This window comes from Rhodococcus oryzae (assembly GCF_005049235.1).
In the GTDB taxonomy this organism is placed as follows: Bacteria; Actinomycetota; Actinomycetes; order Mycobacteriales; family Mycobacteriaceae; genus Rhodococcus_G; species Rhodococcus_G oryzae.
On record NZ_SUMD01000005.1, the window covers coordinates 170,688 to 285,284 of the forward strand.

The window sequence follows — 114,597 nt, forward strand, 5'->3', positions numbered from 1 at the left end:
TGGTGGAGATCGCCGTGCAGACCGAGGACAAGTACGGCGTGAAGATCCCCGACGAGGATCTCGCCAGCCTGCGCACCGTCGGCGACGCCGTCAGCTACATCCAGAAGCTCGAGGCCGAGGGCGGCGACGCCGCTGACGCCGTCAAGGCGAAGCTCGACTCCGCGAACGAGGAGTGAGCTCGCCCGTGACTTCCACCAGGAACTTCCCCAACATCGTCGTCACCAGCCTCGCGGCCTCGACGTCGATCGCTGGTGACGTGGATGCCACGTGGAAGGGCCTGCTCGCAGGCGAGAGCGGGATCGACGTCCTCGAAGATCCGTTCATCGCGGAGTACGACCTTCCCGTCCGCATCGGCGGGCACCTGAAGGTGAGCCCCGACGATGCACTCTCCCGCGTCGAGATCCGGCGGATGAGCTTCGTGGAGCGACTCGCTCTCGTGCTCGGCCGCCAGGTGTGGCAGAACGCGGGCAGCCCCGAGGTGGACAAGGACCGGCTCGGCGTGGTCCTCGGCACCGGACTCGGGGGCGGCGAGGCATTGATCGACGCCGTCGACAAGATCAAGACCCAGGGATACCGCAAGGTGTCGCCGTTCTCAGTGCAGATGGTGATGCCGAACGGTCCCGCCGCGGTCGTCGGGCTCGAGCTCGGCGCCCGCGCAGGCGTGATCACTCCCGTCTCGGCGTGTTCGTCGGGCTCGGAAGCGATCGCGCACGCATACCGGATGCTCATCATGGGTGACGCCGACATCGTCGTCACCGGTGGCGTCGAGGGCCAGATCGATCCCGTGCCGATCGCGAGTTTCGCGATGATGCGGGCATTGAGCTCACGCAACGACGATCCGAAGGCCGCCTCGCGTCCCTTCGACAAGGATCGCGACGGCTTCGTCTTCGGCGAGGCCGGGGCTCTGATGGTCCTCGAGACCGAGGAGCACGCCAAGGCGCGCGGGGCCACCATCCACGCACGCCTGATGGGCGCGGGCATCACCTCGGACGGCTACCACATCGTGGCGCCGCACCCCGAGGGCACGGGCGCGGCCCGTGCGATGGCTCGGGCGATCCAGACCGCAGGTCTGGCGAAGTCCGACATCACCCACGTGAACGCGCACGCCACGGCGACGCCGATCGGGGACACGGCCGAGGCACTGGCCATCAAGTCCGCGGTCGGTGGCCACGCTGCGGTGTACGCACCGAAGTCAGCTCTCGGGCACTCCATCGGCGCCGTCGGTGCGCTCGAAGCCGTGCTCACGGTCCTGGCTGTGCGTGACGGAGTCATTCCGCCCACGCTCAACCTCGAGAACCAGGATCCAGAGATCGATCTCGATGTCGTGAAGGGTGAACCCCGTTACGGCCAGATCGACTTCGCGCTCAACAATTCATTTGGATTCGGTGGGCACAATGTCGCGCTCGCCTTCGGCCGAGCCTGACCGGTCGGAATAGCTCGTTGGTGGGGGCCTCGCACCCCGGGGCCCCCACCCCGACTACCGCCCGCAGGCGGCCAGTACAAGGAGGACAAGCGATGACCATCTTGGCCCCGATCACCCGATCCGATGCCCAGCTCGATCCCCGCGACCCGATGGCGCGACTCGAGAACCTCTTCGACGCCGGGACCACCGTCCCGCTGCACGATCGTGACAAGTCCGGTGTGCTCGCCGCTGCCGGCGAGATCGACGGAGTTCGCACGATCGCCTACTGCTCCGACGCGACCGTCATGGGCGGCGCAATGGGCGTCGAGGGCTGCAAGCACATCGTGAACGCGATCAACACCGCGATCGACGAGAAGTCCCCGATCGTCGGCATCTGGCATTCCGGCGGTGCGCGGCTCGCGGAGGGCGTGGAGGCCCTGCACGCGGTCGGCCTCGTGTTCGAGGCGATGGTGCGCGCGTCCGGCCTGGTCCCCCAGATCTCCGTCGTCCTCGGCTTCGCCGCCGGCGGCGCCGCCTACGGCCCGGCGCTCACCGACGTCGTGATCATGGCGCCCGAGGGACGGGTCTTCGTGACCGGCCCCGACGTGGTCCGCTCGGTCACCGGCGAGCAGGTCGACATGGAGTCCCTCGGCGGCCCGGACACCCACACCAAAAAGTCGGGCGTCGCGCACATCGCGGCCACCGACGAGCTGGATGCACTCAATCGAGCGCGCCGCCTGGTGTCGATGTTCTGCGACCAGGGCACCTTCGACCAGGCGGCCGCCGAGCACGGCGACACCGACCTGCGCGCGCTGATGCCCGAGTCGGCCAAGCGCGCCTACGACGTGCGCCCGATCGTGCACGAGCTGCTCGACAACGTCGAGGGCGAGTCGACCCTCGAGGAGCTGCAGGGCAACTACGCCCGCAGCATCGTCACCGGTCTCGGTCGCCTCGGCGGTCGCACCGTCGGCGTCATCGCCAACAACCCGCTGCGCCTCGGCGGCTGCCTCAACTCGGAGAGCGCCGAGAAGGCCGCGCGCTTCGTCCGGCTCTGCGACGCGTTCGGCATCCCGCTGGTCGTCATCGTCGACGTCCCGGGTTACCTGCCCGGGGTGAGCATGGAGTGGGAGGGTGTCGTCCGTCGCGGCGCCAAGCTGCTGCACGCGTTCGCCGAGGCCACCGTCCCCCGCGTCACCGTGGTCACCAGGAAGATCTACGGCGGCGCGTACATCGCGATGAACTCGCGGGCACTCGGCGCCACCGCCGTCTACGCCTGGCCGGACGCCGAGGTCGCCGTGATGGGTGCCAAGGCCGCCGTCGGCATCCTGCACAAGCGGGCGCTGGCCGCCGCCCCGGAGGAGGAGCGTGAGGCACTGCACGATCGCCTGGCCGCCGAGCACGAGGCCATCGCGGGCGGCGTCAGCCGCGCCATCTCGATCGGCGTCGTCGACGAGATGATCGATCCCGCCAAGACCCGCAGCCGGGTCACCGCCGCGCTGGCGGCCGCCCCGGCCGGCCGCGGTCAGCACAAGAACATCCCGCTCTGATCCGCACGAGAGACGAGAAGGGCCCCCGACCTGAGGTCGGGGGCCCTTCTCGCTGAACGGGTGGCTCAGAGCACGTGAACAGCGGTGGCCTGCGGGCCCTTCGGGCCCTCGGTCACCTCGAACTCGACCTGCTGGTTCTCCTCGAGGCTCCGGAAACCGGAACCCTGGATCTCGGAGAAGTGCACGAAGAGATCCGGTCCGTCGGTGCGCGAGATGAAGCCGAAGCCCTGACTCATATTTGCTCCTTACAGGGCTGGGATGACGGGACCCACACCGTGTGGTGCCCCGGGCCGGTTCGAGACTCGGCGTCTCCAGATTCCTGAAGGCAAACAGAGCGCACGCAACTTGAGTTCTTGCGAGCGTGCGGTAAACACAAACACACAAAACTGACGACCGCCTGGTTCAACGCCGCCCGCGGCGCATCCATTCCCGAGGGGTTGGTTCTCAGGCGCCCGTCACGCCGAGAGCCCGAGAACCTCCCCCTCGCCGGGCACCCTCAGCCGACCGCGACCAGTTCTCGGCTGTGCTTCGGACGCTCGACCTCGTCGATCAGCGCGACGGCGAGGTCCGCGTACGAGAACGGCCGCGCCCCGGCGGCGTCGGCAAGCACGGTGCCACCGCCGATCCGGTACTCCCCCGTGCGCCCGGCGACCTCGTCGAGGACGACCGGCGGCGGTGCCAGCATCAGCCAGTCGACATCGGTGTCGGCGCCGCGCAGCACCTCGAGCTCGGCCGCGTGACCGAGCGAGAACTCCCTGGCCTCATCGGGGAAGCCGGGCGCATCGAGCACACGGACGCCCGGCTCGGTCTCGAGCAGCGTGCCGATCCCGACGACCAGCATCCGGCCCACCAGCGCCCGGCCGAGGCCATCGAGCAGCGCCTCGGCGGCCGCGACATAGAACTCCGACGACGGCAGATCCATCCGGGCGACGGCGCTGATCGCCGCGTCGTGGCCGGCCGCGAGAGCGGCAACGCTGTCGGCGTCGGTGGCATCGCCTGCCACCAGATCCGCGCCGAGCGCGGCGAGCTCCGGGTACCGCGCGGGGTCGCGGACCACCGCGGTGACCCGGTGACCGCGTGCGACGGCCTCGGCGACCGCGCGACGTCCGGCACGCCCACCGGCTCCGAAGATGATGATCCTGCTCATGGGTGGCTCCGTTCGACGGGGCCGGCACGATCGCCGGCCGACGACGCGAAGGTAGCGAGCAGGGTGCCGGTTACCGCAACGATAGTTACGCTGACCAGGTGACGAAGCCTCTGGAGCCCGACATGTTCGAGGGCTGCTCGACCGGTCCCGCCCCGATTCGGATCGGCGACAAGTGGACCGCGCGGATCATCACCTGCCTGCGCGAGGGCCCGCGCCGGTTCTCGGAGCTCCAGGTGCCGCTGCGCACCGTCAGCCCGAAGGTGCTCACCGAGTCGTTGCGGGCCATGGAGCGCGACGGCCTGGTCACCCGCACCGCCTACGCCGAGATCCCGCCCAGGGTCGAGTACGAGCTCACCGCGCTCGGCCGCTCTCTGTTCGAGCCGATGGCGGCGGCCTGCGCCTGGTCCCGCGAGCACCTGGACGAGCTGCTCGACGCCAGGAACAGGGTTGGGGACGCGCCCTAGCCGACGTGCCTGCGCAGCCAGGTCACCTCGGCACCCTCGCCGCCGCTGCGGTACGGCTCGAGCGCCTCGTCCCAGGCCGTGCCGAGCGCGGTGTCGAGTTCGGAGGCCAGTTCGCCCGTGCTGCCGTGTGCCTGCATCAGCGCGCGCAGCCGCATCTCGCCGAGGATCACGTCGCCGTTCGCGCTCATCGCGCCGCGCCACAGTCCCAGCCCGGGGACGTGGCTGAACCGCTCGCCGTCGACGCCGTCGCTGGGATCCTCGGTGATCTCGAACCGCAGCATCGGCCAGGACCGCAGCGCGGTGACCAGTCGCGCGCCGGTGCCCACCGGCCCGACCCAGTTGCTGGTCGCGCGCAGCAGCCCGGCCCCGGCGGACTGCGAGGTCCACTTGAGGTTGGCTGGGCTCTCGAGGGTGGCGGTGAGCGCCCATTCGACGTGGGGGCACACCGCGGCGGGCGACGAATGCACGTAGAGCACACCACTCGTCGCATCGGCGAACTGATTCAACGCGCGCACAAGCACCTCCGGCTCAGACGAGGGACGTCTTCCCCAACGACCTCATTTGTGCCTGTCGCGCGATTTGCGTCACCAGTGTGCCCTGTGCGCCCCCTGTTGCGCCAGTTATAGAAGGGATTGGTGTGATCAAGCGCCGGCGAGCTCGGCCAGCACGGCCTCGCTCAGCGGCGGCCAGGCGGCCTTCGCCCAGTCACCGAAGGCCCGGTCGGCGAGCGCGACGCACGCGATCGAGCGGTCCGGGTCGACCCACAGGAAGGTCCCGGACTGACCGAAGTGGCCGTAGGTCGACGGCGAGTTCGTCGCACCGGTCCAGTGCGGCGCCTTGCCGGACTTGATCTCGAAGCCGAGCCCCCAGTCGTTGGGCCGCTGGACGCCGTAGCCGGGCAACAGTCCGTCCAGGCCGGGGAACTGGACCCCGGTGGCCTCCCGCGCCGTCTCGGCCGAGATCAGGGTCGGACTCAGCAGCTCCCGGGCGAAGCGCGCCAGGTCGGCCGCGCTGGAACGGGCGCCGTGCCCCGCCGGACCGTCGAGGATCGACGCCGACATGCCGAGCGGGGCGAACACCGCCTCGTGCAGGTAATCCGGGAACGCGATGTCGGTCTCCGTGGCGATGAGGTCGGCCAGCACCTCGAATCCGGCGCTGGAGTAGATCCGCTTGGTCCCTGGCGCGCTCTGCACGGTCGGCTCGCCGAACGCCAGCCCGGAGGTGTGTGCGAGCAGGTGCCGCACGGTGGCGCCGGGCGGCCCCGCGGGCTGGTCGAGCTCGATCGCGCCCTCCTCGACGGCCACCAGCGCGGCGTACGCCACGAGCGGCTTGGTCACCGAGGCGAGCGCGAACACCCGGTCCTGGTCCCCGGCCGCGCCGATCCTGCCGTCCGGACCGATCACCGCCACCGCGGCGTGGTCGACGGGCCAGTGTTCGATCGCATCGAGGCTGTGCACCCGTGCAGCCTACGAGACCGCGCTCAGCCCTCCGCCAGCCTGGCCAGCCCGGCCGCCACGGCCGGATCCGCGCCCGAGGCGGACTGGAGTGCGGCCAGGAACGTCCCGGCCAGCACCTGCTCGAGCACCGCCCGCTCGACGTCCGCGCTCGCCAGCCACCGCAGGCACGCGGCCTTCTCGAACGCCAGGCAGCCCTCGATCACCATGACCGCGATCTCGCTCGGCGTATCGATGCCGAGCGCGTCGAGGATCAGCTCGAACGAGGCCGCGTCCACTCGGCGACCGAGTTCGGCGAGGCCCGAGCTCCCGCCTGCCCGCATCAAGGCCTGCCAGCCGACGCTGTGCAGCTGCACGTGATCGAGGTAGGCCCCGAGCCCGGCCATCAGCCTGCCGAGCAGGGGTCCCTCACCGGTGGCCGCGGTCAGGTCCGCGATCATCCTGTCCGCCGCGGACTCCATCGCCGCGAAGACGAGCGCGTCCTTGCCGCCGAAGTAGTGGTACAGCAGCCCGACGGACACCCCGGCCTCCGCCGAGATCTCCTGCACGGAAAGCCGTTCCGGCTCCCGGGTGGACAGCGCACGCAGGGTCGCCTCGATCAGCTCGCTGCGACGCTGCTCGGTCGTCAGCCGGGTGCGTTGTTCGGGCATCGGCGCCACTCCCCTCGGTCGCGCTCACTCTAGGGGCTCGAGGGCTATTGAAATGACGTTCAACAGAGGCTACCGTCGAAGCCACTATTGAATCCACTTTCAATACAGGAGTCCGACATGACGCAGAGCGGCACCAACCTGGAAACAGAACGCTGGATCGAGACCACCGCGGGCCCGGTACACCTGCGCGAGATCGGCCCCCCGACCGGCAGCCCGCTGCTGTTCGTGCACGGCGCGCTCGTCGACAGTCACCTCTGGGACGGCGTCGCCGCCCGGGCCGCCGCGCTCGGATACCGGTGCCTGCTGCCGACGCTCCCCCTCGGCTCGCACACCCGGCCGATGAACCCCGGCGCCGATCTGGATCCGCCCGCGCTGGCCGACCTGGCCGCCGAGGTGGTCGGGCAGCTCGGGCTCAGCCGGGTCACGGTGGTGGGCAACGACACCGGCGGCGGCCTGAGCCAGATCCTGACCGCCCGCCATCCGGATCTGGTGCGGACGCTGGTCCTCACCGCCTGCGATGCCTACGAGCAGTTTCCGCCCCGATCGCTGCGCGCCTTCTTCGCGCTCGGCAAGGTGCCAGGCGTCCTCGCCCTCGGCGGTCAGCTCATGCGGCTGCGGGCGGCACGACGGTTCGCGATACCTCGTCCCCTCAGCCATCGTGGGCCCGGCGACGAGGTGATCGCCGGCTGGACCCGACCGTTGCGGGATCCCATGCTGCGCCGGGACACCGTCACGTTCTTCGCGGGGATCGACGCCTCGCACACCCTGGACGCCGCGCGGCAGCTGCGCACCTTCACGGGCAGCGCGTTGCTCATCTGGGGCGCCGACGACCGCGTCTTCGGCCTGGAGCTGGGGCGCAGGCTGGCGGCCGACATCCCGGGCGCCCGGCTCGAGATCCTCGACGACTGCGGCGCGTTCGTCCCACTCGACGCGCCGGACCGGGTCGCCGGGCTCATCGACGAGTGGCTGACCGGATAGACAGCGGCGCCGGGCAGCTCGACTGAGCTGCCCGGCGCCGTGGAGGTGTGACTAGCGGTCCGCGTCGGTGTACTTGATGACGCCGCGCAGGTTCTTGCCGTCCAGCATGTCCTGGTAGCCCTCGTTGATCTGCTCGAGGCTGTAGGTGTTGGAGATCATGTCCTGCAGGTTGAGCTGACCCGACTTGTACAGGTCGAGCAGCATCGGGATCTCGTGACGCGGGTTGGCGCCACCGAAGACGTTGCCCTTGAGCGTCTTCTGCAGCATCGCGAAGAGGAAGAGATTCATCTTCACGTCCATGTCGGACATGTTGCCCATCGAGGTCACGACGCAGGTGCCGGCCTTGGCGGTCAGGGTCAGCGCCGGATCCACCATCGCGCCGTCCATTTCGCCCATGGTGAGGATGACCTTGTGGCACATCTTGCCCCAGGTCAGCTCCATGACCGGAACGATGGCCTCCTCGAGGCTCGCGTAGGCGTGCGTGGCACCGAACTTGAGGGCCTGCTCGCGCTTGAACGGGACCGGGTCGATGGCAATGACGTGGCGCGCGCCCGAGACCACCGCGCCCTGCAGCGCGGCCATGCCGACGCCGCCGACGCCGACGATCGCGACGGAGTCGCCGGGGCGAACCTGCGCGACGTTGGTCGCCGAGCCCCAACCCGTCGTCGTGCCGCAGCCGACGAGCGCGGCGACCTCGAACGGGATGTGCTCGTCGATCTTGACCGCGGAGTACTCGTGCACGGTCATGTAGGGAGAGAACGTGCCGAGCAGCGACATCGGGATGACGTTCTGACCGCGGGCCTGGATGCGGAACGAGCCGTCGGAGATGGACTGTCCGGACAGCAGGCCCATGCCGAGGTCGCAGAGGTTCTGGTGTCCCTGCGTACAGGGGTCACAGGCGCCACAGGCCGGAATGAAGGACAGCACGACATGGTCGCCCTCCTTCAGCCGCTTCACGTTCGGGCCGACCTTGGTGACGACGCCCGAACCCTCGTGCCCACCCAGCGCCGGGAACGACGGCATCGGGGTGGCACCGGTGACGATGTGATAGTCGGAGTGGCACATACCGGCCGCCTCCATGCGGATCTGGACTTCGCCCTCGCGGGGATCACCCAGCTCGATCTCCTCGACCGACCACGGCTCGTTGAGACCCCACAACAGCGCGCCTTTTGTCTTCATTTCGTTCCGGCCTTTCGTCCGCGTCCGCTATATGTGATCGAGGTGACGGTGATCACAGCGGACACGATATCCTGAAACTCGGCAAATTGGAACACGTTCTAGAAGGATTTCGTGCCATGCTCTAACGAAGTTCGAAAAGACCAGTACAAAGGGTGTTCCGGCGACGACACGCGGGACTCCCACATCTGCCCCGAGCGCCGATCCTAGCCCCGAACTGGACGGGCGTCCGTTAGCCTCGGACGTCGCGGAGGTGATGGATCGGGTCGTGCACGAAATAGCGCGCGAGCGAGTCCACCGTGAACGCGGATCCGTCGCTGCGCAGCCCACGTCGGCCCCGCTCCGCCGGCGACACCGCCGCGAACGCGTCCGCCACGGCGGTCGCGGCCGCACCGAGCTCGGCCGCGACCCTCGCCGGGTCCTGTTCGCCGTAGCGCTCGGCGACGGCGGTCTCGTCCTGATCCCAGTTCGCGAAGTGCGGGTCGTCCTGCGCGAGCATCAGCTCCAGGCGTTGCAGGAAGATCCTGAAGACGTCCCGCACGTGCGCGGCGTACTCCAACGCCGACCAGGTGTGCTCGTCCGGCCGCACGGCCACGTCCGGCCGCGCCAGCACCGCGGGCCAGGCCGCCGCATTCGCGCGAACCAGGCCGGGAATGTCCTCGTACTCGACAGCACCGGCATCGAATCCACAGTCGGCGCATGGACGCTCGAGAACCCAGGTCCAGTTCTTGGTGTCGGGCGGGATCGTCATGGGTCCAGGCTAGTGATCGCTCCCCTGGTCCGCGCGACCGAGACTGATATCGAGAGCGCGCGCCTCGTGCGCATGTCCGACCCACTCGTAGCCGACGACCGTCACCACCGGCGCCATCATCACCACGATCAGGCACCACGCCATCGAGACCCCGTGCGCGGCAATGACGACCGCGAGAACCAGGGTCGCCCCTGTGCCCACGAGGAGGATCAGGTGGAACGGATCGGGCACCCGCACGAGGTAGGCGTAGAGCAGGTAGATGGACCCGATGAACACGGAGACGGGTATCGCCACGGTGAGCACCGTGGCCACGGCACCGACGTGCGCGACGTGCTCGATGTAGTAGGCCGCGACGTGCAGACCCGCCCCGACCGCCGCGAGCGACGCGAAGATCACGATGTGGCCGTAACCCCAGACGAAGCAACGGTTTCGGTACACCTCGAGCACCTCGGCCGACGGGAGCATGTAGTAGACCCACCACAGCCCGAAGGTGAGCCCGATCCCGGCGACCGCGACCAGCACCGCATCCAGCGACCACCCCTGCCTGCCCACGACGGCCGAGAGCGACGCCACCGTGCCGATCACGCCCTCCCCCAGCGTGATGATGACCAGCAGCCCGTGGCGCTCGACGATGTGATGCACGTGCCACGGCGTCCCGCCCTTGTTCCGCTCGGCAATAACCGGTCCACTGAGCTCGAGCAGCATGAGCACCGCGGCGACCGCGAACACCTGCTCGAGGGTGAGCGGGGCGATCACCACCGCCACCCAGCCGACCTGGGCGATGACGAGCGTCACGGCGTAGGTCAGCGCCGCGGGGCGGTGCGTCGGATCGTGCTTGGCAGCCCGCAACCACTGGAAGACCATGGCCACGCGCATCACGATGTACCCGGAGACCATCACGGAGTTGTCGAGCTCGACCCCGCGGTCGATGGAGGCGAACATCTGCGGCAGACCGAGCGCGAGGATCACCACCCCGACCATCTGCACCATGGTGGTGACCCGGTAGATCCAGTCATCGGTGTCGTAGGCGGACGCGAACCAGGAGAAGTTGATCCAGGCCCAGATGATCGCGAACATCGCGAACCCGAACCCGGCGAGGCCGCTCCCGAGATGGCCCTCCGCGACGACGTGTGCGAACTGCTCCCCGGCGACGCCGAACGCCACGACGAACGTCAGGTCGAAGAGCAGTTCGAGCGGGGTCGCGGACCGGTGCGCCTCGTCCGGGTCGCGACCGACCATCCGCTGCACGCGGTGTGCGTAGTAGCGGGCGGTCCCCGCCGGCTGCTGGTCTGCGCTCATGGTCGGGCTCCCCTGCCAGGGTCCGCGAACGATCGATGCGGTGAAACCTACCGGCACTGCTGACGCGAGGGGTGGCATCTCGAGTGGGGCGGGCGGGGCTCGAACCCGCGACCAATGGATTATGAGTCCACGGCTCTAACCGACTGAGCTACCGCCCCATGGGCCACATCATGAACATCAGTGGCCCGCCGAAATGCTACCGGCCCCGCTCACCCCATTGTCCGCCGAGGGTGTCGGAGGGCGACGGCCTCGGCTGCATCCGCCGCCGAACGCAAGAGGACCCCGTCACACGATGTGTGACGGGGTCCTCCCGGATGCTCCCCCGGCTGGACTCGAACCAGCAACCGTCCGATTAACAGTCGGAAGCTCTGCCAATTGAGCTACAGGGGATTATTCCGTCAGCCGTTCGTTTCCGTTTGGCTGCGGACAGACTTTAACCCATCCACCCACCCAGGTACCAAATCGCCTGCCCGGAGGCCCATCAGGCAGACTGTGGAGAGGCTGGTCGGAGGAGGAAAGCAGGGATGATGCGCTTGTTGATCGCTGTCGGCGTCGGGTACGTGCTGGGGACCAAGGCGGGCAGGTCGCGCTACGAACAGATCAGCAAGGCCGCCAAGGCCGTGGCGGCCAGCCCCGCCACCAAGAAGGTCATCGACGTGGGCAGGCAGAAGCTCTCCGACAGCCTGAACACGCAGCCCCGACTCGAGCCGCTCGAGGCCATCGACGCGGACACCACGATCTACGTCCCGCGCGACCGCAAGTAGGGGCTGGCCCCGCTATAGGTCGTCGGAGCTGTCCCCGACGGCCTGCTCGAGCAGGCTGCGCCGGTACTGCTCGAGCGCGACCAGGTCGCCGAACAGGGACATGTACTCGTCGGGCTGGTCGGCCTGCGACATCCGCTGCAGCTTCGACTTGAGGTCGGCCACCTGATTGCCCACCCACACCTCTTGCAGCCGGGCCAGCACCCGCGGGATGTAGGCAGGCACGTCCGAGGCCCGCATCGGGTCAACGGCCAGCTCGGTGACCAGCGACTGCAGCGGCTCGGCCCGCTTACCGACCGCGTCCATCCACTCGGCACCGCCGAGCCCCGCACCGGTCCCGCCTGCCTCCGCGATCGCGTCGCGCACCAGCGCGTACGCGGGATGGGTGAACGATTCGGACGGCAGCGAGTCGAACACCGAGCCGGCGATCGCCGGGTACTGCAGGGCCGACTTGAGCGCCTCCCGCTGCGGCCACAAGGTCGGGTCCGTCGGGTTCGGCCGGGCGGGACCCGCGGGCGCCTCTCCGGTGCCCTGCTCCGGCACCCGGCTCCGCTCCTGCCGCTGCGGCCCGCGGCCCGACCTCGGTGAGTTCCTGCGCGCCTCCTCGCGGACCCGCTTGATCACCGTCGGGATGTCGTCCCAGCCGATCCAACCGGCGAGCTGACGGGCATAGTCCTCACGCAGCGCCTCGTCCTTGATCCGGGCGACCACCGGCACCGTCCGGCGCAGCGCCTCGACCCGGCCCTCACCGGTGTCGAGGTCGTGCTCGGCGAGCAGGGATCGGATCACGAACTTGAACATCGGGATGCGCCGGGCGACCAGGTCGCGCACCGCGGCGTCCCCCGCCGACTGGCGCAGTTCGCACGGGTCCATCCCGTCCGGCGCCACCGCGACGTAGGTCTGCCCCGCTATCTTCTGGTCGCCCTCGAACGCCTTGAGGGCCGCCGCCTGACCCGCGGCGTCGCCGTCGAAGGTGTAGATCACCTCGCCGCGGAAGTAGCTGTCGTCCATCAGGAGCCGGCGCAGCATCGCCAGGTGGTCCTCGCCGAATGCGGTGCCGCAGGCGGCGACCGCGGTCTTCACCCCGGCCAGGTGCATGGCCATCACGTCCGTGTAGCCCTCGACGACCACCGCCTGGTGACCCTTCGCGATGTCCCGCTTGGCCAGGTCGAGACCGAACAGCACCTGAGACTTCTTGTACAGCATGGTCTCTGGCGTGTTGATGTACTTGCCCGGCATGGTGTCGTCGTCGAACAACTTGCGGGCGCCGAAGCCGATGACGTCGCCGCCGAGGTTGCGGATCGGCCAGACCAGCCGACGCCGGAACCGGTCGATCGGGGTGCCGCGCTTGCCGGGCGTGGCCAGGCCGGCGTCGATGATCTCGTTCGCCTCGAACCCCTTGACCATCAGGTGCTTGGTCAGGGTGTCCCAGCCGTCCGGCGCGTAGCCGCAGCCGAAGGTGATCGCGGCCTGGCCGTCGAAGTTGCGCTCGGTGAGGTAGTCGCGGGCGGTCTGGGCGTCCGGTTCCCGCAACCGCGCCGCGTAGAACTCCTGGGCGGCCGCGTTGGCCGCCACCAGCCGCGCCCTGGTGCCGCGGTCGCGCTGCACGGAGGGGCCGCCGCCCTCGTAGGAGATCGTGTAGTTGAGCCGGTCGGCGAGCTGCTCGACGGCCTCCACGAAGGAAATGTGCTCGATCTTCTGCATGAACGAGTACACGTCGCCGCCCTCGCCACAGCCGAAGCAGTGGTAGGTCCCATGGTTGGGGCGGGCGTGGAAGGAGGGCGACTTCTCGTCGTGGAACGGGCACAGGCCCTTCATCGAGTCGCCGCCGCTGCGCTTGAGCGCGACGTACTCCCCCACGATGTCTTCGATATGAGTCCGGTCGCGGATGGCCGCGATGTCTCGTTCAGGAATTCGGCCGGCCACTCGAGCAGTGTAGGCGCTATCCCCAGCTCGCCTGAGCGCCGAGGCTCTGCTTGTCGACGCGTTCGAGCCGGCTCTCGGTGTACGAGGCGATCTGGTCGACGATCACCCTGGTCCGGGCCGCGTCGTCCGCGGCGCGCTCCCAGGCGGAGAGCAGCAGCGGGTCCAGCCCGGACGGCGCCGTGCGGTGCAGCCATTCCGAGACCCGATGGATGCGGTCGCGCTGCCGGTCCTGTTTGGTGCGGTGCCCGGCGTCGGACATCACGTACCGCAGCGCGACGGTCTTGAGCAGCGCCACCTCCGCGCCGACCACCGGCGGGATCTCCAGGTCGGCGGAGTAGCGCGAGAGCGGGCGATCGCCTGCGACCCGGCGGGTCTCGGTGACGGCCGCGGTGGCGAACCGCCCGACCAGCTCGCTGGTGAGGTTCTTCAGAGCCACCGAACTGGCCAGCGTGCCGTCGAAGCTGCCGCTCGCGCCGACCACCACGGGCAGCACGGACAGCCGCCGCGCGGCCTCGACCAGGTCCTCGACGATCAGCCCGCGGAACTCCGAGGCGCCCATCTCCGCCAGGGCCCGCTGCTCGGCGGGGTCGGCGAGCGCGCGCAGGTCGATGCGGCCGGCGATCACCCCGTCCTCCACGTCGTGCACCGAGTAGGCGACATCGTCCGCCCAGTCCATCACCTGCGACTCCAGGCAGCGCCGCTGCCCGGGGGCGCCCTCGCGCACCCAGGCCAGGATCTGCGCGTCGTCGTCGTAGGCGCCGAACTTGGCGCCGGGCGACGGACGCGTCCACGGGTATTTGATCGACGCGTCGAGTGCCGCGCGGGTGAGGTTGAGCCCGACGCTGCGCCCGTCGCCATCGAGCACCTTCGGCTCCAGGCTGGTGAGGATCCGCAGGTTCTGGGCGTTGCCCTCGAATCCGCCGCACTCCGCGGCGACCTCGTCCAGCGCCTTCTCGCCGTTGTGCCCGTACGGCGGGTGGCCGATGTCGTGGGCGAGCCCCGCGAGGTCGACCAGGTCCGGGTCGCAGCCGAGGCCGTCCGCGATGCTGCGGCCGATCTGCGCGACCTCGATCGAGTGGGTGAGCCGGGTCCGCGGGGTGTCGCCGTCGCGCGGACCGACCACCTGGGTCTTGTCGGCCAGCCGACGAAGCGCCGCGCAGTGCAGCACCCGGGCCCGGTCCCGCGAGAAGTCGGTGCGCCGGGCCGAGGTGCCGGGCAGCCCGCCGCTCTTCGGCGGCTCCGCCACCCGCCGCTCCAGGTCGTGCTCGGTGTAGTCCGCCACCGGATCCGGCGCCATCACTGGCCCGCGGTGTAGGGGAAGTCCGCGGAGAAGTGGGTGAGTTGATACCAGATCAACGCCCCTGTCTCCCTTGTGATTCCGTGGGCCTGCGACTCGCGGGTGAAGACGGCGGGCCCCTGCCGGGTCGGCGCGGTCCAGGCCTCGAGCCCGGCGTCGCGGGCCATTGTCCTGGTGCGCAGCGAGTGCCACGGATCGCTGACCAGGACGGCCGAGTTCATGTCGCGCTCGCCCATCTCCCGGCTCACGCCCTCGATGCTGCGCAGGGTGTCCGCCCCCTCCTCGACGGCGATGATCCGGTCGCCGGGCACGCCGCGACCGATGAGGTAGTTCCGCCCCGAGGCGGCCTCGGTGTAGACGTCCCCCTCCTGCTTGCCGCCGACGGTGACCACGGTCGGCGCGACGCCCCTGTTGAACAGCTTCACGGCCTGCTCCAGGCGCGCCTCGAACACCGAGGACGGCGTCCCCGAGTACTGGGCCGCGCCGAGCACGACGATGGCGTCGGCCTTGGTCGGGTCGTCGATCCGGGCGACCTGCCACACGCGTGCCGCGGTGCCGCCGACCAACAGCAGGCCCATCAGCACGGCACCGGCAATGGTGCGGCGCGTCCAGCGGGCAAGGGTGCCCCCGAAACCGAGCCGGTCGGCTTCGCGCACGCGCACAACTGGTGAACTCACTCCGCAAGTCTGCCAGCCGCACGCCGCGGTGCGCCTCACGGCGCGCCAGAGCCACCGCCATCCGAGCCGATCGGCCGGAACCCGACCCTGACCCGGGAACGACGAACGCCCCCACCCGATCGTGGGGGCGTTCGTCAGGCTGCTGTCGTCAGCTGAACGACGTGAGCAGCTGAAGGAAGTTGGATCCGAGCAACGACACCATGTTGAACTGCGCCAGGATCGTTCCGATGATTTCCACTTCATCCTCCGTTTATGCGTACCTCATGGGATGTGACCTGCGCCACGGCCTCGAAAGATAGTGCCAGGCCGTTGCCGCGCATACCCGCCACATGACCGGTGCGGGTACCTGTTTCTCCCGGGAATGCCCGAACTCCGTCCCGTTCCTCGGCGACAGCGGCACGGCCCTCGGATCACAGCGCGAATTCCGCCGATGCCGATAGATTCAGTGCCATGGCACTCGCACAGTCGCACGCTCGCGGTCGACACGTCTCCCACCGCATCTCGATCGCCGCGGCAACGGCCTCAGTGCTGGCGCTGCTCGGTCTGATCTGCCTGCCCGGCGTGGCGGCCGCCGAGACGCCGTTCCGGATGCCGGGCCAGATCTCGGATCGGGTCGGCGCCCTGGACGACGCCGAGCGCGCCGACGTGCGGGCCGCACTCGACGCGCTGTTCGACGAGCAGCACGTGCAGCTCTGGGTGACCTATGTCGCGGGCTTCGACGGCATGGACGCCGGGCAATGGGCGAGCAAGACGGCGCAGCAGAGCGGGCTCGGCGACAACAGCGCGCTGCTGGCGGTGGCGACCGAGGACCGCGCCTACGCCCTCGACCTGCCGCCGAACCTGAGCAACGTCAGCACCGCCGAGATCGACAGCATCGAGCAGGACGCCATCGTTCCCGCTCTGCGACAGGATGATTGGGCCGGTGCCGCGATCGCGGCCGCGGGCGGAATCGACGACGCGATGAGCTCGTCGGGGTCCGGGTCCACCGCCAAGTACCTGCTCATCGGTGGCGGCGTCGTGGTCGTCGGGGCCGGCGGCGTGGTGCTGTACTCCCGCCGGAAGAAGGGTGAGCGGATCCGACAGGGCATCGAGGCGGCCAAGGACGTCGACTGGACGAACCCGACCGCCATCGCGGCCCTGCCGATCGAGACCCTCGATGCCAGGGCCAAGGAGGTGCTCGTGGAGACGGACAACGCGATCCGTACCAGCGAGGAGGAGCTGAACCTGGCCCGCGGCGAGTTCGGCGATCAGGCGACCGCGCCGTTCATCGCCGCCTACGACACCGCGAAGACCACCCTCGCCTCGGCGTTCACCCTCCGCCAGCGCCTGGACGACGACCTCCCCGAAACCCCGGATCAGAAGCGGGACATGCTGATCCAGCTGATCTCGACCTGCAGCCGGGCCGATAAGGAGCTCAATTCGCGGGTGACGGAGTTCGACGGGATGCGCGACCTGCTCCTCGACGCGCCCGCCCGTCTCGACGCCCTCACCCAGGACGTCGTGGAGCTGACCGTCCGGGTCCCGCAGTCGGAGACCACACTCGCCGGGCTGCAGAACGAGTTCCCGGCGCCCGCGCTCGCATCTGTGTCGGGGAATGTCGCGATGGCGCAGCAGCAGCTGACGTTCGCCGACCAGAACATCACCGCGGGCCGCGAGGCCGCCGCGCTGCCCGCGGGTAAGCAGGGTCCCGCCGTCGTCGCGATCCGGGCCGCGGAGGGTGCGATCGCGCAGGTCCGGGAGCTGCTCGACGGCGTCGACCACGCCGCGGACAACATCCGCACCGCCATCGCCACCCTGCCCGCGGTCCTCGACGACGCCCACAAGGACATCGCGGCCGCGGCCGCGTTGGCCCAGCACGGCGGCCAGCCCCTCGCCTCGGCCAAGGCCGCGACCGAGTCTGCGCTGGCGCAGGCCGAGGCCCTCAAGGACAGCGACCCACTCGGGGCGTTCACCGCGATCGTCAAGGCGGACAACGAACTCGACACCGTCCTGGCCACCGCAATGGACGCCAAGGAGCAGACCGAGCGGGCCGCGCAGCGCCTCGCCCAGGACCTCACGGTCGCCCAGTCGCAGATCACCGCGGCCAAGGACTACGTCACCACCCGCCGCGGGGCCGTCGGCGCGGAGGCCCGCACCCGGCTCTCGGAGGCGGAACGCCATTTCGACGCCGCCCGCCAGCTCAGTCAGTCCGACCCGGCGAAGGCGCTGCAGCACGCGAAGGCCGCGGGCGACCTCGGGGCCCGGGCACTGCGACTCGCGCAGGGCGACGTGCAGACCTGGGAGGCGAGCAGGCAGCCGCGGAACTCCGGGAGCAACGCCGGCGCGATCCTCGGCGGCATCCTGATCGAGTCGATGATGCGCGGCGGGATGAGCGGCGGCTGGGGCAACCGCGGCGGCGGAGGCGGTGGCGGCGGCCGCGGCCCCGGCTCGTTCGGCGGTCCGAGCAGCTCCGGACGGATCAGTCGCAGCGGGCGGTTCTAGGCCGCGGTCAGGCGGTCACCTCGATCACGTCGAGCGCCCGCTCGATCGCGTCGGCGAGGGTGCTGCGCTCGTCGTCGGCCCACATGAACAGCCCGGCTACCAGCGCGGCCAGCACGGATGACGCGGCAACGCGGGCCACGTCGCCGGTCGCGCCGTCGGCGACGAGCTGATCGATGATGGCGCGCTCGGTGTTTCCCGTCGAGCGCCACACGTCCCCACGGAGGGAGGGCGTGCTCGCTGCGATGCGAATTCGGCGCCGGATCATCGGCGCATCGGGTTCGGGCAGCGTCCGCCAGGCCGCACGGATGCCGCGTGCCGCCCGGGTGAACGGGGGCAGGTCGCGGGGCTGTCCCGCGATCGCCGCCGTCAACACGGGGTCGTATCGATCGTCGAGCACGAGATTCTCCTTCGCAGGAAGATGGCTAGGCGAGCCCGAGCGAGCGCGCGAGGGTCGGCCACGCCTTGGGCAGCTGGTTCTCCCAGTAGATCCAGGCGTGGGTTCCGCTCGGTTCGTAGTCGAACGTCGCCGGGATGTTCAGATCCTGCAGTCGGGACTGGAGCCCGCGGGTGCAGGCGTTCGCGGCCGCCTCGATGGATCCACCGACGAACACTCTGTCGTTGTAGTCGGCCAGGTCGGGCGTCTCGTACCTGCCGGGCAAACCCGATGCCACCGAGACGTAGATGTCCTTGCCGCGCAGGGCTTCCGCGTTGCGCAGTGAATCGTGCGCGGCCCATTCCGGCCCGGCGAAATCGCCCCAGACATTCGCCGGGTCGCCGCCCCTCGACGACACCGTCGCCAGCACTCTCATACGCCCCAGGTCATCGGTCGTCGAGTAACAGCCGCTGAACACCGCGACGCCGCGGTACATCTCGGGGTGCCGGTGGGCGAGCATCATCGCCCCCTGCGCCCCCATGGAGGCGCCCATCAGCGACTTGACGCCGTTGGTCTTCAGGCGGGCATCCATCAGTGGAGGCAGTTCCCCGGTGATGAACGTTTCCCACCGGTGCAGGCCGACGCCAGGGTCGATCCGGTCCCAGTCGGTGTACATGCCGGACACACCGCCGTTGACCATCACGACGTTGACGTTCTTGTCCGCGAAGAACTTCGGCACGCCGCCCATGGTCACCCACCCGCTGGTGTCCTCCCCCGCGTCGACCCCTTCGAGCGCGTAGATCGAGGGCCGCGGCACCGAGTTGTCCCGCGGCAGCGCGACCTCCACGCCGACCGTGCGTCGCAACGCTGGCGAGGCCACCGTGAAACGGCCGAGCTGCTCGGACTTGCGCTCCTCACCGACGATCGCCGCGGTGGTGATGCCGTCGCGAAGTGCGGGCAACGGCGGGCGCACGTTCTGGAGCGGACCGGGGATCGTCGACCCGGAACTGACGCTGCCCCCGTCGGAACTGGCCCCGCCACTACCACTTGCCAGGCTTCCGCTCGCGCTGCCCGAGCTTCCCGCGTCCGGTGCGGCCAGCGCGGATGGGGCGATCGGCAGGGCGACGAGCGCAGCCAGCGAGATGGCGACGACACCGCTGGCAGCGCGAATCGAACCGATGAACATGGCAATTCCCTGGTACTCGAGGCGCCATGACGGCGCGTTCACGGATCGACGAACGCCCCCATCCGGCGGGTGAGGGCGTTCGTCGATGTGCTGTCAGGAGCCGAGTGATCCGGTACCGAGCGATCCGGTGCCGCCGGGGTTACCACCCGGGTTACCACCGCCGGAGACGTTCACGCTGGCCGCGGCCGAGGTGGACGGCTTGTTCGCGGCATCTCCGCTGTAGACGGCGGTGACGGCGTGCGCGCCATCCGCGGTGAAGGTGTGCTTGAGCGTGGCGGTGCCGTTGTTCACGGGGACGGCGTTGCCGATGTTGTTGGCGCCGTCCTTGAACTGGACGGTGCCGGTGGCGCCCGCGGGGGCGACGGTGGCGGTGAGATCGACGGCGGTGCCGGTTTTGGCGGTTGCCGGGACCTTCAGCGTGGTCGTGCTGTCCACGATGACCGGATTGGTGCTGACGGTCACGGTCGCCGGGGCCGAGGTGGACGGCTTGTTGCCGGCGTCACCGCTGTAAACAGCGGTGATGGCGTGCGCGCCATCCGCGGCGAAGGTGTGGTTGAGCGTGGCGGTGCCGTTGTTCACGGGGACGGCGTTGCCGATGTTGGTGTCGCCGTCCTTGAACTGGACGGTGCCGGTGGCGCCCACGGGCGCGACGGTAGCGGTGAGGTCGACGGCGGTGCCGGTCTTGGCGGTGGCCGGGACGTTCACCGTGGTGGTGGTAGCGGAAACCGCCGAGCCGACGGTGATCGTGGCCAGCGCGCCCGCGCCCGCATTCAATGCCGAACCCTGCGCGTCACGAGGCGTGCAACGGGTCGGCGCCCACTGGTTGCTCCAGAAGAAAGTCGCGAGGGGCAGGAAGGTGTAGTAGTTCTCGTCGTTGTTGTAGCTACCCGCGCCACCGGCGGTGCGAACCTTCGGGGTGATGACACCGGAGGTACCGGCAACGACGGTGACGTCAACAGCGGGGAGCCGGAACCAGCTTTCCCCATTGGCGTTGTTGCTGCCGTCGAGGTTCTTCTTGACCTTCGGCGCCCGGATGCCGCCCTCGCTGTTGGTACCCGACGACTGACTATTGCCGATGACCTCGTTGTTACCCGAGAGTCGCAGGATCGGACCAGCAGCGTCGGGGCTGCCCGCAGTGTTCACCCGCAGTACGCTCGGCGCCACGTTGTCGAGGTTGATCCCGGTTCCCGGGACCACATTCGCACTGACAAAAGTGGCGTTCGCAGGGATCTCGTAGTCCACCTTGAGCCGCGAGATGTTGGTGGTCGTGGCACCGGAATCGCTATCCGGATATGAACTTCCACCCGGTTGGATGCGGTAGGTGAACGTCTCACCCGCCGTCACCGATGCCGGTGCGTCGACGGTCATCGACGTGTCGGCCACCTTGTGCACGGTGAGCATCGCGCTGGCCTGGCAGGCGTTCTTGAACGAGGTGGACGTGGGTGCCGCGGACGCGGTGCCGCCGATCAACAACAGCCCCACGGCTAACGAGGTGATCCGGAAAACAGGTACAGCCATGTGAAGTCCTCTCCGAGTAGGTGCGAGCCCGCGACTGGGGCGGCGCTGAGCAACGCAGGTTGATCAGTCCCGCCACACGTTCAAAGCCACTCGGAAACGGAGACAGGAGCGGACTGTGGCCTGCGCCACACCGTCGAAAGGTAACGGCCGGCACGCGCCGGAGATATCGGCTATGTGACGGGTGGAAGTACCTGTCTTCTCCGGCGTTACCGCTGGTTCTCGGCGATCCAGGCCACGATCTGAGTCCGGGAGGTGAACCCGAACTCGCCAGGAGGTGTTCGACTAGCCTTCGTGAGCGGGAGCACCTGGTCGTCGGTCATGCGGTGTTGGGCGGAGCAGGACGACAGTCGGTTCGGGAACACGAAACGCCCCTGTTCTCCCGAGTAGTACAGGGGCGCGTCGGGGGTGGTCCGTTACCGCATGGGTATTACAGGCCTATGCGAAGGGGCAACCCTTGTCGGCGGTGACCTCGGTCTCCATCGAGCCGGAATCGGCTGACCCCAACGCGGGCATCAACATGCTGATCAGGTCCTGCAGGATGTTCATTCTTCCTCTTTCTCGGGAGTTCGGCCAATTCGGCCGCGGGCCAGCATGATTCGCACAAGCCTGCCGCGTGGAGGAACCGAGCACCCCGAAACAGACTTGTAACACCGGAGCCGTGCCCTCATAGCTCTAGGTGTTGAACGCTCCGCTGCTAGGGTCAAACTGACACTGTGAACGGTCACCGTAGTTGTCATTTCGCCGGTGAAATTGTGGTCATCGAAGCTGGCATTTGTTCGGTCGCCGGTGTCGCAGATCGACTCGCACGCCACGACCAGCGAGAGCCGTCCCAGTTTCAGCTCGGAACACGACCAGCCTGCCCGCGCCGAGGACGAACCCGTACACGGCACTGACCAATACCTGCCACGCGGTCTCATCGAGCGACTGTCCGAAGAAGAAGTTGCCGACGTGCCACAGGCCGAAGATCAGGGCACGGTGAGCACGCTTCGCCACTTGCCGGACGGGGCGGCCAGGCCTAGAGGGATCCCCCTGGATGCCAACTCTTCCGACACCCCGACCGCGAGCAGGCCCGCTCGGCCGAGGCCACTGCCGCTACCCGCCCGGGCGCCGATCAGCCCGAGGTCCCAGGCGGCCGCGAGAACAACGGATCCGGCGAGCGCATCTGTCACCAGCACCCGAGATGCGGGAACCACTCCGGCTGCGTGGCTCCCGATCTTCGTGAACGGTGGCACCGGGAGATGAGCGGTGTCGTACTGAGCATTTCCGAAAAGCAGGTATCTGCCCCGGCCATATGGCGGATATGCCCGGCGCCGGTCCGGCGCTAGCTTACGAAGCCGTGGCATAGGTCACACCCCGATTGGATGCACACGACCGGAGGGAGAACCGGGATCGATTGGCACGATCTCGTCGGTGCATTACCTCGCTCAGTTCCCGGACCCAACTCGTTCAGTTGCTCAGGTCGCTTTCTGGCAGCTGCAGGTCCGCTGGTTGGCGACCGTAGGTTCTCGCCCTCCGGTTGCCGAGCTGGTTGGAACGTGTAGCAAATCCCTTCCAGCCTGCGGGGCACGGGTTCCGCAGCCAGGCTTTACCCCTACTCAAAGAGGACACGATGTCGGCAACGACCTTCTTGATGCTCGGAATCAAGTCGGACGGTCGTCCAGATCCGTCCTTGAAAGGAAAAACGTGATTCAGAGCAACTCCCGTCGCGTGATGGCTGGTGTGAGCGCGTTCGCGGTGGCGGCCGGGTTCGCGGTCACCGCAGGCGCCGGAATGGCAAGTGCGGCGCCGGGTTCGGTCAACTGGTACGACGGCGGCAGCACCTTCACCCGCACGATCAGCAACGTGACGCCCGCCGAGGACGAGATCATCTCGGTGTCGACCACGTTCGGCCGCGTCCCCAACGCCGAGACCGGCAACGAGACCATCCAAGAGATGACCGACGTCCACCCGGCCTGCCTGACCTTCATGGACCTGAAGGTCGACGGGGTCCCGACGGCGCTCACCAACTCGGATCCGACATCCGCGAGGGTCGTCGGCAGCTGGCTTGTGACCACCGGCTCGCCGGGACACACCATGGAGTACTCATACAAGGTCGGCGCCAATTGTGACCGCAATGTCGCGTTGAACACCTACATGCACTACTCGGGATCTCTCGGCGCGGGCAACTACCCGGACAAGGGCCCGTCCATCTCGGTGACCAAGAACGTCTCGACCACCGTGCTGGGCGCGGTGTCGGCGGGTGTGAAGGTGGGCCAGTCGGTTCCACTGAGCGCGACGGTCACCGGCGGCGCCGACGGCAACATCGTCGAGTTCTTCGACGGCACGACGAACATCGGCCAGGGTCCGCTCGCCGCCGGAGCGGCGACGCTCGCGTGGACGCCCACAACCACGGGTGATCACAGCCTGACGGCGAAGTTCCTGGGTACGGCGAAGGCCAACGAGTCGGTCTCGGCCGCGCAGAACGTGCCGGTGTCCCTTGCGGACGTCGTCACGACGACGTCGGTGACGGGTCCGGCGACTGCGGTCGAGGGCACGGATGTCGTTCTGGGCGTGCAGGTCTCCCCGCTTCCGAGCGGTGGCACGGTGCAGTTCAAGGACGGCGCCGCCGATCTCGGTGCCCCGGTCACCCTCGATGCCGAGGGTAAGGCTTCGATCACGCGGCAGTTCGCGACAACGGGTGCGCACAACATCACCGCGGTGTACGCCGGTGCCGGTGAGTTCCTCACCTCCACCTCGGGTGCCCACACCATCAACATCACGGCGCCCGATGTCGTCACGTCGACGGTACTGACCGTGCCCGCCACTGCGACGAAGGGTGCGGCGGTGAACCTGGTCGCGACTGTCTCCCCGACTCCGGCCGGTGGAACTGTCCAGTTCATGGACGGCATCACGCCGATCGGTGCGCCGGTCACCCTCGATGCCGAGGGCAAGGCGACCCTTTCGCACGCCTTCCCGACCACCGGTGACCACCACATCACTGCGGTCTACAGCGGCGCCCCGGGTCACCTGGGCTCGACCGCACAGGTCCGCACGGCAACCGTCACCGACGCCGGCACCGGCGGCAACCCCGGCAACGCAAGTGGTTCGTTGGGGAATCTGTTCGGGTCCTGAAACCAGCTGTAGTTTCCAGGCAGGTTCCGACCAGCGTGGGATGACGAAATAGGCGAGGACCTCCGGTATCGGTGTGCGCACCCACCGATACCGCGAGGTCCTCGACGCACGCCAATGCCGCGGAACCAGCCACGGCTTGAACCCAACCCAAAACGGTCACCGTAGTTGTCATTTCGCGCCGCTCTGACCTGCAACTGGCGTGGCGACAAAAGGGTGAAATCGTGGTCATCGAAGCTGGCATTTGTTCGGTCGCCGGTGTGGCAGATCGACTCGGACGTCTTGATGAGCATTTCTGAAAAGCAGGTATCTGCCCCGGTCATGTGGCGGATATGCCCGGCGCCGGTCCGGCGCTAGCTTACGAAGTCGTGGCATAGGTCACACCCCCATTGGATGCACATGACCGGAGGGAGAACCGGGATCGATTGGCACGATCTCGTCGGTGCATTACCTCGCTCAGTTCCCGGACCCAACTCGTCAGTTGTTCAGGTCGCTTTCTGACGGCTGCAGGTCCACTGTTTGGCGACCGTAGGTTCTCGTCCTCCGGTTGCCGAGCTGGTTGGAACGTTGAGCGAATCCCTTACAGCCTGCGGTGCACGGGTTCCGCAGCCAGGCTCTACCCCCACTCAAAGAGGACACGATGTCTGCGACGACCTTCTTGATACCCGGAATCAAGTCGGAGGGTCGTCCAGATCCGTCCTTGAAAGGAAATACAGTGATTCAGAGCAACTCCCGTCGCGTGATCGGTGGTGTGAGTGCGTTCGCGGTGGCGGCCGGGTTCGCGGTCACCGCAGGCGCCGGAATGGCAAGTGCGGCGCCGGGTTCGGTCAACTGGTGGGACGGCGGCAGCACCTTCACCCGCACGATCAGCAACGTGACGCCCGCCGAGGGTGAGATCATCTCGGTGTCGACCACGTTCGGCCGCGTCCCCAACGCCGAGACCGGCGACGAGACCATCCAAGAGGTGACGGACGTCCACCCGGCCTGCCTGACCTTCGTGGACCTGAAGGTCGACGGGGTCCCGACGGCGCTCACCAGCTCGGATCCGACATCTGCGAAGGTCGTCGGCAGTTGGCTTGTGACCGCGGGCTCGCCGGGGCGCACCATGGTGTTCTCGTACAAGGTCGGCGCCAACTGTGACCGAGATGTCGCGTTGAATACCTCCATGAAGTACTCGGGATCGCTCGGCGCGGGCAACTACCCGGACAAGGGCCCATCCATCTCGGTGGCCAAGAGCGCAAGTGGCTCGTTGGGGAATCTGTTCGGGTCCTGAAACCAGGTAGTTCCCAAGCAGGTTCCGACCAGCGTGGCGTGAAAAAGACAGGCGAGGACCTCCGGTATCGGTGTACGTACACACCGACCACCGCGAGGTCCTCGCTGCACGCCAATCCGTCCGGATCCCACGTGGCTCTTTGCCCCGGTCACGAGACACCAACCCACATGAACTGATTGACACAAGTTTCGCCCGGATACTCATGATTTCGTATGTGAATCAGGTCTGAATTCGGTACATATGCGACATTTACGACCCATTCTTCGGTGTGGTGACAGGCCCGCGTGACACCGTCGATACGCAACCCGGTCAGTCGTCCTGCGCTGTGGCGCCGATCATCTAAGGTTGGGCCGTCATTTGCGCGCAACGCCATGACGCACAAGCCCAATACCGCAGGAGCGCAGAACTATTCGTTCATCACACAGGGTCCTACGTACCGCATTGATCTCGGCGATCGTCGTCGGGGCGGCGTTGGCGGGGCCCACCACAGCCTCGGCCCAGGAGTCCGCAGAGGCCTTCGGTTCGAGCTCGTCCTCGTGCAGCTTCATCCAGCAGCTGGGCTCGCTCTTCGGTTCCTCGGACTGCGAGGCCTCCCCTCGCTCGTCGACGCCGGATCGCGCGGCCGATCAGACGGCGGATCGCGCTGCCGATCAGATGGCGGCGGACATCGCCCGGCTGACCAACGAGCACCGGAGGCGGAATGGCCTGCCCCCGTTGAAGTTCAACGCGGACATGTCCGAGGTCGCCCAGTCGTGGAGCGGACGGCTGGCCAAGGCCGGGACGTTGTCGCACAACCCGGCCTACAGCAAGGAGATCCCGCAGGGCTGGCGAGTTGCGTCGGAGAACGTGCTCCAGAACTGGAAGCAGGCGTCGGCCGACCAGCTCGTCAAGCAGTGGATCAACTCGCCGGGCCACAACGCGAACATGCTGAACCCCGACATCACCGACATCGGCGTCGGCTACTACGTCGGACCGGACGGCCGGGCCTGGGCCACCCAGAACTTCGCCAGGTACTGAGCGAGTACGGGCGGTCTCCTCAACCGACGAGGAGCCGTCACCAGCCCAGGGCCACCCGGATCAGGCCTGCCGATCCAGCCGGTTCTCAGCTATCCAGGCCACGATCTGGGTTCGCGAGGTGAACCCGAGCTTGGCCAGGATGTGTTCGACGTGGCCCTGGGCTGTGCGGGGCGAGATCACCAGCATCGAGGCGATCACCTTGTTGGTGTGGCCTGCTGCGACCAAGCGTGCCACCTCGGATTCGCGTGGGGTCAACACGGATGCGACCGGTGTCGTCCTGGGCTTGTCGGTGTGGGAGTCCCCGAGCGAGTACGCGATGGAGTCGTCGAGGCTCATGGCGGCGCCGGCCCGAGATGCTTCGCCGTAGGCGCGGTCCCCGAGCGCGTCACGGGTCAGTTGCACGCACTCGTCGTGGTTCCCGAGCATGTACGGGAGGGTCACAGAGAACCTTCCCACCGTCTGTGCGAGTGTCTCCGCGGCACCCATCAGGACCGCTGCACGCGTCGGCTCGCCTCCGCGGATCTCGATCCAGGCCAACGACTCCAGGCACCATCCCGTCATGACTGGATCCTTGAGCTGCCGGAGCAGCCGCAACGCCTGTTCCAACAGAGTGGCGGCCCGATCGGTCTCCCCCGCCTGCAGCGTGGTCACCGCGAGAGCCCACGACGAGTACGCGCGGAAGGAGAACTCACCTCGCGGGGTGGTGATCGCGAGGATCTGCTCGTGACACTCGGCGGCCGCCTCCTGGTCCCCCGACAGTCCGGTCGCTATTGCCAGGCCGAGGAGTCCGCCCGTCACCAGGGCGATCCGGAGCCCAGTTCCCGTCAGGTTGGCCTCGGCCGCATATGCACTGGCGAGTGCGGTCTGGAACGGTTCGACCGCCGCGGTGAGGTCTCCACTGAACACGGCCAGATACCCGCTCGCATAGTTCGCCATCTCGAGCGACTCCGCGTCGCCGCGCTGCTCCGCGAGCGCTCGACACCGCGCCGCCCTCGCCGCGGCGTCGTCGAGTTGCCCTTGCATTCCCGCGAACACGCAGTCGCCGTACAGCGTCAACGTGCGTTCCACGGCCTGCGCATCGTCGGAGCTCGCCAGGGCGCGGCCCATCCAATGCCTTGCCTCGGCCAACAGGCCCCGGTACGACCAGAACAGCCACAGGGCATTGACGATGTGCGCGTTGACTTCCGGATCGGTGTCGAGGACCGACTCGGTGAGGCTGAACGTCAGCGCCTCCCGTAGATTCGGCCGTTCCCGATCGAGTCGTTCGATCCAATCGATCTGGCGGGCGCTGATCCACTCGTACTGTGCCTGCAGCACGAGCCGTTCGTACCAGGCGAGATGCCGCCGCTGAGCCCGGAGGTAGTCGCCGGACTCGTGCAACCTCTCCCGGCCGTACGCGCGGATCGTCTCGACCATGCCGAAACGCACTACCTCCCCGACCTGCTCGCGTACCAGGATCGATTTGTCCACGAGCGAGCCGACCGCGTCGAGAAAATCGTCAGCGACCAGACCCTCGGGACACACCCCCTCGGCCGCATCCAGCTCGAAACCGCCCACGAACACCGACAGCCACGCCCACACCTGCTGCTCTCGCGCGGTGCACAGCTCGTAGCTCCAGTCCACACATGACCGCAACGTCTGTAGCCGGGTCGGTGCCACCCGAGAACCGACCGTCAGCAGCCGGTACCGGTCGTTCAGGCGTTCCATGATCTGTGCGACTGACATCGCCCGGATCCGCACCGCCGCAAGCTCGATCGCCAACGGGAGCCCGTCCACCCTGCCGCAAATCCCTGCCACCGCAGCACAATTGGCCTCGGTGAGCGCGAAATCGGCAAGAGCCGCGGTGGCGCGTGCGACGAACAGCGCCACCGACTCGTACTGGGGCATCGCCTCGAGCGGCGGGGTCTGCGTCGCGTCAGGAACGGTCAACGGCGGCACCCGCGATACCAGCTCCCCGTCCACCCCGAGAAGCTCGCGGCTGGTCGCCAGGATCCGCAGGTCCGGACACGATCGCAACAGTGTCTGTGCCATTTCCGCTACGGCACCGAGCAGGTGCTCACAGTTGTCCAGCACCAACAAGGTCTGCCGGGTGGCGAGGTGATCGATCAGCCGGTCAGAGACCGAACGTCCCGGCTGATCGGGCAGCCCGAGGGCGGCGGCAACGGTCTCCGCCAACAAGGCGGAATCGTGCAGCTCGCCGAGCGCGACAAACCAGACCCCGTCGGCGAACGACCGCCGCGACTCCGCGGCGACCCGCACCGCCAGCCTGGTCTTGCCGACCCCGCCGATGCCGGTCAACGTGACAAGCCGCGACGTCGCCAGCAACCGCCTCGCCTCGGCTATCTCGTGACGCCGACCGACGAAGCTGGTCAACTCGGCCGGCACGTTTCCTGGCTTGTCCTTCACGGAGGTCGTCATCGAACGTCCTGTCGTTTCGCCGGGGTCGTGTGACAGAAAACTACCCCTGGCAGGCGGGGACAGGGGCGTTGTGCCCATGTTGTTGCATTCAACACTTGCTAACACCCCGCCCAGCCGGGCTCCGACGTCGGGTGTTCATGGTCGGCTGTTCAATCCCTGCTCGACCATCCACGCCGCGACCTGGATACGGGAGGCGAAGCCGAGCTTCGCGAGGATCTGCTCGACATGTCCCTGCACCGTGCGCTGGGAGATCAGGAGCTGCGCGGCGATCGCCTTGTTGGTCAGGCCCTGAGCCACGAGCTCGGCGACCTGCCGCTCGCGCTGGGTCAGCGCCGATGCCGACCCGGCAGGCTGCCGATCGTCCGCATCGGGAAGTTCGTCGAGCGCGAACGCGATCGCCTCCTCCGGGCTCCACCGCGCGCCTTCCCGGACGGCTCCCTCGAACCCCCGCTCACCGAGGACCTGACGGGTCTGCAGCTCGCATTCCGCGTGGTGCACCTGCAGCGTGCGGGCAACCACTCCGGCGCTGCCCACCCCCCGCCACATCGTCTCCACCGCGCCCAGCAGCAGCGCGGCACGTCGGGGGCGATTCTCCGCACAGGCGATCCACGCCAGCGTCTCCACACACATCGCGGCGGCGAGCATGTCGTCCGCCGATCGGGACAGCCGCAGCCCCTGTTCGAGAAGGCCGGCGGCGCGCGGTGGATCGGCCTCCCACAGCGCGAGCCCGAGGGCGCACGCCGCGTATGCCCGGTAGACGAACTCGCCGGTTCGTTCGCTGATGGCAAGGGCGTCTTCTTGGTAACTCATGGCCCTGGCCGCGTCGCCGAGCAGTCCGGACGCCAAGGTGAGTCCGAGCAATGTCGAGATCTGCCTGAGGTTGTTCCCCTGGTCCGCGAACGCCGCGAGAGCCTTCTCCCAGCCGGCGAGCGCGCCCGGCAGATCCCCGGCGAAGGCGGCGAGATACGCGCTCGCGTGGATGACCGCTACGCGCATCGTGTCGTCGTCCAGGCGCTCCGCGAGGTCGTGTCCCGCCGCCGCCAACGCGGCAGCCGACGCGAAGTCGCCCTGGTAGCCGGCGAGCAAACTGTTGGCGCACAACGCTTTCACCCTGTCGACGGACGGTTCGTCCCCGTGCAGCTCGAGCGCGCAGTCGAGCCAGTATCTGCCCTCGCGGAGGAGACCACGGGAGAGCCAGAACGGGAAGAGGGCCACTGAGATCTGCAGGCCCGTGTCGGCCTCGTCCGGCTCGCTCATGCAGAAGTGCAGCGCCTCACGCAGGTTCGTCTGCTCGCGTCCCAGTCGGGCCATGAGCTCGACTTGGCGGGGACCGATCCACTCGAATCTCGTCGTCGAGACCAGATCCCGGTGCCAGCTCAGGTGCCGTCGACGGAGGACCGCGATGTCATCCGGACCGAGCAACTCCTCGCGGCCGTATTCGCGCAGTGTCTCGAGCATCCGGTAGCGCGCCACCGCCCCCGCGCCCTCGCAGATCAGGATCGACTTGTCGACGAGCGAGGCCAGCACGTCGAGCACCTCGTCCACCGGCCGATCGCCCGCGCAGATCCCCTCCGCCGCATCGAGTTCGAACCCGCCGGAGAAGATCGTCAACCGACCCCACAGCTCGCGTTCCGCCTCGGTGCACAGTTCGCGGCTCCAGTCGATGGACAACCTGAGGGTTTGCTGCCGGCTCGGCGCTCCCCTGCGGCCGCCCGTGAGCAGCTGATACCGATCGGACAGCCGGTCGAGAATCTGCTCGGCCGACAGTGTCCGCAACCGGACCGCCGCCAGCTCGATCGCAAGCGGGAGCCCGTCGAGCCGGTGACAGATCTGCGCCACGGCCACTCGATTGTCCTCACTGAGGGCGAAACCGGGCACCGCGACGGCAGCGCGTTCAAGGAAAAGAGCCGCGGCCTCGTAGCGAGCAAGGTCCTGCAGCGACGGCGGCTCGTCCGGGTCCGGTACCGCGAGCGACGGGACTCGCAACACGGCTTCGCCGCCGACCGCGAGGGCCTCGCGGCTGGTCGCCAGGATCCGCAGCGCCGGACAGCGTCGCAACAGGGTCATTGCCAGGGTCGCAACCGCATCCACCACGTGTTCACAGTTGTCGATCACCAGGAGCAGTCGTCGGTCGCGCAGATGACCAGCCAACATCTCGAGCGGCGGCTCGCTCGAGATGTTCCGCGGCGCGATCGTGGCGGCCACCATGCCCGCAACGAGGGCTGGATCGCGCAGGTCGCCGAGCTCGACCAGCCACACCCCGTCCTCGAAGTCTCGTCTCGAGTCCGCGCCTACCCGCAGCGCCAGCCGCGTCTTGCCCACACCACCGATACCGGTCAATGTCAACAGCCGCGACGACGACAACAGTCGCCTCGACTCGGCCGTCTCGTTGCGGCGCCCGACAAAGCTGTTCAGTTCGAGGGGAAGGTTGCCTGCCGCCTTGCCACGGGTGATGGGCGGCATTGTCACTCCCATCTCTCCCCCGACTCAGGGCCGCGAACGATATCGACCGGAACCCGCCTCGCGCAGCGAGGCTCCGACTTGACACTTTAGAGTGAACTGTAACGCCATGGGGGCGCTTGCTGTCGCGCGGATGCGAGATGTGGTCGCAGACGGCGGGGGCCCAAAAACAGGTACCTCCCCCCGTCATCCTGCCGTGGTGCTCGACACAGCCCCCGCGAAGTATGAGATTCACCAGTTCTGCCCAGCGTGAAGTCGAGGTTCCCGATGCTCTTGCTCACACGACCGCCGCAGTCGACCCATCCGTCGCCGGAGGTGCTGATGATCCGGAACTGCGCGCACTGCGCGACGCTGCTGAGTCCGGGGAGTTCCTCGTGCGACACCTGCGGCGGCAAGGACCTGCCGAAGATCCCGTCGACGGGACTCGGGGAGATTCGAACATGGACGGTCGTCGATCGCGAGTCCCCCGACAGGTGCGGCGAGCCGATGCCATGCCTGCTCGCGGTCGTAGCGCTCGACGACGGACCTTGGATCTGCACCTGGCTCGAGGGCGAGATCGCGGTTTGCTCGGACCAGCACGTCCGCGTTCAGTTTGATCACACGGCCGCCGGGGACCGGTATCCCGTCTTCTGCGCCTGCGGAGCCGACCGCGACCAGGAGCTCCCCGCCGCATAACCCACAACCACCCAAGACCAGTACAGATTTCAACTGATCAGCACTAAGGCCGTTAACGAACCGACGCCATGATGCAGAAGTATTTCTATTAGAACATTCAAATAGCGCATTCCTGCCGAATTCACTCCGCCCCCGACAAAGTCGGCTCGGGCGGCGATTCTGTATTTTCCATTGACTCATTAACCGATCTTTCGCTCCGATCAACAACTATTCGTTGTCATTCCACTGGACAAGAGCGCCCCAGAGAACGGACAGCCTATTCCGTCATCCCGACCTGCAGGCTTGAATATTCCTACCTGACCTGCATCTATGCTGCGACTACCGCTGCGGCGGCGCCTGCCAATCGCACGCCCTCGACGCGAACACTCCGTGAACTCCCAATGAATTTGACATACCTCCGCCTTAGCCTTCCGGAGGGAACTGGACACACGCCAAACTTCTTTTCTTTTTCGCTCACATAGCGATGTGTCGGCGTGGTAGAAATTGTCGCGGCCGCAACTGCCCCCTGGTTGCGGCCGCACCAATCAGAATCAAGTTCAAGGAGAAAACAATGGCAACCTTCCTCACCGTCCTCACCGCGCTCGGGAATGCCGCCGCGGTTGGCAACCTGCTGAACTCGCTGAGCTGACGGCTCAGCTCGGGGCCGGTGCTCTCCCGAGGTGCACCGGCCCCAAATGACCGCCACACCGGCGGTCGAGAGTGGGTCGCCTCCCCCGGCACACGCGGGGCGGGCGACGAGAATGCGACGCCGGGACAGCCCTGCGTCGGGAGAGTCCGCGGTCTCCACGCGAACCTGACCGCACCAGCGAAAAGTAGGGAATACATGTCTTCGAACACAGTCCGCCGCGTCGCCGCTCTCGCGGCGGCCGCCGCGCTCCCCGCCGGCCTGATCTTGACCGGCGTCGGAGCCGGCGTCGCGAGCGCCGCCGACCCGGCTTGCGTCCAGTCCAGCCACGACACCAAGAGCGACTGGAGCACCGTGTGGGTGACCCACACGTACGACAAGTCCGTCTCGGCCGCCGAGGTCGCCGCCGGCACCAACGTCACCTACAAGATCGTCGTCGGCACCACCGGTATCGGTAACCCGTACGTCAACACCATCCGCGACTACGCGCCCGCCGGCTTCGGCGCCCCGATCTCGGTGAAGGTCACCTCTTACCACTTCGCCCAGGGGCAGGTCACCGAGGCAGTCACCCCGGAACCGAACGGTGACGGCGGGTGGCGTGTGAGCAGCACCGGCTGGTTCGTCAACTCCGGCAACCAGGTCACCGCCGAGTTCACCTATAAGGTCCCGGACAACATCGCGGCCGGCACGAAGGTCACCAGCGGCGGCATCGACGTCAGCGGCACCGTCGGCGTTGGCACCACCAAGACCGGCCTCACCTCCTGCTTCAACGTTCGAGCGAAGAACCCGGGCGAAGCCGTCCTCGGCAGCGCGGACGGCGCCGGCCTCGGCTCCTCTCAAGGCCAGATGAGCTCCACCGGATCGATCAGCGACGTCCTGGGCGACACCATCACCCGGGTCATCAACAACGGCAGCTAGATCCAAGACGCGGGTCGTCAACACCCGCCGCCAGACACCGTGTGCTCGGCGCCGCGACCGCCGCGCGCCGAGCACACGGCCCCCACACCCCAACGCTGCGACCTTGATGTCGATGTCGACGGTCGCACAGCAGCGACCGAAGGAACACCATGACATCACGAGAGACCACGCGCACCGTCGCCGCAGGCACGGCAGCGACACTGGCCATGGGCGCATTCGCGCTCCTCGGCGCAGGTAACGCGACCGCCGCCCCCGCCACCATCGAATGGGACAGCGGAAGCTCCCACTACATCCGGACCATCAGCAACACCACCCCCGCCGTCGGCGACACGATCACCGCGACAACGAAATTCCAACGGACCAGCTGGGTCGACGAGTTCATCTACAACGTCAAGGACCGGCACCACTCCTGCCTGACCTACGTCCCCGGCTCCGCCAAAATGATCGGCCAGAGTGAGTACCCCGTCGCCAACCCCGAGGTCAACGCCGACGAGGCCTACGTCCGCGCCTCCTGGGGCTCCACCGACTGGGTCGTCCGCAGCCGCCCCGGCTTCTGGGACGCCCCCACCTTCAGCGTCGCCTACAAGGTCGGCGCGAACTGCCCCCGCGGCACCGCGCTGACCACCGGCATGGACTACGGCGGATCCCTCGGCAGCGGCAACTTCGGCGACAAGGGCCCGTCGATCACCATCGGCAAGAGCAGCTCCACCACCGTCCTGGCCGCCGTCACCGGCGCCCGCGTCGGCGTGCCGAGCAACCTCACCGCCAACGTCACCGGCGGCGCAGCGGGCGACACCATCGAATTCCGCGACGGCACAACCCCGATCGGCACCGCCACCCTCGACGGCGCCGGCACCGCGACCCTCGCCTGGACCCCCACGGTCCGCGGCGGCCACACCCTCACGGCCAGCTTCCCCGACACCGCGTTCGCCACCGCGTCCCAGTCCGCACCGATCACCGTGCAGGTCGCCGAGCAGAACGCCACCTCCACCGTCGCCCTCGCACCGATCTCCGGAGCACAGGTCGGCCGCGCCTCCACCATCACCGCCACCGTCACTCCGACCGGGGCGGGCGGAACCGTCGAACTCCGTGACGGCGCAGCATCGCTCGCGACGTTGCCGGTTGGCGCCGACGGCAGGGTCACCTACCAGTGGGTGCCCGCCGCGGCAGGCTCGCACACCCTCACCGCCACCTTCTCCGGCCGTGACAACGTCACCGGCTCCAACACCACCGCATCGGTGACCGTGGCCGAGGCACCCGCCTCCAACACCGACTCGACCACCACCCTCAACCTGGTCGGCGCCGCCGCCGTCGGCAAGGCCACCACCCTGACGGCGAAGGTCAACCCCGCCAACGCCGGCGGCACAGTCACCTTCAAGGACGGCGGCACCGTCATCGGCACCGGCACGGTCGGCGCCGACGGGACCGCCACCACCGCGTGGACCCCGGCCACCGCGGGCCAGCGCACCATCACCGCCGAATACTCCGGCAAGGACACCGTCAACGCGTCCTCCGACCAGGAATCGGTGATCGTGGGACCGGGCGATGGCACCGGCGGCCCCGGAACCCCCGGCACCGGCGGCGGAACCGGCAGCCTCGGCTCGATCTTCGGCTCCTGACACCCACACCGTGAAGGGTCTGTCCCCGGCCTGGTCGGCCGGGGACAGACCCTGCGGCACCAACTGACCGCTGCGGCCTCGCTGTCGACGGTCACACTTCCATCGACCGAAGGAATCCCATGACATCACGAGAGATCACCCGCGGTATCGCCGCTGGCGCGGCGGCAACACTGACCATCGGGGCACTCGCGCTCCTCGGCGCGGGCACCGCCGGTGCTGACCCCGGATCCATCACCTGGTCCGATGGCAGCTCCCAGTTCATCCGCACCATCAGCAACACCACCCCCGCCGTCGGCGACACCATCACGGTCACAACGAAATTCCAACGGACCAGCTGGACCGACGAGTACATCTACAACGTCAAGGACCGGCACCACTCCTGCCTGACCTACGTCCCCGGCTCCGCCAAGATGATCGGCCAGAACGAATACCCCGTCGCCAACCCCGAGGTCAACGCCGACGAGGCCTACGTACGCGCCTCCTGGGGCGTCACCGACTGGGTCGTCCGCAGCCGCCCCGGTTTCTGGGACGCCCCAATCTTCAGCGTCGCCTACAAGGTCGGCGCGAACTGCCCCCGCGGCACCGCCCTGACCACCGGCATGGACTACGGCGGATCCCTCGGCAGCGGCAGCTACGGCAACAAGGGCCCCTCCATCACCGTCGGGACGAACCCGGGCACCACCGACTCGACCACCACGCTCAACCCGGTCACCGGGGCCACCGTCGGCAAGGCCACCACCCTGACTGCGAAGGTCAACCCCGCCAACGCCGGCGGCACCGTCACCTTCAAGGACGGCGAGACCTTCATCGGCGCCGCCCAGGTCGGATCCGACGGGACCGCCACCGCCACGTGGACTCCGGCGACCGCAGGCCAGCGCACCGTCACCGCCTACTACTCGGGCAAGGACACGGTCGACGCGTCGTCCGACCAGAAGTCGGTGACCGTCGCACCCGCCGGCAGCACCGGCGGCACCGGCAGCCTCGGCTCGCTGCTCGGCGGCTTCGGCTCCAGCAAGTAGCCACCACTAACCACCACGGGGTCTGTCCGCGGCCACAGCGGCCGGGGACAGACCCCGCCACTACCTCTGGCGCCGAGCCCACGGCCCAACCGAACGCTGCGGCCTCGATGTCGACGGTCGCACTTCCAGCGACGCAAGGAATCACCCATGACATCACGAGAGATCAGCCGCACCGTCGCCGCAGGCGCGGCAACAGCAATGACCATCGGCGCATTCACCTTCCTCGGCACAGGGGTTGCCGGCGCCGCCCCCGGTTCGATCAGCTGGGACAGCGGCAGCTCGCACTACATCCGGACCATCAGCAACACCACCCCCGCCGTCGGCGACACCGTCAGTGTGACAACGAGGTTCGAGCGGTACAGCTGGACCGACGAGTACATCTACAACGTCAAGGACCGGCACCACTCCTGCCTGACCTATGTCCCCGGCTCCGCCATGATGTCCGGCAGCAGCGACTACCCCGTCGCCAACCCCGAGGTCAATCCCGACGAGGCCTACGTCCGCGCCTCCTGGGGCGTCACCTCCTGGGTCGTCCGGAATCGCCCCGGCTACTGGGATGCCCCCAGCTTCAGCGTCAGCTACAAGGTCGGCGCGAACTGCCCGCGCGGTGTCGCCCTGACCACCGGCATGGACTACGGCGGATCCCTCGGCAGCGGCAACTTCGGCGACAAGGGCCCGTCGATCACCATCGGCAAGAGCAGCTCCACCACCACCCTCGCCCCCATCACCGACGCACAGGCTGGCAAGGCGAGCAGCCTCACCGCCACAGTCACCGGCGGCGCAGCGGGCGACACAGTCGAGTTCCGTGACGCCGCAACCCCGATCGGCACCGCCACCCTCAACGCCGGTGGCACCGCAACCTTCGCCTGGACCCCGACCACCGCCGGTGCGCACAACGTCACTGCCCGCTTCCTCGACACGCCCTTCGCCACGGCCTCCGAATCGTCGCCGATCACCGTGCAGGTCGCCGAGGCACCCGTGCCCTCCACCATCGCGCTCGCACCGATCACCAACGCACAGGCCGGCAAGGCGAGCACCATCACCGCCACCGTCAACCCGGCCGCGGCCGGCGGCACCGTCGAACTCCGCGACGGCGACACCTCCCTGGCCACCCTGCCGGTCGGCGCCGACGGCACCGTCCACCACGAATGGACCCCCGCGGCGGCGGGCGGGCACACCCTCACCGCCACCTTCTCCGGCCGTGACGGCGTCACCGGATCCACCACCACCGCACAGGTCACCGTCGCCGAGGCACCCGTGCCCTCCACCATCGCGCTCGCATCCATCACCAACGCACAGGCCGGCAAGGCGAGCACCATCACCGCCACCGTCAACCCCGCAGCGGCGGGCGGCACCGTCGAACTCCGCGACGGCGACACCTCGCTCGCCACCCTGCCCGTCGGCAACGACGGCACCATTCACCACGAATGGAGCCCCGCCACTGGTGGCGCGCACACCATCACCGCCACCTTCTCCGGCCGTGACGGCGTCACCGGATCCACCACCACCGCACAGGTCACCGTCGCCGAGGCACCCGTGCCCTCCACCATCGCGCTCGCACCGATCACCAACGCACAGGTCGGCAAGGCGAGCACCCTCACCGCCACCGTCAGCCCGGCCGCAGCGGGCGGCACCGTCGAACTCCGCGACGGTGAGACCTCCCTCGCCACCCTGCCCGTCGGCGACAACGGCAAGATCGAGCACCAGTGGACCCCCACCGCGGCGGGCGGGCACACCCTCACCGCCACGTTCTCCGGCCGTGACGGCGTCACCGGATCCACCACCACCGCACAGGTGACCGTTGCCGAGGCACCCGCCTCCAACACCGACTCGACCACCACGCTCAACCCGGTCAGCGGCGCCACAGTCGGCAAGGCCACCACGGTTACGGCGAAGGTCAACCCCGCCAACGCAGGCGGTACCGTCACGTTCAAGGAGGGCAGCACCGTCATCGGCACCGGCCAGGTCGGACCCGACGGAAGTGCCACTGTCACCTGGACTCCCGCCACCGCAGGCCAGCGCACCATCACCGCCGAGTACTCGGGTCACGGCACCGTGAACGCGTCATCCGGCCAGCTGCTGGTGACCGTCGCGGCCAGCGGTGGCAATGGAGGCACCGGAGAAACCGGCAGCCTCGGCGGCTTCGGCTCCAGCAACTGAGAACTGCCAACTGACATAGCGTGAAGGGTCTGTCCCCGGCCACCGCGGCCGGGGACAGACCCTTCGCTCAACCCGACCACAAGTACCTCGAATGAACCTACGATGCCGACCCATACGTGCTTACATGGACGTTCGTCCAGAAGGAGGGTGACAACGTGCGGTCCGGCCGAGTCCTTACCCGTATCGTCACGCTGATCCTCCTGGTTGCCGCCACCGCGGCACAGCAGGTGTCAGCGAATGCCACACCGGCGGACACCAACGGCTGGACGCTGCCCCGATTGACGGTGACCGACGGCACCATCACCGACGTGACCGGACGGACCGTCCTGCTGCGCGGGGCGAACGTCACCCAGCTCAACGACTACGCCCAGAACGACCCCGCGCTCCCGGCCACCGCCCGCCTCGAACCCGATGAGTTCGCCCGGATGGCGGCGCACGGCTTCAACGTCTCGCGGCTGACCATCGCGTGGTCGGCCCTCGAACCCACCCCCGGCGCCTTCGACACGGACTATGTGGCCCGGATCCGCGAGGCCGTGAAAGATGCCAAGGCGCAGGGCATCTACACGGTACTGGACATGCACCAGGACGCATGGGGCAAGGCCGTGGGCACGCCTCCTGGCGAGGCCTGCCCGTCGCCGCTCGAGCGCGGCATCGGGTGGGACGGTGCCCCCGCCTGGGCCACCATCACCGACGGCTGGAGCACCTGCAACCTCGGCGGGATGCGTGAGAGTTCCCCCGCCGTGGCCAGGTCGTTCCAGAACTTCTACGACGACACCCAGGGGATCCAGGGTCACCTGGTCAACACCTGGGCGCGACTGGCCGCCGAATTCAAGGATGAACCGGCGGTCGTCGGCTACGACCTGCTCAACGAGCCCAATCCCGGCCTGCGGGAGCCCATCTCCGCCGCCGACCAGATCGGCCGGTTCTACCAACGCGCGATCGCGGCGATCCGACAGGCCGAGCAGGGTGGGTTCGCGCACCTGGTGTTCTTCGAGCCGAGCGCGGTCTGGTCCGCGCTGGGTGTCGACGCGCTGCCGCCGCCGCACTATCTCAATGATCCCCTCGTGGTGTTCGCGCCCCACCTCTACAGCGGCTCGATCAACGTCGACAACGACCTCCCCTCGATCGAGGACGGCTTCCGGCTGGCGCTCGACGCCGCCGCCAGGTATCGGGCACCGGTGTGGGCCGGTGAGTGGGCCTGGTTCGGCGACCCCGACGCCGACGTCGCGAAGGTCGATCGATTCGTCGACGCGATGAACGAGCACCGGATCGGCGGCGCCTGGTGGTCCTGGACCCAGGCCTGCGGCGACCCGCACTTCATCCACGACGGCAACACAGCCGACACCCACAAGACGATGGGCAATATGAACCTGATCGACTGCCCCTCGGGCCGATCCGCCGGCATGGAGGAGAGGTTCGCCCGCCCGCTCTCGCGCGCCTACCCGCGGGCCGCCCCCGGCACCCTCGCGGAGGTGACCGCGACCGGGTACACCGGCACCGGCACCGGACGCCTCGAGGCCTGGTACCCCGGCACCGCACGCCCCGACCTCGACACCACCGGCGTCACCGATCTCGACCTGACCCGGATCGACGGCGGGTGGCGGCTGACCGGAACAACCACCGGTACCTACCGGGTGGCCCAGCGTTGATACGAAACGAAAGGGGTCTGACGGTGCTGGTCCAGTTGTCCGTGGCACTGTGCGCCGGAGCGATGGCCGTGCCGGGGCCCGCCTCCGCAGCGGAGCCGGCGCCGCTCGCCTTCGTCAATCCGGGCTTCGAGCAGGACGTGACCGGCTGGACGGTCACCGGGGGCGCGGGCAACGGAACCAACCTGAAGCACAGCGGGGCCAAGAACGCGTACCTGGACCAGGGCACCGGCTCCAGGATCAGCCAGACCGTCACGGTTCCCGCCGATGGGATGTTCGATCTGTCGGCCTGGATCGCCACCGGGGCACCCGAGGGCACCTTCTCCGCGACGGTCAACGGGGAGTCGGCCGCCTCAGTGACCTTCGGTTCTCAGCAGATCTTCTCTCGCTACACCCTTTCCAGGCTGTCTCTGCGCGCCGGAGACCGGGTCGAGATCGCCTTCGGCTCGTCACCGAACGGCTGGGTCAACATCGACGACATCACGGTGGCCCCGTCCGCCCCGAACGATCCGCGGATCAACTCGTCCGACGCCAGACTCACCGAGATGTTCAACTGGGCAAAGACCAAGGCCAACAGCTGGGTCCAGCAACCGGGCCAGATCGGCGCGATCAATGCCGATGAAAACAACAGCTTCGGGACCTCCGCCGCGCCCTACGCGAACACCTACTGGGCCGGCTACCCGTTCCGGTCGGGCTTCTACTCCCGCGACTTCGTCCACCAGTTGGCCGGCGCCCACCTGCTCGGTCTGGACGCCGCCAACAAGACGATGTTGAAGGCCTTCGCCGCGTCGGCCACCCCTGCGAACAAATACGATCCGGTCTGGTCGATCAACTTCGACGCCAAGACCTACCTGAGCGCCGACTACCGCGACCCCGGTTCCTACGTGCGGGAGCTGCCCGCCCCCTTCGAGCTGGCCCAAAAACTCCATGAGGCCTACCGCCAGACAGGCGACACCGACTACCTGACCGACCCGACGCTGAGCGACTACGCCGAGAACACCGTCACCGAGTTCGTCGAGCAGCACCCCGGCCCGCGGGGCCACGGCGACGTGAAGATCGCCCAGGCGACGAGCAGCGACATCTTTGCCGGTACCGCGAGCTACAACGAGGGCGGCTGGGACCATTTCGCCGAGGCCGGGGACTCCATCGGTTCGCAGTACCAGGCCTATCTGGCGGCGGCCGGGCTGGCTTCCGCCAGGGGCGACGCCGCTGGCGCCCAGATCATCACCGACGCAGCGCAGGCGCTGAAGAACTACTACAACACCACCTGGAGCATCGACCCCGCCAAACCCGGCGAGGTGGTGCGCGCCTATCAGACCAACGGCGGCCCGATCACCGGTTGGGGCAAAGAGAACAGCTGGTTCATGCCGCTCAAGGGCATCATGGACCCGGGTCAGCGCCGCGACTCCTACCTCTCCTATATCGACTCCCAGGCCTCCGGCAGCGGCGCGCCCGCCAATGTCGAGGCCGAGACGTACCTGCCGGACACCTTCTTCGCCAACAACGCGGACGCCACCGCCTGGAAGTGGATGCAGAACGTCTACAACAAGATCGGCAATGTCCACTCCACCGGCAAGCTGGTCAACGGCGACTACCCCGAAGTCGCCTTCACCCTGGTCAGTCAGACCGTCAACGGTCTGCTCGGCGTCCGGCCCGACGCCCCGAACGGTGCCGTGACCACCACCTCCCACCTCCCGGCCGACATCGGCTGGCTGGAGGTCGCCTCGATCCCACTGGGCAAGTCGACCTTCACCCTCCGCCACGACGCCCTGACCAAATCGGCCCTGACCAACACCGGCGACACTCCCATCACCTGGACCGCGCAGTTCCCCGGCGCGCACTCCGCGCTCACGGTGAACGGCGCAACCCAGAAGGCCGAGACCAAGGTCATCGACGGCAGCACCGTCAGCTTTGCCACCGTCACGGTCGCCCCCGACGCCACGACCACCGTCGAGGTGTCCGGCTGACAACCGCGGCAAAGCGCCCGAGGGCCGATCATCGGGGCAGTTGTCAATCCGGCTGGTTCTCGGCTACCCAGGCCACGATCTGAGTTCGGGAGGTGAACCCGAGTTTGGCCAGGATGTGTTCGACGTGGCCCGTGACGGTGCGGGGTGAGAGGACCAGCATCGAGGCGATCACCTTGTTCGGATGGCCTGCTGCGACCAGATGTGCCACCTCGGTTTCACGCGGGGTCAACACGGGGGCGACCGGTGTCGTCTGGGGCTGGTCGGCAGGACGGTCCCCGAGCGCGTACGCGACGGATTCTTCGAGGCTCATGGCGGCACCGCTGCGGAATGCCTCAGTGTAGGAGCGCTTTCCGAGCGCGTCACGGGCCTGTTGCACGCATTCGTCGTGGTTCCCGAGCATGTACGGAAGGGGCACCGAGGCGGTGCCCACCCTCTGCGAGAGCGTCTCGGCGGCGCCCATCAGGACGGCCGCACGAGTCGGCTTGCCTTCGCGTATCGCGATCCAGGCCATCGACTCCAGGCACCAGCCTGTCATGAGCGGGTCGTTGACCTGACGGTTCAGTCGCATTGCCTGTTCCATCAGGGTTGTTGCCCGATCGATGTCGCCGGTCCGTAGCGCCGTCAATCCGAGGGCCCATGACGAGTACGCGCGGAAGTAGGACTCACCTCGCGGGGTGGTGATCGCCAGCGTCTGTTCATAACAGGCGACGGCCGTCTCCTCGTCCCCCAGCAGCCCGCTCGCGAGTGCCAGGCCGAGGAGGGCGCCCAGCTGTCGAGCGATTCGGAGCCCGGTGCGACCCGGGCCGGGCCCGGCCGCGAACGCCGCACCCGCGCTGGCGAGGGCGGCCTGGAACGGTTCGTATGCCGCGGCGAGGTCCCCTCGGAACATGGCCAGGTAACCCCTGGCATAGTTCGCTGTCTCGAGCGACTCGGTGTCCCCCAGCTGCTCCGCGAGCGAGCAGCACTGCTGCGCCCGTGTCGTTGCGTCACCGAGTTGACCCTGCATCCCCGCCAACACGCCGTCGTCGAACAAGGTCGCCAGACGGTCCGCGGCGTGCGCGCTCTCGGAGCATGTCAGGGAACGGTCCATCCAATGCCTGGCCTCCGCCAGCAGGCCCCGGCAGGTCCAGAACAGAAACAGGGCGTTGACGATGCGCGCGTTGATATCTGGATCGGTATCGATCACCGGCTGGGTCATGCTGAACGCCAGCGCATCCCGCAGGTTCGACTGCTCCCGATCGAGCCGGGCGATCCAGTCGGTCTGGCGAGGGCCGATCCACTCGGTCGCCGCCTGCGCTGCGAGCCGTTCGTACCACCCGAGGTGCCGCCGCTGAGCCAGGGAGAAGTCGCCGGATTCACGCAACCTCTCCACGCCGTAGTCGCGGATGGTTTCGGCCATGCCGAAGCGCACGACGCCCCCACACTCCTCACGGACCAGGATCGACTTGTCCACGAGCGAGGCCACCGCGTCCAGCAGGTCATCGGCGGCCAACTCCTCGGGGCAGACTCCCTCGGCCGCATCCAACTCGAAACCGCCCACGAACACCGACAGCCACGCCCACAGCTGCTGCTCCCGCGCCGTGCACAGCGCGAAGCTCCAGTCCACACACGACCGCAACGTCTGCAAACGGGTCGGCGCGGCTCGTGAACCGACGGTCAGCAGCTGGTACTGGTCCGTCAGGCGTTGCAGGATCTGCTCGGCGGACATCATCCGCAGCCGCACCGCCGCCAGCTCGATCGCCAACGGTAGCCCGTCCAGCCTGCCGCAGATTCCCGCCACCGCAGCACGATTGGCCTCGGTCAGCGCGAAGTCGGGCAGGGCGGCCGCGGCCCGCGTCACGAACAGCGCCACCGCCTCGTACTGGGGCATCGCCTCGAGCGGCGGGGTCTGCTGCGCGTCCGGAATGGTCAGCGGCGGCACCCGCAGCACCCGCTCGCCGTGCACCCCGAGGAGCTCGCGGCTCGTGGTCAGGATGCGCAGCTCCGGACACGATCGCAGCAGTACCTGCGCGAACTCTGCCACAGCACCGAGCAGGTGCTCGCAGTTGTCCAGGACCAACAGCGTCTGCTTGGTGGAGAGATGATCGACCAAGAGACGGGACTCCGAACTTCCCGGCCGATCCGGAAGCCCGAGCGCCGCAGCGACGGCCTCGGGCAGCAACACAGGATCGTGCAGGTTGCCGAGTGCGACGAACCAGACCCCGTCGGTGAACGACCGCCGCGAGTCCGCGGCGACCCGCACCGCCAGCCTGGTCTTGCCGACCCCGCCGATGCCGGCCAACGTCACCAACCGTGAGGTCCCCAGCAACCGCCGTGCCTCGGCGATCTCCCGGCGCCGACCGACGAAACTGGTCAATTCCAGCGGCAGGTTCCCGAGCTTGCCCTTCACGGAGGTCGTCATGGAACGTCCCGTCGTGGTCTCGTGTGATCGAAACTGCCCTGACAAATTATGACAGGCCGATCGCGGACCAGCGAGAACGGCGAAGGGGCTGTCCCCGGCCATCTCGGCCGGGGACAGCCCCTTCACTCAAGAACTAGGTCACCGAAGAAAACTAGGCGCCGATCAGTCGCTGGGCCAGGTAGCCCTCGACCTTGTCGAGCGAGACCCGCTCCTGCTCCATGGTGTCGCGCTCGCGGATCGTCACGGCCTGGTCGTCGAGGGTGTCGAAGTCGACCGTGATGCAGAACGGGGTGCCGATCTCGTCCTGGCGACGGTAGCGGCGGCCGATGGCGCCTGCGTCGTCGAACTCGACGTTCCAGTTCTTGCGCAGCAGCGCCGCGAGATCCTTCGCCTTGGGGGTGAGGTCGGCGTTGCGACTGAGCGGCAGCACCGCGGCCTTGACCGGGGCCAGGCGACGGTCGAGGCGCAGCACGGTGCGCTTGTCGACCCCGCCCTTGGCGTTGGGCGCCTCATCCTCGGAATAGGCGTCGACCAGGAAGGCCATCAGCGAGCGGGTCAGGCCTGCTGCCGGCTCGATGACGTACGGGGTGTACCGCTCGCCACTGGCCTGGTCGAAGTAGTTCAGGTCGGTGCCCGAGTGCTCCGAGTGGGTCTTGAGGTCGAAGTCGGTGCGGTTCGCGACGCCCTCGAGCTCGCCCCACTCGCTGCCCTGGAACCGGAAGCGGTACTCGATGTCGACGGTGCGGGTCGAGTAGTGCGAGAGCTTGTCGGCCGGGTGCTCGTACAGACGCAGGTTCTCCGGGTCGATGCCGAGGTCGGTGTACCAGGCGAGCCGGGTGTCGATCCAGTACTGGTGCCACTCCGCATCCTCGCCCGGCTTGACGAAGAACTCCATCTCCATCTGCTCGAACTCGCGGGTGCGGAAGATGAAGTTGCCGGGCGTGATCTCGTTGCGGAAGCTCTTGCCGATCTGAGCGATGCCGAACGGCGGCTTCTTGCGCGAGGTGGTGAGCACGTTGGCGAAGTTGACGAAGATGCCCTGCGCGGTCTCGGGCCGCAGGTAGTGCAGCCCCTCCTCGGTCTCGATGGGGCCGAGGTGCGTCTTGAGCATCATGTTGAAGTCGCGCGGCTCGGTCCACTGCCCGACGGTGCCGCAGTCCGGGCACACGATGAGGTCCATGGACACGTCGTCCGGGTTGTCGAGGCCCTTCTTCTCCGCGAAGGCCTCCTGCAGGTGGTCCTGGCGGTGCCGCTTGTGGCAGTTCAGGCACTCGACGAGCGGGTCGTTGAAGACCCCGACGTGGCCGGACGCCACCCACACCTCGCGCGGGAGGATCACCGAGGAGTCGAGGCCGACGACGTCGTCGCGGCTGGTGACGATGTTGCGCCACCACTGCCTCTTGATGTTCTCCTTCAGCTCAACGCCGAGCGGCCCGTAGTCCCAGGCAGACTTGGTACCGCCGTAGATCTCACCGCAGGGGTAGACGAGCCCCCTGCGCTTCGCGAGGTTGGCGACGGTCTCGATCATGGACTTGGGTGCCACTTGGGGAGCTCTCCATCTGGGTAATAGATGCTGCGGTCACGTGCGGTTTTCTGCGCCCCAGCCTATCTGCCCCGTCGGGCCGACCGAAATCTCCCCATTTGACATGCGCATCCATGCATATCAAAATGGAATCGATTTGCAATAAGGCGAGCGGGGCCGGCCACGGGATCCGACGAGGAGGTGGGTGCGGGGTGAGCATCAGCGATGCCGACGATCTCCACCCCGTCGAACACGTTCCGTCCGGCTCCAGGCCGCCGGCCGCCCTGCCGAGTAAGGACACGCTGAGCGCGGCGGGCGACATCCTGCGCGCCCTGGCCGCCCCCGTGCGGATCGCGATCGTGCTGCAGCTGCGCGACGCCGAGCGCTGCGTGCACGAACTCGTCGAGGCCCTGGGCGTCACCCAGCCGTTGATCAGCCAACACCTGCGGGTGCTCAAGTCGGCGGGCGTCGTGCGCGGCGAACGCAACGGCCGCGAGGTGTTCTACCGCCTCGTCGACGACCACCTGGCCCACATCGTGATCGACGCCGTCGCCCACGCCGAGGAAGGACCGAGACCGTGACCGAGAAGAACGACAGGCGCAACCCCGTCGTGGTCGGCGTGCGGGCCACCAAGCAGCGCAGCGCGATCTCCGCACTCCTCGACGAGATCGACGAGTTCCGCTCCGCGCAGGACCTGCACGACGAGCTGCGCAAGCGCGGCGAGGGCATCGGCCTGACGACGGTCTACCGGACGCTGCAGACCCTCGCCGACGCCGGCACCGTCGACGTCCTGCGCACCGACACCGGCGAGTCGGTGTACCGCCGCTGCTCCTCCGGGCATCACCACCACCTGGTGTGCCGGTCGTGCGGGTTCACCGTCGAGGTCGAGGGCCCGACGGTCGAGCAGTGGTCGCAGTCCATCGCCGACGAGAACGGCTTCACGGACGTCAGCCACACCGTCGAGATCTTCGGCACCTGCCGCAACTGCGCCGCCTAGCGTCGGCTCGATTCCGTGCCTGCCGCTCGGGCCGCTCGCGTCATCGGGTGCGCGGGATAGGCGCGCACCAGGGCCGTCGAGAGCTTCGGGACCGCGTGGGTGAGTGCGTGTTCGGCTCGCTGCGCGATCCGGTGCGCGTCCTCGAGACTGGTACCGGCGTCGATGTCGAGTTCGGCGTCGGCGTGCAGCCGGTGACCGATCCACCGCATCTTCAGGCTCCGGACCCCGGCCACGCCTGGCTCGCCGGCGAGCACCCGCTCGCAGGCATCGACCAGGTCCGGATCGACGCCGTCCATCAGCCGACGGAACACCTCGCGCGCCGCGCTCATGAGCACGACCAGGATCGCGGCGGTGATGAGCAGGCCCACGATGGGGTCGGCCAGCGGATACCCGAGGGCGACCCCTCCCGCGCCGAACAGCACTGCGAGGGAGGTGAATCCGTCCGTGCGCGCGTGCAGGCCGTCCGCGACCAGGGCGGCGGATCCGATCTGCCTGCCGATCCGGATCCGGTAGAGCGCGACGAGCTCGTTGCCGATGAACCCGACCAGCCCGGCCGCCGCCACCCACCCGAGGTGCTCGATCGGCACCGGGTCGAGCAGCCGGCGCACGGCCTCGTACCCCGCGATCAGCGCGGACAGCGCGATCATGGCGAGCACGAACAGGCCGGCCAGGTCCTCGGCGCGACCGAACCCGTACGTGTAGCGGCGGGTCGCGGCGCGTCTGCCCAGTGCGAACGCGATCCACAGCGGGACGGCGGTCAGCGCATCGGAGAAGTTGTGGATGGTGTCGGCCAGCAGCGCCACCGACCCCGAGACCGAGACGATCGCCAACTGGACGAGCGCGGTGACGCCCAGTACGACCAGGCTGACCTTGACGGCCCGGATGCCGATCGCGCTCGATTCGAGGGCGTCGTCGACGCTGTCGGCCGCGTCGTGGCTGTGCGGGACGAACACCTCCCGCACGGCGGACCGAAGGCCGCCACGGTGCACGTGCCCGTGACCGTGACCGTGCTGGTGTTCGTGCGTCATGCCGGGCCGCCTATCTCGCCGACCGCCGCCTCCCCCGCGGCATCGGCGTGCAGGACCCGTAACCCGCTGTCGGTGCGGTGATGTGCGGGCACGCCCGGACCGGCGTGTTCGGCGTTGAACACCGCGTCGGTCACCAGCTGGCGCACGTGGTCGTTCTCGAGCCGATAGAACACCGTCGTGCCCTCGCGGCGCGTCCGCACCAGCCGCGCCATCCGCAGCTTCGCCAGGTGCTGCGACACCGACGGTGCCGGCTTGCCGACGTGCGCCGCCAGCTCGTTGACCGAGCATTCCCGGTCGACCAGGGCCCACAACACGTGCACGCGGGTGGCGTCGGCCAGCATGCGGAACACCTCCACGACCAGGTCGACCTGGTCGTCCTGCAGCCGCCGCCGGCAAGCTGCATTATCTGCATTCATACGCAGATAATACGCCCCGCTGATCCCCGAACGGGGCCTATAGATTTTGGGGACATTCCGGGAAGGATCGATGATGGTTCGTGACGTCGTGCGCCGTGCGCGCGAGCTGCTTGCGGTGGGTGATCAGGAGCAGGCACACGCGATCCTGGCCCTCGCGCTGGATGCGCAGGGATCTGCCGCCGAGGACGTGGAAGCCATAGCGGTGGCCGAGGCCACCGGGATGCTCGTCCGGTTGGAAGCCCCGTACGAACCACGCGATGCCGTCGAGCAGCGCATCGCGAGGATGGCCGAGCTCACGGACGGATTCGACGCCGACGCCGTCCGGGAGGCCCGCGCGCTCGCCGAGCTCGAGTCGATCGAGTGGGTCCACCGGCATGACCTCGACGACGCGATAGTGCTGGTCGACATGCTGCGAGCGGCGGAGTCGTTTGCGGCGCGGCACATCGGGGACGATCAACCGCTCGGTGTACGGCAGGCACGAGCGGAGGCAATGTTCACCGCCGAGATCCTGCGGAGGCACCTGGGACGAGATCGCCATCGGGTGGCAGTCGGCCTCGAGACGCTGGCGCTCACGCTCGCCGCGGAATCCGACGACCGGTTGCGTCATCTGCGCATCGCCGCGCTCTATGAGGCGGCGCAGATCCGTTACGACAGCGGAGATGCCCCGGAGTCCGCGATCGCGCTGATGCACCGTGTGATCGCCGAGGCCGAGCCGCTTCCCTCGGCGCGGTCGCTTTTGCACGCCGCGTCGCTCTGCCTGGTCGACGACGAGATCGGCCGGGGAGTGTCTGCGGCGGTGGCGATCGCCCACGGCCTGCGCGCCCTGACCGTTCCCGTCGCCGATCCCGGCTTCGAGGCGGCCGCCGAACAGGCCCGGCATCTCGACCGGGTGCTGGAGCGGCTTCCCGACACCGAGCGTGACCTGGCCGCCGTGGAACACTCCGCCGCACTGGTCGACCGCTATGCCACCTGTGCAGCCGAGGACGCGCGTGAGGCGATCCTGTGGTGGGTGCTCGGGGGTGTTCCCGAGGATGCGGGCGCGGTGACGGCGGCGGATCGGCAGGTCCTCGCCCACGCCGACCGCGCGTTCGGCACCGATTCGAGCGCGGCCACGGCGGGGGCACGGGCGCGCGTGGCGTCACGGCTCGCCGAGGTGACTGCGCACCTCGGTGATCCCGAGAGGGCCGTGCGGCTCTACGAACAGCTCGAAGCGCGATTCCCCGGGCACGAGCACGACGAGCACCTCGTCGTGCCGCTCACACTGGCGATGGTCGACCGGGCGCTTCGACTCACCGACATCGGACGACGCGGCGATTCCCTCGACGTGCTGAAGCAGGTGCCGCAGCGCTACGCACGTGCCGCAGGGGTGGCCGGCGTCTCTGCCGCGATTGCCCAATCGATGTACTGGCGCGGACGCCTATTGCGGGAAGCAGGCGAGCTGGCTGAATCTCGTCGCGTCATCAACGACACGGTGGATCGCTCCGCCCACGACGCCGACGCCGACGTGCGCATGTGGGCGGCGAACTCACTCTTCTCCGTGTGGCAGTCACGCGCCCTCGATCCGACCGAGATCGATGATGCGCTGCATCGCTTTGCGGAACTGTTTGCCGACGATCCGGACGTGCGCATCCGCCGCCTGGATGCCCGGCGACTCCTCCTTCAGGCGACACGCACGGCAGAGCGAGGCGAACGGCAGGTGGCGGCGACCCTGCTGCGGGGCCTGGTGACGAACCACGCGGACAGCGACGACCCGGACATCCGCGACACCGTCGAACTCGCGACTGAGAATCAACGGATCCTCGCGATCTCCTCCCCCACCGATGCGGCCCCCGCCTCGGCGGGAGAGGCCCGCTACCGCGATCTTCGCGAGCGGCTGTACGAGGCCGACAGGGCGGTCGATGAGGGGCGACGCGCAGACGCCGAAGCACTGCTCGCGGCGATTGCGGCCGACACCGGTGCGGACCCCGACGAGAACATCGTCATGCTCGGGCTCGCGGCGCTGGACGTGCTCGGAGGTCTGTTGGTCGATGCCGGGCGGTGGGAGGAACTCGTCGCCGTAGCACGCGGTGCCGCCCTGCGCCGCCCCGGTCTCGACACCCGGGCACGGCGGGTACACGCACGCGGTCACCTGCGACTCGGCATCGCGCTCGCCCGACTCGGCGAGGAGCGTGCCGCGATCGAGGCCTACGAGGCGCTCGGACGGCTCGCCGACGGATCGACCGACGGCGACATCATGAGCGCCCGCGAAGTGGCCGCCTACAACCGCGCCGTTCTGATCGACGATCTGGGCGACCCTGTCGCCGCGATCACCGCCTACGACCACGTTCTCAGAATCCACGACCTGTCCGTCGACTCCCCCGAACGCCGGCTCCGCCGCGTCAAGACACTGCGCAACAAAGCGCTGCTGCTGACCGGTCTCGGCCGCCTGCCCGAGACGGGCAACGCCCACCGGATGATCCTGGATATCGCGGGCACCTTCCCCGATCTCGAGATCGCCGAGCGAGCCCGCAAGTCCGCCTTCGACCTGGCGGCCTGCTACTCGCGGCTCGGCCAACATCGAGCGGCATCCGACCTCTACACCTGGATGCGATCCGCCCGTCATCTCGGATTCACCCGCGACGAGCTCAAGAGCATCACACGCTCCGCCAAGAACGCGGCCCGTGAATCCAAGCGCGCACATCGGTGACGAGTAGACGCCGATCGCGCACCTGAGCGCTGCGGCTAGGTGTAATGACCGGGGACGTTGATCAACCGCGTGAAGGGCGGCTGGTTTCCGCATGCAGTGTGCGGGCGGTGGTGGTTGTAGTGGTGTAGCCAGGTTTCGAGGGCGTCGCGACGCTCTCGCTCTGAGGTGTAGCACGGGCGTAGGCCCACCCGTCGGCCATGGTGCGGTGGAAGCGCTCCACCTTGCCGTTTGTCTGCGGCCGGTCCGGGCGGGTCCGCTTCGGCGTGATCGACAACGCTTCGCAGGCCCTTGAGTCGGTGGCGCGGGGTAAGTGCCGCGTTGGCGTGACATGGCGTCCTTCGAGAATCAAGCAGGGGCCAGCCGGTACGGCTGGCCCCTGGAGGTGTGCGCGCGGTTCAGTCGACTGGCGAAGCTGCTGCGAGGACCTGGGCAAGGTCGGCGGGACGGCTCCACATGGGCCAGTGGCCCGTCGGGAGATCGACGAGTTCAAGGTTCTCAAGGTTGGTAACCTCGGCGAACATGGGATGGCCGGCCTCGGCCAGTGCCATCAACTGCGTACTCGGGAGCGAGCAGCACACCACCGTGGTCGGAACCTTCAGGCGTGCATCGTTGTTGAGCTCCACGGATTGCCGCAGCACAGGTCCAGGTTCAGGGACAGATCGAAGCCGGAAACGCTCGAGAACGTCGGCGCTCAGGCCTTCAATGCTGGCCTGCTCCTTGAGCGCCTCGAAGGGCGGCAGTGGAAACTCTTCCAGTTCATTTGGGGCGTCAGGGGCGAAAACAGTGCCCGGCGAGACCGGGCCACTATCGACCCAGATCACCCGGCGGACCAGCTCGGGGTGCCGGTCGAGCACAAGACTCACGGGAGCATTGGCTCCGCTATGCGCCACGATGACCATTGGCTCGGCTTCAGAAGCCAAGACCCGCTCGATCGCCGCTGCCTGGTCGTCGAGAGTCCTGGAGGCTCGTTCGGAGTCCGTCTCGTCGAGGCCGGGCAGGGTCATCGGGATAGCCCGTTGGCCCATGGCGGTCAGGTGTTCCAGGACCTCGTCCCATGCCCAAGCCCCCAGCCAGTGGCCAGCGATCAAGACGGTGGTCGGGTCATTCGTGTTTGTCGTCATACCGCAATCCTCGCAAGCCACTTGGACAACGGTATGTCACTATTTCTGGCATCATTTCGGATTGGAGGGAAATTTGAGGCGAGCAGAGCGGCTTCACGCGTTGTCGGAGATGCTGCGACGAAGCGGCTCCCGTGGATGCACTGCGGAACAAATGGCGAGCGAGTTTGGCGTATCAGTGCGCACGGTCAAGCGGGACCTTGATGCACTCGAGAACAGCGGCGCGCCGATCTGGTCGCGTCCGGGCCCTGGCGGCGGATACGGTCTGGCCGCTCGATCCAATCTCCCACCGATCAGCTTGACCCCGGCACAGGCGGTGGCGCTTCTCACGGCAATATCAGCTGCACCCGATGCCCCTTATGCCGACCTCGCCTCTGCCGGCGTTCAGAAGATCTTGAGTGTGCTTGATCCTCGGACTCGGAAAAAGGCTGACGAACTCGCACGTCGCGTCTGGGTCGATGTTGAACCGCCCGCCACACGGGCAGTCAGATCGGCCCTTGAGGAGGCAATGGCCGAGCAGCGTGTGGTGCGCATCCGCTACACCGCGCGTGACGGCAACAAGACCACCCGCGACATCGAGCCGGTGATATTCGCGTCCAGAAATGGTCGCTGGTATCTGATCGGCTGGTGCCGGCTACGGAATGAAATGCGATGGTTCCTCGTGACGCGCATCGAACACGCCAGCGTAACCAAAACTCACTGTGGCGACCACGGCATTCAGGAGGTCGGCACCCCCCCAGCGACAGCCAGATCTGTGAGCCGCGGAGGTGAGTGAGGCAATCGATCAACGTCCCCGGTCAGTACAGCTAGGGCAGCAACCCCTGCCGACCCTGATCCGCGCCCGAGAGCACCAGCAGCAGCATCGTGGTGAGGGCCTCGTCCTCGAGACCGGCGGCCGGGAAGGTGTAGCGCAGGATCACGTCGGCCAGTTTGCCGCGGGTGATCACCGTGATCGAGCCGAACTGCATCATCGAGTTCTTCTCGGCGACCTTCTTGTGCAGCGCGGGCTTGACCGGGCGGTCCCAGGCCAGCACGGCAGTCACCGACAGCACGTCGAGCCCGGGCGCGAGGTTCACCGCCCGCAGCGAGCACAGGGCCCCCGCGTACTCGAAACCCAGTGACCCGTCGTCGGATTCGCGCACCTCCACGAAATGCGCGAGCGCGTCACGGGCACGGACCTGCAACTGCTCGGCGGTCTCCGCACCCATCACTTCACTCCCCCGAACCTACGGTCGCGCGACGCGTACTCGACGCACGCGGCCCACAGGTCGCGGCGGTCGAAGTCCGGGAACAGCTTCTCCTGGAACACCATCTCCGCGTAGGCGGACTGCCAGATCAGGAAGTTCGAGGTGCGCAGCTCACCCGAGGGACGCAGGAACAGGTCCACGTCCGGCATGTCGGGCTCGTCGAGATACTTCGCGACGGTCGCCTCGGTCACCTTCTCCGGGTTCAGCTCGCCCGCCGCCACCCGACGCGCGATCTCCCGTGCCGCGTCGGCGATCTCGGCGCGACCGCCGTAGTTCACACACATCGTCAGGGTCATCGTCGTGTTGTGCTTGGTCAGCTCCTCGGCGACCTCGAGCTCCTTGATGACGCTGGCCCACAGCCTGGGCCTGCGTCCCGCCCAGCGCACCCGCACACCCATCTCGTGCATCTCGTCGCGCCGACGCCGGATCACGTCCCGGTTGAAGCCCATCAGGAACTTCACCTCCTCGGGACTGCGCTTCCAGTTCTCGGTGGAGAACGCGTACGCCGAGAGCCACTTCACGCCGATCTCGATGCAGCCCTCGAGGGTGTCCATCAGCACCGCCTCGCCGCGCTCGTGGCCCGCGGTGCGCGGGAGGCCCCGCTCCTGGGCCCAGCGGCCGTTGCCGTCCATCACCAACGCGACGTGCCGCGGGATCAGCTCGGGCTGCAGGATCGGCGCCCTGGCGCCGGAGGGGTGAGGGGCCGGGGGCCGGATCACGCGGTTAGGCGGAGCTTGCGGTTCGCGTCGTCGAATCACGATCACCATCCTGCCCGACCGGACGGGGTGGTCCCGCCACCGCCCGCGGATCCGTTGCATCCGGCTCGGCCGCGGCGTGCGGGCGCGAGCGCTCGATCAACGGCAGGGTGCGCAGCTGACGCTCGAGGTGCCACTGCAGGTGCGCGGCGACCAGCCCGCTGGCCTGCGCGCGGACCGCGGCCGTGACGGTCTCGGTGTTCGCCCACTCGCCGCGCGCGAGCGCGTCCATCAGGTCGAGCACGCCCGGGGAAGGGGTCGCCGAGCCCGGCGGGCGGCAGTGCACGCAGACCGCCCCGCCCGCGGCCACGTGGAAGGCCCGATGCGGACCGGGGGCGGCGCACCGCGCGCACTCCTCCAGCGCGGGTGCCCAGCCTGCGAAACCCATGGCCCGCAACAGGAAAGCGTCCAGGATCAGCTCGGGCGGCCTGGCCTGCTCCCCCACCGCGCGCAGCGCGCCGACGGTGAGCTGATGCAGCCGCAGGGCGGGCGCCCGCTCCTCGCCCGCGAGCCGTTCCGCGGTCTCGAGCACCGCGCAGGCGGTGGTGTACCGGCCGTAGTCGTCGACGATGTCCCCGGCGAAGGCGTCCAGGGTCTGCACCTGGGTCACGATGTCGAGATTGCGGCCGGGGTAGAGCTGCACGTCGATGTGCGCGAACGGCTCCAGTCGGGCCCCGAACTTGGACTTGGTGCGGCGCACACCCTTGGCCACCGCCCGCACCAGCCCGTGCTGGCGGGTCAGCAGGGTGACGATGCGGTCGGCCTCGCCCAGCTTGTGCTGGCGCAACACCACCGCGTGGTCCCGGTACAACCTCACCAGGAAAGTCTCCCACGGTGCGGGGACAATCCCGGACTGCCCGCGCTCACCCGGTCAGCCCAGGCGTTGCCCGATCAGCTCGGCGAGCCGCTCCGGCGCCTCGAGCTGTGGCCAGTGCCCGATGTCGGGCAGCACGGTCACCGCGGTGTCGGGGCGCAGCTCGAGCAACCGCGCGGTCATCTCGGGGATGGCGATCGGGTCACACTCACCCCAGATCAGCGCCAACGGCTCCCGGTACCCCACCAACCCCGCAGTCCACCGATCCTGATGCGCCCGGCGCTCGAGAATGTAGCGGTTCTGACGGGGCAGCAGCCGCCCGCCGCCGTCGCGCTCGATAGCCTCGATCAGGGCGTCGATGGCGCCGGCCGGAGCGGGCGCGCGCGGCGAGAAGCTGCGGTCGATCGCCCGGGCCAGCAGCCATCGCGGGGGCGAGAACGGCAGCGCCCGCGCGGGCAGTCGGAGCATCGCGCGCTGGCCGGACGTCAGCTGCGCGAGGTCGATGAAGATCGAGCCGTTGGTCAGGATGACCTGCTCCGGAACAAAGCCGAGGACACCGAGATTGTGGCGGTGCAGGAGCTCGGCCACCACGGTGTCCCCCATGTCGTGGGCGAGCAGCACGCAGCGGCCGATACCCAGCCAGCCGAGCACGGCCTCCACCAGGTCCGCCTGCTCGAACAGCGAGTAGCGGGCCGCGGCCGGCTTGTCGGACAGCCCGTACCCAAGCAGGTCGAGGAGCACCACCCGCCGACCGGACCCGAGCCGCTCCGCCACCGCTGCGAAGTCGTGCGATGAACCGGGAAACCCGTGCACGATCACGAGCGGAGCTCCGGTTCCCTCCCCTACCTCGACGACGAAGATCCGGTTCCCGTCGACCTCGAGGTGACGCCCACGCCGTTCCCAGGCCCTCAGGTCACCGCTCATGACTCCTCCGATGTTCGCGCTGGGCCCAAGCTACTCACCCGGCAGCGAATCCGGACGCGAAAACCTGGCGGCCGACACCGGCCGGAGGTACTGTTCGTTCGAACGAACAGACACGGGGAGGCACGGCGTGAGCACGCACAGGGAAGACACCAGGGAGCTCGGACTCGAAGAGACGGCGCACTCCCTGGCCACCGGCGCCTCCACGTCCGTCGACCGGGTCCGCCGGAGCCTGGATGCCATCGACGCCAGCCAGCCCGGCCTCAACGCCTTCCGGGTGGTTCGCCGCGAGGCCGCGCTCGCGGAGGCGGCCGAGGCCGACCGCCGGCTGGCCGCGGGCGAGCGCCTGCCGCTGCTCGGCGTGCCGATCGCGGTCAAGGACGACGTCGACGTCACGGGCGAACCGACCGCCTTCGGCTGCCCGGGCGAGTTCCCCGCCAAGACCGCGGACTCCGAGGTCGTGCGGCGACTGCGCGCCGCGGGCGCCGTCATCGTCGGCAAGACCAACAGCCCCGAGCTCGGCCAGTGGCCGTTCACCGGCGGCAGCTTCGGGCACACCAGGAACCCGTGGGCACGCGAGCGGACCCCCGGCGGATCCTCCGGCGGTAGCGCGGCCGCCGTCGCCGCCGGGTTGGTGCCGGCCGCGCTCGGCTCGGACGGCGCGGGTTCGGTCCGCATCCCCGCGTCCTGGACCAACCTCGTCGGCATCAAGCCGCAGCGCGGACGGATCTCCACCTGGCCCGAGCCCGAGGCCTTCTACGGCATCACGGTGATGGGCCCGCTCGCCCGCACGGTCGCGGACGCGGCGCTCCTGCTCGACCTGGTCTCCGGCAGCCACGAGGGCGACCTGCACCAGCCCCCGCCGGTGACCGTCCGCGACGCGGTGGACCGCGAGCCCGGCCGGCTGCGGATCGCGCTGTCGCTGAAGATCCCCTACACGGCCACGCCAAGGACCCTGCACCCCGAGGTCAAGGAGGCGATCGGTGCCACCGCGCACGCGCTGCGCCGCCTCGGCCACGAGGTGACCGTCGCGGACCCCGCCTACGGGTTGCTGCTGGGCACGAATTTCCTGCCGCGGTCGATGGCCGGGCTGGAGCAGTGGCGCTCGCGGGTACCGGACCCGACGCTGCTCGACCCTCGCACCCTGTCCAACGCGCGCACCGGCAGGCTACTGGGGGGCCTGCCGTTGCGCGCGTCCCGCGCCGCCGAGCCGCGCATGCGCAGGCGGATCGGCGCCATCTTCAACGACTTCGACGTCATCCTCGCCCCGACCACCGCCACCCCGCCGCCGCCGGTGGACGCGATCGACGGCATCGGGCACTTCGAGACGGACAAGGTGATCACCGCGGCCTGCCCGTACACCTGGCCGTGGAACATCCTGGGCTGGCCGAGCGTGAACGTGCCCGCCGGCTTCACCCCGGACGGTCTGCCGCTCGGCGTGCAGCTGATGGGTCACGACAACACCGAACCGCTGCTGGTCTCGCTCGCGGCCCAGCTCGAACGTGAACTACGTTGGGACCGTGAACGTCCCGAACAGTGGTGGTGACCGGTGAGCGAGGCCCCGGTTCGTGAGCGGATCCTCGCCGCGGTCCTGCACATCATCGGCACGGACGGCATCGCCGCCGTCACCAACCGCCGGATCGCGGCGCAGGCCGAGGTCTCGCTCGGCTCAATCACCTACCACTTCCCCAGCCAGACAGACCTTTTGCGCGACGCTCTGCTCGGCTTCGTCACCGCAGAGACCGCTCGGCTGACCGACCTGGCGGAGCAGTACCGGGACACCGGTCTGAGCGTGCAGGACGCCGCCTCGCTCACCGAGCAGGTGGTCCGGGACCTCGCCTTCGACGCCGAGCGGATGGCGCCGTTCGAGCTCTACATCCAAGCCGGCCGCGACCCCGAGCTGCAGGCGGCGGCCGACGAGTGCTTCGCGGCCTACGACACGCTCACCGTGACCATCCTCGAGGCACTCGGCGTGCCGGATGCCGCGGCGATCGCGCCGACCCTGGTCGCGACCATCACCGGCCTGCAGCTGCGCCGGCTGGCGACCGGCGGCGCGGGCACCGACGTCGCGACCGCGATCCTGCTGCTGGTCGGCGGGGCTCAGCCATGAACGGGGCCCGGCTTCCGGCCGCCCGAGATGGAGCAGTCCACTGACCGGTCCGATCAACCGTGTTACTCCGTCGCCAACTTGTCCAGCCTGGTAGCGCGTCCCACCACGAGCGGACGGACGATCGACGGCATGCCGCGCCACACAGCATCGTCGGCTGCGATGGTGAAGCCGCAGTCGCGCATCAGGTCCGCGGTCGCGCGGTTGCAGCGGCAGCCGCCCGCGAAGTGTCGCCACGGTGTGAGCAGAAAATCCTGGCACGCCGCGAGGAACCGCGAGCTCGCACGCACATGTTCGATGAACAGCAACTGCCCGTCCGGGCGGAGCACGCGTGCGATCTCGCGGAGCGCGAGTTCGGGGTCGTTGACGGTGCACAGGACGAGCGTCGAGACGACGGTGTCCACGGAGGCATCCGCGAGCGGTAGACGCTCGGCAGGCGCGTCGACGATCCGCGCGACGCGCCCATGCCGCTGCAGGCGACGCGCAAGGCTTCGGCGCATCCCAGGCTCGGGCTCGACGAGCATGAGCTCGGCGATCTCGTCGGGATAGTGCGCGATGTTCAGCCCCGTCCCGGCGCCGATCTCGACGACGCGCCCGCGGGCGCCGCCCAGGAGCGTGCTCCGCCGGCGGCGCATGCCTGCGATCTCGCCCAGCCAGAGAAACGGGTCGTACGCCAGGGCGAAAATCCGCAGCCACGCCGCTGATGGCGGGCTCGCCTGGAGTTCGTTGGTTGATTCGATGCTTGCGTTCTCGGTCATGCGGCCAAACGTACGAGCGACCGCATGTCGCGCGCATCGCTCAGCGCGGCCATCTTCTGCAGATGGCCCGTTTCGGCCATCTCACAGGAGTCCGAGACGCGCGGCCTCCGCGACGGCGGCCGTCCGTGAGGTGCGGCCCAGCTTGCGGCGGATATTCGCAACGTGACGGTGAACGGTATGCGGGCTCAGCACGAGCTGCTCTGCGATCTCACGATCGCCGAGACCGCGAGCGACGCAGGCGAGGATCTCACGCTCACGGCTGGACAGCAGGACCGATTCCGGCTCGCTCGCACGGTGCGGCGACGGCTGCACCGGTGCCAGCGTCTGGCGGCACGCGCGGACCACGGAATCGGTGTCATCGTGCCAAGGGAAGTGCGCGCTTCCCGGCAGCGGGACGAAGGTCGCGCCTGGAATGGCCGATGCGACCTCGCGCCCGAGCCGGAACGGTACCGCGCGGTCGCCACGACGATGCACAACCAACGCCGGCTGGCGGACGAGAGGGAGGTGTGCGCGTACGTCGAGGTGATAGGTCAGATCCAACAATGCGGCAGCGGTTTCGGCGGTCGCCGCCTCCCGCTGCAACCGTGCAAAGAGTTCGTGCTCGGCAGGGCCGGCGCCACCCAGGAAGATGTCCCCGAGCAGGCGCGAGCCGAGGCCCCAGTGCGCGCGCACCGTCGCCAAGATCGCGTCCCCCACGCCCGGTGCTGTCAGCGCCGCACCGTTGGGGTACGACCCGTACAGCACCAGGTGCTCGACGCGCTCCGGAAACGCTGCGGCAAACGCGATGGCGGTGCAGCTCCCAGACGAACCGCCGATGAGCGATACGCGCTCGAGCTCGAGCTCGTCCATAAGCGCGCGCAACGTCGCAACTTCCCCATCGAGGCTCAGGTCCGAATCGTGCAAGGTGCGGTCCGACAAGCCGACGCCGAGCCGGTCGTAGCGGATCAGCGTGTAGCCGGCTGCGACTTCCTCCCAGAATCGCCGAAAGCCCACGCTCTGCCAGTCGAGCTCGAGGTGACTCACCCACCACGCCGGAGCCACGAGCGGTGGACCGTCCCCGCGAATCTCATACGCAACGCGGCGGGCGCCGAGGGGAAGGAACCGGATCTCGGACTTCTCCAGCATGGCTCGAGCCTACGACGTCCAGCTGAGCAACGAACCCAGCGAAAGGACCACCAACCCACCGCACCCCGGCGGCCCCGACCGACTGGCCCGGGTAACTCCGCGCCGCCGCCTAGAAGCCCAGGCGCCCCAGCTGTTTCGGGTCACGCTGCCAGTCCTTGGCGACCTTCACGTGCAGCTCCAGGAAGATCCGGGTGCCGAGCAGCTTCTCGATCTGGGTGCGCGCCTTGGTGCCGACCTCCCGCAGCCGGGCACCGCCCTTGCCGATCACGATGCCCTTCTGGCTTGGCCGCTCGACGTAGAGCAGCGCGTGCACGTCGAGCATCTCGCCCTGCTTCTCGGTGCGGCCCTCGCGCTCGATGACCTCCTCGATCACCACGGCCAGCGAGTGCGGCAGCTCGTCGCCGAGCCCCTCGAGCGCGGCCTCGCGGATGAGCTCGGCCATCAGCGTCTCCTCCGGCTCGTCCGTGATCTCGCCGTCCGGGTAGAACGCCGGGCCCTCGTCCATCGACTTCGCCAGCAGGTCGACCAGCATCTCGACCTGCTCCCCCGACGCCGCGGACACCGGGATCACCTCGGTCTCGGGACCGAGCAGCTTCGACAGCGCCACCAACTGCTCGGCGACCTTCTGCTTGCTGACCTTGTCGATCTTGGTGACGATGCCGATCAGCTTGGTCTTCGGCGCCATCTGGCGGACCTGCTCGAGGATCCAGCGGTCGCCGGGGCCGATCTTCTCGTCCGCGGGGATGCACAGGCCGATCGCGTCGACCTCGGAGTAGGTGTCGCGCACCAGGTCGTTCAACCGCTGACCGAGCAGCGTCCGGGGACGGTGCAGCCCGGGGGTGTCGACCAGGATCAGCTGGGCGTGCGGGCGGTGCACGATGCCGCGGATGGTGTGCCGGGTGGTCTGCGGCCGCGACGAGGTGATCGCGATCTTGCTGCCGACCAGCGCGTTGGTCAGCGTCGACTTGCCGGTGTTCGGCCGTCCGACGAAACAGACGAAGCCGGAACGGAATTCGGTCTCAGTGCTCATGGGCATCTCCAGAAATGGGTCGGTAGGGCTCCCAGCCCATGACATAGGGGTCCGAGCCGTCGGCTCGGGCGGCGATCAGCTTTGCGGAGGCGGTCACCTCGGTCAGTGCGAGCACACCGGGCTCGTTGTCCCGGACGGCGGTGACGATGTCCGCGGCGCTGCCGGGCAGGTCGCCCACCACCGCGGCGGCCTCGAAACCCTCCGCCCCGCTCGAGAGAGCGGCGGCGATCGCGGCCTGCAACGCGGTGAGGGTCAGGGCGTCGAGCGAGACCGGGCCTGCGGCATAGGTGCGACCGTCGAGGTCCCGGACCGCCGCGCCCTGTGCGCCGCCGGTCCGACCCATCGCCCCACGGGCGAGGACCACCAGCTTCGCGTCCTCCTCGTCGAGATGCTCAGTCATGTCGGCCCTCGTCTCCCTCGTCATCGCCGACCGAGTCGGCGTCCGGTTCGGGCGCTCTCCATGCAAGAACAGTACTGATCCGGACCCGGCCGCGGACGTCGCTGCCGCCCTCGGCAATCAGCATCAGGCCGTCGGTGGTGACCTCCGAACCCGGCAGCGGGACCCGGCCGAGCGCGTAGCCGAGCAGCCCGCCGACCGTCTCCACCTCGTCGTTGTCGATCTCCATCTCGAACAGCTCGGCGAGGTCCTCGATCGGCAGGCGGGCCGAGAGCCGGAAGCGACCGTCGCCCAGGTCCTCCACCGGCGCGATCTCGCCGATGTCGTACTCGTCGGCGATCTCGCCGACGATCTCCTCGATGACGTCCTCGATGGTGACCAGCCCGGCGATGCCGCCGTACTCGTCGACCAGCAACGCCATGTGGTTGCGGTCGCGCTGCATCTCCGCGAGCAGGCTGTCGAGCGGCTTGGAGTCGGGCACGAACACCGGCGGGCGCATCACCTCGCCGACGGTGACGCCACGGCCGCCGTCGGTCGAGTGATACGTCTTCTGGACCAGGTCCTTGAGGTACACGACGCCGAGGATGTCGTCGACGTTCTCGCCGATCACCGGGATCCGCGAGTGTCCGCTGCGGACGGCCAGCGAGGTGGCCTGACCCGCGGACTTGGTCGCCTCGATCCACACCATCTCGGTGCGCGGGACCATCACCTCGCGGGCGGGGGTGTCGCCGAGCTCGAACACGGACTGGATCATCCGGCGTTCCTCGTCGGCCACCACCCCGCGCTCCTGCGCCATGTCGACCAGCTCACGCAGCTCGATCTCGGAGGCGAAGGGGCCGTTGCGGAAACCCCGACCGGGGGTGAGCGCGTTGCCGACCAGGATGAGCAGTCGGCTGATCGGGGAGAACACGACGCCGATCACCTGCAGCGGCAGGGCAGCGGCGAGCGTGATCGAGTACGCGTGCTGGCGGCCGATGGTCCGCGGCCCCACCCCGATCGCGACGTAGTCGATGAGCACCATGACGACGGCGGTGACCAGCAGCGCCCAGCTGCGCTCGAGCATGTCCAGGAGCGCGGCGGCGAGCAGGACCGTGGCGGTGATCTCGGCCAGGATCCGCAGCAGCACCATGAGATTGACGTACCGGGGCCGGTCGGCCACGACCATCAGCAGGCGCTGCGCACCCGGACGCGCGTCCTTGGCCAGGTCCTCGACTCGGGCCCGGGAGATCGTGTTGAGCGCGGAGTCGATGGCGGCGAACAGCCCGCCGAGCGGTATCAGGACCGCGGCGAGCAGGATCTGGACTAGCTCATCACTCACTGCTCGGGGCCGTCGACAAACCCGGTCTTGCCCAGCAGCCTGCGGTCACGGGCGGCCAGTTCCGCCTCCCGCTCGGCCAGGCGCAGCTCGTCGTACCAGTCGGCGAGCAGGCTGTTCTGCAGCGCGAACATCTCCTTCTCCTCCTCCGGCTCGGCGTGGTCGTAGCCGAGCAGGTGGAGGACACCGTGCACGGTGAGCAGCGCAAGCTCGTGCGCGGTGGAATGGCCGGCCTTGACTGCCTGGTCGGCGGCGAACGCGGGGCACAGCACGATGTCGCCGAGCATCGCCGGTCCGGGCTCGGGGGCGTCGGGCCGCCCACCGGGCTCGAGCTCGTCCATCGGGAAGGACATCACGTCCGTCGGGCCGGGCAGGTCCATCCACCGCATGTGCAGGTCGGCCATCGTGTCGAGGTCGACGAGCACCATCGACAGCTCGGCCGCCGGGTGCACGTCCATCCGGCCGATGACGAACCGCGCGACGCTGATCAGCTCGCCCTCGGAGACGTCGATCCCGGACTCGTTGGATACCTCAATGCTCATGACAGTCGTTCTCCTCGGGGCCGCCTGCGGCGGGGATGGGCGGGGGCGGTGTGGTCACGTGGGCGTCAGCGCCGCGACGAGCGGGGCTGCGCCGCCCGGCGCTGCGAGCGGTTGCCGAGTTTGACCTCGTCGATCCGCTCGGTCTCGAAACGCTCGTAGGCGTCGACGATGTCGGAGACCAGGCGGTGCCGCACCACGTCCGCGCTGGTGAGCTCCGCGAAGTGGATGTCGTCGATGTCGGTCAGGATCTCCGAGGCCGCCCGCAGCCCGGACCGGGCGCCGCCGGGCAGGTCCACCTGGGTCACGTCGCCGGTCACCACGATCTTGGAACCGAACCCGAGCCGGGTCAGGAACATCTTCATCTGCTCGGCCGTGGTGTTCTGCGCCTCGTCCAGGATGATGAACGCGTCGTTGAGGGTGCGGCCGCGCATGTAGGCGAGCGGGGCGACCTCGATGACGCCCGCCTGCATCAGCTTCGGGATGGCCTCGGGGTCCATCATGTCGTGCAGCGCGTCGTGCAGCGGCCGTAGGTACGGGTCGATCTTCTCGTGCAGGGTGCCGGGCAGGAACCCGAGCCGCTCGCCCGCCTCGACCGCGGGGCGGGTCAGGATGATCCGGCTGACGTTCTTGCTCTGCAGCGCCTGCACGGCCTTGGCCATGGCGAGGTAGGTCTTGCCGGTGCCGGCGGGGCCGATGCCGAAGACGATGGTGTTCGCGTCGATCGCGTCGACGTATCGCTTCTGGTTGACCGTCTTGGGCCGGATGGTCTTGCCGCGCCGGGACAGGATGTCCAGGCTCAGGACCTCCGCTGGCGATTCGGCGACGCCCTCGGTGAGCATCGCGACACTGCGCCGCACCGCATCGGGGGTCAGGGTGTTGCCGCCCGCGACAACGGCGATCAGCTCGCCGATCACCCGCTCGGCCAGCGCGACGTCCGCGGCCCTGCCGGTGAGGGTGATCGCGTTGCCACGAACGTGAATGTCTGCGTCGAGGGCGCGTTCGAGTTCCTTGAGGTTCTGATCCGAGGAACCGAGCAGCGGGAGCACCGCGTCGGGTGAGACCTCCATGCTCGACCGCACCGTGCGCTGCGCTGGGCGGTCCTGGCTGCCGTTGGCCTTCGCCCCTGCGCGCGAAGCGCGTCCCCCTGCGTCGTCCGACTGATCGCCCATGTCGCTGTCTGCACTCACGTGGTAGCTATGGCCTGCTTTCCTGGTTCCGTGTCCCGACGGACTGGGCCGCCCTGATACCTCGCAGTCTATCGCGGGTCGTTCGCGCCGCCCACACGATTACCGCCGGTCAGGGCCAGCCGCGGGCACCGGCGCGCCCTCGGCGTCCCGGATCCACGCCCATGCCTCCTCGACCACCACCGCGGCCCGCTCGGGCGGGACCCCGAGCAGCACCAGCGACGTGACGCCGAACGACTCCCCGGAATCGTTGACGCCACCCTTGTTCACCTGATCGAGCAGGGTGATCGTGACGGCCTCGGTCATCGCGACCAGGATCCCGGCGGGCAGGTACGACGAGAAGGTCCCGTCCCGCTGACCCTGCTCGACCATGGCGATGGCCGGCGCCCGCGCCGGTTCCATCAGGTCGAGCATCCGCTGCTCGCCGAGTTCCTTGCGGGCGAAGGTCAGCAGCATCCGGAACCGGTCGCCGACCGGCCAGGTCAGCAGGGCGAGGACGGCGAGCGCCAGGTCGGGTCGTTCCGGCACCGGAATGTCCGCGCCGAACGACGCGACGAGCTCGGCGGAGGCCTCGTCCGCGATGCCTTCGACGAGCGCCTCCCGGCTGGGGAAATGTGCGTAGACCGTGCGGCGGACCACGCCTGCCGCGCGCGCGACGTCGTCCATGCTCGCGTCCGGGTCGGCGGCAAAGGCGCCGATCGCGGCGTCGATGATGCGCGTCCGATTGGCCCGCGCCTCGCTGCGTCGTCGCCTCACCGGTTCCGCCACCGTCGCATCCACCCTCTCGCCGCCCGATGTGATCTGCGTCAAGCATAGTTGCACAGCCGTGTGCAAGCTATTAACTTGCACATCAATGTGCAGACAGGTCCGGGCGCCGGACCGCCGCCGCCGAACGGAGCGCCGAAGATGACGACACTCGCGACCAAGCCGGTCTCCCGGATGGAGCAGCCCTACCGCTGGCGCTGGGCCGCGCTCGGCGTGCTGTGCCTGAGCCTGCTGATCGTGGTGATGGCGAACACCGCGCTCATCGTCGCGGCGCCGGACATGACCCGGGACCTCGGCCTGACCAGCGCGCAGCTGCAGTGGGTCATCGACGGCTACACAGTGCCCTACGCGGCGCTGATGCTGCTGGCAGGCGTGATCGGCGACAAGTACAGCCGCCGCGGCGCGCTGTTGACCGGCCTGCTGGTGTTCGGTGGCGGCGCGGTGTTCGGCAGCCTCGCGGACACCACGACCGCGGTGATCGCGGCCCGCATGATCATGGGCGTCGGCGCGGCGATCATCATGCCCGCGACGCTCTCGCTGCTGGTCGCGACGTTCCCCAAGTCCGAGCGCTCGCGCGCGATCGCCGCCTGGGCGGCCACTTCAGGGCTGGCCATCGCGTTCGGGCCGCTGCTGGCGGGCTGGATCCTCGAGAGTCACTCCTGGAACGCGACCTTCCTGATCAACGTCCCCATCGCCGTGGTCGCAGCCGTCGCCGCCGTGGTCCTCGTGCCGCCGTCCCGCGCCGATGGCCTGGGTCGCATCGACTGGATCGGCGGCCTGCTGTCGGTGGTCGCGATCGGGGCGCTCGTCTACGCGATCATCAACGGCTTCCACTTCGGTTGGGGCGCAGGCCCGCTCGTCGGCGCCGCCACGGCGCTGGTCGGGCTCGCGGCGTTCGTCGCCTGGGAGCTGCGGCACCCGCAGCCGCTGCTGAACGTGCGCAAGCTCGGCGAGCGCACCGTCGGTGGCTCGACCCTCGCGGTGCTGCTGCTGTTCCTGTCTGCATTCGGCGCCATCTACTTCATCGCCCAGGAGTTCCAGTTCGTGCTCGGCTACGGCCCGCTCGAGACCGGCGTCCGGTTGCTGCCTCTCGCCGCGGCGGTGACCGCGGGCGCGGTCGTCAGCGGCCGGATCACCCCGCGGATCGGGGTGCGCAGCGCGATCGTGGCCGGCATGGTCCTCGCCGCGGCGGGCGTGCTGCTGCTGACGCGGGTCGACGGCGGCTCGGGCTACCTCGACTTCCTCGTGCCGCTCGTGCTGCTCGGTGTCGGCATCGGCCTGAGCGAGCCGCCCGCCACCGACGCGATCATGGGCAGCTTCCCCGACAACGACCTCGGCGCCGCGGGCGGCCTCAACGACACCGCGATCGAACTGGGCGGATCGCTTGGCATCGCGATCCTCGGTTCCATCCTGGCCGCGAGCTACAAGGACTCGATCGCCGGCTTCATCGACGGCGCGCCGCTCCCCCAGCTCGGCGGGGATCTCGCCGCCCAGGCCGACTACGCGCTGGAGGTCTCGCGGGAGTCGGTCGGCGGCGCGGCGCTGGTCGCGCAGGAGCTGGCGGGCAATCCGCTGTCGGCCTCGTACGCGCAGCCGCTCCTCGAGGCCGCCTCCACCTCGTTCGCGGACGCGATCGCGAGCGCGAGCCTGGCCGGCGGGCTCGCGCTCGCCGTCGGCGCGGTGCTGGTGGCGGTGATCCTGCCCGGCCGGTCGAGGGACTGATGGCGGGAGGATCCAGACTCGACACCCGGAGGGTTGGAGCAGAGCGGACGGAGCGCAGGCATTGATCAGAGTGATGGTGGGAAGCACCGTGCCGACCGAACACCTCGACAGAGTCCTCGAGCTGTACAGCAGGCTGGTGGCGGAGACGAGGAAGGAACCGGGTTGCGTGAGCTATGAACTCCTGCAACGCCAGGACGATCCACGGGAACTGATGCTGGTCGAGGAATGGCAATCTCAGGAGCACCTCGACGCGCACACCAGGACTCCCCATTTCGTGGCCATTGTCGGGGAACTGGACCAGCTCGAACGGGCTGCGCCCGCCCTCATCTACAACCAGCTCCTCTAGACCGATGAGTTTCGCCGCGCCCGGTGGTCTACCTCCCCAGGGACACAACGGGAGGCGGATCATGCGAACGATGCAGACACTGGCGAGCGGTTTCGGGCAGCTGGAATCCCCGCGCTGGCACGACGGTCGGCTGTGGTTCGCGGACTGGACGGCCGGGGTGATCCACGCGATCGAGCAGGACGGCCGGATCGAGGCCGTGGTCGAGCATCGGTCGTTGCCGCTGTGCTTCGACTTCCTGCCCGACGGGACACCGGTGCTCGCCTCCGGCCCCGAGCGGGCGCTGCTCCGCCTGTCGCCGGACCGGACCCTCACGCGCTACGCGGACCTGTCGGCGCTCTCGCCCTACGGCAGCAACGACATCGTCCTCGACGGCCGAGGCAACACCTACGTCAACAACGTCAACTTCGACTTCGCCGCCGGGCCGCCCGCGACCGAGACCGCGCCCGGATTCGTCGCACTTGCCACCGCGGATGGGCGGGCACGCGTGGTCGCCGAGGACCTGGCCTTCCCGAACGGCATGGCGGTCACCGCCGACAACGCCACGCTGATCGTCGCCGAGTCCTACCGTCACCGGCTCACCGCCTTCGACATCGCGACCGACGGCTCGCTGACCAATCGCCGCGTATGGGCCGACGTCGGCGACCACTCACCCGACGGCATCTGCCTCGACGCCGAGGGCGCGGCCTGGTACGCCGACGTCGGCGACCGGTGCTGCGTGCGGGTCGCGGAGGGCGGTCAGGTCCTCGACCGGGTGCACCTCGACCGCGGCGCATTCGCCTGCACGCTCGGCGGGGCCGACGGCGACACCCTCTTCGTCGTCGCCGCGCAGTGGCCGGGAGCCGAGCGCCTCATGGACCACACGGCGTGGGACGGCACCGTGGTCAGCACGCCGGCGCCCGCGCCCGGGGCCGGGTGGCCGGGCGCCTGAGTCACGCCGGGTGCGCCGACCACGGGTCGTCGTCGAGCAGGGCCCGCAGGGTCAGGTCCCAGCTCCGGGAACCGCGGGCGAGGAAGTCGTTGTGCCCCTCGCCCGGCACCTCCCAGAACGCCACCGTGTCCCCGGCCGCCTGGGCGGCATCCCGGTACGCGCGGCTTGCGGCCGCCGGCACCTGGATGTCCTCCGCGCCGTGGATGCAGACCACCGGGACACCCATCGGGACCCGGTACACGGGCGAGGCGTCGCGGTAGAGCTGCGGCGCGTCCTCGTACCGGGAGCCGAAGAACGCCTGCAGCGCGGCGCCTGCTGTGCGACCGGCCGCGCGCGCTGCCAGGTCCATCGCGCCCGCCTGCGCGACGACCCGCTCGGGGCGAACCGGGGAATCCCGTTGCCCGGCAACCCACAACGCCAGCTGCGCGCCCGCGGAGTGACCGACGATCCGGACGTTGCCGAGGTCGAGCGGGATCGGCGACAGGGCGGGCAGCACGCCGCCGACCGCGGCCAGCGCGGCCTCGATGTCGGCACTGGTCTGCTCCCAGCCACCGCCCGCGCCAACCCGGCGATACTCGACGTTCCATGACGCCACCCCGAGCCGGGCCAGTTCGATGGCGAGGGCGGTCGCCAGGTTCAGGTGGAAGTCGGCGCTCCAGTAGCCGCCGTGGATGAGCATCACCACCGGCACCGGCTCGGTGACAGGGGCGGCGGGCAGGTACAGGTGTCCGAACTGCTGCGGCTCGGGTCCGTAGTCGACGCGTTGGCGGGGCACGGCGATTACTGGAGGGGCCGCGCGGACCAGCGGTCGGTCAGCACGCCGATCGCGCCGAGCGCCACCGCCCCCGCCGTGGAGGTCCGCAGCACCGTCGGGCCCAGGCGCACCGCGACCGCTCCCGCCGCGGTCAGCGCGTCGACCTCCGCGTCGTCCAGGCCGCCCTCGGGCCCGACCACCAGCAGCATCTCGGCCGCCGTGGCCAGCGGTAGCTCCGCCAGCGCCGTCGTGGCCGACTCGTGGAGGACCGCGACCACGGCGCCACCGGCCACCGCGGCCGCCACCCGCTCGACCACCGCGGGGGTGCGGTGCAGGTCGAGAACCTCCGGGATATGTGCTCGCCGTGACTGTTTCGCGGCGGAGGCCGCCACCGCGCGCCATTTCGCGACGCCCTTGTCGGCCTTCAGGCCCTCCCAGCGGGCCACGCACCGCGCGGACTGCCACGGCACGATCGCGTCGATGCCTGCCTCGGTGGCCAGCTCGACCGCCAGCTCGGAGCGCTCCGCCTTCGGCAGCGCCTGCACCAGCGTCACCGCAGGGGCGGCCGCCGGGACGGTGTCTCGGGCGGTGACCTCCAGGTCGAGGCGGTCCTTGCCGACCTCGACGACCACCGCGTCCGCGACGGCACCCCGGCCGTCGGAGAGCACCAGCCGCTCACCGACCCGGATCCGGCGCACCGTGGCGGCGTGCCTGCCCTCCTTGCCGTCGAGCACGGCGACCGCGCCGACCTCGGGCAGCGGGTCCAGATAGAACACCGTCGCGGCCATGTTCGTTCGCCGTTCTCGTCAGCGACCGCTGAACGCGTCGCGAAGGCGGGAGAACAGTCCGCCGTTGTGCTGCGAGGCGGTGGTGACGACCTCGGCGTGGTCCTTGTCGCGCAGGTCCTTGAACGCGTTCAGCGCCGCGGCCTGCTTGCCGTCGAGGCGCGCGGGGACCACGACCTCCAGGTGCGCGTGCAGGTCGCCGCGCACCCCGGAACGCAGCTTCGGCATGCCGTGCCCGCGGACCGACTCGACCTTGCCCGGCTGGGTGCCCGCGGGGATGGTGATCTCCGTCGGGCCGTCGATGATCGTGTTCACCGTGACGGTGGTGCCGAGCGCCGCGTCGACCATCGGGACGCGGACCGTGCAGTGCAGGTCGTCTCCGTCACGGACGAACATGTCGTGCTGTTGCTCGATGATCTCGACGTACAGGTCGCCCGCGTGGCCGCCGCCGGGGCCGACCTCGCCCTGCGCGGCCAGCCGGATCCGCATGCCGCCGCTGACGCCGACCGGGACCTTCACCGCGATGTCGCGGCGGGCGCGCACCCGGCCGTCGCCGCCGCACTTGTGGCAAGGGTCGGGGATCGTCTCGCCCGCGCCGCGGCAGGTCGGGCACGGACGGGAGGTCATCACCTGGCCGAGGAAGGAACGCTGGACGGACTGCACCTCGCCTGCACCGCGGCAGGTCTCACAGGTCACTGGCTTGGAGTCGCCGTTGGTGCCGGCGCCGGTGCACGCGTCGCACAGGATCGCGGTGTCCACGGTGATGTGCTTGGTGACGCCGGTGGCGCATTCCTCGAGGGTGAGCTTGGTCCGCAGCAGCGAATCCGCGCCGGGCTGCACGCGGCCGCGCGGTCCGCGGCTGGTCTGGCCGCCCCCGCCGAAGAACGCCTCGAACACGTCGCCGAGTCCGCCGCCGAAGCCGGCACCACCGAATCCGGCGCCGCCGCCCCCGCCGCCCTGCGACAGCGGGTCGCCGCCGAGGTCGACGATGCGCCGCTTCTCGGGATCGGAGAGCACCTCGTATGCGGTCGAGATGTCCTTGAATCGGGCCTGTGCCGCCTCGTCGGGGTTGACGTCGGGATGCAGCTCCCTGGCGAGCTTGCGGTACGCCCGCTTGATCTCCTGATCGGTCGCCTTCGTGCTGACGCCCAGAAGTCCGTAGTAATCCCGTGCCACGTTAAGTCTCTCGTCCTCGTTGTCGATCAGTTCCAGCTGTCAGTGAAAGTCCTGCTCGCGGCCGCCCGCGCACGCGCGTCAGCGCTCGGCGAGTACCTCGCCGATATACCTCGCAACGGCGGCGACCGATGCGATTGTTCCCGGGTAGTCCATCCGGGTGGGGCCGAGCACCCCCATGCCGCCGAAGACGTTGCCGCCCGCGCCGTAGCCGGTGGTGATCACCGAGGTCCCGCGGATCTGCTCCATCTGGGTCTCTTCGCCGATCCGGACGGTCACCTTGCCCGCGTCACCGGTGGCGGCGAGCAGCTTGAGCACGATGACCTGCTCCTCGAGGGCCTCGAGGACGGATCGCAGCGAGCCGGGGAACCCGGTGAAGTCCGCCGCATTGCGGGTCAGGTTCGCGGTGCCGCCCAGCACCAGCCGCTCCTCGGGGTGCTCGACGAGGGTCTCGATCAGCACCGTCGCGGATCGGACCACGGCGTCGCGCAGGTGGTCCGGGGCGTCGGCGGCGAGTTCCGAGACGGCGATCGACGCGGCGGCCAGGCGCTTGCCCTCCAGCGCGCCACCCAGCAGGTTCCGCAGCCGGGACAGGTTCTCGTCGTCGATCACGTCGCCCAGTTCGACGATGCGCTGGTCGACGCGACCGGAGTCGGTGATGAGCACCAGCAGCAGCCGGGCCGGGGTCAGCGCGACCACCTCGAGGTGGCGGACCGAGGACGACGAGAGCGTCGGGTACTGCACGACCGCGACCTGTCGGGTCAGCTGGGCCAGCAGCCGCACCCCGCGGCGGAGCACGTCGTCCAGGTCGACGCCGGATTCGAGGAACTCCAGGATGGCGCGGCGTTCGGCAGGCGAGAGCGGCTTGACGTCGGCGATCCGGTCAACGAACTGCCGGTAGCCCTTGTCCGTCGGCACCCGGCCGGAGCTGGTGTGCGGCTGGGCGATGTAGCCCTCGGCCTCGAGCACGGCCATGTCGTTGCGGACGGTGGCACTGGAGACGCCCAGGTTGTGGCGTTCGACGAGGGCCTTCGAGCCGATCGGCTCCTGGGTGGCGACGTAGTCGGCGACGATCGCGCGCAGCACCTCGAAGCGTCGTTCATCGGTACTCGACATAGCGGCCACCTCCGTCACCCGACTCCCCCGTCCGGAAGTCCGGCGAGACCATTCGTCACGGTCGGCGTGGTTCACACCCCCGCGACCGGGTACCAGTCTAATCGCCCTGCCGGGCGCTTCCCGCGAGGCCTTACTGTGTGTGGTGCGCGAACGGCGCCAGGTGCCGGCCGCGCACCCCCGACTACCGGGACGGGAACACCGATGATTTTCAAGGGCGTGAGGGACGGCAAGCCGTACCCGGACCACGGGCTGTCCATGCGCGACTGGTCCAAGATCCCGCCACGACAGGTTCGGCTCGACGAGATCGTGACCACCACCAAGGTCCTGGAGCTCGACCGTCTGCTGTCCGAGGACTCCACCTTCTACGGCGACCTGTTCCCGCACGCGGTGCTCTGGGACGGCGTGATCTACCTCGAGGACGGCCTGCACCGCGCGGTCCGCTCCGCCCTGCGCAACCGGGTCGTCCTGCACGCCCGGGTCTTCGACTACGACGCGATCCGCTGACGCGACCGCAGGTCGGATCCGCCTTGCGCCAGGCATGACGTCCGGGCGTTGGTCGCGTCAGATCATCAGGGCGGCGAAACCGACACAGGCGACGGTGAACAAAGCCACGACCACGCACAGGACAACGGACCCGGTCACGATCAATGCGGGCGCGCAGGCCGAGATCCCGGAGCCGAGCGCGATGACCGGCGACGATCGGAGCCGGGAGGTCGACGGTTCGGCGGGGACGAGGGCACGGTCGGTTGCTGGGTGGTTCATGTGATCTCCTGTCCCGGCCTACAGGCCGACGGTCTTTTCGAGGGCGCAGAGTTCGTCGTCGAGGCGACCGAGCAGGGGCTGAAGTAGCGGCACCGCTCGCCGGCAGCCGGTCAGCCCGAACGCGATCTCGTCATCGGTACTGGTGCAGGTGATGTTGAGGGCTTGTCCGTCGACCGGGATCGACAGCGGATACAGCGCGGTCAGACGGGCGCCGTTCCAGTACAGAGGCTTGGCCGGCCCGGGAACGTTGGAGATCATCACGTTCGGCGGGCGGATCGGCCCGCCCATTCCGAACATGCCCAGCGCGAGCGGCGCGGACCCGAGCGCACTCATCGCCAGAGCCTGCGCCGAGCTCATCGCCCGCAGTGCCTGTTTGCCCTCGCGCATGGAGGCCGTCACGGTCGCGAGGCGGTTCGCCGGGTCCGCGAGGTCGGTGGCGAGATTACACATCAGCACCCCGATCTCGTTGCCTGCCTTGCCCTCCCGCTGCTCGCCACGCAGCGAGACCGGCACCATCGCGATCAGCGGGTCGGCGGGCAGCGCGTCGAAGTCGCCCAGGTAGCCGCGCAGCGCCCCTGAGCACATCGCGAGCACCACGTCGTTGATGGTCGCCTCGGCATGCTTGGCGACCAGCCGGAGCCGTTCGATCGGCCAGGAGCGCACCGCAAACCGTCGGGCCCCACCGATCGGCACGTTGAGCATCGACCCGGGCGCAGCGAGCGAGAGCGATCCGCCACGCCCGCGCAGGGCCCGGTCGACGGTGCCTACGAGCGCGGGCACGAGGCCTCCCAGCTCACCGAGCGCGCCGCGAGCGACACGCAGCGCGGTGGCAGGCACGCCGCGCGGTCCGGGACCGCCCGCCGGCTGGTCCGAGACGTGCCGCAGCGCGCTGCGCTCGCGCACCAGCGGCTCCCACGGCGCGGGCATCTCCCGCCGTGCCGGGTCCGCGCTGAGGCCGCGGCGCAGCAGCTTCATCGCCGACACGCCGTCCGCGAGGGCGTGGTGGATCTTCGTGTACACCGCGAAGCGGCCGTCGGCGAGGCCCTCGATGAGGTGCATCTCCCACAGCGGCCTGCTTCGGTCCAGCAACACAGCGTGGAGGCGGGAGACCAGCTCGAGCAGTTCGGTGATCCCGCCGGGGCGCGGCAGGGCATCGTGGCGCACGTGGTGGCCGAGGTCGACCTCGACATCCGACTCCCAGCCCCACTGCCCCAGCGAGGTCACCGACCGACGGGCGCGTTTACGCAACAGCGGCGCGACATCGCCCCGACCCAATGACGAGTCGAGCAGTGCCCGCACATCGCGCGCGTCGCCGCCATCCGGCGGAGCGAACAGCGCGAGCCCCCCGACATGCATCGGATGGTCACGAGACTCGCCGAGCAGGAACATCGAATCGGTCGGCGCCATCGGCAGCAGCAAGGTTCGGCCTTTCCATGTGCCCGCACCCGGACGATCACGCGGTTCGTGGAGCCGAGGGGGCGTGTCCTGGATTTTGTCCAGCGGCAACGATGGGGCCAACGCTAGATGCAGCAGCGGCTGAAGACTGTCCCCGAAGCGCGGGGGATGTCCCGATTGCGCAGGGACTTCGAGCGCCAGGGTTTTCGGGCCGGGCTACGTCGTGGTGAGGGTCTTCGACGGCGGCTGCCCGTACCGCTTTCGGTATTCGAGAGCGAAACGGCCGAGGTGCTGGAATCCCCAGCGATAGGCCACATCGGTGACCGCGACGTCGGACGGGTCTGCCTGGATCAGGTCCTCATGGGCCCGCTCGAGCCGGACATCGCGAAGATAGGCCAGTGGTGAGACCCCGACGTACCGCTGGAATCCGTCCTGCAGGGTGCGCACGCTGACGCCCACCAGCATCGCCAGCCCGCTGACGGTCCACGGCTCCTCGGGATGCGCATGGATCGCATCGATGGCCCGACTGATGGTGCGCGGGCGGGCAGCGTGTGCGGGCGAGTCGAGGAGCTCACGGCTGTCGTGAGCCGCCGTGAGTAGCAAACCGGTGGTCACGGCATCCACCAGCCGGCTCGAGACCAGCTCGTTGTAGAGCAGGCTGCTGTCGTCGTCGAGTTCGGTGGCGAGGGTTCGGACCAGCGCCAACCAGCTTGCGCCCGACTTGCTGGACAGATCGAGCACGGGGTCGAAGGTCACCGGTTTACCGACCGGCCTGCCGAGTAGGGCGCGAAGCTCGGACTCGAGGTAGGCACGATCGAACTTGATGCCGTACACCACGCAGTCCGCGCTCCATCGCGTGATCCTGGTGGAGCGATGCGGGAGGTAGATGGACGCACGCCCGCGGGTGACCACATCGGACTCTCCGCCTGCTTCCGACTCGATGCCGCCCGACATCGGAATGCTCACGTGGTAGGCACTTTCCAGCTCGCCGAGGTCGATGCTCACGTCCGCTCCGTACGACAACCGGCCCACGGACACAGGACCGAGCTGCACAGTGCGTAGCGACATGTCGAGGTCGGAGTCCGTGGTGAGCTGGACCAGCCGGTGGGGGTAGTAATTCCGACCGACGGCCGCGCGCGCTTCGTCGAGGGTTCGGGCGTGAAATGCCAACACCCGGCGCGTCGGTTCGGGCGCACCCGCTGCAGGCGATTTATCGTGCATCTTTCGCCTCCAGACCCAGGCTACCCGCCGCGGACCCGGCCACCCGCCCACTTGTGCCGCTGACCCAAAGGCCCGTGACTGTTGGCCGAATCGGCCAAGCGCGGCGGCTCCGATCACGCCGATACTCGACGCCAACCCCCACCGAGGAGTGCGCGATGAGTATCGACCAGCTGGTGCCGACGACCGGCCGACCGCCCGTGACCGTTCACTGCCCGGCGACCGGCGAGGTGGTCGGGTCGGTCCCCGACACCGAGCCCGACTCGATCGCCGAGGTGGTCGACGAACTCCGCGCCCAGCAGCCGGCATGGGAGGCCCTCGGCCCCAAGGGTCGAGCCAGGTGGCTCTTTGCCCTACGGGACTGGTTGCTGGACAACGAGATCCACCTGGAGGATGTGCTCCAGTCGGAGACCGGAAAGCCGCGGACCGAGGCCGGGCTCGAGGTGCCGGTGATCGCCGAGATCATCAACTTCTACGCCGCCCGCGCGCCGCGCGACCTGGCCGACGTGAAGCTCCCGAACTCCGGTGCGTTCAGCCTCACCAAGTCGCAGCACAAGACATACCGTCCGCATCCGGTGGTCGGGGTGATTACGCCATGGAACTTCCCGCTGCTGATGCCCGCCATGGACGTGATCCCCGCGCTGCTCGCCGGCGCCGCCGTCATCCTCAAGCCGTCCGAGGTGACCCCATTGTCCGCGCTCGAACTGGCGCGCGGATGGCGTGAGATCGGTGCGCCGCCGGTGCTGGTCTGTGTCACCGGCCGCGGGGACACAGGCGCAGCCGTCGTCGACGTGGTCGACATGGTGCAGTTCACCGGCTCCACGGCCACCGGGCGCACGATCGCCGCCCGGGCGGGCGAGCGCCTCATCCCCTGCAGCGTCGAGCTCGGCGGCAAGGACGCCGCGATCGTGCTGGCAGACGCCGATCTCGAGCGCGCAGCCAACGGAATCCTCTGGGGCGGGCTGATGAACTCCGGCCAGGCCTGCATCTCGGTCGAGCGGGTCTACGTCGAGGAGGCCGTGCACGACGAATTCGTCGCGCTGCTCACCGCGAAGGTCCGGTCGCTGCGTCAGGGCGCCGACGACGACTCCCACTCGGCGGACGTCGGCGCGCTGGCGAACGCGAACCAGGTCGAGATCGTGCTCCGTCACGTCGACGACGCGATCGCCCGCGGCGCCACCGCGCTGACCGGCGGCGCCCCGACCGGGGTGGGGACATTCTTCGAACCGACCGTGCTGGTCGACGTGGACCACACCATGGCCTGCATGACCGAGGAGACCTTCGGTCCCACCATCCCCGTGATGAGGGTGGCCGACGCGGACGAGGCCGTCCGGCTCGCCAACGACTCGGTCTACGGCCTGTCCGCGACCGTCTGGACCGGCAGCCGCTCGCGCGGGGACGCCATCGCTCGACGACTCGAGGCCGGGGCGGTGAACGTCAACGACATGTTCAGCAACCTCTTCTGCTTCGGGCTGCCGCACGGCGGGTGGAAGAGCTCCGGGGTCGGCGCGCGCTTCGGCGGCGCCTCGGGTCTGCACAAGTACTGCCGGGTGCAGGCCGTCACCGCACCGCGGTTCCCCACACTGACCAACGAACCGCTGTGGTACCCGTACACGCCCTCGCGGGGGCGGGTCGCGGCCCGGCTGCTGCGGGCGATCGTCGCCCGCGACGTTCGCCGCCGATTCGCCGGAGCCCGCCGATGACCCCCGGAGGCTGGACCGGATCCCGTTGCCGCACAGCCGCGTCGGGGTGAACCGATTCGACTGGTGGGGTCAGCTCAGGATGTCGCGGATGACGCCGTCGGCCAGCAGCCTACCGCGGTCGGTGAGCACCAGTCGGTCACCCGCGCGCGAGAGCAGCCCGTCCGCGACGGCCTGCTCGGCGGCCGCGATCTCGCTCGCTCGCAGGTCGGACTCCGGCAGCCCGGACCGCAGCCGCAGCGTCAGCATCACCCGCTCGACGTGCCGGTCCTCGGCGGTGAGGTGCTCGCTGTCCGCCACCGGAAGTTCGCCCGCCGTCAGCCGGTCGGCGTAGCGGGCCGGATGCTTGACGTTCCACCAGCGCACCCCGCCGACGTGGCCGTGCGCGCCGGGGCCTGCGCCCCACCAGTCACCGCCGTCCCAGTACCCCAGGTTGTGCCGGCACTCGGCGCCCTGCTTCGCCCAGTTCGACACCTCGTACCAGCTCAGCCCGGCGTCGGCGAGGCGCGCGTCGATCCGCTCGTATCGGGCGGCGAGGACGTCGTCGTCGGGCGCGGGCAGGTCCCCGCGCCGCACCTTCCTGGCCAGCGCGGTGCCGTCCTCCACGATCAGCGCGTAGGCCGAGACGTGGTCGACGCCCGCGGCGAGCACCGCGTCCAGGGACGCGTCGAGGTCCTCGTCGCGCTCGCCTGGCGTGCCGTAGATCAGGTCCAGGTTCACGTGCTCGAACCCCGCCGCGCGCGCCTCCACGGCCGCCGCCACCGGGCGTCCCGGGGTGTGGGTGCGGTCGAGGATCTTGAGCACGTGCTGTGCCGCCGACTGCATGCCAAGCGAGATGCGGGTGAACCCGGCCTCGCGGAGGCGGTCGAAGAACTCGGGCGAGGTGGACTCGGGGTTCGATTCCGTGGTCACCTCGGCGCCCGCGGCAAGGCCGAAGCTCGAGCGGACCGCGCCAAGCACGTCGGCCAGCCCGTCGCCGCCGAGCAGCGACGGCGTGCCGCCGCCGACGAACACCGTCTCCGCCGCGGGCACTGCGCCCTCGGCGCCGAGCATCACGGCGGCCGTGTCCAGCTCGCGACGCAGACCCTCGAGCCAGGACTGCGGCGACGCGGAGGTGCCCAGCTCCCCCGCCGTGTACGTGTTGAAGTCGCAGTACCCGCAGCGCGTCGCGCAGAACGGGACGTGGATGTAGATGCCGAACGGACGCGACCCCACTCCGGCCAGGGCATGGTCCGGCAGCGCAAACGCAGCAGCCACCGGCTCGGTCATCGATCCACTCACCTCATCAGTGTCCCATTACCAGAGGACGTGACGAGCGCCACACATCGCCCTGCCTGCGCATTTCCCCCAATTTCGGGGGAAATGGCCACCGGGTGTCGGAATCGGCGAGGTGTTCTGGCACAATTGGCCGGGTGACCGGACTTGGGATTGCGCTCGTGGCTCGACGCCACGTCGATCTCAAGCGTGTCTGTAGCTGTCTGCCCTTGCCTGCGTAGACGCCATTCGCCAGCCCCCTCTCAGTCCCGGCCGGTCTCGGATGTGCCTGCGGGGACAGCCCTCCCCGTCGGCGATGCCATCACAGACCGGCGCACCGAAGAAGATTCTGGAGCGCCTCCGATGTCGCAAAGTGTCGACACTCCTCCTCCCGCCCGCGCGCCGCGGCCGGCCAAGCGCCGTGCCGAGGGCCAGTGGGCCCTCGGCTACCGCGAGCCGCTGAACGCCAACGAGCAGGCCAAGAAGGACGACAACCCCCTCAACGTCCGCGCCCGCATCGAGAACATCTACTCGAAGCAGGGATTCGACAGCATCGACAAGTCCGACCTGCGCGGCCGGATGCGCTGGTGGGGTCTCTACACCCAGCGCGAGCAGGGCTACGACGGCACCTTCACCGGTGACGAGAACATCGACCTGCTCGAGGCCAAGTACTTCATGATGCGGGTGCGCTGCGACGCAGGCGCCCTCAACGTCGAGCAGTTGCGCACCATCGCGGGCATCTCCACCGAGTTCGGCCGCGACACCGCCGACCTCTCCGACCGCGAGAACGTCCAGTACCACTGGATCGAGGTCGAGAACGTCCCCGAGATCTGGAAGCGGCTCGAGTCCGTCGGTCTCAAGACCACCGAGGCCTGCGGCGACTGCCCGCGCGTCGTCCTCGGGTCCCCGCTGGCGGGCGAGTCCCTCGACGAGGTCCTCGACCCGACCCCGGCGATCGACGAGATCGTCCGCCGCTACATCGGCAAGCCCGAGTACTCGAACCTGCCGCGCAAGTTCAAGACCGCGATCTCCGGCCAGCAGGACGTGGTGCACGAGATCAACGACGTCGCCTTCATCGGCGTCAACCATCCCGAGCACGGCCCCGGCCTCGACCTGTGGGTCGGCGGCGGGCTCTCCACGAACCCGATGCTGGCGCAGCGCGTCGGCGTCTGGGTGCCGCTCGACGAGGTGCCGGACGTGTGGGAGGCCGTGGTCTCGATCTTCCGCGACTACGGCTACCGCCGGCTGCGGTCCAAGGCGCGGCTGAAGTTCCTCATCAAGGACTGGGGCATCGAGAAGTTCCGGGAGGTGCTCGAGACCGAGTACCTCAAGCGGAAGCTGATCGACGGCCCCGCGCCCGAGCAGCCCAAGCGGCCGATCGACCACGTCGGCGTGCAGAAGACCCGCAACGGCCTCAACGCCGTCGGCTTCGCGCCGATCGCGGGCCGGGTCTCCGGCACCATCCTCGCGAAGGTCGCCGACGCCGCCGAGAAGGCAGGCAGCGACAAGATCCGCTTCACGCCGTACCAGAAGCTGATCATCCTCGACGTCGCCGACGACAAGCTCGATCAGCTGATCGCCGACCTCGACGAGCTGGGCCTGCCCGCCCGGCCGTCGCACTGGCGGCAGAACCTGATGGCCTGCTCCGGCATCGAGTTCTGCAAGCTGTCGTTCGCCGAGACCCGCAAGCGCTCCCAGGTGCTGGTGCCCGAGCTCGAGCAGCGACTCGCGGACATCAACGCGCAGCTCGACGTGCCGATCACCATCAACATCAACGGCTGCCCCAACTCCTGCGCCCGCTCGCAGGTCGCGGACATCGGCTTCAAGGGCATGCTCATCGACGACGGCGAGGGGAATCAGGTGGAGGGCTTCCAGGTTCACCTGGGAGGCAGCCTCGGGTTCGACGTGGCCTTCGGCCGCAAGCTGCGCCAGCACAAGGTCGCCAGCACCGAGATGGGCGACTACATCGACCGGGTGGTCCGGCAGTTCGTCAAGCACCGCAATGCGGGCGAACGCTTCGCCGAGTGGGCCGTCCGAGCAGACGAGGGGGATCTCCGATGAGCGAAGCGAAGAGCATCGACACCGTGACCGAAGCGAAATTGGATCTGGCCACCGCGACCGCGGACGACCTGCGCGCGCTCGCCGAGCAGGCCGCGGCGAGCCTGGACGGCGCGTCCGCGCAGGAGCTGCTGCAGTGGACCGAGGACACGTTCGGGACCGACTTCATCGTCGCGTCGAACATGCAGGACGGCGTCCTGGTGCACCTGGCCGCCCAGGTGCACCCCGGTGTCGACGTGCTGTTCCTCGAGACCGGTTACCACTTCGCGGAGACCATCGGCACCCGCGACGCGGTCGAGGCGGTGTACGGGGTGAACGTCGTCAACGTCCAGGCCGAGGCCAGCGTCGCCGAGCAGGACGCGGCCGAGGGCAAGGACCTGTTCGCCCGCGACCCCGGCCGGTGCTGCGCACTGCGCAAGGTCGCGCCGCTGAAGAATTCGCTCGCCGGATACAAGGCCTGGGTGACCGGCATCCGCCGGGTCGAGTCCCCCACCCGCGCCAACGCCCCGCTGATCTCGTTCGACGACGCGTTCGGGCTCGTGAAGATCAACCCGATCGCCGCGTGGTCCGACGACGACATGCAGGCCTACATCGACAAGCACTCGATCCTGGTGAATCCGCTTGTCGACGAAGGCTATCCATCAATCGGGTGCGCGCCGTGCACCGCCAAGCCAGCCCCCGGCTCCGATCCGCGCAGCGGACGGTGGGCCGGTAACGCCAAGACAGAATGCGGGTTGCACGCCTCATGACTGCTGAACTGACCGACATCCGACCGCAACTCGACGGCACCGACTTCGACACGCTCGCTGCCCTCGAGTCCGAGGCCATCCACATCTTCCGTGAGGTGGCAGGCGAGTTCGAGCGCCCGGTGATCCTGTTCTCCGGCGGCAAGGACTCCACGGTGCTGCTGCACCTGGCGATCAAGGCCTTCTGGCCCGCGCCGCTGCCCTTCGCGCTGCTGCACGTGGACACCGGGCACAACCTGCAAGAGGTGCTGGACTTCCGCGACCACGTGGTCGAGAAGTACAACCTGCGCCTGCACGTGGCCAAGGTCGAGGACTACCTCGCCGACGGCCGGCTCACCGAGCGTCCCGACGGCATCCGCAACCCGCTGCAGACGGTGCCGCTGCTGGACGCCATCGCCGAGAACCGCTTCGACGCGGTGTTCGGCGGCGCCCGCCGCGACGAGGAGCGGGCCCGCGCCAAGGAGCGGATCTTCTCGCTGCGCAACGCGTTCGGCCAGTGGGACCCGAAGAAGCAGCGTCCCGAGCTGTGGAACCTGTACAACGGCAAGCACTCCCCCGGCGAGCAGGTCCGCGTCTTCCCGCTGAGCAACTTCACCGAGCTCGACATCTGGCGGTACATCGCCCGTGACAACGTGGAGTTGGCCAGCATCTACTACGCCCACCGGCGCGAGGTGTACCAGCGCGACGGCATGTGGATGACCTCCGGCGTCTGGGGCGGTCCGCGGGAAGGCGAGGAGGTGCAGAACCTCTCGGTGCGCTACCGCACCGTCGGCGACGGCTCCACCACCGGCGCCGTGCTCTCCGAGGCGGCCGACAACGAGGCCATCCTCGCCGAGGTCGCGGCGTCCCGATTGACCGAGCGCGGTGCCACCCGTGGCGACGACCGAGTTTCCGAAGCGGCCATGGAAGACCGCAAGCGAGAGGGCTACTTCTGATGAGCGACCTGTTGAGGCTCGCCACCGCGGGCAGCGTCGACGACGGCAAGTCCACCCTGGTGGGCCGGCTGCTGTACGACACGAAATCCGTTCTCGCCGACCAGATCGACGCCGTCACCCGCGCGTCGGTCGACCGTGGGCTCGACACCCCGGACCTGTCGCTGCTGGTCGACGGCCTCCGCGCGGAGCGGGAGCAGGGCATCACCATCGACGTGGCGTACCGCTACTTCGCGACGCCCAACCGCACCTTCGTGCTGGCGGACACCCCCGGCCACGTGCAGTACACCCGCAACACCGTCTCCGGCGCGTCCACCGCGCAGCTGGTGATCCTGCTGGTCGACGCGCGCAAGGGCGTCATCTCGCAGACCCGTAAGCACGCCGCCGTGCTCGCGCTGCTCGGCGTGCCGAAGCTGGTGCTCGCGGTCAACAAGATCGACCTGGTCGAGAACCCGGCCCAGGTGTTCGCGGACATCTCCGAGGAGTTCAACGCGCTCACCACCTCGCTGGGGTGGGCGTCCGAGGACGTCGTGGAGATCCCGGTCTCCGCGCTGCACGGCGACAACGTGGCAGTCCGCTCCGAGAACACCCCGTACTACAACGGCCCCACCCTGATCGAGCACCTCGAGTCGATCCCGGTGGACGCCGAGCCGCACCGGGTTGGCCTGCGCTTCCCTGTGCAGTACGTGATCCGGCCGCGCACCGCCGACTTCCTCGACTACCGCGGCTACGCCGGTCAGGTCGCCGCGGGTTCGGTCCGCCCAGGCGACGAGGTGGTGATCCTGCCGTCCGGCACCCGCACCACCGTCGAGCGCGTCGACACCGCCGACGGTGAGCTCGACGTCGCGAACGCGGGACGCAGCGTCACGCTGATCCTGGCCGACGACGTCGACGTCTCGCGCGGCGACACCATCGCCTCCGTCGAGGATGCGCCCGCGCCGATCGGCGAGTTCGAGGCGACGGTCTGCTGGCTCGCCGAGAAGCCGCTGCGCCCCGGCGCCCGCCTGCTGCTCAAGCACGGCACCCGCACCACGCAGGCGATCATCGGTGGCATCGTGGAGCGGTTCGACGAGCAGGACCTCACCACGGCGCAGAGCCCGGACACCCTCGAGCTCAACGAGATCGGCAAGATCTCGGTGCGCGTCGCGGAGCCGATCGTGGCGGACGACTACACCGTCAACCGGCACACCGGCAGCTTCCTGTTGATCGACCCGGCTGGTGGCAACACCCTCGCGGCCGGCCTGGTCGGCGACGCGATCGCCGCCATCGAGCTCGCCCGCGTCTAGCGTCGTGTTCGACAGCCAGGTCGGGACGCACGCGTCCCCGATGCCCGTCCCGGCGCCGCTGATCGCGGTCGCCCACGGCAGCCGCGACCCCCGCTCCGCGCGGGCGGTCGCGGCCGCGGTGGACGGCATCCGGGCCTCGCGCCCCGACCTGGACGTCCGCCTCTGCTTCCTCGACCTGTCCGCCCCGTCGGTGGACCAGGCCATCGATGCGGTTGCCGCCGAGGGACATTCGTCCGCCGTCGTGGTGCCGCTACTCCTGGGTAGCGCGTTCCATGCGCGGGTGGATCTGCCCGCGCTGCTCGCGGCAGGCCGTCGCAGGCACCCCGGGCTCGATCTGGTCCAGGCCGAGGTTCTCGGCGACGACCACCGGTTGGTGTCGGCCGTGCGCGACCGCATCACCCAGACGGGAACCGATCTCGGCGATCCCGAGGTCGGCGTGGTGCTGGCCGCGGTCGGCTCCTCGTCGCAGACCGCCAACGAACTCACCACCCGCATCGGCCCGCGGCTGCGGGCCGGCACCGCATGGGCAGGCGTCGAGGTCTGCTTCGCGACCACCGGACCCGGCCTGCCGCAGGCCGTCTCGGCGCTCCGGGCCCGCGGCGCGCGGTCGATCGTCGTCGCCCCGTGGTTCCTCGCGCCCGGCCTGCTCACCGACCGGATCGGCCGGTCCGCCGAGAACTGCGCCCCGGAATCGCTGCATGCCGACGTGATCGGCGCCCACCCCCTGCTCGCGGAGGTCGTGCTCGACCGGTACGCCGCGGGCGCCGAGCGGCTCACCGCCGCCCGGGTCGAACTCTCCGCCTAGCCCGACCGCTCGACCTCGTCGAGCCTGCGCCGCAGGTGCTCCCGTTCGGCATCGGTGCCGACCGTCTCCAGCGCGGTCCGGTAGGCCGCCGCGGCCTCGGGGAACCGGCCGAGCCGCTCCAGCAGGTCCGCGCGGGCGACCGCGTACGGGTGATAGCCCCGCAGCCGCGGCTCCCCCGCCAGCGTGTCGAGCAGGATCAAGCCCGCCTCCGGTCCGTCCCGCATCGCCACGGCCACCGCCCGGTTCAGAGCCACCACCGGCGACGGCGCCAGCGCGAGCAGCACGTCGTAGAGCGCCACCACCTGTGGCCAGTCCGTCGACGCGACATCCGCTGCCTCGTCGTGCAGGGCCGCGATGGCCGCCTGCACCCCGTACACGCCCGGCGGGCCACCGGTCAGCGCGACGACCACCAGGGCGCCGCCCTCCTCGATGGCCGCGCGGTCCCAGTGGCCGCGGTCCTGGTCGTCGAGCAGCACCAGCTCGCCGCCGGGCCCGGTCCGCGCGTCGCGGCGGGCGTGGATCAGCAGCATCAGCGCCAACAACCCGGCGACCTCGCGCTCGGCGGGCAGCAGCCGCCGCAGGATCCGGGCGAGCCGGATCGCCTCCTCCGCGAGGTCGAGGCGCTGCAGGTCCGGACCCGAGCTGGCCGCGTAGCCCTCCGTGAAGATCGAGTAGATCACCCCGAGCACCCCGGGCAGGCGGTCCGGCAGTTCGTCGGCGCCCGGCACCCGGAACGGGATCCGCGCCTGCCGGATCTTCTTCTTGGCCCGCACGATTCGCTGCGCCATCGTCGCGGTCGGGACGAGGAAAGCCCTGGCCACCTCCGGCGTCGTCAGGCCGGCCAGGCAGCGCAGGGTCAGCGCGGCCCTGTCCTCGTCGGCGAGCGCCGGGTGGGTGCAGGTGAAGAACAGCTGCAGGCGGTCGTCGGGCAGGTCGGCGAGCGCGTCGGCCGGCGGGGGCGAGTCCGCCCGATCGGACTCGACCTGCAGGACGGCGAGCCGGGCCGCGTAGGCCTGGTCCCGCCGCAGCCGGTCGACCGCGCGCCGCCGCGCCGTCGTCATCAGCCAGGCGCCGGGCCGGGCGGGAACGCCGTCAACCGGCCAGTGCACCAGCGCGGCCTCGACGGCCTCCGAGGTGACCTCCTCGGCCAGGTCGAGGTCGCCGAACCGGCGGACGAGCGAGGCCAGCAGCCTGCCGCGTTCCTCCCGGAACACGGCCTCCACGGACGATTCGGCCGCGGCCCGCTCGTCCATCGCGGTCACTCGCCGAAGTCGGCGATCGGCCGCACCACGACCGATCCGCCGCCGCGGGCACCGGGGCAGCGGGCCGCCCAGTCGAGCGCGACGTCGAGGTTCGGCACGTCGATCACGTAGAAGCCGCCCAGCACCTCGCGGCTCTCGGCGAACGGTCCGTCGGTGACGGTCCGCTGCCCGTCCGGTCCGACCCGCACCGCGGTCGCGGTGGTCAGGTCCGCCAGCGATTCCCCGGACACGAAGATGCCCGCCTCGCTGACCTGCTTGTCGTAGACCATCCAGTCTTCGGGGGTGCACCCGTTCGCGACGGGATCGGTGGAGGCCGCGTTGATCAGCATCATGTACTTCATGGTTCGACTCCTGTCGTTTCATCGTGCGGCGAGGTGCCGTACTCAATGACGACGAACGGAACCCGGTCGAATCGACACGTCCAGGAAAATAGTAGGCGGCTTCGCCGCCTGTGCGCGGTTGACGAGTGTCTGGACTCGTCAACCGCGCACGGGCCGCGGAGCGGCCTAGGCCGGGATGTTCGGGATCAGGGTGGCGCGGGCGTAGACGGTCTCGCCCTCCTTGAGCTGCAGCGCCTCGCTGTCGCCGCGGGTCACCTGGGCCGCGAACAGGTCGCCGGTGGCGGCGTTGCGCAGCTCCACCCGCACCTCGAAGCCGAGGTGCACCACCCGCTCGACCGTCGCGCGGGTGACGCCAGCGGACTCCGCGGTGCCTGCCTTCTGCGCGACCGCCATGCTGGGGTCGCGGCCGACGCGGATGTCGTGCGGGCGCACCAGCTGGCCGTTCAGCTTGGCCACCGGGCCGAGGAACGACATCACGAAGTCGTTCGCGGGCGTGTCGTACAGGTCCCGCGGGGTGCCGACCTGCTCGATCCGTCCCTTGTTCAGCACCGCGATCCGGTCGGCGACGTCGAGCGCCTCCTCCTGGTCGTGGGTGACCAGCACGGTCGTCACGTGCACCTCGTCGTGCAGCCGCCGCAGCCAGGTCCGCAGGTCCTCGCGGACCTTGGCGTCGAGCGCGCCGAACGGCTCGTCGAGCAGCAGCACCTGCGGGTCGACGGCGAGCGCGCGGGCCAGCGCCATGCGCTGCCGCTGGCCACCGGAGAGCTGGGCCGGGTAGCGGTGCTGGAAGCCGTCGAGACCGACGATCTCGAGCAGCTCGTTGACCTTCTTCTCGATCTCGGGCTTCGGCCGCTTGCGGATCTTCAGCCCGAACGCGACGTTGTCGCGGACCGTCATGTGCTTGAACGCCGCGTAGTGCTGGAACACGAAGCCGATGTCGCGCTTCTGCGGGGGCACACCGGTGACGTCCTTGCCCCCGATGGTGATGGTCCCCGAGTCCGGGTTCTCCAACCCGGCGATCGACCGCAGCAGCGTCGACTTGCCGGATCCGGACGGGCCGAGCAGCGCGGTCAGGGAGCCGGCCGGGATGTCCAGCGACAGGTTGTCCAGGGCGGCGAAGTCGCCGAAGTTCTTGTTGGCGCCGATCACGGAAATCATGTGTTGCTCCTCTTGCGGTCGAGCAGCGTCATCAGCAGCAGGGTCACCAGCGCGATCCCCATCAGCAGCGTCGCCGCGCAGTAGGCCCCGAAGGTGTTGTGATCGTCGATGTAGCGCGAGTGCACGAGCAGCGTCAGGGTCTGGGAGACGCCGGGGAACCCCGAGGACACCATGATCACCGCACCGAACTCGCCGAGCGAACGGGCAACGGTGAGCACCACGCCGTAGGTCAGGCCCCAGCGGATCGCGGGCAGAGTGATCCGCCAGAAGGTCTGCCACTTCGAGGCGCCGAGGGTCGCGGCGGCCTGCTCCTGCTCGTCGCCGATCTCGTGCAGCACCGGCTCGACCTCGCGGACCACGAACGGAAGCGTGACGAAGATGGTGGCCAGCACCATGCCGGGCAGGCCGAAGATCACCCGGAACCCGGCCTCGTCCAGGACGCCGAACCAGCCGTTGACGCCCCACAGCAGGATCAACGAGACGCCGACGACGATCGGCGAGACCGCGAACGGCAGGTCGACGACCGCCTGCATCAGGCCGCGGCCCGGGAACCGTCCACGGACCAGTGCGAGGGCCGTGACGATGCCGAAGATCACGTTGATCGGCACGACGATGGCCACGATCAGCAGCGAGAGGTTCAGCGCCGAGATCGCCGCCGGGGTGGAGATCGCCTCGATGAAGGCGCCGATGCCCCGCTCGAAGGTGCGCCACAGGATGACACCGATCGGCACCAGCAGCAGGAAGAACAGGTAGCCGAGCGCGACGACCCGCATCCCGAGCTTCGATCCGGTCGACAGGTTCACTGGGCCTGCTCCTCACGTCGCTGGCTGCGGCTCGAGAGCACCCGCAACACCAACAGGGTGACGAAGGCGATCGCCAGCAGCGCCACCGACACCGCGGCGGCGTTGACCGGCCGGTCGATCTCGATCTGCTGCTGGATGTACTGCGAGGTCACCTGCGTCTCGCGCGGGATGTTTCCGCCGATCAGCACGACCGAGCCGTACTCGCCGATCGCCCTGGCAAACGCCAGGCCCGCGCCGCTGATGATCGCGGGCGACAGGATCGGCAGCACCACCTTCCGGAAGATGGTCCAGTTGCTCGCGCCAAGGGACGCGGCGGCCTGCTCCACCTCCCGGTCGGTCTCGATCAGCACCGGCTGCACCGAGCGGACCACGAACGGCAGCGTGACGAACGCCAGCGCGACGACGAGGCCGGGCTGGGTGGCGTTGAGCTGCACACCGATCGGGCTGTTCGGGCCGTACAGCGCCAGCAGCACGATGCTCGCCACGATGGTCGGCAACGCGAACGGGAGATCGATGAGCGCGTTGACGAATCGCTTACCGGGGAACTCGTCGCGGACCAGCACCCAGGCGATGAGGGTGCCCATCACCACGTTGATGAGGGCGACGATCGCCGAGACCGTGACGGTCACGCGCAGCGAGGCCAGCGCGACCGGGCTGGTCACGGCTTCCCAGAACCCGCTGAGGCCGTCCTCGAACGAGGTCACCGTCAGCGCCGCGAGCGGGAGCAGCACGATGACGCTGAGCCAGAGCATCGCGACGCCGATGCCAAGCGGGCCAACGGTGCCGGTCACGGCGGTCCACTTGCGCTTCTTCGCGCGGGTGGGCCGAGCGGGGGGACCGGTCTCGATCGACTGCTGTCCTACGGACTCGGACACCAGTCCCCCCGTCGTTGTTTCTGTAGTGCTCGTCACGGTCAGATTACTTGGTGGCGTTGTCGTAGATCGTGGCGATGGAGCCGGTTTCCTTCTTGAACAGGCTCTCGTCGACGGCCTTCCAGCCGCCGAGGTCCGCGATCGTCCACAGCTTCGCGGGCGCAGGGAAGTCGGCCGCGAACTCGGCGGCGACACCCGGGTCGACCGGGCGGAATCCGGCCTCGGCCCACAGCTTCTGGCCCTCGGTGGTGAAGAGGAAGTCCTTGAACGCGTTGGCCTTCTCGAGGTTCTGGCTGCTCTTGATCACGGCGACCGGGTTCTCGATCTTGAACGTGACCGGCGGGGTGACGTGCTCGACCGGGTCGCCGTTGCGCTCGGCGAACAGGGCCTCGTTCTCGTAGCTCAGCAGTACGTCGCCGGTGCCCTGCAGGAAGGTCTCGGTGGCCTCACGACCGGACTTCGGCTGGACCTTCACGTGATCGGTGACGAGCGTGTTCAGGTAGTCGAGTCCGGCCTGCGGGTTCTTGCCGCCGTCGCTCTTGGCGGCGTAGGGCGCCAACAGGTTCCACTTCGCCGAGCCCGAGCTGAACGGGTTGGGCGTGACCACCTCGAGGCCGGGCTGGAGCAGGTCGTCCCAGTCCTTGATGCCCTTCGGGTTGCCCTCGCGGACCACCACCGTCACGACCGAGCCGAACGGGATCCCGTTGTAGGCGTCCTTGTTCCAGTCCTCGCTCACCAGGCCCGCGTCGACGAGGCGGGTGATGTCCGGCTCGACCGAGAAGTTGACGAAGTCGGCCTGGGCGCCGTCCTTGACCTTGCGGGACTGGTCACCGGAGGCGCCGTAGGACTGCTGGAACTCGACGTTCTTGCCCGCCTCGGTCTCGTTGAAGGCGGGGATCAGCTTGTCGTAGCCGGGCTTGGGGACCGCGTAGGCGAACAGGCTGACGGTGCCCCCGCTGCCGTCGCTCGATCCACCCTCGGTGCCGACGGTGTCGCTCGACCCGCCGCTGCACGCGGTCAGTGCGATCGAGCCGGCGGTGACGACGGCGGCCAGAAGGACGCCGGAACGGGTGATGCGAGAGCGCGCGCTCATGTGAATTGCCTTTCACAGGTGTGCCACGAGGGCAAGGAGGTGGTGTCCGGTCCTCAGACCGCAGCGCGGGACCACTGCCGGCAACGGCGTGGTCTCACGGTGACACAGAATTGGGGTTGTCGCCCGCTACGTGGGGCGGTCCGGCCGCGGGCTCGATGGCTCGCGCGGCTTCCGCTATCGACAACAGTCGATATCGGCGACCGCAAGCATGCCGACAGCGATCAACGCCAGTTCATGGCGGACCTGGTGCACGGCGGTTGCAGACACGCGGACGAATGTAGCAGAGCGATCGACCCGGATCGAACTGGAGCGGGCCCCGTTCCACTACCTGGTCAGCAGCCAGCCGATCAGGACCAGGAGCATGAGCGCGATCAGGGCGAGGGTGACGCGTGAGCGGGGCATCAGCGGGCACCGTCCTCGGTGGCGGCGGAGGGGGCCGAGTCCCGGCCGAGCAGCACGAAGATCCTGGCGAGCAGCAGGTCGGCACCGCTGGCGATCCCGATCGCGAGCGGCATCATCACCGCCATCACGAGGATCAGCTGCGGTATGAAGGGCAGCCCGATCACCCAGAGCTCGAGTCCGTCCCACCAGCTGGCAATCTGTGTCACCCGGTCAGCCTATCGCCCCCACTCCGGTGGACGCCCACGCCCGTCGGGCAGATGATGATCAGATGGCCCCACTCGATGATCAGATGGCCCCACTCGATGACACCGAGGCGCTCACGAACGGCGAAGTGGTGCCCGCGAACCTGCCGGCGCGCATCGACCTGGAGCACCATCGCAGTACCTTCCCGCCCATCGACGACTACGCCTTTCTCTCCGACTGCGAGACCACCTGCCTGATCGCCCGCAACGGCTCGGTCGAGTGGATGTGCGTGCCCCGTCCCGATTCGCCGAGCGTCTTCGGTGCGGTCCTCGATCGGAGCGCGGGCCACTTCCGGATCGGTCCCTACGGGCAGAACGTGCCCGCGGCCAGGCGCTACCTGCCGGGCGGGCTGATCGTCGAGACCACGTGGCAGACCGAGACCGGCTGGCTCATCGTGCGCGACGCGCTGGTGATGGGCCCGTGGCACAACACCCAGGAGCGCTCGAAGACCCATCGGCGGACCCCGACCGACTGGGACGCCGAGGGCATCCTGTTGCGGACCATCAAGTGTGTCAGCGGGACCATCGAGCTGGAGATGAGCTGCGAGCCCGCCTTCGACTATCACCGCGCCGCCGCGACGTGGGAGTACACCGGCAAGGTCTACGAGGAGGCCACCGCCACCTGTGACGGCAGCCTCCTCGGCGCGCACCCCACCCTGCGGCTGACCACCAATTTCAAACTCGGTCTCGAGGGCCGCGAGGCGCGGATCCGGACTCGGATGCGGGAGGGCGACAACGGCTTCGTCGCCCTGTCCTGGGCGGACGTGCCCGCGCCTGGCACCTTCGAGGAGGCCGCGGACAAGATGTGGAAGACCGCGGAGTGCTGGCGCCAGTGGATCACCATCGGCCGCTTCCCCGACCACCCGTGGCGCGGCTACCTGCAGCGCAGCGCGCTTGCCCTCAAGGGCCTGACCTACAGCCCGACCGGTGCGCTGCTCGCCGCCTGCACCACCTCACTGCCGGAAACCCCTGGCGGCGAGCGCAACTGGGACTACCGGTACGCGTGGGTGCGCGACTCCACCTTCGCGCTGTGGGGCCTGTACACCCTCGGCCTCGACCGGGAGGCGAACGACTTCTTCTCGTTCATCTCCGACGTGTCCCGGTCCGAGGACGGTCACCCGAACCCGCTGCAGGTGATGTACGGGATCGGCGGCGAGAAGACCCTCGAGGAGGAGGAGCTCGGCCACCTGTCCGGATACGACGGGGCCCGCCCGGTCCGCATCGGCAACGGCGCCTACAACCAGAACCAGCACGACATCTGGGGCACCATGCTCGACTCGGTCTACCTGCACGTGCGCTCGCGCGACCGGGTGCCCGAATCGCTGTGGCCGCTGCTCAAACGGCAGGTCGAGGAGGCGATCAAGCACTGGCGTCAGCCCGACCGCGGGATCTGGGAGGTGCGCGGCGAACCGCAGCACTTCACCTCCTCGAAGGTGATGTGCTGGGTGGCCCTCGACCGCGGCAGCAAGCTGGCGATCTTGCACGGCGAAAAGGCGTATGCCGAGCAGTGGGCGCGGATCGCCGACGAGATCAAGGACGACATCCTCGAACACGGGGTTGACGACCGGGGCGTCTTCACACAGCGCTACGGCGACGATTCGCTCGACGCCTCGCTGCTGTTGGTGCCGTTGCTGCGCTTCTTGCCCCCGCACGACCATCGGGTGCGCGCCACCGTGCTGGCCATCGCCGACGAGCTGACCGACGACGGCCTGGTGCTGCGGTACCGGGTGGAGACCACCGACGACGGCCTGTCCGGCGAGGAGGGCACCTTCACCATCTGCTCTTTCTGGCTGGTGTCGGCGCTGGTCGAGATCGGCGAACTGCCCCGCGCCAAGCGGCTGTGCGAGCGACTGCTCGGGTTCGCCAGCCCCCTCAAGCTGTACGCCGAGGAGATCGACCCGCGGACCGGCAGGCACCTGGGGAACTTCCCCCAGGCCTTCACCCACCTGGCGCTGATCAACGCGGTGGTGCACGTGATCCGGGCCGAGGAGGCCGGCGACACCGGTACCTTCCAGCCCGCACACGGCCGCACCTGAGGCGCTGCGGGCGGACCCGCCGTCAGCCGCCGATCGCCTCGAGCTGCGGGGTGATCCGGTCCAGCGAGTAGCGCAGCGAGGCGCTCGAGGGGGTGTTGAAGCCGACCACGGTCGGGTAGTCCTCGACGGCCATGCCGCCGTTGTCGACCGACGGCAGCGCCGCGAACCCGGGGAGTCTCATCAGGTCGTCGCGGGTGCCGCCGTTGGGCAGCATCACCACCAGGTCCGCGGTGAGCGCATCGACCCGCTCGGGGCTGAGCAGCAGTCGCCCGCCCGTCGCCCCCGCCTCCTCGACGAGGCGCGGCGGCACCGTCATGCCGAGCCGTGCGAACGTCTGGCTGGCGCCGTCCTTCGGGTCGGCGACGACGACCAGTTGGTTGGTCGCGAAGACGAACTGGGACAGCACCGCCGTCTTGCCCTTCAGACCCGGCAGTCGCGCGGCGAGGCCGTCGATCTCGCCGTTGGTGGTGGCGATGATCTCCGCGGCCCGGTCCTGCTCGCCGAGGATCCGGCCGAGCGCCGTCACCTGGTCGTCCCACGAGTCGACCTGCGCGTCGCCGATCTCGCCGATGGTGGGCGCGATCTTGGCAACCCGATCGAAATCGCTCCGGCCTGCCACGAACGACCCGAGGATCAGGTCCGGCTTCTGCGCGGCGATCTCCTCCACCGGCAGGGGCGCACCCAGCTGGGTGAGGACCGCCCGGTCGAGTTCCACCGCCGACTCGTCGAGCGAGCTCTCCCAGGGGTAGAGGCCGCGTTCGTCGCCGCGGTCCCCGGCGGCCAGGTAGGCCACGGGCTGGACGCCGAATTCGAGCAGTGCGTCCAGCCACTGGCTGCCCGCCGCCACGATCCGGGTCGGGGTCCCCTCGATCCTGGTGGAACCGAACCTGTGCTCGATCGTCGTCGTCCGATCGGCGCCGTCGTCGGCACCGGCGTCCGCGCCGCAACCAGCGGCGGCGACCGCCACCGCCCCGAGCAGCGTCGCCGCAACCAGCCTCACCGCACGCACCCACATCACCCCTTCGAAGTTAGCGAAGGCTAACCTTCGCATGCCTCGAGGGGCGGCGCCAGGGCTTCGTCAGGCGAACCGGCGCAGCAGCCGCTCCGCGTCGGCCGCGATCTGCCGAACCACCTCGCCCGCCGGACGGGCCGAGTGCACCAGGCCGACGGCCTCACCCGCGTACACCACGCCGAGGTCGGGGTCGCTCGGGTCGTAGGCCTCCGCGAGGGTCTCCTCGGACCCGTCGACGCCGTGCCAGGCCTCGGTGAACCCGTTCGCGATCGCCCGGCCGCCCCAGCGGCTCGGCCACGGCTGGCTGCGGGCCTGGTCGAAGACGGAGGTGTACACGGTGTCGGCGCTGCCGGCCTCGACCACCCGCTCGCGGGCGTAGCCGGGCCCGATGGTCTCCGGGCTGGCGAGCAGGGCGGTGCCGATCAGCGCGCCCTCGGCACCCGCGGCGATCACCGCCGCCAGCCCGCGCCCCGTCCCGATACCGCCTGCCGCGACCACCGGCAGGTCCGTCGCGTCGAGCAGCTCCTGCAGCAGCGGCAGGGTGCCGATCTGGCCGGTGTGCCCGCCCGCCTCGCCGCCCTGGGCGATCACCAGGTCCACCCCGGCCGCCTCGGCGACCCGTAGGTCGTCGAGCGTGTTCACCTGGGACACGACCGGGATACCCGCGGCGTGCACCCGCGGCACGTAGGCGGCCGGATCGCCGAAGGACAGCGACACCAGCACCGGATTCTCCGCCAGCGCCGCGTCGAGCAAGGTGTCGTCGTCGTCGAGCGCCCACGTCATCAGCCCGACGCCGAACCGCCCGCCGATGCGGCGGGCCACCGCCGCCTCCTCGGCCACCCACTGCGGGGTCGCGTACCGCGCCGCGCCGAGCAGCCCGAGGCCGCCGGCCTTGGACACCTCGCCGGTCAGTTCGCCGCCTGCCCTGCCGCCCATCGGCGCGCCGAGGATCGGCACCTCGATCCGCAGTTCCCTGGTCAGCCAGGTCTCGAGCATGCCGAATTCCTCCCGTCGCGGCTCCGCCGCCTGTGCGCGATGCGCGCGGCGCCTACTTCTTCGGCTTGTCCGCCACCGACTCGTTCGACAGCGCCGCCACGAAGGCCTCCTGCGGGACCTCGACACGACCGATGGTCTTCATCCGCTTCTTGCCCTCCTTCTGCTTCTCGAGCAGCTTGCGCTTTCGGCTGATGTCACCGCCGTAGCACTTCGCGAGCACGTCCTTGCGGATCGCGCGAATATTCTCGCGCGCAATGATCTTCGCGCCGATCGCGGCCTGGATCGGCACCTCGAACTGCTGGCGCGGGATCAGCTCGCGCAGCTTGGTGGTCATCTTGTTGCCGTAGGCGAACGCGGCGTCCTTGTGCACGATCGCGCTGAACGCGTCGACCGCCTCGCCCTGCAGCAGGATGTCCACCTTCACCAGGGCGGCCTGCTGCTCGCCGGACTCCTCGTAGTCGAGGCTGGCATAGCCCTTGGTGCGCGACTTCAGCGAGTCGAAGAAGTCGAACATGATCTCGCCCATCGGCAGCGTGTACCGCAGCTCGACCCGGGTCTCGGAGAGGTAGTCCATGCCGCCGAGCTCGCCGCGACGGCTCTGGCACAGCTCCATGATCGGGCCGGTGTACTCGCTCGGCGCGATGACGGTGCACTTGGCCATCGGCTCGTACACCTCGCGCACCCGGCCCTCCGGCCAGTACGAGGGGTTGGTGACCTCGTGCTCGGAGCCGTCCTCCATCACCACGCGGTAGACCACGTTGGGCGCCGTCGAGATGAGGTCGAGGCCGAACTCGCGCTCGAGCCGGTCCCGGGTGATCTCCATGTGCAGCAGCCCGAGGAACCCGCAGCGGAAGCCGAAGCCAAGGGCCACAGAGGTTTCCGGCTCATACGCCAGCGCCGCGTCATTCAGCCGCAGCTTGTCGAGCGCATCGCGCAGCACCGGGTAGTCGGAGCCGTCCATCGGGTACAGGCCGGAGTACACCATCGGCTTGGGATCGCGGTAGCCGACGAGCGGCTCCGAGGCGCCGTTCCGCGCGGCGGTGACGGTGTCGCCGACCCGGGACTGGCGGACGTCCTTGACGCCGGTGATCAGATAGCCCACCTCGCCGACGCCGAGGCCGATGCTCGGCTTGGGCTCGGGCGAGATGATGCCGACCTCGAGCAGCTCGTGGGTGGTGCCGGTGGACATCATGGTGATCTTCTCGCGCGGGGTGATCCGCCCGTCCACCACGCGGACGTAGGTGACCACGCCGCGGTACGCGTCGTACACGGAGTCGAAGATCATCGCGCGCGCAGGGCCGTCCGCGTTCCCGACCGGCGCCGGGATCTTCTTGACGACCTCGTCGAGCAGTTCCTTGACGCCGACACCGGTCTTGCCCGAGACCCGCAGCACGTCGCCCGGCTCGCAGCCGGTGATGTGCGCGATCTCCTCGGCGTAGCGGTCGGGATCGGCCGCGGGCAGGTCGATCTTGTTGAGCACCGGGATGATGGTGAGGTCCTTCTCCATCGCCAGGTACAGGTTCGCCAGCGTCTGCGCCTCGATGCCCTGCGCGGCGTCCACCAGCAGCACGGCGCCCTCGCAGGCCTCCAGCGCGCGGGACACCTCGTAGGTGAAGTCGACGTGACCGGGCGTGTCGATCAGGTGCAGGACGATCTCTTCCTTGGTGCCGTCCTCGTTCTCGACGACCCAGGGCAGCCGCACGTTCTGCGCCTTGATGGTGATGCCGCGCTCGCGCTCGATGTCCATCCGGTCCAGGTACTGGGCGCGCATCTGCCGCGGATCGACCACCCCGGTGAGCTGCAGCATCCGGTCCGCGAGAGTCGACTTGCCGTGGTCGATGTGCGCGATGATGCAGAAGTTCCGGATCCGTGCGGGATCCGTGAACGTCTTGTCTGCGAAGCTGCTGATTTCGGGGCTCCTGAACTCGTCACTGGCGGCGGCCCGAACCGGGCTGCGGTAAGTCGTCGCCCCAGGATATCGCCCGGGTCGGCGCGCGGCGGCACCGGAGCGACTCAGCGACCGGTCGGCGCCGCTCGATCAGCCCGTGGCCCGGATCCGATCCAGCCGCACGGCGCCGGTCCCCGCCGCGCAGATAAGTTGGACGCATGGCACGTAGCTGGACGCAGATCGGCAAGCAACTCGGGAGCATCGCGCTGCGCGAGGGCCCCCGCCTGTTCAAGGAGCTGCAACGCTCGGGCGTGTTGCCCGGCAAGGCCCGTGTCGAGCAGGCCACGAAGCCGAAGCCGACCCTCAAGCCCGGACGACCGGTGTCCAACACCGCGGTGCCGACCGCGCACCGCGCCCGCCGGGTCGAGTACTCCCCCGACCTCGACGGACGGGCCGACCCGGGCGAGGTCGTGTGGACCTGGGTGACCTACGAGGAGGACGCCCACCAGGGAAAGGACCGGCCGGTCCTGGTCGTCGGGCGCGACGGCGACACCCTGCTCGGCCTGATGCTGTCCTCGAACGCCGAGCGGGACGGCGACCGGAACTGGATGGGCGTCGGCGCCGGCTCCTGGGACAGCGCCGGCCGCCCGAGTTGGGTTCGCCTCGACCGGGTCCTCGACGTCCCCGAGGCCGGCATCCGCCGCGAGGGCGCCATCCTCGATCAGCGCCGGTTCGAACAGGTCGCGACCCGCCTGCGGTCCGACTTCAGCTGGAGCTGAGGCACTTCCGGACCGCCACGCGGATCAGTTCCCGGCGAACTCCACGTCGAGCCGCAGGCGGTGGGTGCCGTCGGCCTCGACGAGCAGCTCGCCGGTCCCGCTGATCCCCGCCAGGTCGCCGGTCCCGCTGGTGGGGACCACGACGAGCTGGTGGTGGGTGCGCTCGGCACCGTCGGTGGTGGCCATGTGCGCGAAGTTGAAGGTGCCGCGGCGGTCGCCGATCGACCCCTCGAACGACTCCATCGCGACGTAGGTGCCCACCCCGGTCTCCTGGGAGAACGCGGAGGTGAACTGGGTCCGCGAGGTGCCTTCGATCTCGCCGGTGAAGGTCTTGGTCATGTAGGTGTACCCGACGTCGAGTCCGGTCTGGATCGGCGAGGTGTACTCGGTCGGCTCGAACGAGGTCACGGAGAACGTGCTGTCTGCCTGCATGAGGTGAGAGTAGGACCGGCCACCGACACCGCGCTTGAACAAACGCGACGGCGCACCACAGACGAAGGACCCCCGGCGCGATCCGCGCCGGGGGTCCTTCGTTCGGGATCGGGTCCCGCTAGATGTTGATCCGGTCGTAGCGACCGAACACCCCGCGGTAGGCCAGCGCGCCGAGCGCGCCGCCGATGAGCGGGAACACGATGAACGCCCACAGCTGGCCGAGTGCGCCGTCCTGGTAGGGCGCCACCGCGATGCTGCGGGCCGGGTTCACCGAGGTGTTGTCGATCGGGATCGACACCAGGTGGATCACCGCGAGGGTGAAGCCGATGGAGATGCCCGCCAGCGGAACGTCCGAGATCTGGTCGGTCGAGGCCATGACCACGAACACCAGCAGCGCGGTGAGGAGCACCTCGATCACGATCATCGCGGCGAGGCCGTATCCGTTCTCCAGTACCCCGATGCCCAGCGGACCCTTGATCGCCGACGGGCTGTGCTGACCCCACCCGTTCGCGCCGAGCCCCGAAGCCGCGCGGTTGTAGGACGGCAGCGACTTGGCCACCGAGTAGAGGACGACGCCCGCGAGCACGCCGCCGAGAACCTGGGCGGCCACATACAGGCCCGCCTTGGCCACGGATATGCGGCCGAGCAGGAAGTGCCCGAAGGTAACGGCCGGATTCACGTGGCAGCCCGAGATGGGTCCGATCGAGTACACGAGGAAGAGCAGGGTGAGGCCGAACGCCAGGGCCACGCCGAGGTTGCCGACCTTGTCGCCCGCGATCACCGCGGTGCCCACCGATGCGAACACCAAGACGAACGTGCCGATGCCCTCGGCGATGTACTTCTTGACGTCCGAGATCGGTTCCTTCTCAGAGATTTCCTGTGCAGTCGGAGACATGTTCCACCTTCAGTGAAATAGGGTCATATGCAAGGACAAGATCATTTCGGGACGCTACGCGAGGCGGGTGATCTCCACAACAACATCGAGGTCTGTCGAGCCGCCGCCGGAGTAGATCCCCTTGAGCGGTGGGACATCGGCGTAATCCCTGCCCACGGCCACCGATACGTGCTGCTCGTTGACCTCGACGGCGTTGGTCGGGTCGTGCCCCCACCACTCCCCGGTCCACGCCTCCACCCAGGCGTGACTCTCGCCCTCCACGGTGTCCCCCAGCGCGGCGGAACGTTTCGGGTGCAGATAGCCGGACACGTAGCGACTGGGGATGCCCATGCTCCGCAGCAGCAACAGGGTCAGGTGCGCGTAGTCCTGGCACACCCCGGCGCGCTCGTCCCAGGCCTGCAGCGCGGACGTGCGCACCCCCGTCGTTCCCGGCACGTAGGACATCTCCTCGTGCACCCAATTGGACGCCGCCACAACCGCTTCCGCGGGCTCGCGACCCTTGCGCAGGTCTCTTGCGACGGCGGCGAGCTTGCGACTACCCGGCACATAGGCTGTGTCGCTGAGCAATTCGCCGAACCTGTCGCGCAGATACGCACCCCCGAGCTGCGTCCATGTCACGGTCTCCGTGGGCGCGGTGAACGGGTCGGTCTCCACCACCGAGGATCCCGACACCTCCAGCGTGGTGTGTGGGGCGTGCAGGTCGAACGCGGTGACCGCGGTACCCCAATAGTCGGTGTACCGATACCACCTGGTCGCCGGGGCCGTCTCGACACGGTTGAGGATCACGTTCTGCCGATGATCGCTCCTCGGGGTGAGCCTGGCCTCGTTGTAGGAGGAGGTCACCGGCGCGTTGTACGCGAATCCGGTGGTGTGCACCACCCGCAGCCGCCAGCTCACAGCTCCCCCTCCAGCGTCGTGTCACCGCTCCTTGCCCCAGCGTCGGTCCACGCCACCCACGGCGCGGAGTGGAAGTACTGCAACGCGATGGCCTCCCCCAGCTCGCGACACGTCTCCTGCAGCGACACCAGCCTGGCCTGCAGGTCCTCCATCAGCACCCCCGGCGGCAGGAACTCCAGCTCGCTCCTTGCCCGGCCGAGCAACCGCTGGGCCTCGGCCCTCGAGCCGACCCGGCTGTGCGGCCGGTGATCGAGTTCGTCGAGACACTGCTCGGCCTGCCGGAGGGCGTGGAACACGGACCGCGGGAAGAGCCGATCCAGCAGGATGAACTCGACCACCCGACGCGCATCGAGGGCGCCGCGGTAGGTCCGCAGGTAGGTGTCCTGGGCTCCCGCCGACCGCAGCACGGTCACCCAGGCAGGCGAGCTGGTGCGGTCCCCCGCCCGCGAGAGCAGCAGCCGCACGATCATGTCCACCCGTTCGACGGACCGGCCGAGGAGCAGGAACCGGTAGCCGTCGTCGCGACTGAGGGTGGAATCCGCCAGCCCGGCGAACATCGCGGCGCGGCCCTCGACATAGCTGAAGAACTCGTGGGGACCGAGACGCCGGGCGGCCTCCTCGCGCGCCGCGAGACCGTTGTAGGTGGTGTTCAGGCACTCCCACATCTCGCTAGAGGTCACTTCCCGTGCGCCCCTAGCGTTCTCGCGGGCATGCGCCAGGGAATCGACTATCGATCCACCCTGGTCGCGGCTGAACGCGACCAGGTCGGTCACCGACCACACGTCGAGCGTGCCCTCCGGCGGGGAGATCCCCAGCACCCGCAGCAGCAGGCGCGAGGACCGATCCGCGTCGACGGTGGAGTCCTCGAACAACTGGTGCACCGCGACGTCGAGGATGCGGGCGGTGTCGTCGGCGCGCTCGACATAGCGCCCGATCCAGTACAGCGACTCGGCATTACGCGCCAGCATCGTCCCCCACCCCACCCTGCTGCTGTTGTTGCTGCTGTTGCTGTCCGGCGGACAGCTCCGGCCCCTGCTCGGTCTGCCCGGCCCGCGACGGCTCACCCACCAGCTCGGCGCCCGCCAGCTCGCGCTCCGCGTCCGAGGTCCGGCTCGCGAGGACCCAGGTGTCCTTGCTGCCGCCGCCCTGACTGGAATTGACCACCAGCGATCCCTCCGGCAACGCGACCCTGGTCAGCCCACCGGGCAGGACCCAGACGTCCTCGCCGTCGTTCACCGCGAACGGCCGCAGGTCCACGTGGCGGGGCACCAGCACGTCGCCGACCTTCGTCGGGACGGTTGAGAGCTGGACCACCGGCTGCGCGATCCAGCCGCGCGGGTCGTCGCGGATCTTGCGCTTGATCGCCCGGAGTTCCTTCGGCGAGGCATCCGGGCCGAAGACGATCCCGTACCCGCCCGAGCCCTCGACCGGCTTGATCACCAGCTCGTCGACCCGGTCGAGCACCTGCGCGCACTCGTCCTCGAGCCAGCACCGGTAGGTGTCCACGTTCGCCAGCAGCGGCTTCTCGCCGAGGTAGTACTCGATGATCGCGGGGACATAGGTGTAGACGAGCTTGTCGTCGCCGACGCCATTGCCGACGGCGCTGGAGATGACGACGTTCCCGGCGCGCGCGGCGTTGAGGAGCCCGGCGACGCCGAGCACCGAATCCGGCCGGAACTGCATCGGGTCCAGGTACTCGTCGTCGAGCCGGCGGTAGATCACGTCCACCTGACGCTCGCCCTCGGTGCTACGCATGTAGACGACGTTGTCGCGGCAGAACAGGTCGCGCCCCTCCACCAGCTCCACGCCCATCTGCCTGGCCAGCAGCGAATGCTCGAAGTACGCGGAGTTCGCGACGCCAGGGGTGAGCACCACCACGGTCGGATCCGCCTCGTTCAACGCCGCCGCGTTGCGCAGGGCCCGCAGCAGGTGCGTCGCATAATCGCCGACCGCGCGCACCCGGTGGGAGGAGAACAGGTCGGGGAAGACCCGCGCCATGGTCCGCCTGTTCTCCATGACATAGGACACCCCTGACGGCGATCGGAGGTTGTCCTCGAGCACTCGGAAGGTCCCGTTTGCGTCGCGCACGAGGTCGATACCCGCCACGTGGATGCGCACCCCGTTCGGCGGCACGATCCCGAATGCCTCGCGGTGAAAGTGCTCACACGAGGTGATCAGCGACTTCGGTACCACCTCGTCGCGCAGGATCGCCTGTTCGCCGTAGACGTCGGCGAGAAACAACTCCAGTGCCTGCACCCGCTGCTTGATCCCCCGCTCCAGCCGGGACCACTCGGCCGCCGCGATCACCCGCGGCACCAGGTCGAGCGGGAACGGGCGCTCCTGGCCCGACAGCGAGAACGTAATGCCCTGATCGATGAAGGCCCGGCCGAGCGCGTCGGCGCGAGCGGCGAGGTGAGCAGCGTCCGAGGGTGTCAGCGCGGCGTGGATCCCGCGGTAGGGCGCGCGGACCCTGCCGTCCCGGTCGAACATCTCGTCGTAGGCGAGCGCGTATCGTCCGATGTCGGCGTACCCGTCGAAGATGCGCGGCGGCCGCGATCCGCCCCGCCGGACCAGACCCGCCTCGGCCACCACCTGCGGCATCGTCGATGATCGGAGATTCATCGGCCAATGGTGCTACAGCTCGCGGCGACCGGCAGCGCGAGCCGACAACGTCATAGTTCGCACCCCGGGATGCGCGTCGGTTTGGGTTCCAGGACCGGTCCCTGGTAATCTCGACCGTCGGCGCCCAAGTGCGCCCAAAGCTTCTTAGACAAGAAACCGAGCGAAAACGACAGGATTCTACGCGTGGCCAACATCAAGTCCCAGGTGAAGCGGATCGCTACCAACGAGCGCCAGCGACTGCGCAACCAGTCGGTGAAGTCCTCGCTGCGTACCGCGATCCGTTCCTTCCGTGAGGCTGCGACCTCGGGCGACAAGGCGAAGGCCGACGAGCTCCTCCTGGTCGCGAGCCGCAAGCTCGACAAGGCAGCCAGCAAGGGCGTCATCCACGCCAACCAGGCTGCCAACAAGAAGTCGGCCCTCGCGCTGGCCGCCAACAAGCTCTGACGTAAACCGTCTCGCAGAACCGCCCGGTCCACGACCGGGCGGTTTTTCGCGTTCCCGCGTCGGGGCGTATGGGCGTCGACCCCGTCGGGTCACCGCACGGGCGCGGGACTCAGCGGTACAGCTCGGCGACCCGCCGCACCGCGAACTCCACGGCATAGTCCGGGTCCGCGGCCGCGCCCTTGACGTCGGCGTTGAGCTGGGCGACGACGCCAAGGGCCTCACCGATGGACTCCGAGCCCCAGCCGCGCGCCTGCCCCTGTGCCTTCTTGATCTTCCAGGGCGGCATGCCCAGCTCCGACGCCATCCGGAACGGGTCGCCGCGGCCGGCGGAGCCCACCCTGGCGACGGTGTGCACGGCGTCGGCGAGGGCGTCGGCGAGCAGCACGTGCGGCACGCCCCGCAGCATCGCCCACCGCAGCGCCTCCATCGCACCGGTGCGGTCGCCCGAGACCGCCAGCTCGGCGACGTCGAAGCCCGAGACCTCGGCCTTGCCCGTGTAGTACTTCTGTACGGCGGCCGCGTCGATCAGTCCGCCGGTGTCGGCGGCGAGCTGTGAGCAGGCCGCGGCCAGCTCGCGCAGATCCGACCCGACCGCGTCGATCACCGCCTGGATCACCTCGGGCGAGACCCGGACGCCCGCCGCGCGGAACTCGCCGCGCACGAAGTCGGCCCGCTCGCCCTGCTTGCTGAGCTTGGCGCATTCGTGCACGACGGCGCCGGACTTCTGCAGCGCCCCGACCATCGCCTTGGCGCGGCCGCCGCCGGAATGCAGGATCACTAGGACGAAGCCCTCGGGGGGCGCCGCCGCGGCGTCGAGGACCAGCGCGACCGCATCCTTGCCCGCCTCGGCGGCGGCCTCGAGCACGATCACCCGATCCTCGGCGAACAGCGAGGGGCTCAGCAGTTCGGCGAACTCGGCGACGCTCACGTCACCCGCCCGGAGCCTGGTCACGGGCAGCTCCTCGGCGTTCGCCGAGCTCGCCCTGACCGCGGCGACGATGCCGGCGACAGCGCGATCGATCAGAAGTTCCTCGTCACCGAGTACCAGGTGGAGCGGCGCGGGGGCGGGGGATGCGGGACTCACCCGACGATGGTCCCACGATGGGCCGACACCCCACGGACAGGGAGCCGTGCCTGCGCGCATCGCGTGTCTTGCATGGGACGTGGAGTCTCAGTAAATTGAGGCAACACCGAACCAAGATCACGGAGACCATCGATGGCGCCGTCAACGACACCTACCGCCGAGTTTCTCGATCCCGCCTACCGCGAACTGCTGCAGACGCTGTCCGAGGGGTCCGTACACCGCCGTTTCGATCCCTATCTCGACATCGACTGGGATGCACCGGAATTCGCCATCGACCCGGTGGATCCGCGGTGGGTTCTCTCCCCCGAGCTCGATCCGCTCGGCGCCACCCGGTGGTATCGGGAGCAGCCACTGGAGCGACGGATCGCGATCGGGAAGTGGCGCCAGGCGAATTCGGTCAAGGTCGGCGCGGCATTCGAGAGCATCCTGATCCGCGGAATGATGCAGTACATCATGAAGCTGCCCAACGGGTCGCCGGAGTTCCGCTACTGCCTCCACGAGATGACCGAGGAGTGCAACCACATCCAGATGTTCCAGGAGCTCGTCAACCGGATCGGCGTGGATGTCCCCGGCATGCGGCGACCCTTCCGCGCGCTGTCCCCGTTCATCGGGGTGGCGGGCGGCTACGCGCACGTGATCCTCTTCATCGGCATCCTCGGCGGCGAAGAGCCGATCGACCACTACCAGAAGGCGCTGATCCGCGAGGGGGCGAACATCCCGCCCGCGATGCTGCGCACCATGGAGATCCACATCGCCGAGGAGGCGCGACACATCTCGTTCGCGAACGAGTTCCTCAAGGCGCACGTCGACAAGATGAGCGCCGCGTCCAAGGCGGTGTGCGCGGTGACCTTCCCCCTCGCCATGCGCTGGCTCGCAGGCGAGATCATGACCCCGCCAAAGGCATTCGCCAAGGAATTCGGGATCCCGCGCGCGGTGATGAAGGAAGCCTTCTGGCGCGGCGAGCACTCCCGCGCCATCCTGCGCGGCTACTTCGGCGACATGCGCGCGCTCGCCGAGGAACTGGGCCTGATGAACGCCGTCACCACCCGGTTGTGGCGGCGCCTGCACATCGACGGACCGCCCTCTCGCTACCGCAGCGAGCCCGACCGTCAGGCCCGGCGGGCCGCCTGACCCGACAGCTGCGCGATGACCGCGGACAACTCCGCCGTGGGGTCGACGATCACGCCAGCCGATCGCGCGGCGCCGTCCAGCACATACCAGGCCAGCCTCGCGAGATCTGCCACGATCTCCGATCGGTCGCGCGTGGGCTCGGGATCGCTGACCCACTGCGTCAGGGTCCCCTCCACCATGGTCACGACCGCGAACGGCACGGCGTCGAAGGCGCTGTCGTCGACGTCGATGAGCGTCGCGATCGATGAGATGAGCCCCCGGGCCCGGTCCGACATCCGAACCTTCAGACTGCTCACCGCGTCGATGTCCGCACCGACGGCGATCGGCCCGGTGCGGGCGAACTCGTTCAGGCGCGGGTGATCGGTCATCCAGTCCGCAACGGCGCGGATGGTACGGACGAGGATCTCGTCGACCGACCCGGTGGAGAGGTCCAACTGGGCGTCCAGGGTGCGGGAGAACTCGTCGACGAGGTGCGCCCGGATCCGGCAGTCCAGGTCCTCGCGGCCGTCGAACTGCCGGTACACCACCGATTTGGCGAGGCCGGCACGGGTCGCGATCTGCTGCACCGGAATGTCCGCGCCCGCCGGGCTCTCCTCGAGCATCGCGACCGCCGCCTCGAGGATCCGCGTCTGCCGCTCGAGGTTGTGTTGCTCCCAGCGGGCCTCGTGCCCGCTGGCGACGCGCGATTCCTCGGACCGCTTCGCGGTGATCGACATGGGCCGAGTCTAACGATCGGGGCCGGGCCATCAGGGTCGTCCTACGGCGATCGCCCCGCCGCCGGATCTGCCCACCGCGATGTCACCACCCCGGTCGGTCCGGGCGACCGTCGCGCCCGTCTCCTGCAGGGCGCGCAGGATGCCGGGGTTGGGATGGCCGAAGGTGTTGCCCTGCCCGACCGAGACCACGACCAGGCTGGCCCCGACCGCCCGCAGGAACTCCTCGGTGGTGGTGCGCGAGCCGTGGTGCGGCAGCTTGAGGATGTCCGCGGCCACCGGCACCCGATCCCGCAGCAGGTCCCGCTGCCCCTCCGCCTCGACGTCCCCGGTGAGCAGGATCCGACCCGCGATGGTGTCCACCGACAGCACCAGAGATTGTTCGTTCGCCATCTCCGCTCCCGCGGCCGGGCTGCGCGGCACCGGCAGCGTCGGCCCGAGCACCCGGAACGTCAGCGCCCCCAGCCGCAGCTGCTCCCCCGCCCGAGCCTCCCTGATCGCCACGCCGGAAGCCGCGGCCTGCGTGCTCACCTGGCGAAAACCCCTCTCCGGCTGGTGCATCGGACCGAGCACCACGGCACCGACCCTGCGCCCCCGCAACACCCCGGGCAGGCCGTCGATGTGGTCAGCGTGCAGATGCGTCAGCACCACCGCCGCGACCGTCCGCACGCCCAGCCTGTCGAGGCAGCCGTCGACGAGTCGCGGTTCCGGGCCCGCATCGATCACCACCGCGGCGCCGTCCCCCGCGGCGAGCACCACCGCGTCGCCCTGCCCGACGTCGCAGGCCACCAACACCCAGTCCCGCAGCGGCCAGCCCGGCCACAGAACCCGGGCCGGCACCCACACCAGGGCCAGCCCCAGCACCGAGGCCGCGAGCACCCGCCGCAGCCACCGAGACCGGATCACGAGCAGCAGGCCCGCCGCGATCCCCGCCAGCACCGCGGCGCCGGCGAGCCCGGCGGGAACCGCGACCGTGGCGCCTGGCGCGCCCGCGGCCCACTCGGCGACCCGCAGCAACCACCACAACGGCGGCCCGGTCGCCCGCACGATCAGTCCGCCGAGCGGGAGCCACACCGCCGCACCCACGGCACCGATCGCGCCGATCACGGTGACCGGCGCGATCACCGGCGCGACCGCGACGTTGGCGGCGACCGCCACCGTGCTGAGGGTCCCGGACATCGCCGCGACGATCGGCACCGTCGCGACGTACGCGGCGGTGGCCACCGCCACCGCCTCGGCCAGCGCCCGCGGCCAGCCCCGCGCCCGCAGCCACCGCGCCCACCCGGGCGCCAGCAGCACCAGCGCCGCGGTCGCCGCGACGGACAGGGCGAACCCGAAATCGACGGCCAACGCAGGAAACAGTGCCAGCAGCACGATCACCGCCGCCCCGAGCGCGGGCATCGCCTGCTTGCGCCTGCCGGTCATCAGGGCGAGCAGCCCGATCGAGCCCATCACTGCGGCCCGGAGCACGCTCGGCGACGGCCGGGCCAGGATCACGAAGGCCGCCAAGGCCACCGCCGCCAGCACCGCCGACGCGCGCGGACCCAGCGCCAACGCCCGCATGAGCAGGAGCACGGCACCGATCAGGATCGAGATGTTCGCCCCGGAGACCGCGGTCAGGTGGGACAGCCCGGCTGCGGTGAAGTCGTCCCGCACCGCGCCCGGCAGCCCGGAGGTGTCCCCCACCACCAGCCCCGGCAACAGCCCGGCCGCCTCGGGCGGCAACGCCGATCGCGCGGCCGTGGCGAAGCGGTCCCGGACCGCGCCTGCCACCCGCTGCGTCCGCGGCGCCGGTTCGACCCGCAGCGGCGCCCCCGTCACGCGGATCGTCGCGACCGTGAGGTCGCGCCGGATCGGGCGGCTCACCTTGCCCCGCAGGCTCACCCGCTGCCCCGGCAGCAATTCCTGCCAGCCGTCGACGGGCGCGAAGATCACCACGGAACCGCCGACGGCGAATCCGCCTGCCCCCTGACCCCGCGCGTCGATCGATCGAAGCGTCGCCCGGACCATCACCGTGTCGCCTGCCGGGGAGCGAACGTGCCGCGGGTCGTCCACCGGCACGACGGTGAGGCTCACGTGCCCTCCCCTCGAGGCGACCGCGGTCAGCGGGTGCTCGGCCACCGCCCGCTCGCGGGCCGCGACGGCGACCGCGAAGCCGGCACCGATCAGCAGCGCCGCGATCAGCACGCCCGCCAACGCTCGGCGGGTGCCGGCGACCCCGACGACCACTGCGGTCGCCGCCGCGGCCAGCGCGCCGACCGCCGTCCACAGCGCGGCCCGCCATCCCAGCTCGATCCCGACCAGCGTTGCACCCCAGCACATTCCGGCCGACGGCAGCAGCCGGAGGTCGAGCACTCGTCCGTCGGGGACCGGGGCGCCTGGCGTCGTCATCTACACGGTCACCAGCGCGCGCAGCTTCTCCAACCGGGCAGGCCCGATCCCGTCCACCTCGCCGAGCTGTTCGATGTCGGTGAACCGCCCGTTGGCCTGCCGCCACGCGGCGATGGCCGCCGCCGTGACCGGCCCCACCCCCGGCAGGCCGTCCAGCTCCGCCTCGGACGCCGTGTTGAGGTTCACCCGACCGGGCGCCGCTGGGCCGGGCGGACGGGCCGCACCCGCCGCGGCCGGGCCGGCACCGAGGGTGGCGCTGCCCACCGACACGGGTGCACCGTCGCGGGGCGCCAGCCCCACCAGGATCTGGTCCCCGTCGTTGAGCCGCTGCGCCAGGTTCAACCCCAGCAGGTCGGCGCCGTCCCTGGCCCCGCCCGCCGCCGCGAGCGCGTCCGCGATCCGGGCCCCCGCAGGCAGGTGCACCAGGCCCGCGGTCCGCACCAGCCCGACGACGCTGACCACCAGCTCGGCGGGCGGCGGCGCGGCCGCGGGGTCCGGCGGCGCCGGCGCGGGCGGCGGTGCGTCCCCCGGCTGTCCCTGGGAGTCGGTGGACACGACGGTCACCGGTTCGACCGCCTGCGCCACGGGCCGGTCCCGCCAGGCGAACACGACCCCGATCACCGCTGCGACGAGCGCGACCGCCGCCAACGCCGCCACTCCGCGGCGGCCTGGCGCCAGCCGCGAGCGCGCCGGGGCCGCCTGGTCGGTCAGCCACTCGGGAGCGCGCGGACCGGGATCGCCGTCGCCGAGATCCGGCCCGGGTTCCGCCTGATCAACGCGGTCCCACGAGGTGGCGGGCTTGTCGATCCGGCCCCCGGCAGCGATCGCCTCGAGTCGTTGCCTGATCCGGTCCCGGGTCTCGTCGGTGCTGCGCATGGCAGCGACGCTAGGACCGCGTTCCGCGCGGATCAGGCGAACAGGCCCCGAGTTCGGGCCTGCTGTGGATCAGTTCTCGGGCTGTGGATGAAACCACCCACAGGGCTAAACTTTTCAATCAACGTGACAGTGCCAGGAGGTGCCGAAGCCCAGGGGGCCGACCGACCGAGTGGAGATCTGACGTGAGTACGCATCGTGACACCATCTGGCGTGCACAGATCGCGGTGATCGCCTGCGCCGCGCTGGTGCTGTTGTCGGCGTGTGGCGACGGCGGCGGACAGGACGCTCAGTCCGGCAGCCCCACCCCGGGGACATCGACGGCGCAGCTGGAACAGGCGCCTGCGCTGCCAGGGGCGCAGCCCATCTCGCCGAGTGACCGGGTCTACACCGCGGACCAGTCCTCGAACACGGTGTCGGTGATCAACCCCGCGACCAACGAGGTCCTCGGGACGATCGCGCTCGGGGCGCAGCGGCTCGGCGACATCCTGGGTCCGCAATACCTGCGCAATGTCGACGTGCACGGTCTCGGATTCTCCCGGGACGGCCAATTCCTCGACGCGGTCAGCGTCACGTCCAACACCGTCACGGTTATCCGCACGGCCGACAACAGCATCGTGTCGCAGACCACCGTTGGCCGATCCTCCCATGAGGGATTCTTCAGTCCGGACGGCCAGACCGTCTGGGTCGCGGACCGGGCACTGTCCCAGCTCGACATCGTGGATGCATTGCAGGGCGGGGTCATCGGACAGATCGGCACGGAGTCGGGCCCGTCGAAGGTGTTGTTCAGCCCCGACGGGAGTCGTGCCTACGTCAACCACTCACGCGCGGCGACGATCGACGTCATCGACGTCGCCTCGCGTGAGGTCGTGCAGCAGATCACCGGGCTGGCCGACTCCTTCTCCTCCGACATGGCCCTCTCCCCCGACGGCAAGGAGCTGTGGGCCGCCCACAAGAAGGCCGGCAAGGTCAGCGTCATCGACCTGACTGCAGGCGCTGTCGGCGCGGTCCTCGATACCGGGCCGAACACCAACCACCCGGCATTCGTGACCACACCTGAAGCGGAGCTCGTCTACCTCACCGTGGGTGGTACCAACGAAACCAAGATCTACCAGCGTCACCCTGATGGGCCACCCACCCAGGTCGGGTCCATTCCGTCCTCCGGTGTCGAACCGCACGGCATCTGGCCCAGCCCCGACAACACCCGCGTCTACGTCGTCAACGAGGGCTCCGACAGCGTCGACGTCATCGATACCGCCACCCGCGCGATCGTCACGACCCTGCGGACGGGACAGGAAGGTCAAGCGGTGGTGTACGTCGCCGGTGCGGTGCTCGGTGGGCCGGGGACGGCCAACCTGACCCGGCAAGGCCTGAACCTTCCTGTCCAGAACGTCACCCCGGCTCTGGTGGGTCCGGGATCGAGCAGTCTCATCGTGCGGGCCGTCGATGGGTTGGACATGGTGCAGCTCTCCGGACGCGGCATGTCCGCCAACACCCGCTACACCGTGTACGCCACACACGCAGGTCTGCAGAACCCGCTGATGTCGTTCACCACCGACCAGAACGGAGACAAGCCGCAGGTATTGGCCTTCGTCCAATTCCTCGGCGTCTACGACATCAATTCGGTCACCGTCAGACCCAGTGGCGGCTGATCGGGCTTCCAGGGGTAGCGCGGTGGATCAGTTCTCGGGCCGGGGATGAACGCTGTCGCCCGGGCCGGCGGGCTCCGCCGTCATGTTCTCGGCGGCCGCTCCGCCCGGACAGACCAGCACGCCGATGGCACCGGGGCCGACGTGCGTGCCGATCACCGCGCCGATCTCCGAGACCACCATCTCGCTGATCGACGGGATCCGTTCCCGCAATGCCTCCGCGACCTCCTCGGCCCGCTCCGGCGCCTGCAGGTGATGCACGGCCACCGCGGCGGGGCCGTGCCCCGCATACTCGGCCGCGCTCTCGACGATCTTGGCCAGCGCCTTGGTCGCGGTGCGCGTCTTCTCCCTGAGCACCAGCTTGCCGTCCACCATGTGCAATACCGGCTTCATCGCCAGGGCGGTGCCGAGCAACGCCGCTGCGGTGCCGATCCGGCCGCCCCTGCGCAGGTGATCGAGCCGGTCGACCATGATCAGCAGCCGGCCGCGGTTCGCGACGTCCACGGCACGCTCATAGACCGACCGCAGGTCACCCCCCGCCTTCGCCACCCGGGCGGCGGCCAGCGCCGGGTAGCCCAATCCCATTGCCGTGGACTGTGAATCGACGATGCGGACGTTGCCGCCGAATCCCCCCGCGGCCTGCCGTCCGGCCTCCCAGGTGCCGGAGAGCTGGCGCGAGATGTGCACCGCGAGCACGCCGTCGCCCGCGCTCTCGTCCAGGGCCCGCGAGTACGCCTCGGTCAGCTCGCCCGGCGACGCCCCCGACGTGGTGATCGTCGCGCCCTGCGGGGGCGGTTGGGGCATCTCGTCGACACCCTCCCGGACGTCGCTGCCGTCGACGAGGACGTGCAGGGGCACGACGCGAATCCCGTACCGCTGAGCCACTTCGGGAGCGATACAGGCCGAGGAATCGGTGACGACGACGACGGGCACAGCGTTACCGTATGCCCTCCAGCGGTTCCCGGCCGGGAACCGCCGCGCGGATCGCGCTGAGCATGGCCGCGGCGACCCGCTCGTGCCCCTCCCAGCCCCAGTGGATGCCGTCCGGATTGCCGTGCTCCGAGAAGACGTTCTCGCGAACCGCCTCGGCGAGGTCGACCATTGGCACGTTCTTGTCCGCACCCCACTGCTCGAGCGCGCGGACCGCGCCGGGCCTGCCCGAGTGCACCTTGCCGTAGGCCTCGCAGTCGTGGACGGACGGCAGGGTGCCGATCACCGGGAGCTCGGGGCGCATGTATTCCAATGCGTTCCTTGCGCTCTCGAGATACTCGACGCTCAGTTTCGGGGGCAGCGCGACCGGCCAGCCGAGCGGCGACAGCCGCGGCTGCAGCCAGCCGTAGGCGGACCTGACCACGCGCCGCAGCGCGGGCGGCCGCACGTACCGGATCTGCTCACGCAGCGCGGTTGGCAGCGGCGAGGGCAGCGAATCCATGCCGCCGACGGCGAAGACGACGGCCCCCGCGCGCGGCACGGTGGCCCACACCCGCGGGTCCTGGATCAGCGCCCAGTAGGCATCGCGGCTGGTCCAGCCGATGCGGGCGACCAGCTCGACGTCCCAACCGAGCTCGGCGGCAACGATGTTCGGCCAGATCCGCGGGTGATCGGCTGGCAGCCCGCCCTTCGGCCCGAAGTAGGACAGCGAATCGGCCAGCACCAACAGGACCGGGCGGCCGGGTTCGACGGTCGGTTCGACCGCGAGCTCAGAGGACATCGCTGGCCACCGTCGCCGAGGCGTTCCACACGTCCAGGCGCCAGCTCGGCGCGTCCGGGTCCCCGTGGCCACTCAGCTGCACCCAGCTGGTGTTGCCCAGGCCCCCGAACACCGCCCACCGGTCGACGGGCAGATCCAGCAGCGCGGCCGTGAGAGCGGCGATCAGCCCGCCGTGCGCCACCAGCACGATCGGTTCGTCGCCCCAGCTCTCCTGCCGGGCAACCAGTTCGGTCACGACCGGTGTCGCGCGCCTGGCCACGTCGATCCGGCTCTCGCCGCCGGGCGGGGCCCACCGGGCGTCGGCGCGCCAGGCCAGCCGGGCACCCGGGTCACGCTCGTCGACCTGGGTGTGGGTCAGGCCCTGCCACTGGCCGAGATGGGTCTCGCGCAGCCGCTCGTCGAGTCCGATCTCGAGGCCGGTGTGCTCGCCCAACGCGGTGGCCGTGTCGCGGGCCCGCCGCAGGTCAGAGGAGACGATTGCGATCGGACGCCGCTCGGCCAGCACCCTGGCCGCCGACTTCGCCTGGACCCGACCGAGTTCCGAGAGATCGGTGTCGAGCTGACCCTGCATCCGGTCGCCCGCGTTGTACTCGGTCTGGCCGTGCCGGAGCAGGATCAAGCGCCGGACGGTCGGGCCGGTGGTGGGGCTTTCGGTCACTGAGCGGACTCCGGGTAGTCGGGGGACTCCACGGCCTCGTCCTCGGGGGTGCCTGCGATCTTCGACCGCGGCTCGATGCCGTCGACCGGGACGACCGGGCAGTCCTTCCACAGCCGCTCGAGCGCGTAGAAGTTCCGCTCCTCGTCGTGCTGGACGTGGACGACCATGTCGACATAGTCGAGCAGCGCCCAGCGACCCTCGCGGGTGCCCTCCTTGCGGACCGGCTTGTGACCGGCCTCGCGCAGCTTCTCCTCGACGTTGTCGACGATGGCGTTGACCTGACGTTCGTTCGCGGCCGACGCGATGACGAAGCAGTCGGTGATGACGAGCTGCTCCGAGACGTCGAGCACCACCACATCGCTCGCCAGTTTCTCGTCTGCTGCCAGCGCCGCGATTCGCGACATTTCAAGGGCTTCGGCGGATGCGCTCACTACGTGTTCTCCCGGTTCTGCGGATGGGTACTGATCTTGTGCGGTGCCGGTTGCGACACGGTGACGGCGCCGTCGAGGCGCTCGGAATCGTGCGGTCGGTACAGATTGCGTTTCGAGATGTACTGCACGACCCCGTCCGGCACCAGGTACCAGACGGGACGGTTCTCGGCGGCCCGGAGGCGGCACTCGGTCGAGGAGATCGCCAGGGCGGGGACCTCGATCAGTGTGACCGCGTCCTCCGGCAGGCCCTCCAGGTGTTCGGCCAGGTGCCCGACGGCGAGCTCGAAGCCAGGACGGCTCACGCCGACGAACTTCGCGAGTTCGAACAGTTCCTCCCAGTCCTGCCAGGACAGGATGCTCTCCAGCGCGTCCGCGCCGGTGATGAAGAACAGTTCGGCATCGGGATGCTGGCGATGCAGATCGCGGAGGGTGTCCACGGTGTAGGTGGCCTTCTCGCGGTCCACGTCCACCCGGCTGACCGAGAAGCTCGGGTTCGAGGCCGTCGCGATCACGGTCATCAGGTAGCGGTCCTCGGCCGGGCTGACGGTGCGCGCAGCCTTCTGCCACGGCTGCCCGGTCGGCACGAAGATCACCTCGTCGAGCGCGAACCGGTCCGCGACCTCGCTGGCCGCGACCAGGTGGCCGTGGTGGATCGGGTCGAAGGTGCCGCCCATCACACCGAGACGCCGCGGTCGCCGTGTCGCGACTGCGTCTTTCGGTCGCTCCGCGGGCTGCGCTGCTGCGCCCGCGTTGGCTGGTTCCTGCTGCACGAGTGTCGAGCTTACTGGCTGCCGCCGCGCGGCCCGACCGTGCGCCGCCCCGGCGCCCACCGCCGGGCACTCACACCGGGAGCAGACCCTCGACCACCGCGGCGAGCTGCTGCGCCGACCGGCACTCGTGCATGGTCACCGTGTCCGCGTAGACGAAGGCGGCGGAGTCGCCGCTGCCCCACTGCCCGCGCGGCTCCGGATTGAGCCAGTGCGTGTGCTTGGCGACCGCGGCGAGGTGGGTGAGCGCGGCGACGTTCGGGTCGCGGTAGTTGTTGCGCGCGTCGCCGAGGATCAGCAGCGAGCTCTTGCTGGTCAGGCTGTGCGCGAAGCGTTCGGCGAAGACACCGAGCGCATTGCCGTAGTCGGAGTGGCCGTCGTAGGTGATCAGGTCGGCCTCGCGGATCATCCGCGACATCGCCGCTCCCAGGTCGGCACCCGCGTCGAAGAACCGGGTCACCTCGTCGGTGGTGTCGATGAACGCGAATACCCGCACCCGGGAGAACTGCTCCCGCAGGGCGTGGACGAGCAGCAGCGTGAAGTTGCTGAAGCCTGCCACCGAACCGGAGACGTCGCACAGCACCACCAGCTCCGGTCGGGCAGGCCGCGGCTTGCGCTGCACGAGGTCGATCGGTACCCCGCCGGTCGACATCGACTTGCGCAGCGTCTTGCGCAGGTCGATGGCGCCAGCCCTGCTGCGCTTGCGCCTGGCCGCGAGCCGGCTCGCGAGCTTGCGCGCCAGGGGGCTCACGCTGCGTCGCAGCGCGACGAGCTCGGTGTCCGAGGCCCGCAGGAAGTCGACCTCCTCGGCGAGGCGGGGCACACCGTAGGTCGCCACCCGGTCCTTGCCGAGTTGTTCGGCGGACCGGCGACGCGTCTCCACCTCGACCATCTTGCGGAAGTCCGCGATCCGCT

At 69.3% G+C, this 114,597-nt stretch carries 106 protein-coding genes, 2 tRNA genes and 1 pseudogene (2 of these 109 running past the window's edge); 38 read left to right on the forward strand and 71 right to left on the reverse strand.

What is annotated here, in order from left to right; all coding sequences use genetic code 11:
• The 3 genes from acpM to FCG67_RS12290 all read left to right on the forward strand — a co-directional run.
• A protein-coding gene (gene acpM / locus FCG67_RS12280; RefSeq protein ID WP_077041999.1) for a meromycolate extension acyl carrier protein AcpM crosses the window boundary here: on the forward strand, positions 1 to 176 show its 3' portion. Its footprint begins 130 nt before the window's first position; the window shows 176 of its 306 coding nt (coding positions 131-306); the start codon falls outside the window, past its left edge; its stop codon occupies positions 174 to 176.
• A complete protein-coding gene (locus tag FCG67_RS12285) occupies positions 173 to 1,423 on the forward strand; it encodes a KasA/KasB family beta-ketoacyl-ACP synthase (RefSeq protein WP_136910072.1) in 1,251 nt (416 codons plus the stop codon). Before acpM ends, FCG67_RS12285 begins: the two co-directional genes overlap by 4 nt.
• Before the next feature lie 92 nt (positions 1,424 to 1,515).
• Positions 1,516 to 2,949, forward strand: a complete 1,434-nt coding sequence (locus FCG67_RS12290; RefSeq protein ID WP_136910073.1) for an acyl-CoA carboxylase subunit beta — start codon at positions 1,516 to 1,518, stop codon at positions 2,947 to 2,949.
• A 65-nt stretch (positions 2,950 to 3,014) separates the two neighbouring features.
• On the opposite strand, the gene FCG67_RS12295 is transcribed toward FCG67_RS12290, so the two are convergent.
• Positions 3,015 to 3,185 carry a cold-shock protein gene (locus FCG67_RS12295; RefSeq protein ID WP_136910074.1) on the reverse strand — a complete coding sequence of 57 codons (171 nt, stop codon included), beginning with the start codon at positions 3,183 to 3,185 and terminating at the stop codon, positions 3,015 to 3,017.
• Positions 3,186 to 3,445: 260 nt separating this feature from the next.
• A complete protein-coding gene (locus FCG67_RS12300; RefSeq protein ID WP_211243181.1) occupies positions 3,446 to 4,096 on the reverse strand; it encodes an NAD(P)-dependent oxidoreductase in 651 nt (216 codons plus the stop codon).
• 98 nt (positions 4,097 to 4,194) lie between these two features.
• Between FCG67_RS12300 and FCG67_RS12305 the strand changes: the two genes are divergently transcribed.
• Positions 4,195 to 4,560, forward strand: coding sequence for a winged helix-turn-helix transcriptional regulator (locus FCG67_RS12305; protein WP_136910075.1), 366 nt, complete (start codon positions 4,195 to 4,197; stop codon positions 4,558 to 4,560).
• On the opposite strand, the gene FCG67_RS12310 is transcribed toward FCG67_RS12305, so the two are convergent.
• From FCG67_RS12310 to FCG67_RS12320, 3 genes are all read right to left on the reverse strand, one after another.
• Positions 4,557 to 5,075 carry a DUF3145 domain-containing protein gene (locus FCG67_RS12310; RefSeq protein WP_136910076.1) on the reverse strand — a complete coding sequence of 173 codons (519 nt, stop codon included), beginning with the start codon at positions 5,073 to 5,075 and terminating at the stop codon, positions 4,557 to 4,559. The genes FCG67_RS12305 and FCG67_RS12310 overlap by 4 nt on opposite strands.
• Before the next feature lie 126 nt (positions 5,076 to 5,201).
• The gene (locus FCG67_RS12315; RefSeq protein ID WP_136910077.1) at positions 5,202 to 6,017 is read right to left on the reverse strand and encodes a serine hydrolase domain-containing protein; all 816 of its coding nucleotides are present in this window, start codon (positions 6,015 to 6,017) and stop codon (positions 5,202 to 5,204) included.
• Between the two features lie 23 nt (positions 6,018 to 6,040).
• Positions 6,041 to 6,664: a TetR/AcrR family transcriptional regulator gene (locus FCG67_RS12320; RefSeq protein ID WP_136910078.1), complete on the reverse strand. Its 624-nt coding sequence runs from the start codon at positions 6,662 to 6,664 to the stop codon at positions 6,041 to 6,043.
• A 117-nt stretch (positions 6,665 to 6,781) separates the two neighbouring features.
• On the opposite strand from FCG67_RS12320, the gene FCG67_RS12325 reads away from it, so the two are divergent.
• The gene (locus FCG67_RS12325) at positions 6,782 to 7,642 is read left to right on the forward strand and encodes an alpha/beta fold hydrolase (RefSeq protein WP_136910079.1); all 861 of its coding nucleotides are present in this window, start codon (positions 6,782 to 6,784) and stop codon (positions 7,640 to 7,642) included.
• Between the two features lie 51 nt (positions 7,643 to 7,693).
• Here FCG67_RS12325 and FCG67_RS12330 read toward each other — a convergent pair whose 3' ends face one another.
• The 5 genes from FCG67_RS12330 to FCG67_RS12350 form a co-directional block, all read right to left on the reverse strand.
• Positions 7,694 to 8,821: an NDMA-dependent alcohol dehydrogenase gene (locus tag FCG67_RS12330; RefSeq protein ID WP_136910080.1), complete on the reverse strand. Its 1,128-nt coding sequence runs from the start codon at positions 8,819 to 8,821 to the stop codon at positions 7,694 to 7,696.
• Positions 8,822 to 9,050: 229 nt separating this feature from the next.
• On the reverse strand, positions 9,051 to 9,569 hold the full coding sequence (locus tag FCG67_RS12335; RefSeq protein WP_136910081.1) for a DinB family protein: 519 nt from the start codon (positions 9,567 to 9,569) through the stop codon (positions 9,051 to 9,053).
• Between the two features lie 9 nt (positions 9,570 to 9,578).
• Complete coding sequence (locus FCG67_RS12340; RefSeq protein WP_136910082.1) at positions 9,579 to 10,868, reverse strand: low temperature requirement protein A; 1,290 nt, start codon at positions 10,866 to 10,868, stop codon at positions 9,579 to 9,581.
• Positions 10,869 to 10,952: 84 nt separating this feature from the next.
• Positions 10,953 to 11,026 (reverse strand) — tRNA-Ile (locus tag FCG67_RS12345).
• A 159-nt stretch (positions 11,027 to 11,185) separates the two neighbouring features.
• Positions 11,186 to 11,258 (reverse strand) — tRNA-Asn (locus tag FCG67_RS12350).
• A 134-nt stretch (positions 11,259 to 11,392) separates the two neighbouring features.
• On the opposite strand from FCG67_RS12350, the gene FCG67_RS12355 reads away from it, so the two are divergent.
• Positions 11,393 to 11,632: a hypothetical protein gene (locus FCG67_RS12355; RefSeq protein ID WP_097212019.1), complete on the forward strand. Its 240-nt coding sequence runs from the start codon at positions 11,393 to 11,395 to the stop codon at positions 11,630 to 11,632.
• A 12-nt stretch (positions 11,633 to 11,644) separates the two neighbouring features.
• Here the strand turns inward: FCG67_RS12355 and dnaG are convergent, their stop codons facing one another.
• The 3 genes from dnaG to FCG67_RS12370 are packed head-to-tail and all read right to left on the reverse strand — an operon-like array spanning position 11,645 to position 15,529.
• Positions 11,645 to 13,555 (reverse strand): DNA primase, encoded by a 1,911-nt coding sequence (gene dnaG, locus FCG67_RS12360; RefSeq protein WP_136910083.1) that lies wholly within the window; start codon positions 13,553 to 13,555, stop codon positions 11,645 to 11,647.
• A gap of 16 nt (positions 13,556 to 13,571) precedes the next feature.
• Complete coding sequence (locus FCG67_RS12365; RefSeq protein ID WP_136910291.1) at positions 13,572 to 14,852, reverse strand: deoxyguanosinetriphosphate triphosphohydrolase; 1,281 nt, start codon at positions 14,850 to 14,852, stop codon at positions 13,572 to 13,574.
• A complete protein-coding gene (locus FCG67_RS12370) occupies positions 14,852 to 15,529 on the reverse strand; it encodes a YdcF family protein (protein ID WP_136910084.1) in 678 nt (225 codons plus the stop codon). The genes FCG67_RS12365 and FCG67_RS12370 overlap by 1 nt, the downstream gene beginning before the upstream one ends.
• 450 nt (positions 15,530 to 15,979) lie before the next feature.
• Here FCG67_RS12370 and FCG67_RS12375 point away from each other — a divergent pair, with 450 nt between their 5' ends.
• Entirely contained in the window at positions 15,980 to 18,010 is a 2,031-nt protein-coding gene (locus FCG67_RS12375) for a TPM domain-containing protein (protein WP_136910085.1), read from the forward strand.
• Between the two features lie 7 nt (positions 18,011 to 18,017).
• Here the strand turns inward: FCG67_RS12375 and FCG67_RS12380 are convergent, their stop codons facing one another.
• The 4 genes from FCG67_RS12380 to FCG67_RS12395 all read right to left on the reverse strand — a co-directional run bounded on the left by FCG67_RS12380 (position 18,018) and on the right by FCG67_RS12395 (position 22,280).
• Positions 18,018 to 18,407, reverse strand: a complete 390-nt coding sequence (locus FCG67_RS12380; RefSeq protein ID WP_136910086.1) for an acyl-CoA-like ligand-binding transcription factor — start codon at positions 18,405 to 18,407, stop codon at positions 18,018 to 18,020.
• A 25-nt stretch (positions 18,408 to 18,432) separates the two neighbouring features.
• Positions 18,433 to 19,569 (reverse strand): alpha/beta hydrolase, encoded by a 1,137-nt coding sequence (locus FCG67_RS12385; RefSeq protein WP_136910087.1) that lies wholly within the window; start codon positions 19,567 to 19,569, stop codon positions 18,433 to 18,435.
• A 93-nt stretch (positions 19,570 to 19,662) separates the two neighbouring features.
• Positions 19,663 to 21,087 carry an Ig-like domain-containing protein gene (locus FCG67_RS12390; RefSeq protein WP_136910088.1) on the reverse strand — a complete coding sequence of 475 codons (1,425 nt, stop codon included), beginning with the start codon at positions 21,085 to 21,087 and terminating at the stop codon, positions 19,663 to 19,665.
• Between the two features lie 965 nt (positions 21,088 to 22,052).
• Positions 22,053 to 22,280, reverse strand: coding sequence for a hypothetical protein (locus FCG67_RS12395; protein ID WP_136910089.1), 228 nt, complete (start codon positions 22,278 to 22,280; stop codon positions 22,053 to 22,055).
• 517 nt (positions 22,281 to 22,797) lie between these two features.
• Here FCG67_RS12395 and FCG67_RS12400 point away from each other — a divergent pair.
• The 3 genes from FCG67_RS12400 (at position 22,798) to FCG67_RS12410 (ending at position 26,485) form a co-directional block, all read left to right on the forward strand.
• Positions 22,798 to 24,198: an Ig-like domain-containing protein gene (locus FCG67_RS12400; protein WP_136910090.1), complete on the forward strand. Its 1,401-nt coding sequence runs from the start codon at positions 22,798 to 22,800 to the stop codon at positions 24,196 to 24,198.
• A 712-nt stretch (positions 24,199 to 24,910) separates the two neighbouring features.
• The gene (locus tag FCG67_RS12405; RefSeq protein WP_136910091.1) at positions 24,911 to 25,468 is read left to right on the forward strand and encodes a hypothetical protein; all 558 of its coding nucleotides are present in this window, start codon (positions 24,911 to 24,913) and stop codon (positions 25,466 to 25,468) included.
• A 441-nt stretch (positions 25,469 to 25,909) separates the two neighbouring features.
• The gene (locus tag FCG67_RS12410; protein WP_136910092.1) at positions 25,910 to 26,485 is read left to right on the forward strand and encodes a CAP domain-containing protein; all 576 of its coding nucleotides are present in this window, start codon (positions 25,910 to 25,912) and stop codon (positions 26,483 to 26,485) included.
• A gap of 60 nt (positions 26,486 to 26,545) precedes the next feature.
• Here the strand turns inward: FCG67_RS12410 and FCG67_RS12415 are convergent, their stop codons facing one another.
• Both FCG67_RS12415 and FCG67_RS12420 read right to left on the reverse strand, forming a co-directional pair.
• A complete protein-coding gene (locus FCG67_RS12415; protein WP_136910093.1) occupies positions 26,546 to 28,903 on the reverse strand; it encodes an ATP-binding protein in 2,358 nt (785 codons plus the stop codon).
• Between the two features lie 135 nt (positions 28,904 to 29,038).
• The gene (locus FCG67_RS12420; RefSeq protein ID WP_136910094.1) at positions 29,039 to 31,366 is read right to left on the reverse strand and encodes an ATP-binding protein; all 2,328 of its coding nucleotides are present in this window, start codon (positions 31,364 to 31,366) and stop codon (positions 29,039 to 29,041) included.
• Between the two features lie 264 nt (positions 31,367 to 31,630).
• Between FCG67_RS12420 and FCG67_RS12425 the strand changes: the two genes are divergently transcribed.
• The 7 genes from FCG67_RS12425 to FCG67_RS12455 all read left to right on the forward strand — a co-directional run bounded on the left by FCG67_RS12425 (position 31,631) and on the right by FCG67_RS12455 (position 41,992).
• The gene (locus tag FCG67_RS12425; RefSeq protein WP_136910095.1) at positions 31,631 to 32,038 is read left to right on the forward strand and encodes a Zn-ribbon domain-containing OB-fold protein; all 408 of its coding nucleotides are present in this window, start codon (positions 31,631 to 31,633) and stop codon (positions 32,036 to 32,038) included.
• An 823-nt stretch (positions 32,039 to 32,861) separates the two neighbouring features.
• A complete protein-coding gene (locus FCG67_RS12430; protein WP_136910096.1) occupies positions 32,862 to 33,581 on the forward strand; it encodes a hypothetical protein in 720 nt (239 codons plus the stop codon).
• Positions 33,582 to 33,730: 149 nt separating this feature from the next.
• On the forward strand, positions 33,731 to 35,200 hold the full coding sequence (locus FCG67_RS12435; RefSeq protein ID WP_136910097.1) for an Ig-like domain-containing protein: 1,470 nt from the start codon (positions 33,731 to 33,733) through the stop codon (positions 35,198 to 35,200).
• A 119-nt stretch (positions 35,201 to 35,319) separates the two neighbouring features.
• The gene (locus FCG67_RS12440; RefSeq protein WP_136910098.1) at positions 35,320 to 36,219 is read left to right on the forward strand and encodes an Ig-like domain-containing protein; all 900 of its coding nucleotides are present in this window, start codon (positions 35,320 to 35,322) and stop codon (positions 36,217 to 36,219) included.
• Positions 36,220 to 36,366: 147 nt separating this feature from the next.
• Positions 36,367 to 38,379, forward strand: a complete 2,013-nt coding sequence (locus FCG67_RS12445) for an Ig-like domain-containing protein (protein WP_136910099.1) — start codon at positions 36,367 to 36,369, stop codon at positions 38,377 to 38,379.
• A 155-nt stretch (positions 38,380 to 38,534) separates the two neighbouring features.
• Positions 38,535 to 40,028 carry a glycoside hydrolase family 5 protein gene (locus FCG67_RS12450; protein ID WP_136910292.1) on the forward strand — a complete coding sequence of 498 codons (1,494 nt, stop codon included), beginning with the start codon at positions 38,535 to 38,537 and terminating at the stop codon, positions 40,026 to 40,028.
• Positions 40,029 to 40,051: 23 nt separating this feature from the next.
• The gene (locus FCG67_RS12455) at positions 40,052 to 41,992 is read left to right on the forward strand and encodes a carbohydrate-binding protein (protein WP_211243182.1); all 1,941 of its coding nucleotides are present in this window, start codon (positions 40,052 to 40,054) and stop codon (positions 41,990 to 41,992) included.
• A 43-nt stretch (positions 41,993 to 42,035) separates the two neighbouring features.
• On the opposite strand, the gene FCG67_RS12460 is transcribed toward FCG67_RS12455, so the two are convergent.
• Positions 42,036 to 44,393 carry an ATP-binding protein gene (locus tag FCG67_RS12460; protein WP_136910100.1) on the reverse strand — a complete coding sequence of 786 codons (2,358 nt, stop codon included), beginning with the start codon at positions 44,391 to 44,393 and terminating at the stop codon, positions 42,036 to 42,038.
• 151 nt (positions 44,394 to 44,544) lie between these two features.
• Positions 44,545 to 45,936: a glycine--tRNA ligase gene (locus FCG67_RS12465; RefSeq protein WP_077042029.1), complete on the reverse strand. Its 1,392-nt coding sequence runs from the start codon at positions 45,934 to 45,936 to the stop codon at positions 44,545 to 44,547.
• A 113-nt stretch (positions 45,937 to 46,049) separates the two neighbouring features.
• Between FCG67_RS12465 and FCG67_RS12470 the strand changes: the two genes are divergently transcribed.
• The gene (locus tag FCG67_RS12470; RefSeq protein ID WP_211243183.1) at positions 46,050 to 46,496 is read left to right on the forward strand and encodes an ArsR/SmtB family transcription factor; all 447 of its coding nucleotides are present in this window, start codon (positions 46,050 to 46,052) and stop codon (positions 46,494 to 46,496) included.
• Positions 46,493 to 46,912, forward strand: a complete 420-nt coding sequence (locus FCG67_RS12475) for a Fur family transcriptional regulator (protein ID WP_136910102.1) — start codon at positions 46,493 to 46,495, stop codon at positions 46,910 to 46,912. Before FCG67_RS12470 ends, FCG67_RS12475 begins: the two co-directional genes overlap by 4 nt.
• On the opposite strand, the gene FCG67_RS12480 is transcribed toward FCG67_RS12475, so the two are convergent.
• Both FCG67_RS12480 and FCG67_RS12485 read right to left on the reverse strand, forming a co-directional pair.
• Positions 46,909 to 47,940, reverse strand: a complete 1,032-nt coding sequence (locus FCG67_RS12480; RefSeq protein ID WP_136910103.1) for a cation diffusion facilitator family transporter — start codon at positions 47,938 to 47,940, stop codon at positions 46,909 to 46,911. The two genes, FCG67_RS12475 and FCG67_RS12480, sit on opposite strands and share 4 nt — an antisense overlap.
• Positions 47,937 to 48,356, reverse strand: coding sequence for an ArsR/SmtB family transcription factor (locus tag FCG67_RS12485; RefSeq protein ID WP_136910104.1), 420 nt, complete (start codon positions 48,354 to 48,356; stop codon positions 47,937 to 47,939). The genes FCG67_RS12480 and FCG67_RS12485 overlap by 4 nt, the downstream gene beginning before the upstream one ends.
• Positions 48,357 to 48,429: 73 nt before the next feature.
• Between FCG67_RS12485 and FCG67_RS12490 the strand changes: the two genes are divergently transcribed.
• A complete protein-coding gene (locus FCG67_RS12490) occupies positions 48,430 to 51,042 on the forward strand; it encodes a hypothetical protein (protein WP_169310506.1) in 2,613 nt (870 codons plus the stop codon).
• 35 nt (positions 51,043 to 51,077) lie between these two features.
• Here FCG67_RS12490 and FCG67_RS12495 read toward each other — a convergent pair.
• Together FCG67_RS12495 and FCG67_RS12500 are read right to left on the reverse strand one after the other, a co-directional pair.
• Positions 51,078 to 51,310: pseudogene (locus tag FCG67_RS12495) on the reverse strand (integrase core domain-containing protein); the annotation flags it as partial.
• Between the two features lie 127 nt (positions 51,311 to 51,437).
• A complete protein-coding gene (locus FCG67_RS12500; RefSeq protein WP_136910106.1) occupies positions 51,438 to 52,163 on the reverse strand; it encodes an alpha/beta fold hydrolase in 726 nt (241 codons plus the stop codon).
• Between the two features lie 100 nt (positions 52,164 to 52,263).
• On the opposite strand from FCG67_RS12500, the gene FCG67_RS12505 reads away from it, so the two are divergent.
• Positions 52,264 to 52,935: a helix-turn-helix transcriptional regulator gene (locus FCG67_RS12505; protein ID WP_281282336.1), complete on the forward strand. Its 672-nt coding sequence runs from the start codon at positions 52,264 to 52,266 to the stop codon at positions 52,933 to 52,935.
• 31 nt (positions 52,936 to 52,966) lie between these two features.
• Here the strand turns inward: FCG67_RS12505 and FCG67_RS12510 are convergent, their stop codons facing one another.
• From FCG67_RS12510 to FCG67_RS12525, 4 genes are read right to left on the reverse strand one after another with little or no spacing between them, the layout of a single operon-like run.
• On the reverse strand, positions 52,967 to 53,368 hold the full coding sequence (locus tag FCG67_RS12510) for a hypothetical protein (RefSeq protein WP_136910107.1): 402 nt from the start codon (positions 53,366 to 53,368) through the stop codon (positions 52,967 to 52,969).
• Positions 53,368 to 54,165 (reverse strand): isoprenyl transferase, encoded by a 798-nt coding sequence (locus FCG67_RS12515; protein ID WP_392981582.1) that lies wholly within the window; start codon positions 54,163 to 54,165, stop codon positions 53,368 to 53,370. The genes FCG67_RS12510 and FCG67_RS12515 overlap by 1 nt, the downstream gene beginning before the upstream one ends.
• Entirely contained in the window at positions 54,131 to 54,979 is an 849-nt protein-coding gene (recO, locus tag FCG67_RS12520; protein ID WP_136910108.1) for a DNA repair protein RecO, read from the reverse strand. The genes FCG67_RS12515 and recO overlap by 35 nt, the downstream gene beginning before the upstream one ends.
• Before the next feature lie 54 nt (positions 54,980 to 55,033).
• Positions 55,034 to 55,900, reverse strand: coding sequence for an alpha/beta fold hydrolase (locus tag FCG67_RS12525; protein WP_136910109.1), 867 nt, complete (start codon positions 55,898 to 55,900; stop codon positions 55,034 to 55,036).
• 127 nt (positions 55,901 to 56,027) lie between these two features.
• Between FCG67_RS12525 and FCG67_RS12530 the strand changes: the two genes are divergently transcribed.
• The gene (locus tag FCG67_RS12530; protein WP_246045029.1) at positions 56,028 to 57,443 is read left to right on the forward strand and encodes an amidase; all 1,416 of its coding nucleotides are present in this window, start codon (positions 56,028 to 56,030) and stop codon (positions 57,441 to 57,443) included.
• Positions 57,444 to 57,446: 3 nt separating this feature from the next.
• Positions 57,447 to 58,007, forward strand: coding sequence for a TetR/AcrR family transcriptional regulator (locus FCG67_RS12535; protein ID WP_136910110.1), 561 nt, complete (start codon positions 57,447 to 57,449; stop codon positions 58,005 to 58,007).
• 62 nt (positions 58,008 to 58,069) lie between these two features.
• Here the strand turns inward: FCG67_RS12535 and FCG67_RS12540 are convergent, their stop codons facing one another.
• The 8 genes from FCG67_RS12540 to FCG67_RS12575 form a co-directional block, all read right to left on the reverse strand.
• Entirely contained in the window at positions 58,070 to 58,762 is a 693-nt protein-coding gene (locus FCG67_RS12540; protein ID WP_136910111.1) for a class I SAM-dependent methyltransferase, read from the reverse strand.
• A gap of 81 nt (positions 58,763 to 58,843) precedes the next feature.
• A complete protein-coding gene (locus FCG67_RS12545; protein ID WP_136910112.1) occupies positions 58,844 to 59,887 on the reverse strand; it encodes an alpha/beta fold hydrolase in 1,044 nt (347 codons plus the stop codon).
• A 109-nt stretch (positions 59,888 to 59,996) separates the two neighbouring features.
• Positions 59,997 to 60,917, reverse strand: a complete 921-nt coding sequence (gene era, locus FCG67_RS12550) for a GTPase Era (protein WP_077042041.1) — start codon at positions 60,915 to 60,917, stop codon at positions 59,997 to 59,999.
• The gene (locus FCG67_RS12555; protein WP_051636960.1) at positions 60,907 to 61,317 is read right to left on the reverse strand and encodes a hypothetical protein; all 411 of its coding nucleotides are present in this window, start codon (positions 61,315 to 61,317) and stop codon (positions 60,907 to 60,909) included. Before FCG67_RS12555 ends, era begins: the two co-directional genes overlap by 11 nt.
• Positions 61,310 to 62,632, reverse strand: a complete 1,323-nt coding sequence (locus FCG67_RS12560; protein ID WP_136910113.1) for a hemolysin family protein — start codon at positions 62,630 to 62,632, stop codon at positions 61,310 to 61,312. Before FCG67_RS12560 ends, FCG67_RS12555 begins: the two co-directional genes overlap by 8 nt.
• Positions 62,629 to 63,171, reverse strand: a complete 543-nt coding sequence (ybeY, locus tag FCG67_RS12565; RefSeq protein WP_136910114.1) for an rRNA maturation RNase YbeY — start codon at positions 63,169 to 63,171, stop codon at positions 62,629 to 62,631. The genes FCG67_RS12560 and ybeY overlap by 4 nt, the downstream gene beginning before the upstream one ends.
• A gap of 65 nt (positions 63,172 to 63,236) precedes the next feature.
• On the reverse strand, positions 63,237 to 64,238 hold the full coding sequence (locus FCG67_RS12570) for a PhoH family protein (RefSeq protein ID WP_246045059.1): 1,002 nt from the start codon (positions 64,236 to 64,238) through the stop codon (positions 63,237 to 63,239).
• Between the two features lie 219 nt (positions 64,239 to 64,457).
• The gene (locus FCG67_RS12575; protein WP_136910115.1) at positions 64,458 to 65,123 is read right to left on the reverse strand and encodes a TetR/AcrR family transcriptional regulator; all 666 of its coding nucleotides are present in this window, start codon (positions 65,121 to 65,123) and stop codon (positions 64,458 to 64,460) included.
• Positions 65,124 to 65,261: 138 nt separating this feature from the next.
• On the opposite strand from FCG67_RS12575, the gene FCG67_RS12580 reads away from it, so the two are divergent.
• From FCG67_RS12580 to FCG67_RS12590, 3 genes are all read left to right on the forward strand, one after another.
• Positions 65,262 to 66,842, forward strand: a complete 1,581-nt coding sequence (locus tag FCG67_RS12580) for an MFS transporter (RefSeq protein ID WP_136910116.1) — start codon at positions 65,262 to 65,264, stop codon at positions 66,840 to 66,842.
• A gap of 73 nt (positions 66,843 to 66,915) precedes the next feature.
• Positions 66,916 to 67,188 carry a putative quinol monooxygenase gene (locus tag FCG67_RS12585; protein ID WP_246045030.1) on the forward strand — a complete coding sequence of 91 codons (273 nt, stop codon included), beginning with the start codon at positions 66,916 to 66,918 and terminating at the stop codon, positions 67,186 to 67,188.
• Positions 67,189 to 67,258: 70 nt separating this feature from the next.
• Positions 67,259 to 68,116 (forward strand): SMP-30/gluconolactonase/LRE family protein, encoded by an 858-nt coding sequence (locus FCG67_RS12590; RefSeq protein WP_246045031.1) that lies wholly within the window; start codon positions 67,259 to 67,261, stop codon positions 68,114 to 68,116.
• Between the two features lies 1 nt (position 68,117).
• Here the strand turns inward: FCG67_RS12590 and FCG67_RS12595 are convergent, their stop codons facing one another.
• The 4 genes from FCG67_RS12595 to hrcA all read right to left on the reverse strand — a co-directional run bounded on the left by FCG67_RS12595 (position 68,118) and on the right by hrcA (position 71,944).
• On the reverse strand, positions 68,118 to 68,891 hold the full coding sequence (locus tag FCG67_RS12595; RefSeq protein ID WP_136910119.1) for an alpha/beta hydrolase family protein: 774 nt from the start codon (positions 68,889 to 68,891) through the stop codon (positions 68,118 to 68,120).
• A 5-nt stretch (positions 68,892 to 68,896) separates the two neighbouring features.
• On the reverse strand, positions 68,897 to 69,658 hold the full coding sequence (locus FCG67_RS12600; protein WP_136910120.1) for a 16S rRNA (uracil(1498)-N(3))-methyltransferase: 762 nt from the start codon (positions 69,656 to 69,658) through the stop codon (positions 68,897 to 68,899).
• A gap of 18 nt (positions 69,659 to 69,676) precedes the next feature.
• Entirely contained in the window at positions 69,677 to 70,831 is a 1,155-nt protein-coding gene (gene dnaJ / locus FCG67_RS12605) for a molecular chaperone DnaJ (protein WP_136910121.1), read from the reverse strand.
• Between the two features lie 78 nt (positions 70,832 to 70,909).
• A complete protein-coding gene (gene hrcA, locus FCG67_RS12610) occupies positions 70,910 to 71,944 on the reverse strand; it encodes a heat-inducible transcriptional repressor HrcA (protein ID WP_077042049.1) in 1,035 nt (344 codons plus the stop codon).
• 201 nt (positions 71,945 to 72,145) lie between these two features.
• Between hrcA and FCG67_RS12615 the strand changes: the two genes are divergently transcribed.
• Positions 72,146 to 72,448 (forward strand): type II toxin-antitoxin system VapB family antitoxin, encoded by a 303-nt coding sequence (locus FCG67_RS12615; RefSeq protein ID WP_077042050.1) that lies wholly within the window; start codon positions 72,146 to 72,148, stop codon positions 72,446 to 72,448.
• Positions 72,449 to 72,505: 57 nt separating this feature from the next.
• Here FCG67_RS12615 and FCG67_RS12620 read toward each other — a convergent pair whose 3' ends face one another.
• From FCG67_RS12620 to FCG67_RS12630, 3 genes are all read right to left on the reverse strand, one after another.
• Positions 72,506 to 72,706, reverse strand: a complete 201-nt coding sequence (locus tag FCG67_RS12620; RefSeq protein ID WP_136910122.1) for a hypothetical protein — start codon at positions 72,704 to 72,706, stop codon at positions 72,506 to 72,508.
• Positions 72,707 to 72,724: 18 nt separating this feature from the next.
• A complete protein-coding gene (locus FCG67_RS12625) occupies positions 72,725 to 74,125 on the reverse strand; it encodes a WS/DGAT/MGAT family O-acyltransferase (RefSeq protein WP_136910123.1) in 1,401 nt (466 codons plus the stop codon).
• Positions 74,126 to 74,317: 192 nt separating this feature from the next.
• Positions 74,318 to 75,322 carry an AraC family transcriptional regulator gene (locus FCG67_RS12630; protein WP_169310507.1) on the reverse strand — a complete coding sequence of 335 codons (1,005 nt, stop codon included), beginning with the start codon at positions 75,320 to 75,322 and terminating at the stop codon, positions 74,318 to 74,320.
• A 155-nt stretch (positions 75,323 to 75,477) separates the two neighbouring features.
• Between FCG67_RS12630 and FCG67_RS12635 the strand changes: the two genes are divergently transcribed.
• Entirely contained in the window at positions 75,478 to 77,022 is a 1,545-nt protein-coding gene (locus tag FCG67_RS12635) for an aldehyde dehydrogenase family protein (protein WP_136910125.1), read from the forward strand.
• Between the two features lie 69 nt (positions 77,023 to 77,091).
• On the opposite strand, the gene hemW is transcribed toward FCG67_RS12635, so the two are convergent.
• Positions 77,092 to 78,288: a radical SAM family heme chaperone HemW gene (hemW, locus tag FCG67_RS12640; RefSeq protein ID WP_136910126.1), complete on the reverse strand. Its 1,197-nt coding sequence runs from the start codon at positions 78,286 to 78,288 to the stop codon at positions 77,092 to 77,094.
• Positions 78,289 to 78,636: 348 nt separating this feature from the next.
• Between hemW and FCG67_RS12645 the strand changes: the two genes are divergently transcribed.
• Genes FCG67_RS12645 through FCG67_RS12665 form a run of 5 tightly spaced genes read left to right on the forward strand, consistent with a single transcriptional unit; the run spans position 78,637 to position 84,100 of the window.
• Entirely contained in the window at positions 78,637 to 80,334 is a 1,698-nt protein-coding gene (locus FCG67_RS12645; protein WP_027499952.1) for a nitrite/sulfite reductase, read from the forward strand.
• Complete coding sequence (locus FCG67_RS12650; RefSeq protein ID WP_169310508.1) at positions 80,331 to 81,080, forward strand: phosphoadenylyl-sulfate reductase; 750 nt, start codon at positions 80,331 to 80,333, stop codon at positions 81,078 to 81,080. Before FCG67_RS12645 ends, FCG67_RS12650 begins: the two co-directional genes overlap by 4 nt.
• Positions 81,077 to 82,012 (forward strand): sulfate adenylyltransferase subunit CysD, encoded by a 936-nt coding sequence (cysD, locus tag FCG67_RS12655; protein WP_136910127.1) that lies wholly within the window; start codon positions 81,077 to 81,079, stop codon positions 82,010 to 82,012. Before FCG67_RS12650 ends, cysD begins: the two co-directional genes overlap by 4 nt.
• Positions 82,012 to 83,295, forward strand: a complete 1,284-nt coding sequence (locus FCG67_RS12660; protein WP_136910128.1) for a sulfate adenylyltransferase subunit 1 — start codon at positions 82,012 to 82,014, stop codon at positions 83,293 to 83,295. Before cysD ends, FCG67_RS12660 begins: the two co-directional genes overlap by 1 nt.
• 40 nt (positions 83,296 to 83,335) lie before the next feature.
• Entirely contained in the window at positions 83,336 to 84,100 is a 765-nt protein-coding gene (locus FCG67_RS12665) for a sirohydrochlorin chelatase (protein WP_136910298.1), read from the forward strand.
• On the opposite strand, the gene FCG67_RS12670 is transcribed toward FCG67_RS12665, so the two are convergent.
• The 8 genes from FCG67_RS12670 to FCG67_RS12705 form a co-directional block, all read right to left on the reverse strand.
• Positions 84,097 to 85,353 (reverse strand): RNA polymerase sigma factor, encoded by a 1,257-nt coding sequence (locus FCG67_RS12670; RefSeq protein ID WP_136910299.1) that lies wholly within the window; start codon positions 85,351 to 85,353, stop codon positions 84,097 to 84,099. The two genes, FCG67_RS12665 and FCG67_RS12670, sit on opposite strands and share 4 nt — an antisense overlap.
• A 5-nt stretch (positions 85,354 to 85,358) precedes the next feature.
• The gene (locus FCG67_RS12675; RefSeq protein WP_136910129.1) at positions 85,359 to 85,703 is read right to left on the reverse strand and encodes a YciI family protein; all 345 of its coding nucleotides are present in this window, start codon (positions 85,701 to 85,703) and stop codon (positions 85,359 to 85,361) included.
• Positions 85,704 to 85,868: 165 nt separating this feature from the next.
• Entirely contained in the window at positions 85,869 to 86,861 is a 993-nt protein-coding gene (locus tag FCG67_RS12680) for a sulfate/molybdate ABC transporter ATP-binding protein (protein WP_136910130.1), read from the reverse strand.
• Positions 86,858 to 87,634, reverse strand: coding sequence for a sulfate ABC transporter permease subunit CysW (gene cysW / locus FCG67_RS12685; protein ID WP_245221511.1), 777 nt, complete (start codon positions 87,632 to 87,634; stop codon positions 86,858 to 86,860). The genes FCG67_RS12680 and cysW overlap by 4 nt, the downstream gene beginning before the upstream one ends.
• A 26-nt stretch (positions 87,635 to 87,660) precedes the next feature.
• A complete protein-coding gene (gene cysT, locus FCG67_RS12690) occupies positions 87,661 to 88,512 on the reverse strand; it encodes a sulfate ABC transporter permease subunit CysT (protein WP_211243199.1) in 852 nt (283 codons plus the stop codon).
• 70 nt (positions 88,513 to 88,582) lie between these two features.
• On the reverse strand, positions 88,583 to 89,629 hold the full coding sequence (locus tag FCG67_RS12695; protein WP_136910131.1) for a sulfate ABC transporter substrate-binding protein: 1,047 nt from the start codon (positions 89,627 to 89,629) through the stop codon (positions 88,583 to 88,585).
• A 174-nt stretch (positions 89,630 to 89,803) separates the two neighbouring features.
• Positions 89,804 to 89,896, reverse strand: a complete 93-nt coding sequence (locus FCG67_RS25690) for an Ms4533A family Cys-rich leader peptide (RefSeq protein WP_345343077.1) — start codon at positions 89,894 to 89,896, stop codon at positions 89,804 to 89,806.
• A gap of 134 nt (positions 89,897 to 90,030) precedes the next feature.
• Positions 90,031 to 90,237, reverse strand: a complete 207-nt coding sequence (locus FCG67_RS12705) for a hypothetical protein (RefSeq protein WP_136910133.1) — start codon at positions 90,235 to 90,237, stop codon at positions 90,031 to 90,033.
• A gap of 62 nt (positions 90,238 to 90,299) precedes the next feature.
• Between FCG67_RS12705 and FCG67_RS12710 the strand changes: the two genes are divergently transcribed.
• A complete protein-coding gene (locus tag FCG67_RS12710) occupies positions 90,300 to 92,309 on the forward strand; it encodes a glycoside hydrolase family 15 protein (RefSeq protein ID WP_246045032.1) in 2,010 nt (669 codons plus the stop codon).
• 22 nt (positions 92,310 to 92,331) lie between these two features.
• Here FCG67_RS12710 and FCG67_RS12715 read toward each other — a convergent pair whose 3' ends face one another.
• From FCG67_RS12715 to lepA, 3 genes are all read right to left on the reverse strand, one after another.
• The gene (locus tag FCG67_RS12715; protein WP_246045033.1) at positions 92,332 to 93,309 is read right to left on the reverse strand and encodes an ABC transporter substrate-binding protein; all 978 of its coding nucleotides are present in this window, start codon (positions 93,307 to 93,309) and stop codon (positions 92,332 to 92,334) included.
• 78 nt (positions 93,310 to 93,387) lie between these two features.
• Entirely contained in the window at positions 93,388 to 94,317 is a 930-nt protein-coding gene (locus FCG67_RS12720; RefSeq protein ID WP_136910135.1) for an NAD(P)H-dependent flavin oxidoreductase, read from the reverse strand.
• 52 nt (positions 94,318 to 94,369) lie between these two features.
• Complete coding sequence (gene lepA / locus FCG67_RS12725) at positions 94,370 to 96,226, reverse strand: translation elongation factor 4 (RefSeq protein WP_136910136.1); 1,857 nt, start codon at positions 96,224 to 96,226, stop codon at positions 94,370 to 94,372.
• Positions 96,227 to 96,423: 197 nt separating this feature from the next.
• Here lepA and FCG67_RS12730 point away from each other — a divergent pair, with 197 nt between their 5' ends.
• Positions 96,424 to 96,984 carry a type II toxin-antitoxin system PemK/MazF family toxin gene (locus tag FCG67_RS12730; protein WP_136910137.1) on the forward strand — a complete coding sequence of 187 codons (561 nt, stop codon included), beginning with the start codon at positions 96,424 to 96,426 and terminating at the stop codon, positions 96,982 to 96,984.
• Positions 96,985 to 97,008: 24 nt separating this feature from the next.
• Here the strand turns inward: FCG67_RS12730 and FCG67_RS12735 are convergent, their stop codons facing one another.
• The 5 genes from FCG67_RS12735 to FCG67_RS12755 all read right to left on the reverse strand — a co-directional run bounded on the left by FCG67_RS12735 (position 97,009) and on the right by FCG67_RS12755 (position 101,809).
• Entirely contained in the window at positions 97,009 to 97,416 is a 408-nt protein-coding gene (locus FCG67_RS12735; protein WP_136910138.1) for a DUF3224 domain-containing protein, read from the reverse strand.
• Between the two features lie 118 nt (positions 97,417 to 97,534).
• Positions 97,535 to 98,311: an aquaporin gene (locus tag FCG67_RS12740; protein ID WP_136910139.1), complete on the reverse strand. Its 777-nt coding sequence runs from the start codon at positions 98,309 to 98,311 to the stop codon at positions 97,535 to 97,537.
• Positions 98,312 to 98,365: 54 nt separating this feature from the next.
• Entirely contained in the window at positions 98,366 to 99,208 is an 843-nt protein-coding gene (locus FCG67_RS12745) for a transglutaminase family protein (protein WP_211243184.1), read from the reverse strand.
• A complete protein-coding gene (locus tag FCG67_RS12750; protein WP_136910140.1) occupies positions 99,205 to 100,176 on the reverse strand; it encodes an alpha-E domain-containing protein in 972 nt (323 codons plus the stop codon). Before FCG67_RS12750 ends, FCG67_RS12745 begins: the two co-directional genes overlap by 4 nt.
• A complete protein-coding gene (locus FCG67_RS12755; RefSeq protein WP_136910303.1) occupies positions 100,163 to 101,809 on the reverse strand; it encodes a circularly permuted type 2 ATP-grasp protein in 1,647 nt (548 codons plus the stop codon). Before FCG67_RS12755 ends, FCG67_RS12750 begins: the two co-directional genes overlap by 14 nt.
• A 204-nt stretch (positions 101,810 to 102,013) precedes the next feature.
• Between FCG67_RS12755 and rpsT the strand changes: the two genes are divergently transcribed.
• Positions 102,014 to 102,274: a 30S ribosomal protein S20 gene (gene rpsT, locus FCG67_RS12760; protein WP_136910141.1), complete on the forward strand. Its 261-nt coding sequence runs from the start codon at positions 102,014 to 102,016 to the stop codon at positions 102,272 to 102,274.
• 109 nt (positions 102,275 to 102,383) lie between these two features.
• Here the strand turns inward: rpsT and holA are convergent, their stop codons facing one another.
• Positions 102,384 to 103,358, reverse strand: a complete 975-nt coding sequence (holA, locus tag FCG67_RS12765; RefSeq protein WP_246045034.1) for a DNA polymerase III subunit delta — start codon at positions 103,356 to 103,358, stop codon at positions 102,384 to 102,386.
• 132 nt (positions 103,359 to 103,490) lie between these two features.
• Between holA and FCG67_RS12770 the strand changes: the two genes are divergently transcribed.
• Positions 103,491 to 104,489 (forward strand): AurF N-oxygenase family protein, encoded by a 999-nt coding sequence (locus FCG67_RS12770; protein WP_136910143.1) that lies wholly within the window; start codon positions 103,491 to 103,493, stop codon positions 104,487 to 104,489.
• On the opposite strand, the gene FCG67_RS12775 is transcribed toward FCG67_RS12770, so the two are convergent.
• Genes FCG67_RS12775 through FCG67_RS12785 form a run of 3 tightly spaced genes read right to left on the reverse strand, consistent with a single transcriptional unit; the run spans position 104,468 to position 108,469 of the window.
• Complete coding sequence (locus FCG67_RS12775; RefSeq protein ID WP_136910144.1) at positions 104,468 to 105,205, reverse strand: TetR/AcrR family transcriptional regulator; 738 nt, start codon at positions 105,203 to 105,205, stop codon at positions 104,468 to 104,470. The genes FCG67_RS12770 and FCG67_RS12775 overlap by 22 nt on opposite strands.
• A 30-nt stretch (positions 105,206 to 105,235) precedes the next feature.
• Positions 105,236 to 107,593 (reverse strand): ComEC/Rec2 family competence protein, encoded by a 2,358-nt coding sequence (locus FCG67_RS12780; protein ID WP_136910145.1) that lies wholly within the window; start codon positions 107,591 to 107,593, stop codon positions 105,236 to 105,238.
• Complete coding sequence (locus FCG67_RS12785; RefSeq protein WP_136910146.1) at positions 107,594 to 108,469, reverse strand: ComEA family DNA-binding protein; 876 nt, start codon at positions 108,467 to 108,469, stop codon at positions 107,594 to 107,596.
• Positions 108,470 to 108,651: 182 nt separating this feature from the next.
• On the opposite strand from FCG67_RS12785, the gene FCG67_RS12790 reads away from it, so the two are divergent.
• Positions 108,652 to 110,118, forward strand: coding sequence for a beta-propeller fold lactonase family protein (locus FCG67_RS12790; protein ID WP_136910147.1), 1,467 nt, complete (start codon positions 108,652 to 108,654; stop codon positions 110,116 to 110,118).
• A gap of 27 nt (positions 110,119 to 110,145) precedes the next feature.
• Here the strand turns inward: FCG67_RS12790 and FCG67_RS12795 are convergent, their stop codons facing one another.
• The 6 genes from FCG67_RS12795 to FCG67_RS12820 all read right to left on the reverse strand — a co-directional run.
• Complete coding sequence (locus tag FCG67_RS12795; protein WP_136910148.1) at positions 110,146 to 111,048, reverse strand: DegV family protein; 903 nt, start codon at positions 111,046 to 111,048, stop codon at positions 110,146 to 110,148.
• Between the two features lie 4 nt (positions 111,049 to 111,052).
• A complete protein-coding gene (octT, locus tag FCG67_RS12800) occupies positions 111,053 to 111,826 on the reverse strand; it encodes a diglucosylglycerate octanoyltransferase (RefSeq protein ID WP_136910149.1) in 774 nt (257 codons plus the stop codon).
• Complete coding sequence (locus FCG67_RS12805; RefSeq protein ID WP_136910150.1) at positions 111,816 to 112,484, reverse strand: histidine phosphatase family protein; 669 nt, start codon at positions 112,482 to 112,484, stop codon at positions 111,816 to 111,818. The genes octT and FCG67_RS12805 overlap by 11 nt, the downstream gene beginning before the upstream one ends.
• Positions 112,481 to 112,915, reverse strand: coding sequence for a ribosome silencing factor (gene rsfS, locus FCG67_RS12810; protein ID WP_136910151.1), 435 nt, complete (start codon positions 112,913 to 112,915; stop codon positions 112,481 to 112,483). Before rsfS ends, FCG67_RS12805 begins: the two co-directional genes overlap by 4 nt.
• Positions 112,915 to 113,589, reverse strand: coding sequence for a nicotinate-nucleotide adenylyltransferase (gene nadD / locus FCG67_RS12815; protein WP_136910304.1), 675 nt, complete (start codon positions 113,587 to 113,589; stop codon positions 112,915 to 112,917). The genes rsfS and nadD overlap by 1 nt, the downstream gene beginning before the upstream one ends.
• A 166-nt stretch (positions 113,590 to 113,755) precedes the next feature.
• On the reverse strand, positions 113,756 to 114,597 hold the 3' portion of the coding sequence (locus FCG67_RS12820; protein WP_136910152.1) for a vWA domain-containing protein. It continues 601 nt past the right edge of the window; 842 of the gene's 1,443 nt are visible here — the last part of the coding sequence; the start codon falls outside the window, past its right edge; its stop codon occupies positions 113,756 to 113,758.

Coding starts and splice junctions, on each gene's coding strand:
- FCG67_RS12290 (WP_136910073.1), top strand. CDS start 1,516: ATGACCATCTTGGCCCCGATCACCCGATCCGATGCCCAGCTCGATCCC.
- FCG67_RS12295 (WP_136910074.1), bottom strand. CDS start 3,185: ATGAGTCAGGGCTTCGGCTTCATCTCGCGCACCGACGGACCGGATCTC.
- FCG67_RS12300 (WP_211243181.1), bottom strand. CDS start 4,096: ATGAGCAGGATCATCATCTTCGGAGCCGGTGGGCGTGCCGGACGTCGC.
- FCG67_RS12320 (WP_136910078.1), bottom strand. CDS start 6,664: ATGCCCGAACAACGCACCCGGCTGACGACCGAGCAGCGTCGCAGCGAG.
- FCG67_RS12325 (WP_136910079.1), top strand. CDS start 6,782: ATGACGCAGAGCGGCACCAACCTGGAAACAGAACGCTGGATCGAGACC.
- FCG67_RS12330 (WP_136910080.1), bottom strand. CDS start 8,821: ATGAAGACAAAAGGCGCGCTGTTGTGGGGTCTCAACGAGCCGTGGTCG.
- FCG67_RS12335 (WP_136910081.1), bottom strand. CDS start 9,569: ATGACGATCCCGCCCGACACCAAGAACTGGACCTGGGTTCTCGAGCGT.
- FCG67_RS12340 (WP_136910082.1), bottom strand. CDS start 10,868: ATGAGCGCAGACCAGCAGCCGGCGGGGACCGCCCGCTACTACGCACAC.
- FCG67_RS12355 (WP_097212019.1), top strand. CDS start 11,393: ATGATGCGCTTGTTGATCGCTGTCGGCGTCGGGTACGTGCTGGGGACC.
- FCG67_RS12365 (WP_136910291.1), bottom strand. CDS start 14,852: ATGGCGCCGGATCCGGTGGCGGACTACACCGAGCACGACCTGGAGCGG.
- FCG67_RS12375 (WP_136910085.1), top strand. CDS start 15,980: ATGGCACTCGCACAGTCGCACGCTCGCGGTCGACACGTCTCCCACCGC.
- FCG67_RS12385 (WP_136910087.1), bottom strand. CDS start 19,569: ATGTTCATCGGTTCGATTCGCGCTGCCAGCGGTGTCGTCGCCATCTCG.
- FCG67_RS12390 (WP_136910088.1), bottom strand. CDS start 21,087: ATGGCTGTACCTGTTTTCCGGATCACCTCGTTAGCCGTGGGGCTGTTG.
- FCG67_RS12400 (WP_136910090.1), top strand. CDS start 22,798: ATGGCTGGTGTGAGCGCGTTCGCGGTGGCGGCCGGGTTCGCGGTCACC.
- FCG67_RS12415 (WP_136910093.1), bottom strand. CDS start 28,903: ATGACGACCTCCGTGAAGGACAAGCCAGGAAACGTGCCGGCCGAGTTG.
- FCG67_RS12420 (WP_136910094.1), bottom strand. CDS start 31,366: ATGCCGCCCATCACCCGTGGCAAGGCGGCAGGCAACCTTCCCCTCGAA.
- FCG67_RS12425 (WP_136910095.1), top strand. CDS start 31,631: ATGCTCTTGCTCACACGACCGCCGCAGTCGACCCATCCGTCGCCGGAG.
- FCG67_RS12430 (WP_136910096.1), top strand. CDS start 32,862: ATGTCTTCGAACACAGTCCGCCGCGTCGCCGCTCTCGCGGCGGCCGCC.
- FCG67_RS12435 (WP_136910097.1), top strand. CDS start 33,731: ATGACATCACGAGAGACCACGCGCACCGTCGCCGCAGGCACGGCAGCG.
- FCG67_RS12440 (WP_136910098.1), top strand. CDS start 35,320: ATGACATCACGAGAGATCACCCGCGGTATCGCCGCTGGCGCGGCGGCA.
- FCG67_RS12445 (WP_136910099.1), top strand. CDS start 36,367: ATGACATCACGAGAGATCAGCCGCACCGTCGCCGCAGGCGCGGCAACA.
- FCG67_RS12460 (WP_136910100.1), bottom strand. CDS start 44,393: ATGACGACCTCCGTGAAGGGCAAGCTCGGGAACCTGCCGCTGGAATTG.
- FCG67_RS12470 (WP_211243183.1), top strand. CDS start 46,050: ATGCATATCAAAATGGAATCGATTTGCAATAAGGCGAGCGGGGCCGGC.
- FCG67_RS12480 (WP_136910103.1), bottom strand. CDS start 47,940: ATGACGCACGAACACCAGCACGGTCACGGTCACGGGCACGTGCACCGT.
- FCG67_RS12485 (WP_136910104.1), bottom strand. CDS start 48,356: ATGAATGCAGATAATGCAGCTTGCCGGCGGCGGCTGCAGGACGACCAG.
- FCG67_RS12490 (WP_169310506.1), top strand. CDS start 48,430: ATGGTTCGTGACGTCGTGCGCCGTGCGCGCGAGCTGCTTGCGGTGGGT.
- FCG67_RS12500 (WP_136910106.1), bottom strand. CDS start 52,163: ATGACGACAAACACGAATGACCCGACCACCGTCTTGATCGCTGGCCAC.
- FCG67_RS12510 (WP_136910107.1), bottom strand. CDS start 53,368: ATGGGTGCGGAGACCGCCGAGCAGTTGCAGGTCCGTGCCCGTGACGCG.
- FCG67_RS12525 (WP_136910109.1), bottom strand. CDS start 55,900: ATGAGCGGTGACCTGAGGGCCTGGGAACGGCGTGGGCGTCACCTCGAG.
- FCG67_RS12540 (WP_136910111.1), bottom strand. CDS start 58,762: ATGACCGAGAACGCAAGCATCGAATCAACCAACGAACTCCAGGCGAGC.
- FCG67_RS12545 (WP_136910112.1), bottom strand. CDS start 59,887: ATGCTGGAGAAGTCCGAGATCCGGTTCCTTCCCCTCGGCGCCCGCCGC.
- era (WP_077042041.1), bottom strand. CDS start 60,917: ATGAGCACTGAGACCGAATTCCGTTCCGGCTTCGTCTGTTTCGTCGGA.
- FCG67_RS12555 (WP_051636960.1), bottom strand. CDS start 61,317: ATGACTGAGCATCTCGACGAGGAGGACGCGAAGCTGGTGGTCCTCGCC.
- ybeY (WP_136910114.1), bottom strand. CDS start 63,171: ATGAGCATTGAGGTATCCAACGAGTCCGGGATCGACGTCTCCGAGGGC.
- FCG67_RS12570 (WP_246045059.1), bottom strand. CDS start 64,238: ATGGAGGTCTCACCCGACGCGGTGCTCCCGCTGCTCGGTTCCTCGGAT.
- FCG67_RS12580 (WP_136910116.1), top strand. CDS start 65,262: ATGACGACACTCGCGACCAAGCCGGTCTCCCGGATGGAGCAGCCCTAC.
- FCG67_RS12585 (WP_246045030.1), top strand. CDS start 66,916: ATGGTGGGAAGCACCGTGCCGACCGAACACCTCGACAGAGTCCTCGAG.
- FCG67_RS12590 (WP_246045031.1), top strand. CDS start 67,259: ATGCAGACACTGGCGAGCGGTTTCGGGCAGCTGGAATCCCCGCGCTGG.
- FCG67_RS12600 (WP_136910120.1), bottom strand. CDS start 69,658: ATGGCCGCGACGGTGTTCTATCTGGACCCGCTGCCCGAGGTCGGCGCG.
- hrcA (WP_077042049.1), bottom strand. CDS start 71,944: ATGTCGAGTACCGATGAACGACGCTTCGAGGTGCTGCGCGCGATCGTC.
- FCG67_RS12615 (WP_077042050.1), top strand. CDS start 72,146: ATGATTTTCAAGGGCGTGAGGGACGGCAAGCCGTACCCGGACCACGGG.
- FCG67_RS12620 (WP_136910122.1), bottom strand. CDS start 72,706: ATGAACCACCCAGCAACCGACCGTGCCCTCGTCCCCGCCGAACCGTCG.
- FCG67_RS12630 (WP_169310507.1), bottom strand. CDS start 75,322: ATGCACGATAAATCGCCTGCAGCGGGTGCGCCCGAACCGACGCGCCGG.
- FCG67_RS12635 (WP_136910125.1), top strand. CDS start 75,478: ATGAGTATCGACCAGCTGGTGCCGACGACCGGCCGACCGCCCGTGACC.
- hemW (WP_136910126.1), bottom strand. CDS start 78,288: ATGACCGAGCCGGTGGCTGCTGCGTTTGCGCTGCCGGACCATGCCCTG.
- FCG67_RS12645 (WP_027499952.1), top strand. CDS start 78,637: ATGTCGCAAAGTGTCGACACTCCTCCTCCCGCCCGCGCGCCGCGGCCG.
- FCG67_RS12650 (WP_169310508.1), top strand. CDS start 80,331: ATGAGCGAAGCGAAGAGCATCGACACCGTGACCGAAGCGAAATTGGAT.
- cysD (WP_136910127.1), top strand. CDS start 81,077: ATGACTGCTGAACTGACCGACATCCGACCGCAACTCGACGGCACCGAC.
- FCG67_RS12660 (WP_136910128.1), top strand. CDS start 82,012: ATGAGCGACCTGTTGAGGCTCGCCACCGCGGGCAGCGTCGACGACGGC.
- FCG67_RS12665 (WP_136910298.1), top strand. CDS start 83,336: ATGCCCGTCCCGGCGCCGCTGATCGCGGTCGCCCACGGCAGCCGCGAC.
- FCG67_RS12670 (WP_136910299.1), bottom strand. CDS start 85,353: ATGGACGAGCGGGCCGCGGCCGAATCGTCCGTGGAGGCCGTGTTCCGG.
- FCG67_RS12675 (WP_136910129.1), bottom strand. CDS start 85,703: ATGAAGTACATGATGCTGATCAACGCGGCCTCCACCGATCCCGTCGCG.
- FCG67_RS12680 (WP_136910130.1), bottom strand. CDS start 86,861: ATGATTTCCGTGATCGGCGCCAACAAGAACTTCGGCGACTTCGCCGCC.
- cysW (WP_245221511.1), bottom strand. CDS start 87,634: ATGCGGGTCGTCGCGCTCGGCTACCTGTTCTTCCTGCTGCTGGTGCCG.
- FCG67_RS12695 (WP_136910131.1), bottom strand. CDS start 89,629: ATGAGCGCGCGCTCTCGCATCACCCGTTCCGGCGTCCTTCTGGCCGCC.
- FCG67_RS12710 (WP_246045032.1), top strand. CDS start 90,300: ATGGCCCCACTCGATGATCAGATGGCCCCACTCGATGACACCGAGGCG.
- FCG67_RS12720 (WP_136910135.1), bottom strand. CDS start 94,317: ATGCTCGAGACCTGGCTGACCAGGGAACTGCGGATCGAGGTGCCGATC.
- FCG67_RS12730 (WP_136910137.1), top strand. CDS start 96,424: ATGGCACGTAGCTGGACGCAGATCGGCAAGCAACTCGGGAGCATCGCG.
- FCG67_RS12735 (WP_136910138.1), bottom strand. CDS start 97,416: ATGCAGGCAGACAGCACGTTCTCCGTGACCTCGTTCGAGCCGACCGAG.
- FCG67_RS12740 (WP_136910139.1), bottom strand. CDS start 98,311: ATGTCTCCGACTGCACAGGAAATCTCTGAGAAGGAACCGATCTCGGAC.
- FCG67_RS12750 (WP_136910140.1), bottom strand. CDS start 100,176: ATGCTGGCGCGTAATGCCGAGTCGCTGTACTGGATCGGGCGCTATGTC.
- FCG67_RS12755 (WP_136910303.1), bottom strand. CDS start 101,809: ATGCCGCAGGTGGTGGCCGAGGCGGGTCTGGTCCGGCGGGGCGGATCG.
- FCG67_RS12770 (WP_136910143.1), top strand. CDS start 103,491: ATGGCGCCGTCAACGACACCTACCGCCGAGTTTCTCGATCCCGCCTAC.
- FCG67_RS12775 (WP_136910144.1), bottom strand. CDS start 105,205: ATGTCGATCACCGCGAAGCGGTCCGAGGAATCGCGCGTCGCCAGCGGG.
- FCG67_RS12780 (WP_136910145.1), bottom strand. CDS start 107,593: ATGACGACGCCAGGCGCCCCGGTCCCCGACGGACGAGTGCTCGACCTC.
- FCG67_RS12785 (WP_136910146.1), bottom strand. CDS start 108,469: ATGCGCAGCACCGACGAGACCCGGGACCGGATCAGGCAACGACTCGAG.
- octT (WP_136910149.1), bottom strand. CDS start 111,826: ATGTCCTCTGAGCTCGCGGTCGAACCGACCGTCGAACCCGGCCGCCCG.
- nadD (WP_136910304.1), bottom strand. CDS start 113,589: ATGGGCGGCACCTTCGACCCGATCCACCACGGCCACCTGGTCGCGGCC.